Below are 111431 nucleotides of genomic sequence, written 5' to 3'. Positions count from 1 at the left end.
TGAAGGCACGGATCGAGGAGTTCAACGCTCTGGCCGGGCACGAGCATGTGCACAAGGGCATGACCTCCCGCGACCTGACGGAGAACGTCGAGCAGCTGCAGATCCGGCTCTCCCTGGAGCTGATGCGCGACCGTACGGTGGCCGTGCTGGCGCGTCTCGGCAAGCTCGCCGCCGAGTACGGCGAGCTGGTCATGGCGGGACGCTCGCACAACGTCGCCGCGCAGGTCACCACTCTCGGCAAGCGTTTCGCGACCGCCGCCGACGAGCTGCTGGTCGCCTTCGGCCGGGTCGAGGAACTGCTCGTCCGGTACCCGCTGCGCGGTGTCAAGGGACCCGTCGGCACGGCGCAGGACATGCTCGACCTGCTCGGCGGCGACGCCGCAAAGCTCGCCGAGCTGGAGCAGCGGATCGCCGACCACCTGGGCTTCTCGAAGGCCTTCACCTCGGTCGGCCAGGTCTACCCCCGCTCGCTCGACTACGAGGTCGTCACGGCGCTGGTGCAGCTGGCCGCGGCGCCGTCCTCGCTGGCGAAGACGATCCGGCTGATGGCCGGGCACGAGCTGGTGACCGAGGGCTTCAAGCCCGGCCAGGTCGGCTCCTCCGCGATGCCGCACAAGATGAACACCCGCTCCTGCGAGCGCGTCAACGGCCTGATGGTCGTCCTGCGCGGCTACGCCTCCATGACCGGTGAGCTGGCGGGCGACCAGTGGAACGAGGGTGACGTGTCCTGTTCGGTGGTACGCCGGGTGGCGCTGCCGGACGCGTTCTTCGCACTGGACGGTCTGCTCGAGACGTTCCTGACGGTGCTCGACGAGTTCGGCGCCTTCCCGGCGGTCATCGCGCGGGAGCTCGACCGCTACCTCCCCTTCCTCGCCACCACGAAGGTGCTCATGGCCTCGGTGCGCGCGGGCGTCGGCCGTGAGGTCGCGCACGAGGCCATCAAGGAGAACGCCGTGGCCTGCGCCCTCGCCATGCGTGAGCAGGGCGCGGAGCGCAATGAGCTGCTGGACAAACTGGCCGCGGACGAGCGCATCCCGCTGGACCGCGGGGGGTTGGACGCGCTGATGGCGGACAAGCTGTCCTTCACGGGTGCCGCGGCCGACCAGGTCGGCGCGGTCGTCGGCCGGGTCGAGGAGCTGCTGAAGCAGCACCCGGTGGCCGCCGGCTACACCCCGGGGGCGATCCTCTGACCCGGTTCACCCCGGCGGAGCTGGAGGCCGCCCGCGACCGTCTGGTACCGGACGTGGTCGCGGACGGCCTCAAGGTCCTTTTCTGCGGTATCAATCCCGGTCTCATGACAGCGGCCACCGGCCATCACTTCGCGCGCCCCGGCAACCGCTTCTGGCCCGTCCTGCACCTCTCGGGCTTCACCCCACGGCTGCTGCGACCTTCGGAGCAGGACGAGTTGCTCTCCTACGGACTCGGTATCACCAATGTGGTGGCGCGGGCGACCGCGCGGGCCGACGAGTTGACCGCCGAGGAGTACCGGGAGGGCGGGCGCGTTCTGAGCACCAAGGTCGCGCACCTTGGGCCCCGTTGGCTGGCGGTCGTAGGAGTCACCGCGTACCGGGCGGCCTTCGGCGACCGACGGGCCGTCGTCGGTCCGCAGGAGCGGACGATCGGGTCGAGCCGTGTGTGGGTGCTGCCCAACCCCAGCGGTTTGAACGCTCACTGGACGGCGGCGACGATGGCGGAGGAGTTCGCACGGCTGCGCACGGCCGCCGAGCACTAGCCGGTCAGAGCGGGTCCCGGTCCGTGACGGCGGCCAGGAGCCGTATCTCGTCCGTCCGGTCGCGCTCGGCCACCCCGAGGGCGACCCAGCGGCCCGTATCGCCCGCCTCCCAGAGGTAGACGTCATCCACGAGGTCGCTGAGCGTCGCCCAGGGCTCCGGTATCTCCTCGCCGCGTGCCCTGCGCACACCCACCGTCAGCAGTCCCCAGCGGTGCGCCTGTCCCCATCGGTCGTCCAGCCGCTGGGCTATGGCCTCTTTCCAGGCGTGGAAGTCGTCCGCCGTCCGCTCCCGATCCGCGCCGTCGCCCGTTGCGAGACCGACGCTCGCCGCCAAAGCGGCCACCTGGAAGCCGGGTCCTGCGAACCCCGCGTCCGACTCGCCGCGCAGCGCGGGGAACTCCCGCGCGCACAGCACGTCGATCGCATCCAGGAACTGCTCGATGGTCATATGTCCAGTAGACCAGTTCCCACTGACAATTGGCGTGGTGTCAGTTGCCCTGTGAGGTGCGCACATCGACAATTCGGGGCGCTGTGTACGCGCAACCGGGCCGCCCCGCCCGCGCCCCACGCGCCGTCCGGGGCCGTCGGCACCGGCGGCCGGCCGTCACCGCCGGGACGGTGGAGTCGTATGGCGGCGTCCTCGGCACGGCCGCGGACGACACGTCCCCGGTTCTGATCCGCTCAGATGGTGCCTGACCCTCGCGGGTGTGCGCGGCGCCGAGTACGATCCGCCCAACACGCGCACGAGCTGGGAGGACGGACGTTGGGGCGGCTGACCGGCGGGGACCCCTCTCTGCTGAGAAGGATCAACTCGGCGGTGGTGCTGCATGCGCTGCGCGCCGCGGACTGTGCGACGCTCACTGAGATCACCCGGGTGACCGGGCTGTCCCGGCCGACCGTCGAGGGCGTCGTGGAGGGACTGATCGAAGCCGGGCTGGTGGTGGAGCAGGCGGCCGAGGAGGGCGCCGCCCGCCGGCAGGGGCGGCCGGCGCGACGGTTCCGGTTCCGTGCGGAGGCGGGCCATCTGCTGGGCCTGGACGTCGGCGCACACCGGGTGACGGCGGTGCTCGCCGATCTCGACGGCCGGGAGCTGGGCACCCTGTCCAAGGAGGTCTCGGAGGCGGCTTCGGCGGACGAGCGTCTGGAACGGCTGCGGAGCACGGTCGCCGAGCTGTTGCGCAGGGCGGGCGTCGCCCGTGACTCGCTGCGCGCGGTCGGCGTGGGCAGCCCCGGGATCGTCGAGGCCGACGGCACCGTGCGTCTGGGCACGGCGCTGCCCGACTGGACCGGTCTGAAACTGGGCGATCGGCTCAGCCGCTCCTTCAAGTGCCCGGTGCTGGTGGAGAACGACGCCAACGCCGCGGCCGTCGCCGAGCACTGGAAGGGCGCGGCCGCCGAGTCCGACGACATCGTGTTCGTGCTGGCCGGGCTGAGCCCCGGTGCCGGTTCGCTGATCGGTGGGCGGCTGCACCGCGGCTACGGCGGCGCGGCCGGGGAGATCGGCGCACTGCACCTGCTGGGCCGCGGGGCCACTCCCGAGACGCTGCTGTCGACCACGGACGAGCCGCTGCAGCCGCTCGACGAGCAGCAGGTCGCCGATGTGTTCGCGCTCGCCCGCGAGGGCGACCAGCGGGCCCGCGCGGCCGTGGAGCGCTTCATCCAGCGGCTCGTGCACGACGTGGCGGCGCTCGTCCTCGCGCTCGACCCCGAACTGGTCGTCATCGGCGGCTGGGCGGCGGGCCTGGACGGCGTACTGGACCCGCTGCGCGACGAGCTGGACCGCTACTGTCTGCGCCCTCCGAAGGTGGCGCTGTCGCACCTGGGCGAGGCCGCGGTGGCGACGGGTGCCCTGCGGCTGGCACTGGACCATGTGGAGGAGGAGCTGTTCGCGGTGGAGGGCACGGTGACCGCGCGGCGCTGACCCGGCCCTGCGACGCGTCGCGCCCCGGACCACTTCGTCCGGGGCGCGACGGATACGGCTCTCGGCGGCGAGAGGCGGACCGCGGCTGGGCCGCGGTACCCGGCGCCACGGTCAGGAGGCGCGGCGCTCCGGGTCGTGGTGGATCTCGACGCCGCCAGTGGCGCCGAAGGTCAGACGGCATGTGTCGGCGCGGTAGGTGGCCACGGACACCGCCGCGGTCCGGCCCTCGGCGTAGTAGCGGGTGGTGACGACGAGGACGGGCGCGCCGGGCAGCCGGTCGAGCTCCCTTGCGTCCTCGGCGCTGACCGAGCCGAGCTCCACGGCCTGGTCCTGACCCTCCAGCTCCAGGTGCTGCAGCTCACGCAGCACGGCTCGTGCGCGCGCCGCGCCCGAGGGCGCGTCGATCGCGGACAGGTCGGGCACCGAGGAGTCCGGGATGTAGAGCAGCTCGGCGGCTACGGGCTGGCCGTGGGTGACGCGGGAGCGGCGCACCGTGTGCACCCGCTCGGAACGGCCGGTCTCCAGGAGATCGGCCACCGAGGCGGGCGGAACCGCGGCGCTGCAGTCCGCGGCCTGCCAGGCATCGCCGTCCGCACCCGGCCACATGTGCTGCTCGGAGTCGACGGCCACGCCCATGCGGGGCGGGGCGACGGTGGTGCCGACGCCGCGGCGCCGCTGCAGCCGGCCTTCCAGTTCCAGCTGCTCGAGGGCCTGGCGGAGCGTGGCACGGGCGACGCCGAAGCGGGCCGCGAGGTCCCGTTCGTTGGGCAGGATCTCGCCCACGGAGAACTCGGAGTCGAGTGCTTCGGTGAGTACGTTCTTGAGGTGCCAGTACTTAGGCTCCGGCACCGTTTCCAGCTGCGTGGTCCCCACCCTGTCCTCCGCAATCGCCGTGGCACGGCGGCGTTTTAGCGCCCTTGTTTATTAAAGGTTGTTGCACTTCTCTGCGACCATATGGCGGCCCCCACCCTTGGTCAAGACCAATCCTCGATCCCGTACGCACTGCACAGGCGCCGCGCCGCACAGCGTTCACGCGGCGTTCGTGGCGGGTGACACGGATGAGACGCAGGCGAAGCCTTCGTCCACGGATGTTCATCGATGTTTCTGGATGTTCATCAACGGCGGTTCGGACGGCCGCCCAGCCCGGTGGCCGGAGGGCCGGCAGAGTGCTCGGGCCGGCCCGGCGAGGAACCCCTCGGCCGGAGCACGGCGCGGCGACACGCTCGGCGGTTTCAATCCGGCAGTCTGCTGCGCGGGTTGAGGCCCCGGGGGCGCGGTTTCACCACTTCGGGGGCTACCGGCGGGTAGCTGTTGCTGACAAGCTGTCTACGACAGTGTCCGTCAGCCTGTCCCAGACGAGGAGCAGCACCATGACCGCCACGGTCTCCTTCACCGTCCCCTCTTCGCACGGCCCGCGGACCGTGACCGTCTCCTACGCGCGCGTGGGCACCGGTGAACCGCTTCTGCTGCTCCACGGCATCGGCCACCACCGTCAGGCCTGGGACCCGGTGGTGGACATCCTGGCGACCGAGCGCGACGTGATCGCGGTCGACCTCCCCGGCTTCGGCGCGTCCCCCGCCCTGCCCGACGGCCTCGCGTACGGCCTGTCCTCGGTGGTGCCGGCGCTCGGTTCGCTGTGCGAGGCGCTGGAGATCGACCGTCCGCACGTGGCGGGCAACTCCCTCGGCGGCCTGCTGGCCCTGGAGTTGGGTCGCGAGAAACGCGTACGGTCCGTCACCGCGCTCTCGCCCGCCGGTTTCTGGACCGAGGCCGAGCGGCGGTACGCGTTCACGGTGCTCGCGGCGATGCGGCAGGCCGCACGGAGCATGCCGCCGCCACTCGTGGAGCGGCTGTCGCGTTCGGCGGCCGGGCGCACGGTACTGACGAGCACCATCTACGCACGTCCCGCGCGCCGCTCGCCCGAGGCCGTCGTCGCCGAGACGCTCGCGCTGGCCCGTGCCGAGGGGTTCGCCGACACGCTCCGCGCCGGCATTTCCGTCCAGTTCACGGAGGACGTGCCCGGACTCCCGGTCACCGTGGCGTGGGGCACCAAGGACCGGCTTCTGGTGCGCCGACAGGGCATCCGGGCCAAGCAGATCATTCCCAAGGCCCGGCTGGTGCGGCTGCCGGGTTGCGGGCACGTACCGATGAACGACGACCCGGCGCTGGTCGCGCGGGTCATCCTGGACGGCAGCCGCTGAGGGTCCCGGGCGCGCGCCCGTCGAGCGCCTGACGGTCAACGCGTTCTGGCCCACTGCCGGCTCCGGCGCCCACCAGCGCGTTTCCAGCGGCCCGCGCCGCCCCGTACGCCCCGGTGCCGGCGAACGGGATCCACTGGCGCCGACGACGGGTCCGGGCCGGAGAAGAGAAGTGGTGCTCTCCGTTCCGCCGCGGCCCGGCGCACTCCCGTCGCCGGTACCCGGCTCGGCTCCGCGAACTGCGGTTCCACGGCGGCCAGTTGTTCACTTCTGGTTTCCGTGTGCGCTGCGGCGCACCAGTAGTTGTGGCAGTGCCTATTGGCCGGAACCGTCCATTGGAGGCACCTTCATGTCACACCGTCCCTTCCCCGGCCGCCGCAGCGTCCTGCGCGGCTCCCTGGCCGCATCGGCGGCCCTCGCCCTTCCCACCGCGCTGGGCTCGGCACCGGCCTTCGCCCTGTCCGGGCGTCCGAAGGCGGGCTGGGGTGTCCAGGCAGGTGACGTGACCGCCCACTCCGGTCTCGTCTGGGTGCGCTCCGACCGCCCGGCCCGGATGATCGTCGAGACCTCCGCGACCGAGTCCTTCCGCAACCCGCACAGATGGCACGGCCCGCTGCTCGGCTCGGACACGGACTTCACGGGCACCACGCGGCTGCACGGGCTGCCTGCGGGCGAGCAGATCCACTACCGCGTGGTCCTGGCCGACCCGGACGACCCGCGTCGTACCGGAGAGCCCGTGACCGGCACCTTCCGCACGACGCCGCTCGGACGCCGTCACGGGGTGCGCTTCCTGTGGTCGGGCGACCTGGCGGGCCAGGGCTGGGGCATCAACCCGGACTTCGGCGGCTACACGATCTACAACGCCATGGCGAAGCTCGACCCCGACTTCTTCCTCTGCAGCGGCGACAACATCTACGCCGACGGTCCGATCACCGCCACCCAGGCGCCGCCCGACGGCAGCACCTGGCGGAACATCACCACCGAGGAGAAGTCGAAGGTCGCCGAGACCCTGGCCGAGTACCGCGGCAACTTCCGCTACAACCTGCTGGACGAGAACCTCAGGCGGTTCAACGCCCAGGTGCCGTCGGTCATCCAGTGGGACGACCACGAGGTCCGCAACAACTGGTACCCGGGCGAGGTGATCACCTCCTCGGACCCCCGCTACACCGAGAAGAGCATCGACGTCCTCGCGACCCGGGCCCGGCGCGCGTTCAGCGAGTACTTCCCCGTCTCCACCCTGCAGCCGGGCGACCGGCAGGGCCGGGTGTACCGGGTCATGCGGCACGGTCCCCTGCTGGACGTCTTCGTCCTCGACATGCGCACCTACCGCAACGCCAACTCGCCCGACAACCAGACCGTCGACCCGCAGGGCATCCTCGGGGCGGAGCAGCTGGAGTGGCTCAAGCGGGAGCTGGCCCGCTCGCGCGCGGTGTGGAAGGTGATCGCCGCGGACATGCCCCTCGGCCTGGTCGTACCGGACCCGACGGAGAACCAGCCCAACATCGAGGCGGTCGCCCAGGGCGACCCGGGCGCGCCGCTCGGCCGGGAGCTGCAGATCGCCGAGCTGCTGCGGTTCATCAAGCACCGGAAGATCACGGGCACCCTGTGGCTGACGGCGGACGTGCACCACACGTCGGCGCAGCACTACCAGCCCTCCCGTGCCGCGTTCACCGACTTCGAGCCGTTCTGGGAGTTCGTCTCGGGTCCGCTCAACGCCGGCGCCTTCCCGGCGAGCGCGCTCGACAACACGTTCGGCCCCGAGCGCGTGTTCGTGAAGGCGCCGACCGCCTCGAACGTCTCCCCCGCCGGCGGCTACCAGTTCTTCGGTGAGGTCGACATCGACGGGCACAGCGGGGAACTGACCGTCCGGCTGCGCGAGCAGGACGGGACCGTGCTGTTCACGCAGGTGCTCCAGCCGGGGCGCGTGGGGCAGTAACTCCCCCTTGTCCACTGGTGGTTCGGAAGCGCTGGGCCGGCCCCGGCCGCGGCGGTTCCCGGTTCCGCGACCGGCCTCCGGCTCGCGTACCCTCGGTCACCACGCCGCGCACCGGAGTCATCCCCCGGTGCGCGGCGTGGGCCTGCCCCGGCACGGTGCGCGGGAGGCATCCCGGGCGGATTCGTTTGTCAAAAGAACAACAAAAAGGACAGAAGCATACTTTACTCATCAGACACAAAGCGTTCGTGATCACGCAACACCCTTCCTTCACAGTGGTTGCATGACTCCGGATATGTCTGATGTGACACGAGCGAAGCACGGCCGGCCGGTGCACCACTGGCGACGGGACGTCATCGAACTGGCGGCCCTGTTCACGGCGGTCGCCGTGGCGGACGTGACCGCCAACCTCGTCGGGCACGGACCCGACGGTCCCGCCCTGCTGGCGCTGTCGGCGGCGGGACTGGTCATCACGGCCGGGTTCCACACATGGTGGGCACGCCACCACGGTCATGCCCCGCCCACACGTGATACCGGCGCCCGGACGCTCGCCGAAGGGCAGCGAACCGGGCCGTCCGGGACGGGCACCGACGGCGGCACGACCACGCTGTGGCGGATGCGCACCACGGTGCGGGACGAGCCGGGCGCGCTGGCCTCGCTGTGCACGGCGCTGGCCGGACTGCGGATCGACATCCTCAGTCTGCAGACGCACCCGCTGGCGCAGGGCACGGTCGACGAGTTCTTGCTGCGGGCCCCCGCGGAGCGCGAGGCGACCGAGATCACCCGCGCCGTCTCCGCGGCCGGGGGCACCGAGAGCTGGATCGAGCGGGCCGACGCGCACGACCTGGTGGACGCCCCCACTCGGATCCTGGGCCTGGCCACGCGCACCGCGCTGGACGCGGCCGAGCTCCCGCTGGCACTGAGGCAGTTGCTCGGCCGCTGCACCATCCGCTCGCTGCCCGCCGTCTCCCCCGGCTCGGGGCGGGCGGAGCACGACGCTCCGGTCGAGGGCGCCCTCGAGGACACGGTGATGCGGCTACGGGCACCGGAAGGCGGAGTGATCACTGTGGAGCGGCCGTATCTGCCCTTCACCCCGACGGAGTTCGCCCGGGCACGGGCCCTGGTCGAGCTCGACGCACGGCTCGGCCCGCGCATCCCCCTCAGCCGGGACGTACTGACGCTGCCCGAGGGTGACGCCATCACCGTGCGGCGGGCCGACACCTCCGACCTGCAGGCGGCGAAGGAGATGCACGCCCGCTGCTCGGCGCGCACCCTCGGCATGCGCTACCACGGGCCGGTCGGCGACGCGGACCGCTACCTCAGGCACCTGCTCAGCCCGCGGTTCGGCCGCACCCTCGCGGTGCAGACGGCCTCGGGCCGCGTCGTCGGGCTCGGACACCTTCTGTGGGACGGGGACGAGACGGAGGTCGCGCTGCTCGTCGAGGACGAGTGGCAGCGGCGCGGTATCGGCACCGAACTCCTCGGGCGTCTGGTGGCGATGGCGGTCGAGGCGGGCTGCGAGAACGTCTACGCGGTCACCCAGGCGTCCAACACGGGCATGGTCGCCGCGATGCGCGGCCTCGGCCTGCCCCTCGACTACCAGATCGAGGAGGGCACCCTCGTCATCACCGCCCGGCTGGACGCGACTCCGGTGGTCTCGCGTCTGCCGTACGGCCTCACACATGAGCCCCACGGCATGCGGGACATACGGGACTGACAGCCCGCCCGTGGAACACACGACAAGGGACGGCCCGGCGCACTCGGCCGGGCCGTCCGGCGTGACGGACCCGGACGACCGGCACCGCACCTCCGTAGCCGAGCGACCGTCCCACCTCGGCCGGACCACCGCTGCCGAGGGAGCGTTCACCCAACGGAGGTCGGACCACCGGCCCGCACCACCCCAGTCAGTCGACCGCCCACCCCACCACGGCCGGACCACCGATCGCCCCACCGCAGCAGAGCAACCGGTGACCCCCAGCCGGCCGGCTCCCGGGCCTACCGGCTCCCCGGCCTACCGCCCCGCGACCTCCTCCTGCCGCCAAAGGTTCAGGGCGCGCTCCGCTCCCAGAGCCATGTCGAGATCGGTCCACAGGTCCTCGACGTCCTCCAGGCCCACCGACAGCCGCAGCAGCCGGTCGCTCACCCCGGCGTCCCAGCGGTCCGTCTCATCGACGATGCGGTGGCTGATGGACGCCGGGTGCTGGATCAGGGTGTCGACACTGCCGAGGCTGACGGCGGGAGTGATCAGACGGACCCCTGCGATCACCGCGTGGGGATCGCCGTTCACTTCGAAGGCGATCATCGCGCCGCCGATCCGCGGGTAGTGGACGCGGGCCACCCGCGGGTCCGCGGCGAGCCGGCGGGCCAGTTCGGCGGCGGTGGACGACGCGGCCTGCACCCGCACCGGCAGTGTGGACAGACCGCGCAGCAGCAGATAGCCGGCGAGCGGGTGGAGCACGGCGCCCGTCGCGAAGCGCACCTGGCGCAGCCGACGCGCCAGTTCCTCGTCGCAGGCCACCACCCCGCCCATCACATCGCCGTGCCCGCCCAGGTACTTCGTGGCACTGTGCAGGACCAAACGCGCTCCCTGCTCGGCGGGGCGCTGGAGCACGGGTGTCGCGAAGGTGTTGTCCACCAGGAGCGGTACGGACCCGCAGGCGTGGGCGACCGCGCGCAGGTCGACTTCCGCGAGCGTCGGGTTGGCCGGGGACTCGACCATGACCAGACCGGTGTCGGGGCGCAGGGCGTCCTCTATGCCGGCCGGATCCGTCCAGGTCACCTCCGAGCCGAGCAGCCCGGCGGTCAGCAGATGGTCGCTGCAGCCGTAGAGCGGGCGCACCGCGACGACATGGCGCAGACCCAGCGCGTTCCGGGCGAGCAGGACGGCGCTGAGCGCCGCCATGCCGCTCGCGAACGCGACCGCGCTCTCGGTGTTCTCGAGCCGGGCGAGCGCGGACTCGAACCGGGTCACGGTGGGGTTGCCGAGCCGCCCGTAGACGGGCGGGCCCGCGAGCTCCGCGCCGTCGGCGGCGAAGGCGTCGATACGGGCGGCCTCGCCGCGGCTGTCGCGGGAGGGATAGGTCGTGGAGAGGTCGAGGGGCGGCGCGTGCAACCCCAGCTCGGCGAGGTCCTCACGTCCGGCGTGCACGGCCTCGGTGGCGAGTGCCCGGCGAGCGGGCGAGTCGCCGGTGGGACATCCGTCCTGAGCGTCATGAGTCCGGGAATCCATGGACGGCAGACTGAACAACGCCCGTGGCCGCGGTCGAGAAGCCCGTGTTACGTTCGGCACATGGCCGCTTCCGTCGTACTGGACCCGGTGGATCTCCACCTTCTGAGGTTGTTGCAGAACGACGCCCGGACGACCTACCGCGACCTCGCGGCCCAGGTGGGGGTCGCGCCGTCGACCTGTCTGGACCGGGTGACGAGGCTGCGCCGCTCGGGCGTGATCCTCGGCCACCAACTGCGGCTCGACCCGGCGAAGCTGGGGCGCGGCCTGGAAGCTCTGCTGTCGGTGCAGGTCAGACCCCACCGGCGGGAGCTGGTGGGTCCCTTCGTGGAGCGGATCCGGGCGCTGCCCGAGTCCCGCACGGTCTTCCACCTCACCGGGCCCGACGACTACCTGGTGCATGTCGCGGTCGCGGACATGTCCGACCTGCAGCGGCTGGTTCTCGACGAGTTCACGGCGCGGCGGGAAGTGGCGCGGGTCGAGACCCGGCTGATCTTCCAGCAGTGGGACTGCGGCCCCCTGCTGCCTCCCGGCCATGCCGTGCCGAAACCTTCCGGCACGACGTAAGCCGAGCGCGGAAACCCCGTGACGCGGACCACGTCGCCGTATCAGGATTGTCCGCATGTCAGACACCACCAGCAGCCCCCTGCCCCGGGAGGTCGCCGACGCCTACGTCGACGCCCTCGTCGCCCTCGACCCCGTCACCGGCACCTATCTCGGGGTGAAGGAGAGTTCGAGCAGATTGCCCGACACCTCGCCCGCGGGCCAGGAGGCACTCGCCGAGCTGGCGCGGGAGACCCTCGCGCGACTCGACGAGGCCGAGCGCCGCCCCGGCGCCGACAGCGACATCGAGCGCCGCTGCGCGCGCCTACTGCGCGAGCGGCTCGTCGCCCAACTCGCCGTCCACGAGGCCGACGAGGCCCTCAGGACGGTGAGCAACCTGCACAGCCCGGTGCACTCCGTGCGTGACGTCTTCACGATCACTCCCACCGCGACGGACGAGGACTGGGCGGCGATCGCCGAGCGACTGCGCGCCGTCCCCGCCGCGCTGCGCGGCTACCGCGAGTGCCTCGCCCTCGGCCTGGAGCGCAAGCTGTACGGGGGGCCGGGCCCGGCCGCGACGTTCATCGAACAGCTCACCGAGTGGTCGGACACGGACGGCAAGGGCCGCGGCTGGTTCGAGGACTTCGCGTCCCAGGGCCCGGAGGCGCTGCGCGCGGAGCTGGACGAGGCGGCGCGTACGGCGACCGCGGCCGTCGTGGAACTGCGGGACTGGATGCGGGACGTGTACGCGCCGGCGATCGAGGGCGCGCCGGACACGGTCGGCCGCGAGCGCTACGCCCGCTGGGCTCGCTACTTCAACGGTACGGACCTGGACCTCGACGAGGCGTACGCCTACGGCTGGTCCGAGTACCACCGCCTGCTCGGCGAGATGAAGAAGGAGGCGGAAAAGGTTCTGCCCGGCGCCGAGACCCCGTGGGTCGCGCTGGCGCACCTCGACGAGAACGGCACCCGCATCGAGGGCGTCGACGAGGTCCGCGAGTGGCTCCAGGGTCTGATGGACGAGGCGATCGAGGCGCTGGACGGCACCCACTTCGAACTGGCCGAGCGGGTGCGCAGGGTGGAGGCCCGCATCGCCCCGCCCGGCGGCGCCGCGGCCCCGTACTACACGGCTCCCTCCCAGGACTTCTCGCGTCCCGGCAGGACCTGGCTGCCCACCATGGGCCAGACCAGCTTCCCGGTGTACGACCTGGTCTCGACCTGGTACCACGAAGGTGTCCCAGGCCACCATCTCCAGCTGGCCCAGTGGGTGCACGTGGCGGAGAACCTCTCCCGCTACCAGGCGACGGTGGGCCTCGTCAGTGCCAACGCGGAGGGGTGGGCCCTGTACGCGGAGCGCCTCATGGACGAGCTGGGCTTCCTCACCGACCCGGAGCGCCGGCTCGGCTACCTGGACGCCCAGATGATGCGCGCGGTCCGCGTCATCATCGACATCGGCATGCATCTCGAGCTGGAGATCCCGGCCGAGTCGCCGTTCCACCCGGGAGAGCGCTGGACGCCGGATCTGGCCCAGGAGTTCTTCGGCTCGCACAGCAGCCGTCCGGCGGAATTCGTGGAGAGCGAGCTGATCCGCTACCTCTCGATGCCGGGCCAGGCGATCGGCTACAAGCTGGGCGAACGCGCCTGGCTTCTGGGCCGCGAGAACGCACGGCGGCGCCACGGCGACGGGTTCGACGCGAAGGCCTGGCACATGGCCGCGCTCTCGCAGGGCTCGCTGGGTCTGGACGACCTGGTGGAGGAACTGTCCGGGCTGTGACAACGGAAGACGGCGGGGCCCGGATCGTCGCTCCGGGCCCCGCCGTCAGCGCCGGAAGCCGCCCTCCGAGTCGATGACCTGTCCGGTGATCCAGGCCGCCTCGTCCGTGGCGAGCCAGGCGATGAGGCGTGCGGGGTCGTCCGGCATGCCCCAGCGCCCGGCCGGGAAGCGCTCGGCGACGGCCTGGTACGCCGCACCGGTCAGGTAGTTCGTGTCCACGGGACCGGGGTTGACCGTGTTGACGGTGATGGCGTGCTCCGCCAGCGCGGTCGACAGCGAACGCGTGATCGAGGCGAGAGCGCCCTTCTGCAGGGCGTACGCGATCTCGCCCGGCATGCCGCCCGCGATGTCCTGCCCCGAGGTCATCATCACCACCCGCCCACCGGCACCGCCGCCGGGCAGTCCGGCGCGCAGCCGGGCGTACGCCTGGATCAGGAGCAGTACCGAGCGGGTGTCCACGGCCCAATGGGCGTCCAGCATGGCGGCGTCGAGGGTGTCGAGTGTGCCGTCGCTGCCGCTGAGGGCGTGGTTGGCGACGAGGATGTCGATCCGTCCGCCGAGCGCTTCGGCGGCCCTCGCGATCAGTTCGGCGGGGGCGGCCGGGTCGGACAGATCGGCCGGTCCGTGGGCCACGGGCGCCTCGGGGTCGCCGAGCGCGGCACGCACCTGGGCGACGACGTCCTCGGGACGGTCGGCGCCCCAGGGCATCTTCGCGTCATGCGGCACGTGGTGGTGCAGATAGACGCCGGCACCGTACGCGGCGAGCCGACGGGCGACCGCGAGGCCGATGCCCGCGCGGCGGCTGGCCCCGGTGACGAGGGCGGTCCGGCCACGCAGGGGCAGGGGGTCGCGGCGGAGGTCTTCGGGAATGGAGTACGCGGCAGGCGGCATGACCGCATGATGCGCAAGGGAAGAGGGGGTACGCACTCGATTTGCGGCGTCCCCGGCCTCCGTCAGTCGCCCGTCCTGCGCACCTGCACGAGCCCCATCCACACCTCCGGACCCGGTTCCACGTACGCCGCCCGCACCGCGTACCGCCCCGGGGCGAGTGTCACACGAAGGTGCTCGGTGTGCTCGGACTCGTCTCCGGGCCAGGCCGCGTCGAACAGCCGGACGTCACCCGGCACGTCCCACTGCACCTCGGGCTCCCACTCGGCCGTCCGCAGCGCCTCGGGCACCCGGTCGAGCAGCGTGGACTCGGAGTCCGCGGCGCACCACCGCACGAACGTGCCGTGCTCCGGCAGGAAGGCGGTGGAGGCGGGCTCGTCGCCGAGGACCAGGGCGCGGGTGTCACCGACCGGCAGCAGACCGATGTAGCCCTCGACCTCACATGCCCGGTCGTAGTCGGATGACGTCTCGTCGCCGTCGGCGCCCGCCCAGAACGGCAGCACCGCCTCCGGTACCAGGATGAGCGGTCCCCCGCCCGACTCCACCCACTCGACCGTTCCTTGATCCGCGTATCTGGCCATGCCCAGAAGCTACACGCACGAGGCGTACCGGAGGGACAGCTTCCGGCCGATCAGCAGCCGCAGTTCGCCGCTTCCGCGGGTGCCGTCAGCGGGTCGGCGGCGCGGCGTTCCGGGCCTTCCCCGGTCTCGAACCCGAAGCCCTCCCGCACCCAGTACTCGAAGCCGCCGAGCATCTCCTTGACCTGGAAACCGAGTTCGGCCAGGGCGAGTGCCGCACGGGTCGCTCCGTTGCAGCCGGGGCCCCAGCAGTACGTGACGACCGGCACGGACTTGTCGAGGAGCTGTTCGGCCTGCTCCGGGACGAGCGCGGTCGGCAGATGGACGGCGCCGGGGATGTGGCCCTGGTCCCAGGCCGCGGTGGAGCGTGAGTCGAGGAGGACGAGGCCAGGGCCGGCGCCGGCGGACAGTGCGGCGGCGACGTCGGACACATCGGCGTGGAAGGCGAGGCTCGCCCGGAAGTGGGCGGCGGCCGTGGCCGGGGCGGCCGGGGGCACACGCAGGACGGGGTTGACGGACGTCGTGTCCATGGTCATCGTCGGGCCTTTCCCTGGATGTTCTCGACGTCCCGAAATCTACGGTCACCGACCGCCTCCCTGCAGGTGCGATCGACGGCAGCCCTCTTGAGCCGCCGGGGATTCCCCTGCTATCACTCGGGAATGACCGCGTATTCCCCGGACGCCACCGACTGGCGCATCCTCGACGTCCTCCAGCGCGAAGGCCGCTCCAGCTATGCCGAGCTGGCGCGTGCCGTCTCCATGTCCCCGAGCGCGGTCACCGAACGGGTCAGGCGGCTGGAGGAGGCAGGTGTCATCCAGGGGTACGCGGCGGTCGTCGACCCGGAGCGCCTGGGTCTGCCCATCCTGGCGTTCGTCCGGCTGAGATACCCGAACGGCAACTACAAGCCGTTCCACGACCTGGTGGCCGCGACTCCCGAGATCCTGGAGGCGCACCACGTCACCGGCGACGACTGCTTCGTCATCAAGGTGACGGCGCGTTCGATGCGGCATCTGGAGGAGGTGTCGGGCAGGATCGGTGCGCTCGGCTCGGTGACGACGAGCGTGGTGTACTCCTCGCCCCTCCCCCGCCGCCCCCTCGGCCGCTGAGCCGCGTCAGCCGGCTCCCCGCTGCCGTAGCACCGATCCCGTCCTGCCCTTCACGACCTCCAGGCGGGCGTGGATGCGCCGTCTCAGGTCCGCGACATGGCTGACGATGCCCACGCTGCGGTCCCGTTCACGCAGCGAGTCCAGGACGTCGAGGACCTCGTCCAGGGTCTGGTCGTCGAGACTGCCGAACCCCTCGTCGATGAAGAGCGTGTCGAGGCGGATCCCGCCGGCCTCGTCGGTGACGACGTCCGCGAGGCCGAGGGCGAGCGCCAGAGAGGCGAAGAACGTCTCTCCGCCGGAGAGGGTCGCCGTGTCGCGCTCGCGCCCGGTCCACGCGTCGACGACATGCAGTCCGAGGCCGCTCCGGCCGCGACCGGAGCGGTCGTCGGAGTGGACCAGGGTGTAGCGGCCCGAGGACATGCGCCGCAGTCGTACGGTCGCTGCGGCGGCCACCTGTTCGAGGCGGGCGGCGAGCACATACGACTCCAGGCGCATCTTGCGCTCGTTGTCGGCTGAGGTACCGGCCGCCAGGGACGCCAGCCGGGCCACCCGGTCGTACTGCCGGCGCAGAGGCGCGAGACGCCGGACGGACGCGTTGGCCCGTACCGACAACCGGTCGAGTTCCGCGCAGCGGCGGGCCGCCGCGTCCTGGGCGGAGGCGGCGTCCTGGAGCCGGCGGGCCGCGGCCTCGGCGGCACGCTCGGCACCGTGCAGGTCGGCGGGCGGCTGCTGTGCGGCGGCCACCGTCTCGAGCTCGGCGAGTACCGCCCGCACGGCCGCCTCCTCCTGCTGCCAGACGTCGAGCCGCCGTTGCAGTTCGCGGTGGGCCGCGTCGTCGAGGAGGGCGTCGGCCGCGGCCTGCGGGGTCTCGAACCCGGCGCGGAAAGCGGCGTCGGCGAGCCGTCCCTCGGCGTCCTTGAGCCGGTGGGCGCTGTCCTCGGCGGCGCGCGCGGCGTCGGCGGCCTCGGTGAGCAGTGCGGCGGTGCGTTCCAGCTGCGCCGAACGCGCCACAACGCTTCCCGCGTCACCCCGGGCCCGGGTCAACTCCTCTTCCAGCGCTGCCCGTTCACGATCAAGTGCGTCGCGGCGGGAGAGCCGGGCCGCCCCGCGCACGGCCGCCTGCTGCCGGTCCGCGATGCGCCTTTCCCGCTCCTGCTCCGCCCGCCTCAATTCCTCCTGTGCGGCGTGCAGCTGCGCCGCGCCGGCCCGCGCGGTGCGCAGGAGCCGCTCCAGGTCGTCGGCCTCCTCGGCCAGCCGGGCTGTCGGGGCGTCGCCCGCCTCGGCGGTCGCGGCGGCCAGTGCCTCCCGTACGACGCCGAGCCGCCGTTCGTCCTCGGCGCGCTCCTCGTCGGCCTGCCGGTGGGCGGCAAGGGCCCGCTCCTCCGCCTCCCGGCCGACGTGCCCGGCGACCTTCCGCGCGGGCGCGGGGTGTTCCACGGCGCCGCAGACGGCGCAGGGCTCGCCGTCCACGAGGCCGGCGGCGAGCTCCGCCGCTATGCCCTTCAGGCGCCGTTCCTTGAGGTCGAGCCAGTGCTCGTGCGCCTTCAGCGCGCATTCGCGGGAAGACAGGGCGCGGGCCTGGGTCGCTTCGGTGTCCCGGGCCAGCTCGTCGCGCATCCGGGCGGCGTTGAGCCGCCTCTGCGCGGGCTCGCGCTGCACTGCGAGCTGCTCGGCCCGGGTGGCATCCTGCTGTGCGGCGTCGATCCGGCTCTGCAGGTCCGTCCGGATCTCCTCCCAGCCGCCCAGCCAGTCCTCGGCCTCCTGAAGCACGGCCTCGTCGGCGTGCTCCTCACGGTCCAGTTCCGTCCGCTCCGCGGCGAGCCCGGCCACCCGCTCTTCGGCACGGCGGGCCGACTCCAGACCGCCGAGCTCCTCGGCGGCCCGGCGCGCGGCGGCGGCGAGTCCGGCCACGCCGGCCTCCCCGAACGTCGCCGGGAGCTGGGCACGCAGGCGCGCCTCCGCTGCGGCAGCGCCCCGGTGCTCGCTCTCCGCGCGCTCGCACAGGTCCAGCGCGGGAGCCACTGCCTCCGCCTTGCGGCTGCGCTCCATGCGGGTCTGCGCCGCACGGTGGGCCTCGGCCCGCTCCTCGAGCAGCGCCGCACGCTCCCGGGCCTCGGCGAACCTGCGCTGGAGTCGCGCCCGTTCGCGGACGTCGCCGAGGAGGCGCTCAGCCGTGGCGCGCGCGGATTCAGCGGCCTTACGCGCGCAGTGTGCGACGGTGAGCCGTTCACGCGCCGTGCTCCGGGCGACGGCGGCCCAGCTCAGCAGGGCGTCGGCGAGCCCGGGGTCGCCGGGGGCGAGGTCCGGCAGGGGCAGTGCGTCACCGGCCGCCTGCTGCATCCGGTGCGCGTCGGCGAGCAGCGCGGTGTCCCCGTCCCGTACTTCGGCCTCCGCCGCCCGGCGCCGCTCGGCCAGGCGTTTTTCGACCTCGGCGAAGCGGTGGGTGTCGAACAGCCGGCCGAGCAATTTCGCCCTGGCCTCGGCGTCGGCGCGCAGGAACCGGGCGAAGTCGCCCTGGGGCAGCAGGACGACCTGACAGAACTGCTCGCGGCTCATCCCCAGCAACTGGGTGATCTCCTCGCCGATCTCCTGGTGGGAGCGGCTGAGGCTCTTCCAGGCGCCGGCCGCGGAGTCGTACTCGCGCAGCCAGGTCTGGGCCTTGTCGGTCGTCGTGCCGGTGCCGCGCTTCTTGGGGCGCTCCCACGGCGGCTGCCGGGTGATCTCCAAGCGGCGTCCGGCGACGGTGAGTTCGAGCCGGACCTCGGTGCGCGTCTGAGCGGCGGCGTGGTCGCTGCGCAGGTTCAGGCCCTGGCCGCTCTGCCGGGCGCCAGGTACGGCCCCGTACAGGGCGTAGCACACGGCGTCCAGGACGGAGGTCTTGCCGGCGCCCGTCGGTCCGTGCAGCAGGAACAGCCCGGCGGCGGACAGTTCGTCGAAGTCGACCTGTTGGGTGCCTCCGAAGGGGCCGAAGGCGGTGATGTCGAGCCGGTGCAGCCTCACAGGGCTCCCTCCGTGTCCCGTGAACGCATGGTCACCGGGCGGCCTCCAGGACCGCCTCGTCGGCGCGCACCGCGTCGAACGCGTCCCGCAGGACTGACCGTTCGTGCTCGTCGGGGCCCGCCCCGCGCACATGCAGCACGAAGTCCTCCGCGACCTCCTGGTCGGAGCGGTCGGCCAGCCGCCGGGCATACGAGACGCCGGACTCCTCGGGGGCGCGCTCGGGTTCGAAGACAAGGCTGAGCGTGTGCGGGAAGCGCTCGGTCAGCCGGGCCATGGGCTCGGTGGGCCGCACCGGATCGGTGAGGGTGGCCTCCACCCATGCCTCCTCGTGGCCCGCCAGCCCGGGGTCCGCGAGCAGGTCCTCCAGGCGTCCCCGGATCCGTGCCAGGCGGCGCGGTACCGGGCAGGCCACGCGCTCCGCCGTGACCGAGCCGTCCGCGCCCAGGTCGACGAGCCACATGCTCTTGTGGTGGCCGGACTCGGAGAAGGAATACGCCAGCGGGGAACCGGAATAGCGGATCCGCTCGGTGATGGTCTGACTGCCGTGGAGATGGCCGAGGGCCGCGTAGTCCACTCCGTGGAAGACGCCGGCGGGTACCGCGGCGACCCCGCCGACCGTGATGTCCCGCTCGCTGTCGCTGGGTTCGCCGCCGGTGACGAAGGCGTGGGCGAGGACGACGGAACGGGTGCCGCGTGCGCGCCCGGCGAGATCGGCGCGGACCCGGTCCATGGCGGCGGCGAGCACCGCCTCGTGTGCCGCCTTCTCGACCCCGAACTCGTCCTTCACCAGGGCCGGTTCGAGGTACGGCAGGCCGTAGAAGGCCACATCGCCGTGGGCGTCGGCGAGTACGACCGGTGTGCCGCAGGCTGCCGGGTCCGTCCGCAGATGGATGCCCGCGCGGCCGATGAGCCCCGCGCCGACGCCCAGACGACGGCCCGAGTCGTGGTTGCCGGAGATCATCACCGTGGGCACGCCGAGCTCGGCGAGGCGGTGCAGGGCGTCGTCGAACAGCTCGACGGCGGCCAGCGGCGGCACCGCGCGGTCGTACACGTCCCCCGACACGACCACCGCGTCCACGTCGCGCTCACGCACGGTCGCGACGAGATGCCCGATGAACTCGGCCTGGGCGTCGAGCAGGTTCACCCGGTGGAACGCCCGGCCCAGATGCCAGTCGGAAGTGTGCAGCAGCCTCATGATCCCCGAGACTAACGGCCGGGTCTGACATCACGGGCGGTTACTCCCGTATCGGCCCGCATCAGGGCCGACCGTGCGTCAGACGCCGGGCCCGTCACCCGTCCCCGTACGCCTCTCCGCCGAGTTCGAATCCGGCCGTACCCGCGGTGACGTCCGCGAGCCAGGCCCGGAAGGCCTCCACGTCCGAGTCCGGCAGCCCGATCTCGATCGTGACCGCCTCCCCGTAGCGCACGTCCCGCACATCACGGCCGGTCGCCCGCAGGTCGTTCTCCACCTTGCCCGCGCGCTGGTGGTCGACCGTCACCGTGGCCAGCCGGAACCGGCGGCGGGTGACCGTGCCGAGCGCGTCGAGGGCCTCGCCCACGGCTCCCCCGTACGCCCTGATGAGCCCGCCCGCGCCGAGTTTCACCCCGCCGTAGTAGCGGGTCACGACGGCCACCACGTACCGCATGTCGCGGCGCAGCAGCATCTGGAGCATGGGGACGCCCGCGGTGCCGCCCGGTTCGCCGTCGTCACTGGCCTTCTGCACAGCGGCGTCGGCTCCGACGACGTACGCGTAGCAGTTGTGCGTGGCGTCGGCATGCTCCTTGCGGACACCCGCGATGAAGTCCTGGGCCTCCTGCTCGGAGGCGGCCGGGGCGAGGGCGCACAGGAAGCGGGAGCGGTTGACCTCTGTCTCGTGCACGCCCGCGCGGGCGACTGTGCGGTACTCCTCCTGCATCGGGCCAGCGTATGCGGCCGCCCACCCGCGCGCCGCACGAGGGCCCGGACCCGGTCGAGGGACCGGGCCGGTACGCCGCCACCGCGCTCCGCCTTTGTGGGCCCCGGCTCCCCTTCGGGCGTTCGCCGCCGTTTCCGGGGCAGATGATCACATAGTGGATGCGCGCTCGTCGTTGTCCGCACACCCCGGGTCCTGGCGGGCCCGGGTCCATGCCGCGGCCCGTGGGGCCGCCCCGAACGATCCAGGGAGAGCGAAGCATGCCCGGCACCCAGGTGGAGAGCCCGGACGCCGCCGGACCCGCCCATCCACGGCCCTCCGCCACCAAGGCCCACTGGCGGGCGTGGCTCCTGGACGGTCTGAGCGAGCGTACGGCCCGGCACCCGGGTCCGCACGCCGCCCCGGACGACGGGCACAAGGGCCACCCCTGGTGGCGGGTCATGTGCCTGACCGGTGTGGACTACTTCTCCACCCTGGGCTATCAGCCCGGTATCGCCGCGCTGGCGGCCGGGCTCCTGTCACCGCCGGCGACGCTGGTCCTGATCGCGCTGACCCTCTTCGGCGCCCTCCCCGTCTACCGCCGGGTGGCGCATGAGAGTCCGCACGGCGAGGGGTCCATCGCCATGCTGGAGCGGCTGCTGCCGTGGTGGGCGGGGAAGCTCCTCGTCCTCGTCCTCCTCGGCTTCGCGGCCACCGACTTCATGATCACGATCACCCTGTCGGCCGCGGACGCCGCAGCGCACGTCGTCGAGAATCCCTTCGCACCGCACTGGACGGAGGGTGGGAACGCCTGGATCACCCTCCTTCTGCTCGCCGCGCTCGGCGGTGTCTTCCTGAAGGGGTTCAAGGAGGCCATCGGCATCGCCGTGGCACTGGTGGCCACCTATCTCGCCCTCAACGTCGTCGTGCTCGCGGTCTCCGCCTGGGAGGTGCTGAGCCATCCGGTGCGGATCGGTGACTGGACGCACGCGATGATCGCCGAGCACTCCTCGCCACTCGCGATGGCCGCAGTGGCGCTGCTCGTCTTCCCGAAACTTGCGCTCGGCATGTCAGGCTTCGAGACGGGCGTGGCAGTGATGCCACAGGTCAAGGGCGATCCCACGGACACCTACGCGGATCCCGCCGGCCGGGTCCGGGACACCCGGAAGCTGCTCACCACAGCCGCCGTGATCATGAGCGTCTTCCTTCTGCTGTCCAGCCTGGCGACGACGATCCTGATCCCGCAGGACGCCTTCAAGAGCGGCGGACCGGCCAACGGACGGGCGCTCGCGCATCTCGCGCACCAGCACCTCGGCGAGGGCTTCGGCACGGTCTACGACATCGCGACGATCGCGATCCTGTGGTTCGCGGGGGCCTCCGCGATGGCCGGGCTGCTGAACCTGGTGCCGCGCTATCTGCCGCGCTACGGCATGGCCCCGGAGTGGACGCGCGCCGTACGGCCTCTCGTCCTGGTCTTCATCGCGGCCGCGGTGCTCATCACCCTCTGGTTCGACGCGAACGTCGACGACCAGAGCGGCGCGTACGCGACCGGAGTGCTCGTACTGATGCTCTCGGCCGCGTTCGCCTCGACGGTCGCCGTGCACCGGCGCGGTCACCGGACGGCCGCACTCGGCTTCGGCACGATCACCGCCGTCTTCGCGTACACCTTGGTGACCAACATGATCGAGCGGCCCGACGGCATCAAGATCGCACTGATCTTCATCGTCACGATCCTGGTCACGTCCTTCGCCTCACGTGTACACCGCGCGTTCGAACTGCGCGCGGCAGCCGTGACGTTCGACGAGACGGCGGCCCGGTTCATCGACGAGGCCCGGGCGAGCGGGCCACTCAGGCTGATCGCCAACGAGCCGCAGGAGCACACCACCGGCGAGTACCGCGCCAAGGAGTACAGCCAGCGGGAACAGACCCATATCCCCGGCGGGCGCCCGGTGCTGTTCCTGGAGGTCTATGTCACCGACTCCTCGGACTTCACCACCGATCTGGCCGTCCACGGCGACGAGAAGCACGGGGTGCGCAGGCTGCGCGTGGCCGGCGCGACGGTGCCCAACACCATCGCGGCCGTCCTGATGGAGCTGCGCGAACGCACCGGCGAGGTGCCGCACGTCTACTTCAACTGGACCGAGGGCAATCCGTTCAGCCAACTGCTGCGCTTCCTTGTCTTCGGGGACGGCGAAGTCGCCCCGGTCACGCGCGAGGTGCTGCGCCGCGCCGAGCCCGGCCCGGAGCGCAGGCCCCGGATCCATGTCGGTTAGCCCCTGCTACCGGCCCTGCTTCCCGCCCCTCGGCACGGTCACGTCCGTCAGGAGTGCCGCGCCCGGGGCGAGGGCGTCCCAGCTGACGCCGTGCCAGGCGAGTACAGCGATGGCGGAGGTGGGGAACTTGGTGCGGACCCGGTCCAGGGTGTCGTCGAGGCCGTCCCCGGCGAGTGCCAGAACCAGCTCCGCCAGTCCCGGATTGTGACCGATCACCAGCAGAGTCTCTACGGATGCGGGTACGTCGCGTACGGCCTGAAGCAGGTCGGGCACATCGGCGGCGTACAGCCGCGGGTCCAGTCGCACCGGTGGTGGAGTGCCCCACTGGGCCGAGGCGAACTCCCAGGTCTGCCGGGCCCGGACGGCGGTCGAGCACAGCGCGAGGTCGGGCAGCCAGTCCCCTTCGGCGAGCGCCCGTCCGGCGGCCGGGGCGTCCCGGCGGCCGCGCGGCGCGAGTGGCCGCTCGTGGTCGTCGACCCCGGCGGGCCAATCGGACTTGGCGTGCCGCAGCACGACGAGTCTGCGCAGCGGGCGGTCATCGGAGTGGCCGTTCACGCCTGGCCCCCGATCTCACGGGCGAGGCCCAGACCCAGCAACCGGTCGGCGTAGGCGTACGTCTCGAAGCGCGCACCGTCCGGCACGTCGTCGGCGCTCTCCACCCGGCGCAGCACATCGAGGACGGCCGGCATGTCGAGATCGTCCTCCCAGGCTGCGCGCAACGCGTCCCGCACCTGCGGGGGGATGGGTTTCGAGGGGCGGGTCGACCAGCCCGCGACGGCCTTCCGCCAGTGCGCGAGCGTGTCGCGCGCCTCGCCGAGGACGGCCGCATCGAGCTGCACGGGCTCCCGGCGCGCACGGGCAAGCAGGGCGAGGCGAACCGCCGACGGCTCGCCGGCGTCGTAGGACCCGGTCGCCGGAGCCACCTCGACGTGTACTCCGTCGGGAGCCGTGCCCCGCGCGCCGAGGACGTGCAGGACCCGTCCGACGCTGGGCGCGTCGGGCTCCGCGGGCCGGATGGCGAAGTCCTCGACGCGTGCCCGGAGTCCGGCGGGCAGCGCGGCGACCGTGACCACGGGTGTTCCGCTCAGTTCCAGGGCCCGGGCCAGCGTGTCGGCCACCAGCAGCACCCGCAGGGCGGAGGTGTCGGCGCCGGCCGTGTGCGCCTGGACGCGGACCAGGCCCGGACGGATCTCGGTGGGCTCGCCGCTGCGGGCGTCGATGATTCGGAGCACGGAGCGAGCGTAGGCGGCCGACGGCCCCGGCGCAGCGAAGCGGGGGCCGTTCCGGACACACGTGCCCCGTCGGGGCACCGCATCGGTGCGCTGTCCTGCTCGGCGTTTCCGCCGACTGGCGCCGACGGCATGGCCCTGCAGGAGGAACCGGCGAAACCGCCGCCCGGCGGAGCGGGTGTGCCGCCGAGTGGCTGTTTACCATCGGCCTCGGAAGGCAAGACATGCTCGGAATCACCCCGGCAATCACTCGGCCCGGCCACTCGGGAGGATGACTCTTCAGGCTGGCACAAGGTGCCGAAAGGTAAAGGCCATGAACGGTGCGCAGGAGACGGGAGCGGCCGTCGAAAAGACGACGGCAAAAGTGGAGTTTCGCGGCCCGCGGCCGACTCCCCACTCCCGCCGTTGTCCTGCGTCCGGGTGGGGCGAGCCCAGGAATGTCAGCCGGTACATGGTCCGCTGGAATCCCCCGGTGAACGGGCCTCGCGCCATCCCGCGGATGAATGAGGCGAACGGGGATTCGACTGTCCGGCCGACGCCTGGCCGGGCCATATAGAAGGCCTGCGCCTGGACGGCACGTCAGCATCCGGATGTGTTCGCCGCCTGGCGGGAGCGCCCCGGCCGCTGGGTGCCGGCGCCGGCAGCCCGTTTTCGCCACGCCAAACGAATCGTCCGCCACCGTCCGAGCCGAAAAGAGGAATTATGGTGTTGTCTGCCCTCCTGGGAGCCGCCGACCCGCCACAACTCCTCCCCGCGCGCGAGCAGATGGCGTTCACCCTGGGCTTCCACATCATTCTGGTGCCCTTCGGCGTCGCCTTCACTTTCATGATGCTGTTCTGTCAGTACTGGGCGCTCCGCCGCGACGATCAGCAGGCGCTGCTCCTGGCGCAGCGGTGGTCCAAAGTGGCCGCCGTACTGTTCGCCGTGGGGGCCGTGACCGGCACGGTGCTGACTTTCGAGATGGGGCTGCTCTGGCCCGGACTCATGAACAGATACGGGTCGGCGTTCGGGTTTCCCTTTGCCATCGAAGGGCTCTTTTTCTTCCTCGAAGCCATCTTCATGGCCATCTACATCTACGGCTGGAAAAGGCTTCCACCGTGGCCGCACTTCTTCACCGGTGTGGTGGTCACCCTGGCGGGCATCGGCGGAACGGCCTCCGTCATCGCGGCCAACAGCTGGATGAACCAGCCTGCGGGGGTCGTGGTGAAGAACGGGCGTGTGGTGGACGTGATCCCGTCCAGGGTCTTCTTCAACGGCGCGTTCTGGTGGGAAATGGTGCACATGCTCCTCGCGGCGTACATCGTCGCGGGGTTCATGGTGGCGGGGGTGTACGCCTGGGGCCTGCTCAAGGGACGCCGGGACCGCTACCACCGGCTCGGGTTCCTCGTCCCCTTCACGGTCGCCGCGATCGCCATGCCGCTGCAGTTCATCGTCGGGGACACCATCGCCCGCCAGGTGTTCGACAGGGAACCGGCGAAGTTCGCCGCCATCGAGATGGTGCCGACCACCGGCGATCACGTTGCGGAGACCGTCGGCGGCGTCTACATCGACGGCAAGGTGCGCTACGGCATCCCGCTGCCCGACGTGGCCTCGATCCTCGCCGGTTTCCGCCCCTCCACCACGATCAAGGGGTTCGACGCGATCCCGGCCGCCGTACGCCCCACGGACGCCGTGGTCAGCGTCGTGCATATCGCCTTCGACGTCATGGTCGGCACCGCCTCACTCCTGCTCCTGCTGTCCCTTTGGTTCGGCTGGCTGTGGTGGCGGCGGCGCGAGGTGCCGATGAACCGCTGGTTCCTGCGCAGTTCGGCCATCGCCGGTCTGGTCGCGCTGGTGTCCCTGGAGAGCGGCTGGGTGGTGACCGAGGTCGGGCGCCAGCCCTGGACCGTCGTGGGGCTCTTGCTGACGAGGGACGCGGTCGCCACGCAAGGCAATCTGTGGCCGCTCTTCGCGACGGTCCTCGCGATCTATGCCTGCGTCGGCGCGGGCGCCTTGTACGTCCTGCGCACCATGGGCCGCCGGTGGTCCCGGGAAGGTACCGACGCCGTCGCGGTCCCGTACGGCCCCGAGCCGACGCCGGCGATGAACGGGCGCACCACCGGAGCTGATGACGCATGAGTTCCCTGAGTCAACCTCTATGCCGCGAGAGGCTCGCCGGTGGGCGTGTTGATCTTGTTGTTGGCCTGGTGAATCACGGGGTCGTAGCAGACGCCGTCGCGCCAGCAGGCCCACATCACGCGGAGCCATGCTCGGGCCAGGATGCGGATGGCGTGGGGGTGTCGCTTCTTGCGCGCTCGGGCATCGTTGTAGATCTTGGCGGCCCAGTCGCCGCCGTGTCGGCTGTTGTCGGCGAAGGTGGTCAGCGCGACGCGGGCTCTGCGGTTGGTCGCGAAGCGGAAGGAGACCGTGCGGGCCTTGCCCGAGGCGCGGGTGACGGGGACGACACCGGCTTCGGCGATGAGCTGTTCGCAGGTCTGGGCGCGTTCCAGGATGGGGCCGATCTCGCCGATGACCTGACCGAGGCTGACTTTCCCGATGCGCGGCATGGTGGCGAACAGCGGCGCGTAGGGGTGGGTTTCGGCGGCTTCGGCGATGGCCTTGTCCAGGGTGTGGATGGTCGTGCGGATGGACTGCACCAGCCGGACCTGGACACGAACGAGCTGTTCGACGACGGCTTCGCTGAGGCGGGAGACCGCCTCGGGGGCGGCGCGCAGGCGCTCGATCAGGACGCTGCCGGGCTTCTTGCCGGAGTAGCCGCGGCGCTTGCACCAGGCCTCGAGGCGTCCGGCGGTGAGCTTGGCGGCGGAGGCCGGGGTGGGGTACCGCTCCAGGAACGCGGTGGCGATATCGCTGTCGAGGTCGGCGAAGACCGCCTTGCCGCCGGGCCAGTGCTCGTCCAGCCGCGCGGCGAGCTGGTTGACAGCGGCGATGCGGGCCTCGATGTGATCGGCGCGCGTGCGGGTGAGGGCCTGCAGATCGAGGGTGGCCTGCTCGGTGGGCTCCAGCCTCGGCAGCAGGTGCCCGTCAGTGCGCAGGTAGTCGGCGAGTTTCATGCTGTCGCCGGCGTCGGTCTTGGCCTTGGAAGCGCCCCAACGTGCCCGCATGGCGTGGAAGGCGTTCGGATGCACCGGCACGATGGGGTGGCCGGCGGCGAGCAGCCGGTCGACGGCCAGGCCGCGGGTGGTCTCGATGGCCACGGGCAGATCGGCGGGGTCACCGTGCTTGCGCAGCCTCGCCAGGGTCTTGGCGAAACCTTCTTCGGTGTGGGCCAGTTCCCACCGGTCGATGCGCTTGCCGGAGGCGTCCATGACCGTCACGTCATGTGTCTCGGTCGCCCAGTCCCATCCGATGAACACGTGCGTTGTACTCCAAGGCCGATCCGGGAGCACCTGCCCGGTAGTGAGGTCGTCTGCCGGGAGCTCATTAATCGGCCCTCCGCGGGGCGTGTCCCTGAAGCCGATCAGACGGCCTCGGCCCGGCAGGGCTGGCGGAACTCATGCAGGCCGTCGAACGGCGCGCACCTATGGCCATGCACTCACCGGGACCGAGAGGTCACAACCCTACCCATGAGGGCTGCAGAAGGGATGGTCCTGAACGGAAAATCGATCCCCAGCTGGGCAGGCGGCAGCATCCGTTCCGCGGAGCGGAACGGATGTCCTGGACGAGTGGGAAGTTCAGCTTGCGGGGGCGAGGCTGACGGTGTGGCCGAGGGCCTGGAGCTGGCGGACGAGTTCGCGTGTCTTGCGGGCCGGATTGAGGTGACGCTGGTGCCAGTCGGCGCCGAGGTCCTGGTAGCGGGCGTCAGGGTCGTTGATCAGGTGCCAGGCGATGACCAGGATGGACCGGGCGACGGCGACGAGGGCCTTGGAGTGGCCGCGGCGTTTGACGATGCGCCGGTAGCGTGCGCCGAGGAAGGTGTCGGTGCGGGCGGCCGCGCTGGCGGCCTCGCCCAGCGCCCCTTTGAGCCAGGGGTTGCCCTTTCCGGTCGGGCCCGCGGTGTTCTTCGTCCCGGACTGGGTGGTGCGGGGGCACAGTTTCGCCCACGAGACCAGGTGTTCGGGGGTGGGGAAGCGGCTCATGTCCGCGCCGATCTCCGCGAGGATGATCTGTGCGGCGGTGGGACCGACCCCCGGGATCGCGTCCAGCCGCTCGACGAGGTCTTGTGCAGTCCTGCTGGCGGCCGGCGCGGTGTCCTCGGCGTCAGGCGGGCTGGTTCCCGTGTCGTCGGACGGGGCGGTGATCTCTTCCAGGGCCAGGGCAATCAGCCGGTCGAGCTCACGGATCTGCGCGGTGAGGTGGTCGATGCTGTCCAGCAGGACGTGCAGCAGGCGGCCGTGGTGCTCGTCGAACTGCCCGGTCAGGGCCTCGATCAGCGCCGGCTTCTTCGCGGCCAGGCTGGCCCGGGCGAGGTCCGCCAGCGTCCGGGGGCTGCGTTCACCGGCGACGAGTGCGTCGAGCATGGCCCGACTCGATACGCCGAAGAGATCCGAGACCACACTGGACAGTTTGATCTGCGCATCCTGAAGAATCTTGTCCACCCGGTGCTTGTGCCGGGTGCGTTCCTGGACGAACACGGTCCGGGTGCGGGTGAGATCCCGCAGCTGCCGGACGGACTTCGGAGGGACGAACGAGGCCCGGACCATGCCCCGTTCGGCGAGCTTGGCCAGCCAGACCGCGTCCAGCTTGTCAGTCTTGGGCCGACCGGGGACGTTCTTCACATCCCGCGCGTTGACCAGCCAGCACTCCAGCCCCCGCGCCTCCAAGAGGTAGAAGAAGGGCCGCCAGTAAGGGCCCGTCGACTCCATGACCACGCGTTGGATGCCCTGGCAGATCAGCTTGTCGCCGAGTTCCAGGATCACGTTGGTGGTCGCGGCAACGTTCCAGACCTCCTGGACCCGCCGACCCTCGATGGTGTCGTGCGGCACCCGCAGGCACACCATCCCCGACGCCTTGGCGATATCGATCGCCGCGACCCGGGCCACCGTTCCGTCGTCTTGCTCCTCCGCCAGTTCCCCCATCGTGTGCCTCCCCTTGTGCCTGGTGCGGACGGGGCTGCCCGGGGTGTCTCAAGGGGAAACGGAGAACCTGAACGGCGTGCTCGAGACGACAATGCGCGGCCCCTCGGACGGCTCCCTCACCAGACTCTAATGCGGGCTCAACAGCTCATGGACCTGCGGCGTCGGCGGACAGCCCCAGTACCGATTTTCACGCCGGCGAGGCGTCATCGACAGATGAACGGACAACTCTAATGAGCACCTTGATCGCCGCGATCCTGTTCGTCGGGGTCATCGCCTATGCCCTCTTCGGTGGGGCGGACTACGGGGCCGGCTTCTGGGACCTGACGGCCGGGGGGCCTGCCCGGGGACGGCACGCTCGCGAGCTGATCAACCTCTCCCTCAGCCCGGTGTGGGAGGCCAACCACACGTGGCTGATCTTCTGCCTCGTCACGATCTGGACGGGCTTTCCCCAGGCCTTCACCGCCATCACCACGACCCTGTACATCCCCCTCGGGCTGGCGGCACTGGGCATCGTCGCGAGAGGAGCGGGCTTCGCCTTCCGTCATGCGCTGACCCGGAGCCGGGGCGAGCGGATCAGCGGTGCCGTCTTCGCCTGTTCGTCGGTACTGACCCCGTACTTCTTCGGCACCATCGCGGGCGGGATCGCCTCCGGACGCGTCCCCTCGGCGGGGCACGGTGACGCGCTGACCAGCTGGGTCAACCCGACGTCCATTCTCGGCGGAGTACTCGCGGTCACGGTCTGCGCCTATCTCGCCGCCGTGTTCCTCACCGGGCAGGCCCAGCGCCGTGGAGACACCTCGTTGGAAAAGGCGTTCCGCTACCGGTCCTTCGGCGCGGGCATCGCCGCGGGTCTGGTGGCACTGGCAGGTGTGTTCCTCCTGCACACGGACTCCCCGCGCCTGTTCCACCAGCTGCGCACGGTGGGCGCTCCCCTCCTAGCCGTCTCCGGCGTGTGCGGCCTCGCCGCGCTGCTCCTGCTGCGCAGGGGCCGCCCTTCCGTCGTACGGACCCTGGCGGCCATCGCGATCGCCACCGTCGTCGCGGGCTGGGGCGTCGCCCAGTACCCCTACCTGCTGGGCACGCATCTGACCATCCAGCACGCAGCGGCTCCGGCGGCCAGCCTGTGGGTGCTGTTCGTGGTGACCTGCGTCGCCGCAGGGCTGATCGCGCCCTCGCTCCTGGTGCTGTACAGCCTGCAACTACGACGCAAACTCGGCTGACCCCGCACCACGACCTCCACGGCCGTTTCCGCCGGTGGGGGCCGGAACATCACCCATTGGACCCCTCGTAACGAGCACTGCGCACTAGCGGGCACTTAGTGTCGCAGAAGAGGCCGATCTCATGTCCGGCCACGGATTGCTCGGCGACGCCTTCCGATGCAAGCGCATCCTCGCAGTCGCACGCTCGGGTGGAGCAGAAGAGCAAAGGAGGACTGCCCGTTCATGCATGTCTTCGGATCACGAAGAAGCCTCATACGGATCGCACTGTGCGCATCGGCAGCCACTGTCGCAGGGACCGCCCTGACCATCAATTGCAGCACCGAGGCCAGGAACGGACAGGCAATCGCCCGGACGGCCACCGTCCAGCTCGCCGGAAGCCCGGCGTCGAAGAGCAGCAAGCCCACCGTGGTGCTGGTGCACGGCGCCTGGGCCGGAACATCGAGCTGGAACGGTGAGATCGACATTCTCCGGCGCAAGGGCTACACCGTCCGCGCCATCGCCAACCCGCTGCAGAACCTGACCACCGACTCACGCACGGTCGCCGACTTCGTGGAGAGCATCCCCGGACCCGTCGTCCTGGTCGGGCATTCGTACGGCGGCGCTGTGATCACCAATGCGGCTGCCCGGACCGGGAACGTCAAGGCACTCGTCTTCGTCGACGCAGCCGCCCCGGCTGTCGGGGAGACCACGGCGTCCCTGAGCGGTTCCACTTCCGCCCTCAACGCACCGGCCAGCACACTGTTCGACTCGGTGCCCTACGCCAACGCCCCGGCCGGAGCCGGCAATCTCTATCTCAAGAAGGGCGTCTTCCTGAAGTACTTCGCCAACAACCTGCCGGTGCAACAGGCCACCGATCTCTGGGCCTCGCAACGCGCCGCCTCGACCGCCGCCCTCAACACCCCTTCCAAGTACGCGGCGTGGAAGACCATTCCCTCCTGGTTCTTCATCAGCACCGGAGACCGGATCATCACTCCCGCGTCCGAGATGAAGATGGCGCGGCGGGCAGGCTCGAAGGTCACTACCTTCGAGGGCGGTTCGCACCTCACGCTCATCTCCAACCCGGAGCCGGTCGCCAAGGTCATCGAATCGGCCATCGATGCCGTGAGGTGAGAGCCTCACGAGCTGATAGAGCGGAACCAACGGATTTTCCGGCCCAGTTCGCCGAGCGTCCCGGGCAGAGATCCGTCCGGCCTCCGGTGCGGTGCCGCAGCGACTTCTCGTCGAAGCGCTGCGGACCGCACCGGTCAACGGCGACGGCCATCACCTCCGCGTCTCCGCCTCCCGTACCGCTGACCGAGAAGTACGTCACGGCCGCCGAGTGGAAGCAGTTGGGCGAGCACGGCCTGGCCAACAGCCCGAAGAAGACGCTGCCCCTGGCTCTGGGCATGGCGATGGACGAGGGCGACCCGGAGGTGGTCAAGGCGGTGCTCGCCGATGCCCCGCTGGCCGCCCGTCTGATCATGCCCGTCCTCGGCCCCCGCCGGTACGCCGCCCACGCCAAGCGCGTCCACGGGACCTCCACCCCGCCCCGTATCGGCGACTGACCTTCGCAAGACCCGGCTCCGGCGCAGGCCGTACGGAGTTCCCGGTGGGGCGGGATGCGTACCGGGCCTCGTGCCGACGCGCATCCCGCCGGCCCCTCCTCGGCCCCGCGACGAACCGGAGCACCTGGGCCGGGCCTGCACTACCCCAGCGTCCTCCCGCGGCGCCCCGTCCTTCCGCCGGGCGCCAGGGCCGCTACGCGCACGGCGAGCAGCTCGCGAACGTCTCGCCGCTCGTGGCGGCCGCCTCGCCGGCAGGCGGGGCGGGGACGCGGCGCGAGCTGCTCCGCTCGCCGTGAGCCGCCACTCCGCAGCGCCCTTGAACCCGCCGTGCCCGGACAACAGCTTTGGTCAGGAAACCGCACATGAGACATGAACAGGACCCGCCCGGCCTCGCCGCCTCCGCGCCACTGCAGGCGCCGCCGCCCAAAGAGCGCACGGATGCGACGCGCAACCGTGCGGCGATACTCGCGGCCGCCGCCCGGCTGTTCGCCGAGCGCGGTGCGGACGACGTCTCCCTGGACGAGGTGGCGGCCGCCGCAGGTGTCGGCAAGGCCACCTTGTTCCGTCGCTTCGGCGACAGGGCGGGACTGGCCGCCGCGCTGCTGACCGGTGACTGCCCTGCCGCACTCTGATCAGGGTCGCTGCCATCTCCCGCAGTGCGCATGCTGCCTGAACCCAGACCTCGCAGGGTCCGTCGACACGTCTGGAGGGATCGGACCTCGGTGAGAAGAGGAGTGGATCCCCTCCCCCTCTTGCTCACCTTCCTCCCGCTCTCCTCACTCTCCGGGAGCCGCCGGGAATGGCACACAGTCGAAGGTCGTTTCCGTCTGCGGCGAACATCAACCCAGCGGAGGCAGAGCATGCACAGTGAGACGGAGACAGTCCGCAAGATCCTGACCGAACTCGGTGACACCTGGGCGATCGTCGGTCTCTCCTCGAACGAGCAGCGCGCCGCCTACCGAGTCGCCCAGGTCCTTCAGCGCTTCGGCAAGCGGATCGTCCCGGTTCACCCGAAGGCCGAGACGGTGCACGGGGAACAGGGTTACCCGTCTCTGGACGCCATTCCGTTCGACGTCGATGTCGTCGATGTCTTCGTGAACAGCGATCTCGCCGGCGCGGTCGCCGATGAAGCCGTGACGAAGGGCGCCAAGGCCGTCTGGTTCCAGCTCGGCGTGCTCGACGAGGCAGCGTACGAGCGGACGCGCGACGCGGGTCTCGAGATGGTCATGGACCGCTGCCCGGCGATCGAGATTCCGTCCCTGCGCTAGTCCGTGTCCCGGCCGCCGCGCTGGCCCGCGGACCGGCGCCGGGCCACCCGTATGGCGGGGCTCTGAGGACCCAACGAGTGAACGGATGTGCGGATCAGGCGGGTCCAGGTTGTCCTCGCGACTATGGTCGATCTTGCGAAGCTACTGGTCAGACACCCCATGTCGTTTGGTGTCAAGCGGCATGGGGGTGGGCGTGGTGCGACCAGGCGGTCGCTTCGTCGTAGAGGGTTCGGGTCTTGAGGCATCCGTGGAGGATGCCGACGAGGCGGTTGCCGACCTGCCGCAGAGCCGGGTTGTAACCGGCCTCGCGGGCACGTTGCTTGTCGTAGTAGTGGCGGGCTCCGGGCGAGGCGCGCAGGGCGGAGAATGCCTGGGTCTGCAGCGCGTCGGCGAGCCGGTTGTTGCGGACGTAGCGGGCCTGGACGGTGTGACTCTTGCCAGAGGCCCGGGTGATCGGGCTGGTGCCGGCGTAGTTCTTGCGGGCCTTTGCGCTGGTGTAGCGGGTGGGATCGTCTCCGAACTCGGCGAGCACCCGGGCGCCGGTGATCTCTGCGATGCCGGGCATCGAGAGGTAGATCTCAGCGTCCGGGTGCGCGAGAAAATAGGCCTTCACCCGTCCCTCCAGCTCGACTATCTGCTCGTTCAGCGCGATGATCAGCCGGGCGTGGGCAGTGGCGGTCGCCGCGTAGGCGGCCGTGACCGGCTCGGGCAGGCCGAGCTGCCGCTCGCGCAGCGCGGTCTGGATCGTGGCTGCTTTCGCGTCCCGGTGATGGCGCCGGGCGCGCGCCAGCACGGCGGTGATCTGAGTGCGGGTCAGCTTCGCCCCGGCTGCCGGGGTAGGGGCCTTGATCAGCAGTTCCAGCGCGTCCGTGCTGGTCAGTGTGAGGTCTGCGTAGGCGTTCAAGGCGGCGGGGAAGTACTCGCGCAGCGTGCTGCGCAGCCGCTGGAAGGTGCGGGTGCGTTCCCAGATCAGGGTCTGGTGGGCACGGGCGACGACCTTGACGGCCTGCGCCTGCTCGCTGTCCCCGGCCACCGGCCGTAGCTGGTCCCGGTCGATACGGACCATGTCCGCGAGCGCGTGCGCGTCGCCCTTGTCGCTCTTGGCTCCGGAGGAGGCGTACCGCTCCTTGAACCGGGCGACCTGCCTGGGGTTGATCGCATAGACCTGGTAGCCAGAGGCGATCAGGGCCTGCACCCACGAACCGCGGTCGGTCTCGATCCCGACCACGACCTCGACGGCCTCCAGGTCCTTACCGCCGTGCTTCGCGACGAGCTCGTGCAGCTTCGCGATCCCCTCCACGCCCTCGGGCAGCTTCGCGGCGGCCAGTTTCCGGCCGGCCTCGTCCTGGACCTCGACGTCGTGGTGGTCTTCGGCCCAGTCATCGCCGATCAGCAGCAACTCATCCTCCTGGTCAGGAACTTCGCTTCCTCTGCAGCCTGCGGAAGGCGCGGCACGCGGCCTAATGGATCCAGTGCTCACGCCCTGTGGGGCGGGCACGCCACCCCATCAACGGTCTGGCCTCCCGGCCGACCAGCAGGGGCACGGTCTGACCACAGAAGTCGGATGCTTCCGGCGGTTGAAGTGCTCACCTGCTGGCGGCTACGGCACCGAGTCTCACCGACCCGGCACGTCCCATTAGGCGGTGTCGAGGGGTCTGCCCCGCACCGCCAGCGTCGACGAGACGGGGCCGCGCAGGGCGCCGACTCGCCGGACTCGATGACGCCGTCCCCGCCGAACTCACGGAGCAGGACGACGCGGTCGTGGCGCCGAGCCGCTCGAGGTACGAGCGCCACACCATGCCGACCGGGTACAGGAAGGCTTCCTCGGTGAGGACGTGCCTTCCCTCCCGCACCACGCCACCGGGGTTCGCAGTCGGCGGGTGCTGGGTGATGACAGGCGTCCGCCTGCCTCCGCTGAGGTCTTCGCGTCAGGGCGAACCCTCTCGGAGGCGGCGGACGGGACCGTCCGGGAGGCACCATGTGGACCGTGCTGGAGCAAGTGGCCGTCGCCGCTCCGCAGCTCTTCCTCTATGCGGTCGGCCTCTTCGTCGTCATGATCCTGCTGTCACTCCTCATCAGCCTGCGCCAGGCGGAGGCGGCGGAGCGTCCCGAGATCATCAGGGCCCTGGCCGATCTGATGGCGTTCTGGAAGAAGCGGTGACCGCGGGCTCAGCGGGCCAGCCGCCCCAGCAGCGACGAGGCCGAGGTGATGCCAAGGGCCGCGGCCAGCGCCAGGACGCCGAAGTCGGCCAGCAGGTGGGAGGGTGTGCCGAGGAGGAGTCCGCGCAGCGCGTCGACCTGGTAGCTGAGGGGGTTGACCTTGCTGATGGCCTGCAGCCAGCCGGGCATGACGGACACCGGGTAGAGGGCGTTGGAGCCGAAGAACAGCGGCATGGTGATCGCCTGGCCGATGCCCATCAGACGGTCGCGGGTGAGCACGATGCCCGCGATCGTCATGGACAGGCAGGAGAAGAAGGCCGAGCCCAGGACGACGGCCACCGCGACGCCCAGCAGTCGCAGCGGGTTCCAGGTCATCGCCACGCCGAGGACCGCCGCGATCAGGACGACCACGACCGCCTGGATCAGCGCCTTGACCCCGGCGGCGAACGCCTTGCCGGTGATGAGCGCCGCCCGCGGGGTCGGTGTGACCAGGAGCTTGGTGAGGATCCCGGCGTCCCGCTCCCAGATGATCATGATGCCGTAGAAGATGGCGATGAACATCGCGGACTGGGCGATGATGCCGGGGGCCAGGTAGTCCAGGTACGGGATGCCGCCGGTGGGGATCGCCCTGATCCGGGTGAAGGTCTCGCCGAAGATCAGCAGCCACAGCGCCGGCTGGATGGCGCGCGTGTACAGCTCGGTGCGGTCGTGGCGCAGTTTCTGCAGCTCGACCGCGCACATCGCGCCGACCCGGGCCGGCAGCACCTTCCAGCCGGTCCGGGCCCGCGGCGGGGCCAGCAGCAGGTCGAGCTCCACCTCGCGGGCGGGATCAGCCGACACGGGACGCGGTGCGGCGGGTGCTTCGGACATCGCGGAAGTCTCCTGACTGGTCGTCGAGTCCACTGCCGGCGACGTCCCGGAAGACATCCTCCAGCGTCGGCAGCGGGCCATCGGTGCCGAGCCGCTCCCGAAGGCCGCTCCTCAGCTCGTCGGGCGTGCCGAGGGCACGGACGCGACCGCGGTGCATGAGAGCGACCCGGTCGCAGTACTGGTCGGCCTCGTCCATGTAGTGGGTGGTGACGAGGACGGTCATGCCGGTGGCGGCCCGCACGGCGTTGATGTGGTCCCACACATTGGTCCGGGCGATCGGGTCCAGGCCGATCGTCGGCTCGTCGAGGATCAGCAGCCGGGGCGCGCTCACCAGAGCCTGGGCGAGTTCGAGCCGGCGGACCATGCCGCCGGAGTACGTCTTCGCCAGCCGGTCGGCGGCGGCGGTCAGGTCGACGGCCGCGAGCGCCTGCTCCACGCGCCGGGCCCGCTCACGCCGGGACACGTCAAACACGCGGGCGAACAGGGCGACGTTCTCCCGGCCGGTGAGCCCGGAGTCGGCGGAGAGCTGCTGCGGTACGTAGCCCAGCAGGCGCCTTACGTCCATGCGCTCACGCGTCGCGTCGTGACCGAAGACGCGGACCATGCCCGCCGGGACCGGGAGCAGGGTGGTGAGACAGCGGATCGCCGTGGTCTTGCCGGCTCCGTTCGGGCCGAGCAGTCCGAACACCTCGCCGTCGCCGACGGAGAGGTCGAGCCCGTCGACCGCGGTGGTCTCCCCGAAGGAGTAGCGGAGTCCGGCACAGGTGACCGCGTCGACCTTCGGGGTCTCGCCGTCCGTTGCGCTGCGCGTCATATCTCCTCGGCCTCCTCGTGCAGGTTCTCCGCCAGCTTGCGCAGGGCCGGAAGGGCCGCTTCCAGCGCCTTGCGATCCACCTCGTCGAGGCGGGCCACCTGGCGGCGCACGAGTGCCGTGCGCCGCTCCCGCCAATCCCTCAGCCGCGCCTCCGCGGCCTCCGTGGGCAGCAGTCTCGCAGCCCGCCGGTCGGCCGGGTCCGTCTCGCGGACCAGATAGCCGTCCCGCGCCAACTGGTTGACGAGCGTCGAGACAGAGTTTCCCGCCAGATACAGCTCCCTCGCGGCGTCCGACACCCCGATACCCGGCCGCGTCGCGACGAGGCGCAACAGCTCCACCTCGGCACCGCGCAGCCGCGGCGCACTGATCCCGCGGCGCAGCCGCCGCCGGATCAGCCGCTGCACGCCGACGAGCGCGTCCGACAAATCGTCGGTGAAGTCTTCCGATCCCACACCCGCAAGATTACCTCTGCATCAGAGGTAATCGGGAAAAGAGACAGTCAAAACGGGACGGGCACGGCAGTGCCCGTCAGTGGTGGTGCGGCTCCTCTCGGTGCACCGGGCCGTGCGGGGCCTCGCAGTGGGCATCCGCGTCGTCCGCCTTCTTCCGGTCGCCCGGCAGCGCCAGCTGGAGGACCTGCTCGGGGGCATGGTCGACCTGGAGGGTGGTGTGGGTGATGCCGTAGTCGTGCCGCAGGACGTCCTCGAGATCGCGGCGGACGGCGTGGCAGTCGCGGCCGGGCTCGACCAGGACATGTGCGGACAGCGCGGCCTGGCCGGAGGTGATCTCCCAGACGTGCAGGTCGTGCACCTCGACGACGTCGGCCCGGGCGACGAGCCGGTCGCCGAGCGCGTCCGGGTCCACGTCGGCGGGCGCCGCCTCCAGGAAGATGCGACCGGAGTCGCGCAGCAGCCCGTACGCGGCCTTCACCATCAGCACCACGACCACGAGCGTGGCGACCGCGTCGGCGCGCTGGAAGCCCGTCAGGACGACGACCAGACCGGCGACCGCGGTGCCGATGAAGGCGAACAGGTCGTTCAGGATGTGCTGGTACGCACCCTCGACGTTCAGTGAGGTGCGGTTGGCCTTCGAGATGCACCAGGCCGCGGCCACGTTCACGACGATGCCGACGAGGGCGGTGACCAGCATCGCTCCTCCGGCGACCGCCGGTGGGGCGATGAGGCGCCGTATGGCCTCGTACGCCAGCCAGACGCTCAGCAGGAGCAGCGTGAGGCCGTTCGCCTGGGCGGAGAGGATCTCCGCGCGCTTGAGCCCATAGGTGAAACCGCCGCGGGCAGGACGAGCGGCGAGCCGCATCGCGACGAGGGCGAGCACGATGGACGCGGCGTCGGTGAGCATATGGGCCGCGTCGGAGATCAGGGCCAGGGAGCCGGCGAGGACACCGACGACGACCTCGGCCGCCATGAACACGGTGATCAGGGCCAGCGCGAGGGCCAGCCAGCGGCGGTCGGCGTCCGCGGACACACCGTGGGAGTGCCCGGCGTGGCCTCCGGCGCCGTGCCCATGGCCGTGGTCGCTCATCTGGTCCGCCTTCTCCCTTGCTTCGGATGCCCCGATCGCAGTGAAACGCATCGCGGGGCCCTTCGGCAAAGGCTGCATCGGTGACCATTGTCATGTCCGATAATAAGCCGCTGACCTGCACAAACGTCCTAGCCCCGAGACACACCCCGGATAGGCGATCCGCACACGCCCGCATGGGCGCTCCTCACACGCCGACCGCCCCGTCGATGCACTCCCGCAGCAGATCCGCGTGCCCGTTGTGACGGGCGTACTCCTCGATCATGTGGATGAGTACCCAGCGGAGCGAGACCGTGCCACGCCAGGAGTCATGGCCCTCGACGTCGAGGTGCGGCGCGTCGGCGGCGAAGGCTTCAGCGAAGGCGACCTCGGCACGCCAGGCCTCCCAGGCGTGGAGGACCACCTCCGGGTCGGGGATCGCCCCGGTGAAGTCCCCGTCGGGATCGGCGGGCGAGGAGAACCGGGGCGGTGCGTCCTGACCGGCCAAGGCGCACCGGAACCACCGGCGTTCGACGTCGGCGAGGTGCCGGACCAGGCCGAGCAGCGAGAGGGTGGACGGCGCCACGGAGCGCTGCGACAACTGCGTTTGCAGACCCTGGCACTTGAGTTCCAACGTGGCGCGCTGGGCGGCGAGGAAATCACGCAGGAGGGTCCGTTCGCCGCCCGTGGCGGGGCCGAGGGGACGGGGATCCGGCCCGGCGGCGACGAACATCTCGGCTCTTCTGCTGGGAGGGGTCATGGCCACCATCTTCGGGCGCCCGAAGGGACGTCAGCCGCTACATCGGCCGGTGAACCGGTCGACCAGGTCGTACCAGCCGACCTCGAGGCGCTCCATGGACATCCCGCGGCCGGTGACCAGGTGGTCGACGAACACCGTCTCCAGGTAGGCGAGCAGGGTGTGCGCGACGAGGTCTATGTCGCCGTCGGCGCGGGCCTCGCGCAGCAGCATGCAGACGTGGGCCAGCCGGAACTGGTACGGCGGACTCGTACGAATGCGGCCCGGCTCCGCGTGGGCGGCCAGATACAGATCCCGGTGTGCCTGCTCGTGGCGCATGAGGGCCGAGCCGAAGGCGTGCAGCCGCTCCACCGCGGGCGCCCCCGGGCCGACCGGCGACGGTCCTGAGATCAGGGCCGCCTGGAACTGCTCCTCCTGATGGCTGAGCAACGCCACCAGCAGGCCGGTGCGGTCGCCGAACCGACGGAAGACCGTGCCCTTTCCGACCCCCGCGCCACAGGCGATGGCCTCCATGGTCACGTTCGCGATGCCGCGCTCGGCGGCCAGGCGGGCGGCCACTTCCAGCAGGCGGGTGCGGTTGCGCGCGGCGTCGGCGCGCAGTTGGGCGCGCTCACCGCTCGGCATGAGGCTGAGGTCCGCGGGGCCCCGGTCGTCCGGCGGCGCGGGGAAGTGCGGAAGCGGCTCGGTCATGAGATCAGCCTAGCACCCCGGGAAGACAATCGGACCGTGGTCCGTTTGACGTGATAGAAAGTGGACCGGGGTCCGGTTAAAGTGGTACAACATTCAACGGACTCAGCCGTTCCGCTCGTGCTGATCGTAGATTCTGGGAGTTAACGCCATGTCCGTACGCATCCTCGCCCTCGTCGGCAGCCTTCGCGCCGGTTCCCACAACCGCCAGCTCGCCGAGGCTGCCGTCAAGCACGCCCCCGAGGGCGTGGAGGTGGTGCTCCAGGAGGGTCTGGCCGAGGTGCCCTTCTACAACGAGGACATCGACGTCGAGGGCAACGTGCCCGCCGCCGCGGCCACGCTGCGTGCCGCCGCCAACCAGGCCGACGCCCTGCTGCTGTTCTCGCCCGAGTACAACGGCACCATCCCGGCCGTTCTGAAGAACGCGATCGACTGGCTGTCCCGCCCGTACGGCGCCGGCGCCATGGTCGGCAAGCCGGTCGCGGTGGTCGGCACGGCCTTCGGCCAGTACGGCGGTGTGTGGGCGCAGGACGAGGCCCGCAAGGCCGTGGGCATCGCCGGCGGCACCGTCGTCGAGGAGGCCAAGCTGTCCATCCCCGGCTCCGTGACCCGCTTCGCCGAGACCCACCCGGCCGACGACGCCGAGGTCGTCGAGGGCCTGACCAAGGTCATCGACCAGCTCTCGCAGGCCGCCCCCGCCGCCGCCTGACCTCTAGGGGATCCGGCTCGTCGGCGCCCCGTGTGTGACCGGCCGTGGGCCAGAACCCTAGGGGGTTCTGGCCCACGGCCGTCTCCGCACCCCACCGGGACCGCACCGTGCCACCGTGAGTCGGCCGCGTACCCCGCAGGGGCTTCCCTACACCCTTGACCGGCTGTGCATCCGGTGCTTGTTCGCCCATCAGACACACGGTTCCGCTTCGCTTGTGATTCTCCGTCAGTACGTCTCGGGTTGCTTAGATCGGGGAATGGACCACATCACGTTCCTCGTGGCCGCCGTCATCGTCACGGCACTGGCCTTCGACTTCACGAACGGATTCCATGACACCGCCAACGCGATGGCCACCTCCATCGCCACCGGCGCCCTCAAGCCGAGAACCGCGGTCCTGATCAGCGGCGTGCTGAACATCTTCGGCGCCTTTCTGTCCACCGAGGTGGCGAAGACCATCTCGGGCGGCATCGTGGACGACACCCTGGTGACACCCGGGATGATCTTCGCCGGGCTGGTGGGCGCGATCCTGTGGAATCTGCTCACCTGGCTCGTCGGACTGCCGTCGAGTTCCTCGCACGCGCTGTTCGGTGGTCTGATCGGCGCCGTATGGGTGGGCGCCGGCAGCAACGGCGTGCACTTTGACAAGGTTGTCGAGAAGGTGCTGGTCCCGGCGTTCGCCTCGCCCGTCGTCGCCGGTCTCGCGGCGCTGCTGGCCACCTACCTCGCCTACAAGATCACGGCCCGGGGCCGCAAGGAGTCGGTGACCAAGGGCTTCCGCCTCGGGCAGATCGCCTCCGCCTCACTCGTCTCCCTCGCGCACGGCACCAACGACGCGCAGAAGACGATGGGTGTGATCACGCTCACGCTGATCTCCGCGGGAGCACTGGGACATGACGCCGGTCCTCCCGTGTGGGTGATCGCGACGGCCGGCCTGGCCATCGGGCTCGGCACCTATCTGGGTGGCTGGCGGATCATCCGCACGATGGGCAAGGGGCTCACGGACATCCAGTCGCCGCAGGGCTTCGCCGCCGAGGCAGCGTCCACCACCGTCATCCTCACCTCGGCCCACCTCGGTTTCGCCCTGTCCACCACACAGGTCTGCTCCGGCGGCATCCTCGGCGCGGGACTCGGGCGACGGCTCGCCGAAGTGCGCTGGGGCACCGCGGGCCGCATGGTGATCGCATGGTTGATCACCCTCCCGTCGGCGGCGCTGGTCGGAGGAGTGTCCGCCGCCGTGGTGAAACACGGCGGGAACGCCGGAACCGTGGTGATCGCCCTCGTCGCCGCCGCCGTCGCCGCGTTCATCGTCGTCGCCTCGCGCCGCAACCCGGTACACGCCCACAACGTGAACGACAGCCACGGGGTCACCGTCCGCGCCACCGCCCCCACGAGCGTCGGCACCGCCGCCTGAGCCAGGAAGAATACGAGACATGCACCTTGACTGGACCGCCCTCGGCGAGGTCACCACGGTCAGCATCGGAGTTACCGTCGGTGTGGTCGTCGTCTTCGCGCTCGGCGTGCTCGGCCTCGCACAGGTCGAGACCGCCCGCGAGCGGGACGGCGGCACTCATGCCCTCGGCATCGCCCAGGCCGGGCTCTGCTTTCTGGCCTGCGCCGCCGCGGTCGCATACGGAATCTATCTGATCGTGCCGCAGTTCCACTGAGAGAGCAGGCAGGGAGGACGTGATGACACCTTTGGTGACGGAAGGCCTGCGGGTCGACTACACCGACCACGACGATCCGGTGTTGCTTCGCCCCGACGGCAGCCCGGTGGACACGTGGCGGGAGAACTACCCGTACGACCAGCGGATGGAGCGCAAGGAGTACGAGTGGCACAAGCGGCTCCAGCAGATCGAACTGCTGAAGCTGCAGAGCTGGATCAAGGAGTCCGGCCGCCGTCTCGTGATCGTCTTCGAGGGCCGCGACGCGGCCGGCAAGGGCGGGACGATCAAACGTTTCACCGAGCACCTCAACCCGCGCGGCGCCCGGGTGGTGGCTCTGGAGAAGCCGACCGAGCGCGAGCGCGGGCAGTGGTACTTCCAGCGTTACGTCGAACACCTGCCGACCGAGGGCGAGATAGTGATGTTCGACCGGTCCTGGTACAACCGGGCCGGAGTCGAACGCGTGATGGGCTTCTGCACGGACGACGAGTACCACCGCTTCATGCGTCAGGCGCCGCTGTTCGAGCGGATGCTGGTGGACGACGGCGTCGACCTCGTGAAGTTCTGGTTCTCCGTCTCGCAGAGCGAGCAGCGCACCCGTTTCACGATCCGTCAGGTCGACCCTGTACGGCAGTGGAAACTCAGCCCGATGGACCTTGCCTCCCTGGACCGCTGGGACGACTACACCGCCGCCAAGGTCACCATGTTCCGCGAGACGGACACCGGTTACGCGCCGTGGACCGTGGTGAAGAGCAACGACAAGAAGCGGGCGCGGGTTGAGGCGATGCGCAGCGTCCTGGCCCGCTTCGACTACAGCGACAAGGACAAGGAGGTCGTCGGCAGCCCCGATCCCAGCATCGTGGGTGCGGCGGTCAACCTGCTGGAGGCGGGCGAGGACGACAACACCCACTGAACGGGCTCCGGGCCGGGGGCACCTGCCCGAACGGGAGGCTGTGCGGGCGCGCCCGGCCTCGGCGCGACTTCGCGTCTGGGCCTCACTCGGCAGGAGCACGCACTGCCGGCCGCCAACGGCCGGTGTCGCGTAAGGGCGCCCGACGCGGGCGCCCTTACGTCACTCACCCGGCTCGTACCCAGCCCGGGTGACGCGTCCTTCGGCATTCGGCAGCCGGGGGTTCGGGTACGGCGTCACGCGCGTCCTGCGGCCACGGCGCCGTGCGCACCCGTCAGTCGTGCGCCGGACGGTCGGTGAGCCGGTGGTCGGCGAGGCTGAGAGCCTCGTCCACGACCCTGCGCAGATGGCCGTCGCGCAGCCAGTAGATCACCCTGCGGCCCTCCTTGCGCGTCTGGACCAGTCCTGCGAGCCGCAGCCGCGCCAGATGCTGACTGACCGCCGGCCGGGCCGCGCCGCACGCTTCCGTGAGCGTGGAGACATCCGCCTCCCCACCGGTCAGGGCGTGCAGGAGGGCGAGACGGGTGCGGTCGCCGAGCAGGGCGAGCAACTCGGCGGCGAGCGCGAACTGCTCCTCGCCAGGGGTGCGGGGATGATCGCCGGCCGCGCCATCCGTGCGCGGCTGCGCATCGTCCGCAGGTGATAGGTGCATGCGTGCGCTCATACGCACATAATGGCCCTGTGGGGGCGGACGCGTCCACTGCCGCGCGGCGGAAGGGGCCTTCGGATGGGACACGAACACGCGGGGCACGAGCATGCGGGACACGAGCCTGCGGGGCACGAGCACGACATAGCGGCCGGTCACGATCACGATCACGCCCGTCCGCATCACCACCCGCACGACCACGGCCACGACCACCCGCACCGTCACGGGCCCTTGCCCCGCCTCCGGCACCTCTTTGTCCCCCACTCCCACGAGACCGCCGACAAGCTCGACTCCGCGCTGGAGTCCTCCGCCCGGGGCATGCGGGCGCTGTGGGTCTCGCTGGCCGTACTCGGGGGGACGGCACTGGCCCAGGCGGCCGTCGTCGTGTTGTCCGGATCGGTCGCGCTGCTCGGCGACACGGTGCACAACGCCGCCGATGCCCTGACCGCCGTACCGCTCGGCGTCGCCTTCGTCCTGGGCCGGCGTGCGGCCACGCGCCGTTTCACCTACGGGTACGGCCGTGCCGAGGACCTCGCCGGAATCGTGATCGTGCTGACCATCGCCGCCTCCGCCGCGTTCGCCGCCTGGGCCGCGGTCGACCGGCTGCTGGACCCACGCCCGGTACAGCACATCCCGGCCGTGGCCGCGGCGGCGGTCATCGGATTCGTGGGCAACGAGTGGGTCGCCCGGCACCGGATCCGGGTGGGCCGTGAGATCGGCTCGGCCGCTCTCGTGGCCGACGGGCTGCATGCGCGCACGGACGGGTTCACCTCGCTCGCGGTGCTCCTCGGCGCGGGCGGGGCGGCGCTCGGGTGGCAGCTCGCCGACCCGGTCGTGGGCCTGGCGATCACCGCGGCGAGCGCGGTGGTGCTGCGGGACGCGGCCCGCGAGGTGTTCCGGCGGGTGCTGGACGCCGTCGACCCGGCGCTGGTGGACCGGGCCGAGCTGGCGCTGCGGGCGGTGCCGGGCGTACGTGAGGTGGGCGAGTTGCGGCTGCGCTGGATCGGGCACCGTCTGCGCGCCGAGGTGGCGGTCGTGGTCGACGGCGAGGTCAGCGTGCGCCGCGCGCACGCCATCGCGGTCGAGGCCGAACACGCCCTGCTGCACGCGGTCCCGAAGCTCACCGCGGCCCTGGTCCACGCCGACCCGGCCCCGGCACCGGGCGAAACGGATCCGCATCTGGCTCTGGCGCATCACGACCGCGCTGTGGGCTGATGCGCGGGGGCCCTGCCTCGGGCGGGGTGGGGCTTGTCCCGGAGTTGCGTGGGCTGCCCTGCCCAATCATCGGGGCGGGCCCAGTCCCCGGGCTGCGCGGGCCCCGTCACGGGCCGGCGCTCACATCGGGGGTACTGGCTTCGGACGGAGCGCTCACGCCAGGGGCGCCAGCCAGGCCAGGCACTCACACCATGGGCCCCTTCCCGGGGCGGGCGGGCCTGTCCGGGCTACGTTGACTGCCCTGCCCCGAACGGGGCGGGCCTGTCCCGGGGCCGCGCGGGCCCACTCCCGGGCCGGGCGCTCACACCAGGGGCCCTTCCCGGGCTGCCCTGCCCCAAGGGGGCGGCCCCGTCCCGGGATTGCACGGGCCGGGCGCTCACACCAGGGGCCCTTCCCGGGCTGCCCTGCCCCAAGGGGGCGGCCCCGTCCCGGGATTGCACGGGCCGGGCGCTCACACCAGGGGCCCCTTCCCGGGGCCGACGGGCCTGTCCAGGCGGGGCGCTCACACCTGAGACCCGGCCCGGGGCTGCTCGGTCCCTGCCCCAAAGGAGCCGGCCCCGTCCCGGGGTTGCACGCGTCCTGTCCCGGGCCGGGCGCTCACACCAGCGGCCCTTCCCGGGCCAGCCGGGCCTGTGCAGGCGGGGCGCTCACACCTGAGACCCGGCCCGGGGTGCCGCGGCCCCTCCCCCAGGCCGGGCGGGCCCTGTCCTCCCGGGCTCAGCGCTCACACCCAGGGGCGCCGGTCCGGAGGGCCGTCAGACGCCGAGCCCCTCCAGCACCACCGCGTTCGCCAGCTCGGCCAGCGCCTTGCCCGGCACCAGCAGCTTGCCGCGGCGCCTACCGCTGCCGACCAGCACGTACGGCAGGTCGGCGACGGCCGAGTCCACGAGTACCGGCCAGCTGCCGGGCAGTCCGATCGGCGTGATGCCGCCGTACTCCATCCCGCTCTCCCCCGTCGCCGTCTCCATCGGCGCGAAGGACGCCTTGCGCGCGCCCAGTTGACGGCGGACGACGCCGTTCACGTCGGCGCGGGTGGTGGAGAGGACCATGCAGGCAGCCAGGGTCGTCTCGCTGCCGCGCTTGCCCGCGACCACCACGCAGTTGGCGGACGTGTCGAGCAGGTCCTTGCCGTAGTGCTCCAGGAAGACCGCGGTGTCGGCCCACTCGGGCTCGGTGTCGACGTAGACGATCCGCTCGGCGGGCACACTGCCGGCCCAAGTGCGCAGGGCGTCCGCCACCGGGCGGGCGAGCTCGTCGAGGCAGTCGGGGGCGGGCCTGGCGTTGTCGAAGTCTCCGATGGGTGCGCGCATGGGCGCACGCTAACAGCCGTACGCCCATGGCCGTACCGGCGTCTCAGCGCACGGGCGGCACCGAGATCGCCATCACCATCTCCGTCAGGCCGTCACCGTCGTTGCCGTAGATGTGCGGGGTGTTGGCCTCGAAGGAGGCGCTGGCACCCGTGGGGACGACGTAGAGGACGCCGTCGACCGTGAGGGACAGTTCGCCGGCGGTGACATGGACGAGTTCCACCGTTCCGGAGGGATGCGGGTCCGAGGCGCTGTGGTCGCCGGGCATCAGGTGCCAGTCCCACATCTCCAGCGGTCCGGGCGCCTCGGTGCCCGCGAGAAGGCGGTTGTAGCTGCCCGCGTCGGTGTGCCAGAGGCGCACGGCCTGCTCGGCCGGGACGATGCGGACCTTGGGGCCCTGCTCGTAGTCGAGGAGCGTGGTGATGCTGACGCCGAGTGCGTCGGCGATCTTCACGACGGTGCCGATGCTCGGGTTGGTACGCGCCTGCTCGATCTGGATGAGCATGCCGCGGCTGACTCCGGCGCGGGCGGCGAGCGCCTCCAGCGTGAAGCCCCGCTCGGTGCGCCAGCGCTTGACGTTGCGCGCCAGGGACTGAGTCAGCAGGTCGAGGTCCGACACTTTCCGTCCAATATTGTGTATGACAGAGTTTAATTCAATGAACTATGGTGTGGTGCACCTGATCGTTCACTGAACTGTACTGCGAGGCGGTCCATGACAGCACTCTTCGCCCTGGCCACGAGCCTCCTGTGGGGCCTGGCCGACTTCGGCGGCGGGCTGCTGACCCGGCGGATTCCGGCGCTGACCGTGGTCGTCGTCTCCCAGGCCGTCGCCGCGACCGTCCTCGGTGCGCTCGTGGTGGCGACCGGCGGTTTTGGCGAGGCGGGACCCCGGCTCTGGTTCGCGCTCGCCGCGGGCCTGGTCGGGCCGATCGCCCTGCTCTCCTTCTACCAGGCGCTCGCGCTGGGCCCGATGGGAGTCGTCTCACCGCTCGCCACCCTGAGCGTGGCCGTTCCCGTCGGCGTCGGGCTCGTCCTCGGCGAGCGTCCGGGACTGCTGCAGGCCGCCGGCATCGCGGTCGCCATGGCCGGGGTCGTGCTCGCGGGCGGGCCCCAGCTCAGGGGCGCGCCGGTGCAGCGGCGTGCGGTCCTGCTCACGCTGGTCGCGGCACTCGGCTTCGGCACGGTGTTCGCCCTGATCGCGGAGGCGTCGACCACGGTCACCGGGCTGCTCCTGGCGCTCTTCGTCCAGCGCGTCACCAATGTCGCCGTGGGCGGCGCCGCCCTGTACGCCTCCGTGCGGCGTGGTGCCGCCGCGCTCCCGGGCGAGGGCTTCCCATGGGGCTCCCTGCCCGCGCTCGCGTTCGTCGGTCTCGCCGACGTCGCCGCCAACGGCACCTACGCGCTCGCCGCCCAGCACGGCCCGGTGACCGTGGCCGCGGTCCTCGCCTCGCTCTACCCGGTGGTCACGGCGCTCGCCGCGCGGGGCTTCCTCAGCGAGCGGCTGCGCGCTGTGCAGGCGGCCGGCGCGGGCCTCGCGCTGGTCGGCACGGTGCTACTGGCCACCGGCTGAGTCAGGACTCGGCCTCCAGCTCCGCGAGCCGGGCGATGTCCCCTTCGTTCAGTTGCGACAACGCCTGCAACTGCTCGGGGGTGACCCCGTCGGGTATCGGCACCGGAGCGGGAGTCCGCAGCGGCGGCTGCCAGCCGGCATCGGGGGTCCAGCGCCGCACGACCCGTGCCGGGGCCCCGGCCACCACCGCATGGTCGGGTACGGCTCCGCGTACGACCGCCCCGGCCGCCACCACCACGTTCCGTCCGATCCGGGCGCCCGGCAGGATCACGGCGCCCGTCCCGATCCAGCACCCCGGGCCGATGCCCACCGGCTCCATCCGCGGCCACTGCTTGCCGATGGGCTGGTGCGGATCGTCGTACGAGTGGTTGGTGGAGGTCACATAGACGTACGGACCGAAGTAGCAGTCGCTGCCGATGGTGACCTCGGTGTCGGCGATGACATGGCTGCCGCGGCCCAGGACGACACCGTCGCCGATGCGCAGGATCGGGTCGGGGCCGAGATCGAGATCGGGCATCAGCCCTGCGGTCAGGGTGACCTGCTCGCCGATGATGCAGTGCGCCCCGAGATGGATCCAAGGTTCTCCGAACACGGTCCCGAGGGGAAAGGCGAGCCTGGTGCCCACGCCCATCGCGCCGAAGCGGAACCGCCCGGGCTGCTCCGCGGTCACGGCCCCCCGGCGCTGCGCCCAGGCCCAGCCCGCGTGGACGGCGCGCTGCGCGAGGCCGCGGCGCCATGACGAGAACGTGTTCTTGCTTCTGGGCACCCGCACACCGTAGTCGGCGCCGGGGGTACTCATGAGTAGGGACGGCTGTGATCTTCACCCCACCGATGGCGTACCGTGCCGGTGAACCGACCACGAGGAGATGGCGATGACGCACAAGGCCCTGATCACGGGCATCGGCGGCAAGGACCCCAAGGTGGATCAGGAGGCGTTCGTCTCACCCACGTCCGTGGTGATAGGAGACGTCACGCTGCACGCGGGCGCCAGCGTCTGGTACGGCGCGGTGCTGCGTGGCGACGTCGAGCGGATCACCATCGGCGCGAGCAGCAATGTGCAGGACAACTGCACGCTGCACGCCGACCCGGGCTTCCCGGTGACCGTCGGTGAGCGAGTCTCCATCGGGCACAACGCCGTGGTGCACGGCGCGACCGTCGAGGACGACTGCCTGGTCGGGATGGGCGCCACGGTGCTCAACGGCGCGGTGATCGGCGCGGGTTCGCTGGTCGCGGCGCAGGCGCTCGTGCCGCAGGGCATGCGCGTACCCCCGGGCTCACTCGTGGCGGGCGTACCCGCGAAGGTCAAGCGTGAACTGATGCCCGAGGAGCGCGAAGTCGTCACGCTGAACGGCACGATGTACGCGGACCTGGCAAGGGCGCACCGAGACGTGCACGAGAAGCCCTGACCTCACTCGGCGGCCGGGACGACTTCCCGTTCGGCCGCCTCACTCTCCTGCGTCGCCTTCTTCGCCTTGCGCCTCACGATCAGCATCGAGGCGAGCCCGATGAGCAGCGCCGCCACGAGACCCACCCACGAGAACTTCTTGAGCCAGGACTCGGCGACCACTCCGACGTAGTAGATGACCGCGGTGGTACCGCCGGCCCAGACCACGCCGCCGAGGAGGTTGGCGATCAGGAACTTCCAGTAGGGCATGCGCAGGACACCGGCGAGCGGACCGGCGAAGATCCGCAGCAGGGCGATGAACCGGCCGAAGAAGACCGCCCACATGCCCCACTTCTCGAAGGAGCGCTCGGCGGTCGCGACATGGCCCTCGCTGAAGTGCCGGGGGAACTTGTTCCCGAGCCAGGCGAGCAGCGGCCGTCCGCCCTTGCGCCCGATGGCGTAGCCGATGGAGTCGCCGACCACGGCGCCGAGGCTCGCGCAGGCGCCCAGGATCACGGGATTGATGCCGCTGTGCTGGGAGGACAGCAGCGCGGCCGACACCAGGACGATCTCGCCCGGCAGCGGAATACCCAGACTCTCCACGCCGATGACCAGCGCCACCACGGCGTAGACAGCGACCGCGGGCACCGTGTCGAGCCATTCCTGGACGTGCACAGTCGGTTCCTCTCCGATTCGCGTCCGCGTTCTCCGTGGGCACGCCCGCTCGGGCCGACCCCCAGGAAGCCTACCGGTTCGGCCGCCCCCGACGACGCCTCGCGGAAGGACCTTCCGGCTGCGTCAGCGCCTGCGCAGCGAGCTCGCCGTCGCCGCCATCCTTGTCTGGCTTGTCTTGGCCCGGCGGCGGCCTGCCGGTCAGCGATCGGACACCCATCGGGCGTACGGGGGCCAGGACCCCTTGCCGACGATGTGTTCCACGATCCTGAACGCTTCGCCGATCGGCACGGTGTCCTCGTCCGGGTACTCGTCATGCTGCTCGTTGGCGAGGACAAACCCCTCACTCGACCCAGGGGCCCCTGGATGCACAGCGTGCTCGCCTGGATCGCCTTCGCCGTCGAGGAGCATCACCATCGCGCGCTCGGTGTTCGTCACGAAGGCCAGCGATCGGCCGTACGAACTGGTCAGCCACGTCTCAAGCTGCCCGTTGCCGATCCTCGACCGCAGAGCCGTCAGTACCGCCTCGGACGCCACCGTGGCGGTACTCCCGTCATGGATCACCCAGGCCTCGGTCACGGGCACGACGCTCTCACGGAAGGTGGTGGAGACGAATGTGCGGCCGCCGTCCAGGGTCAGGGTGAAGTGGAATCGCTCGGGCTGGTCACGCGGCCAGCTCCTGCGCGATCCGTGCCACCTCCGAGAGCGGCACGTCGACGTACTCCGGGGTGAGCTTCGGGCCTGAGTCGCTCTCCAGCCACCAGTACTCGCTGACGTCGACTCCGTCGATCGTCTCCACGCGAATCGGGTTGTGGCTCGTCTCGATCTCCACGACCGTGACGTTCTGCTCCAGCTTCGGCAGAAGGAAGCGGCGGACGACCTCGACGAGCGGGAAGTCCAGCTTGGCCCAGTCGAGACCGTTGTTGTCGCAGTAGTCGATCCACTCATCGGGGTCGCTGCCGTCGTGGAAACCCCACTTCGAGAGCAGGTCGGCGCTGAACAGGGTGATGCGCGGCTCGTCCACGATCTCCTCCTTCGTCGCGCTCAGCATGGCAGACCCGATACCGCCCTGGGACTCGGCCCCATGCCCGAACTGCCCCCTCATCCCGAGCTTCTCCACGCGATCCTGCGTCGGCTGGACGAGCAGGTCGTCGAGAACGAGACCGTCGGCATCCACCTGCAGTTGCAGCTCGACGCCGTGCGGGAAGCGCGTATGCCGCAGCCGCGGCGATCGGACGGCAACAGGGCTCGGCCGAACACGAAGCATGCGGCTTCGCCGGACGACGGCTTCCACGCCGTGCGCCACACGTTCGCCTCGGTGCAGTTGGGCGCCCGGGAGTCGGTGGTGGCGGTGTCGAAGTGGCTGGGGCACTCGGACCCGTCGATCACGGATCACGCTCAAGATCTATGCGCACATGATGCCGGGGTCGGACGGCGATGGATGCCTGGTTCGCGGGCGCTTCGTCAATGATCTCCCTGAGCGCTCCCTGGCCTCAGAGCAGCTAAGCCAGGGAGCACGGTTCCTCCAGCTGAAACCCTCAGCCGTTCGGCCGCAGCGTCCAGACAACCGTCATCTCGCCCGTGACAGCCCCGTCCTCGCGCTGGATGGAGATGCTCACCGGGAATTCCGGCCGCGTGCCCGCGTCGAGTTCCGCGATGACCTCGGCCGCCGGGCGCCCCAGGGTCGCCGTGGCCGTCACCGGGCCCATGGCCAGCTTCTTGTAGCCGATCTCAGCCCGCACCGCGAGCGGCACCGCTCGGGAGAGCTGGTCGCCGAAGGCTGAGAGAACGATGGCGCCACTGGCGGATTCGGCCAAGGTGAACATGGCGCCCGCATGGGGACCGCCGAGGTGATTGTGGTAGTCCGGCTGGTCCGGAAGCCGGAGCACGGCACGCTCCGGGGTCACCTCGACGAACTCCAGGTTCAGGGTGCGCACCATGGGGACCGTGGCGGCAAGCATCTCGCCCATCGAGGCGCTGTTGATTGTCATGGGGACGAGGTTACCGACGAGTAGCGATCCTGGCCACCCCGCTGTTTCCCCCGTTCCAGGCCCGGGTGAAGCGCCTCGGGCCAGGCGCTTTCTCCACTGTCGGAATTCCGGATCGGTACGGAAGACCGACGTGTGGGTACCGGCCACCACACCCCGGTGTGCCGCCCCGCCGACGCGGTTGCCCAAGTCGCCCTGATCCGTTCCGGGGCCGGGGCCGGATTTCTCAACTCCCGCTTCCGGTACGGGTCTGACGATGGGCGGTGACCCAAACGTGTCACAGGCCGCACTAGGGTTACCGTCCATGTGGCCAGGACAGCAGCCGCCCGGGGGCGAGCAGAACCCGCAGCACCAGAACCCCTATCAGCAGCCGGGGTACCAGCAGCCGAACCCGTACCAGCAGCCGGGATACCAGCAGCCGAACCCGTATCAGCAGCCCGGTGCGCAGCAGTGGGGGACGCCCTCGCCCATGGGGGCGCCGAAGCCGCCGAGCGGCGGAGGCGGCGGGAACCGGACCAAGTACGTCGCGATCGGTGCGGCCACGGCCGTGGTCGTGGCTGCGGGGGTGACCGGATTCCTGGTCCTCGGCAACGACGGCAAGGACGACAACGCCGGGGGCAACACCAAGCCGTCGCCCAGCGCCTCGCAGAGCACAACGCCTTCGGCGCCCGCGTCGGAGAACCCCCGCGGCACCGAGACCGAGAAGCCGACCGTCGCCGGCTGGAAGGTCGTCGTCAACCCCAAGTGGGGCACGGCCTTTGACGTACCGCCGGACTGGGACGTCAAGTCGCCGGGGCTGCTGATCGGTTTCGAGGACGACAGCGCCAAGGCCGACGGCAAGCCTCTGATCACCATGTCCGCACCCGCGTTCCTCAAGGAGAAGTGGTGCACCTCGGACGACGACAAGGACGGGCGGCCGGACGACAAGGCGCTGGCCGCGGCGGGCACCAAGGGCGCGAACGGCGCGAAGACCACGGATGAGGTCGCCGTGAACCAGGTGGCCTGGTGGGTGTACGGCGGCTACACGCAGCCGGACAAGAAGAGCATCACGTACGACAAGAAGGCCAAGGCGTACACGACGGCGTCCGGTATCAAGGGCAGCATCGCCTGGGCCCGGTCCAAGAACACGCCCCAGAAGGGGAAGTGCGCATCCGACGGCAAGGCCGTCACGTTCGGTTTCAAGAACTCCGCGGGAGACTTCGTCGCGTGGAGCCTCTACGGCGCCACGGGCGTGAAGGACGAGATCCCGGACGCGACGATCGCGAAGATCCTCAGCACGGTACGCCTGCACGGCGACCCGACGGCGTCCTGAGCCCGCGCGCACCGGGTGCCACGGCGACCGTGGCACCCTGCGGGCCGACGGCGGGCGGTCAGCCGATGGTGAAGGCCCCGTCGGGCGGCTCCGGCGAGGGGACCGCGTTCTCGTCGTGCACCGGCTCGGCTCCGCCCATGAAGTCCCGCAGCCCCGCGCCGTGTTCGACCCGGGCGGGGAACGCGTCCGCGGCGGTTCGGCGTGCCAGCGGTGCCACGTCGAACGGCCGGTGGGCCGCGATCAGCACGGCGTTGCCGAAGCGGCGGCCGCGCAGCACGCCGGGCTCGGCGATGACCGCGAGCTCCTCGAAGGCCGCCGCGAAGGTGGCGAGTTGGGACCGGAGGAAGGCGAAGGGCGCGGCGTCGGCCAGGTTGGCCAGATAGATCCCGCCCGGGCGCAGCACCCGGTCCGCGGCGCGTGCGTACGCCACCGTGGTGAGGTGCGCGGGGATGCGGGAGCCGCCGAAGACGTCCGCGATCACGACATCGGCGGAGTCCGGTGCGGCGGTCTCCAGCCAGCCGCGGGCGTCCGCCGCGTGCAGCGTGATGCCGGCGTCGCCGGGCAGGGGCAGGTGCTCCACGACCAGGTCCAGCAGTCCCCGGTCGGCCTCGACGACGTCCTGCCGTGAGCCCGGCCGCGTCGCGGCGACATAGCGGGGCAGCGTGAGCGCGCCTCCGCCGAGGTGCAGCACGTCCAGCGGCCGGCCCGGCTCCGCCAGCGTGTCGAGTGCATGACCGAGCCGGCGCGTGTACTCGAACTCCAGATGCGTCGGTTCGTCCAGATCGACGTACGACTGCGGCGCTTCGTCCACCGTCAGCAGCCAGGCCCGCTCCCGGTCCACGTCGGGCATCAGCTTGGCGGTGCCGTGGTCGACGGTGCGGGTCACGGGTATGGAGTCGCTCACGGTGCCATTGTGCCGGGCCTGCGGAGGCCGGCGCCGCTCCCCCCTGTGCAGCGGGCGGGGGAACCGCGGACCCATCCGGTCCGCGGTTCCCCCTGGAGCTCACACGCCCCTCACTCCACGGCTGTCACCGTCCCGGCGCCGACCGTCCGGCCGCCCTCGCGGATCGCGAAGCCGAGGCCGGGCTCCAGCGGGACAGCGCGGCCCAGTTCCACGGTCATGGTGACCGTGTCGCCGGGCCGGGCGACGGCCGTCTCACCGAGGTCGACGTCCCCGACCACATCCGCGGTGCGGATGTAGAACTGCGGCCGGTAACCGGTCGACACCGGGGTCGTACGACCGCCCTCCCGGGTGGACAGGACGTACACCCGCGCCGAGAAGCGGCGGCTCGGCGCGACGCTGCCGGGCGCCGCGACGATGTGCCCGCGGCGCACCGCGTCGCGCGGCACCCCGCGCAGCAGCAGCGCCACATTGTCGCCGGCCTGCGCCTCGTCCATGGGCCTGCCGAAGGTCTCCAGACCGGTGACCACGGTCTCCACGCCCGCGCCGAGCACCTCGACCCGGTCGCCCACACGGACCGTGCCGCGCTCCACGGCGCCCGTGACGACCGTGCCGCGGCCGGTGATGGTGAGCACGTTCTCCACCGGCAGCAGGAACGGCGCGTCCAGGTACCGCTCCGGCATGGGGACATAGGTGTCCACCGCGTCGAGCAGCGCGTCGATCGCCGCGGTCCAACGGGGGTCGCCCTGAAGGGCCTTGAGCCCGGAGACACGTACCACCGGTACGGAGTCGCCGGGATAGCCCTGCGCGGTGAGCAGTTCGCGGACCTCCAACTCGACGAGGTCGGTCAGCACGGTGTCCTCGCCGTCGTCGACGGCGTCGGCCTTGTTCAGGGCGACGACGATGTGGTCGACGCCCACCTGCCGGGCGAGCAGAACGTGTTCGGCCGTCTGCGGCATGATCCCGTCCAGTGCGGAGACGACAAGGATCGCCCCGTCGAGCTGCGCGGCGCCGGTGACCATGTTCTTGACGTAGTCGGCATGACCCGGCATGTCCACGTGCGCGTAGTGCCGGGTGTCCGTCTCGTACTCGACGTGCGCGATGTTGATGGTGATGCCACGCGCCGCCTCCTCCGGGGCCCGGTCGATCCGGTCGAAGGGTACGTAACGGGTGCTGCCGCCGGCGCCGCGGTCGGCGAGGACCTTGGTGATGGCGGCGGTCAGGGTGGTCTTGCCGTGGTCGACGTGCCCCATCGTGCCGATGTTCAGATGCGGTTTGGTGCGCACGTATGCCGTCTTGGGCATGGCTGTACCTCGAAGCCTCTTCGGGTGGTGCCGAGTGATGGCCCCGGTGTCGCGTGGACGGCCGGGACGGGGACCCCAAGGACGTGCCGACCCTCCCCCTGCGGGGTCCGCCGGACGATCCGGGGAGGGTCAGCTTCGGGCGCCGTCGACTGCGGCCACGAGGATCGGGACGGCAGCCTTCGGCGCATCCGCGACTGCGGATGCTGCGAGGACGAAGGCGTACCGGAACATGTTGTAGATCGTCGTCGAAGGACCGGCCCGCGTCGAATGGTTTTCCCGGAGGGCGAGTTCGGCGGGACGCCCGGGGCAGGACGGGATCAGAGGTTCTTGAGTGCTTCCCGCACCGACAGGGGGGAGAGCCGCGAGCGCTCCCGGTCCACGAACTCCCGCACGGCCTCCGGGTCAGTCTTCGCGTACTCCCGCAGGGCCCACCCGATCGCCTTCCTGATGAAGAAGTCGGGGTGGCCGGACTGCCGTACGCAGTACGCGAAGAGGCGGCGGGTGTCCGTCGCCTCCTTGTGGCGCAGCTGGTGCAGGAGGGCTGTGCGGGCGATCCACAGGTGGTCGTCCTCGATCCACGCATCCATGTCGCTGCGCAGCTCGGGAGCGGCGGTCACAAGACCTCCCACCACATGCGAGGCGAGTGCGTCGACCGTGTCCCACCAGGGGACCGTGGAGATCAGATGGCGTGCCACGGGCAGGAATCCGGGGGACAGCCGGCGCACGTTGCCGCGCAGGAAGTCGACGGCGAAGTAGTGGTACTCGCGTTCCGGAAGCGCCCAGCAGCGCAGCGCGAGCGCGGTGCAGTCGGCCTCGTCGGGACGGGGGATGCCCTCCAGGACGCTGCGGGAGAGGGTCCGGCGGACGGGCGTGGGCAGGCCGAGAAAGGGCGCGACGTCCTTCATGTAGGCACTCATCGCGGCAGCCCGCTCCGGATCCGCGGCGGCAGCATACACATCGGTGAGCCGCTCCAACACCGCGTCGGCGAGAACGCTGTTCGGCGACGCCAACTGTCCACGGTGAATTCCGGAATCTGTGACGCCTATGAGACGAACCATACGGCCTTCGCACACATCGGTCGGTTAGTGTCGCGGAATGCCCGATGCCACCACCCGCTCTGGGGGCACCGCCACGGCCGCAGCCCAGGCCGCCGCCAGGGAACTCGCCGCCGCGGAACTCGACACAACGGTCCCGCCCCTGGTCGCCGCGGACGCGGCCGCGGGGCAGGCCGCTGCCGTCGTCGTACCCCTCGGCTTCGCCGCCCGCTGCACAAGAGCGCTGCTCTCGCCCTGGTCACGGCTGTGCCTGCTGCTGGGCCTGCTCGCCGCTGCCGGGTCCTGTGTGCTGCTGTTCCAGCCGCAGAAGCTGCTGACGCACGGCTGGCCGCACCAGTTCGGCGGCGCCGCCGCTGCCGTCCTCTTCGCTGTGGCGTACGGGCTGTGCGCGACGGCGTTCGTACCGCGCCCGCTGCTGAGCCTCGCGGCGGGCGCGCTGTTCGGCTCCGCGCTGGGCACGGGGGCCGCTGTCGCGGGCACCGTGCTCGCGGCCGGGATCTCCTTCGGGCTCGGCCGGGTGCTCGGGCAGGACGCCCTGCGGCCGCTGCTGCGCGGCCGCGTGCTGAAGGCCGCGGACGGGCTGCTCAGCCGGCACGGATTCCGCTCGATGCTGGCGGCCCGGCTGTTCCCGGGGCTGCCCTTCTGGGCGGTCAACTACTGCGCGGCCGTCTCACGGATGCGGTGGGGGCACTTTCTGCTGGCGACGGCGCTCGGCTCGATACCGAACACCGCCGCCTACGTCGTCGCCGGCGCCCGGGCCGCCAGGCCCACCTCGCCGATCTTTCTGATCGCGGTGGCTTCCATCGCGGTGCCGACGCTGATCGGCGCGTTCGTGGCCTGGCGCAAGCGCCACCACCTGCGCGGCCACTGAGGATCAGAGAGTTTCCAGGATCATCGCGTTGGCGAGGCCGCCCGCCTCGCACATCGTCTGCAGGCCGTAGCGCGCGCCCCGCGCGCGCAGCGCGTGCACGAGGGTGGTCGTCAGACGCGTGCCGCTGGCGCCCAGCGGGTGGCCGATGGCGATGGCCCCGCCGTTGACGTTGACCTTCGCGAGGTCGGCGCCCGTCTCCTGCTGCCAGGCCAGCACGACGCTGGAGAAGGCCTCGTTCACCTCGAAGAGGTCGATGTCGTCCACGGCCAGACCGGCCTTGCGCAGCACCTTCTCGGTGGCGGGGATGACTCCGGTGAGCATCAGCACGGGGTCGGAGCCGGTCACGGCGAAGCTGTGCAGCCGGGCGATCGGGCGCAGTCCGAGGCGGGCCGCGGTCTCGCTGGAAGTGATCAGCACGGCCGAAGCACCGTCGTTGATGGGGCTCGCGTTGCCGGCGGTGACGTTCCACTCGATCTGCGGGAACCGCTCGGCGAATCCGGGGTCGTAGTACGCGGGCTTGAGCCCGGCGAGGATCTCGGGGGTGCTGGACGGCCGGACGCACTCGTCGCGCGTGAGGTCCTCGAGCGGGGCCGTCTCGGCGTCGAACAGGCCCGCGTCCCAGGCCGCCGCCGCCTTCCGGTGCGAGGAGACGGCGAAGGCGTCCATCTGCTCGCGGGTGATCGACCACTTGGCGGCGATCAGCTCCGCGCTGATGCCCTGCGGGACCAGGCCGTCCGGGTAGCGCGCGGCGACGCCCGGGCCGAAGGGGTCCTTGCCGGGGGGCACGTTCGACCACATCGGCACCCGGCTCATGGACTCCACACCGCAGGCCACGACGATGTCGTACGCGCCCGAGAGCACGCCCTGGGCGGCGAAGTGCACGGCCTGCTGCGAGGACCCGCACTGGCGGTCGACGGTGGTCGCGGGCACCGTCTCCGGAAAGCCCGCCGACAGGACCGCGTACCGGGTGGTGTTCATGGCCTGCTCGCCGACCTGGTCGACGGTGCCGCCGATGACGTCGTCGATGAGCGCGGGGTCGATGCCGGAGCGTTCGACCAAGGTGCGCAGGGTGTGCGCCAGGAGTTCCACGGGATGGACATGGGCGAGGGCGCCGTTCGGCTTGCCCTTGCCCACCGGGGTACGTACGGCTTCGACGATCACGGCGTCGCGCATGGCGCGGTCCTCCTTGCCCGGCCTGTGCCGGTGCGGTGATTACCGGTGAGTAGCAAATCTGGCTCCACCATAACGCTGAGAGTTGGAAAAACAAACCCTCACCTAGACTGGGCTTATGGCCGCCCCCAAAGACCCGCGCCCCTGCTCGATCGCCGACGCTCTTGCGCTCGTCGGCGAGAAGTACTCCCTGCTCGTCCTGCGTGAGGCGTGCCTCGGCAACGGGCGCTTCGACCAGCTCGTGCGCAACATCGGCGCCCCCCGCGACATCCTGGCCGCACGTCTGAAGCGGCTGGTCGACGCCGGGATCCTCACGAAGCGGATGTACAGCGAGCGCCCGCAGCGCTTCGAGTACCGGCCCACGCCGGCCGGCCTGGAGCTGGAGCCGGTCCTGATGACGCTCATGGCGTGGGGCGACCGTCATCTCCGGAAGGAGGACGATCGCCCCATGGTGATCGAGCACGCCTGCGGCAACGAGCTCGTCCCGGTCGTCACCTGCTCCGCCTGCGGCGAGGAGGTCCGTCACGGGAGCCAGACGCCGCACCCGCAGGCACCCGGCTGGACGGTGTCGGGGCCGGCCGCCGCCTAGCCGCCCGCGACTAGAACGTCTCTTTGTACGTGTTCAGCCGTCCGCACATCCCGAACTTGCCGAGGGCGGACGGCTGCTGCGCCTGGACGACCGCGCAGGCGAGGTGGGAGACGTCACCGCGCTCCAGGCGGTCCAGCTGCTCGCCCGTGGCCGCGGCGGCCGCCCCGGCACCGTGCAGCCACCGCTCGCGCCACTCGGCCAGGCGCGGCCGTACGAGCGCCGCGGCGGCCCGGTGGAACGCGGCCAGCGCCTCCGGGCCCGGTGCGTCGCGCAGCGCCCGGTAGCCCTCCAGGGCGAGATCGCGGCGCGCCCGGGCGATCCGCTCCTGCTCCTCCTCCGGCGCACCGGCCGGGATCGCGGTCGCGGCGGCGTACGTCTGCGGGTCGGTGAGGTACTCGGGCGGCAGGGTGAGCACGGCGTCGCCCGCCTCCGGGAGCCCGCTGTTCTGCATCAGCACGGTGATGCGCAGGTCGTCCTCGTTGACCAGCCGGTGGACGGTCCCGGGTGTGAACCAGGCGACCGTTCCGGGCGCCAGGGGTGTGACCTGGTACCCGGTCGTCGTCAGCGTCTGCACCGCGCCGCGCCCGCCGGTGACGACGTACGCCTCCGAACAGGTCAGATGCAGATGCGGCGTGCCACCGCACACGCCGTCTGCGGCGGGCCAGTCGTAGACGGTGAGGTGCGAGACGGCCACCGCGCCCGGCAGGCCCGTGAACTCCCCGGCGCTCACCACGGGTGCTCCTCGAGGTACTTGGCGACCTCCTCACGCTCCCACACGCCGTCCGCCACCACAACGCGGTAGCGGCGCCGCAGGGTGTCGCCCGGGGCCAGCTCCAGCTCCTCGTAGAACGCCCAGGACGGGGCCACGGCCGCGAAGGGGTCGTTGCGGACGAACCAGTGGGCGGGGTGGGTGCCCCGTTCTCCGAGGTGGTCGTTCTCGGGGGCGTGCGCGAAGACGAGCGTGGCGTGCCCGTCGGTGCCGTCGTGCTCCCCCGTGTACGCGAGCCAGGACGCCGGCCGGCCCATCATTCCGGGCCCCTCGGAGTCCGGCCCGAGGACCCGTCCGTCCCGGAAGGCCCGCGGTCCGCGCCAGAACAGCCCGGTGTAGCCGGCCAGCTCCCGCCCCGCCGTGGTCGGGCTGCCGAACAGGAGCGGCTCGGGGCGGCGGTTGGTGATCGCGGAGGTCCAGGTCAGTGCCCAGGCCCGGGTCGCCGTGTCGACATCGTGCACCTCGATACGGCGCTCCTCGTCGGCCCACAGCTCGCCGCTGTACGGGTGCCAGGTGAGCCGCTCGGCGATGACCGCACGGCCGCCGTCCGCGCCGACCTCGTCGAAGCCGACGTGCGCCATCGAGCCGACGCACTGCGGCAGCGCGAGATATCCCTCGCCGTGCACGTAGGTGTTGCCGCCCCACAGGTTCTGCCCGGACAGATGGGAGGCGGTCAGCTGCAGGCCCTTGTGCCAGCGGTGGTCGTTCGGCCGGTAGTCCGTGACGACGTCGCCTGCCAGGGTCCGGATCGGGTGGAGATACGGCTTGGGGGCCTCCCAGGCCGCCTCGGGCCGGTAGACGTAGCTGAACAGCTCGACGCCTGTGGCCGGTTCGGTGACCCTGATGCGGTCGCCGTGCGCGTGCGTGATGCGCAGGGTCGCGGTCATGCGGGCACTTCCTTGCTCGGCGCCGTCGCCGACGCCTCGGTCACGACGGGCGCCCAGCCGGGCGCGCCTCCGTGCAGGGCCGTGTAGTACGGGTCGCCCGGGCCGATGTCCCCGGCGCGGACGGTGGTGTCGGTGAAGGCGGACCTGTACAGCGCGGTGATCAGTTCCAGGCTGGTGCGACCGTCGGCACCGCTGCTGCGCGGCCGCTCGCCGGCGCGCATGCTCGCGACCAGCTCGCGCAGTTGCGCCAGGTGCGAGCTCGGCACGTCCGCACCGAAGTCCCGCCAGGCGGCCACCTCTTCCTCGGGGACGCCGGGGGCGGGGGTGATGCGCCAGTCGTCGTTGCAGTGGCTGTACAGATGCGTCAGTTCCACGGTGGCCCGCTCACAGTCGATGCGGATGCGGCTGACCTCGTCCGGGCTGAGCACGCTGTTCACGACCGTGGCGAGCGCGCCGTTCTCGAACCGTACGAGCGCCGTGGAGACGTCCTCGGTCTCCACGTCGTGCACCAGACGCCCGGCCATCGCCCGCACCTCGCTCCAGGGTCCGAGCAGGTCGAGCAGGAGGTCCATCTGGTGGATGCCGTGGCCCATCGCGGGTCCGCCGCCCTCGGTCTGCCAGCGCCCCCGCCACGCGACGGCGTAGTAGGCGGCGTTGCGGTACCAGGTGGTCTGGCAGTGCGCCACCAGAGGACGGCCCATGACCCCCTCCGCGAGCAGCCGCCTGACGTGCCGGGCGCCGGACCCGAAGCGGTGCTGGAACACGATCGCCGCGTACGGGCCGTCCTCGGTGCCCTCCGCCGCCTCGACGGCGTCGAAGTCCGCCAGCGTCGCCACCGGCGGCTTCTCGCACCACACCCAGGCACCGGCCCGCAGTGCGGCGACGGCCTGCTCCCGGTGCAGGGTGGGCGGAGTGCAGATGCCGACCAGATCGGGCCGCTGCTCCTCGAGCATGAGCTCCAGGTCGGTGTACGGGTGCGGAATGCCGCCGTCCGCGCACAGCCGCTCGACCGCGACGGCGTCAATGTCGACGGCGGCGACCACCTCGACCTCACCCTCCTCGGCCAGTCGGGCGAGCGCGGGCAGGTGCGAGCCGCGGGCGATCACACCGGCTCCCACCAGAGCGGCCCGGATACGGCGGCCGGCGAACGGGCCCGGCGCCGGGCGGTCCGGGCTCGGCTCCGGGTTCCGTTCCGGACCGGTGGCCCGGCGCGCAGCGTCGCCGGGATGCGGAACCGGGGTGGTCCCCGGGCTGGTGGGCTGGTCGGCTGCGGACGCGTTGCGGGCTGTGGGCATGACCGTGATCAGCGCTCCATCGGACGTGATGTCAGACGTTGGCCAACGCGTGATGTCTTCCGAGGACTCGCGGCAAGCGCTTTCCCCAAGCTGCAACGAAAGCACCGTTCAACAGGGCGGTCAACACCGCCAACCGGCCCACTGCGGCAGGCGGGCACGATCCAGGCCCGTGCGGCGAAACCTCGACTGCCCCAAGCATTGGCAAAGCCCCAGTGAAGGGCGAGTCATCCCGGGGCGCTACGCTGCCGGGAACACTTGATCGTCGGCTGCGCCACGGCAGCCGCGCCCCGGGTGTACCCGTCGCCGTCACCACGATCAGCGCTTGGACCCCTTCACTTCATGTCTTGGTTTGAATCCCTCGTCCTCGGGCTCGTCCAGGGGCTGACCGAATTCCTTCCCGTCTCCTCCAGCGCACATCTGCGGCTGACCGCGGCGTTCGCGGGCTGGGAGGACCCAGGGGCGGCCTTCACCGCGATCACCCAGATCGGCACGGAGGCGGCGGTGCTGATCTACTTCCGCAAGGACATCGCGAACATCGTCTCTGCCTGGTTCCGCTCCTTGTTCGACAGCGCGATGCGGCGCAGCCAGGACGCGAAGATGGGCTGGCTGGTGATCGTCGGGTCGATACCCATCGGCGTGCTCGGCGTGACTCTCAAGGAACAGATCGAGGGACCGTTCCGCGATCTGCGGGTCACGGCGACGATGCTGATCGTCATGGGCCTGATCCTCGGCACCGCGGACCGCCTCGCGGCACGCGACGAGACCGGCGGGCGGCATCGGGCGCCCAAGCTGCGCAAGTCTCTCCAGGACCTGAACATCAAGGACGGCCTGATCTACGGCGCCTGCCAGGCGATGGCCCTGATCCCCGGCGTCTCCCGCTCCGGAGCGACGATCAGCGGCGGCCTCTTCCTCGGCTACCGGCGCGAGGCCGCGGCGCGCTACTCCTTCCTGCTCGCCATCCCGGCCGTACTCGCGTCCGGCGCCTTCGAACTCAAGGACGCCGCGGAGGCGGGACATGTGAGCTGGGGGCCCACGTTGTTCGCGACGGTCATCGCGTTCGTCTCGGGCTACGCGGTCATCGCCTGGTTCATGAAGTTCATCTCGAGCAAGAGCTTCATGCCGTTCGTCTGGTACCGGATCGCGCTGGGAGTGCTCATCATCGCCCTGGTCAGCGCGGGAATTCTGAGCCCGCACGCGGCCGAGTCCGCGGGCTGACCGGATCCAGTGCGTCATCGTCGGCGACGTGACGGCCTGCCCCGCGTTGAGCGACTGCGGCGTGCCGTGCGTTGACGCGCGGTCTCTGCGCTTTCGCGTGATGGCCACGCATCGGCACCTCTACAAAGGTGCCGATCTTGTGGCCGTCCGTCGTCACCCGTGACACTCCCGTCGCACCGCCCGCTGGAGAGAGTGACCCCGGGCGGGGTCGAGGCGCCCGCACTCCGGGGGGAGGCCCGCGGGCGCCGACGTGCAGGGACAGGCCCACTCCTCGTCGTGAGTCTGCCCCCGCTCGCGCGGGACGGCCTGGGCGCGACTCGGCGGTGGCGCCCAGGCCTCCTCTCCCTCGTCTCCTCCTCCGACCACCTCAACTGGTGGATTCCCGGGCCAGTGCAACGACTTCTGCGGATCAGCCCGCCGCGTCCGCACACGCAGGCGCCCACCTTCGGCCGGACTGCCGCCCGTGGGCTCATCTGAGGCGGCGACAGAAACACCCAACTCCCCTCCGGGGAAACGACCGTGACCAACCACATACCGGTCGCGTAGCCGGTCGGTAGCGCGCTGTCAGTCCTTGCCCCTAGGGTTGTCGGTATGCCCCCCGACTCACTGAGCCCTGGTTCCGCACGGTCTGCCGAGGATTTGAACGCGCGGATTCGCGCGCTGTGGCTGCGTGCGGGCGGTTCCCTGTCGGCCCAGGAGCGCGCGGAGTACGAGCTGTTGGTCGTGGAGTGGGCGGCGGCGATGCACGGCAAGGTGATCGAAGCGGCCTGACCGCGCGAGGGTCGGCCGGCTCGCGCCCGTCGGCCACGAGACGCACGCACGTCGCGGAACTGGTACCCGCCAAGCGATGCGTCCCCCTGCCGAGCGAGCGCGCACGATCGCGGACGGCAGAGACATCCCGTCCGCGAGAGGCGACCACTCGGCCGGCAACGGTGCCGCGGCACGGTCGAATCCGGTTCCGGCACGCGTTCTGACAGCACGACAGACATGGAGAAGCGCGCAACGACACACCGTGAGCGCCCCCTTTGTACCCGCCCGGCCCTCCTGCTTCACTCGTCAGACATGTCCGACATGAAACTAAAAGAGGCTATCAGTACTTTCATCACAGATCGGCTGCCCGGCCGGCGTCTCTGCGACAGAAAGAACTGATATGCGCACGCGTACTCTCGCCGTGACCGCCGCCGCCGTGAGCGCGGCGGTCCTGGTCACGACCGGCATCACTTACGCCTCGACCAACGAATCCGTCGAGGTCGCGCCGTCCGCCAAGCGCGCGGCCCCGGCTGCCCACAAGGCGGTCAAGAAACCGTCCGTCCAGATGGCCGCTCCTCTCGAGGCCGTCGCTGCCCCCGCGACCGCTCCCAACGGCGGCGACAGTTCGGGCGGGAACAGTGGAAACAGCGGGAACAGCGGGTACAACGGGAACAGCGGGTACAACGGGAACAACGGGAACAACGGGAACAACGGGAACAACGGAAACAACGGAAACGAGGACCGCGGTAACGGTGGCGGCCGCAACAACGGTGGCGACCGCGACAATGGTGGCAACCGCGACAACGGTGGCGACCGCGGTGACCGTGGCGGCGACCACAAGAGGGTCGGACGGATCTTCTTCAACGAGCGGGAGTTCCCCGCCTTCCCGGCCGGCTGCATCGTCGCGGCCAGCGGACTGGGCTCCACCAGTTTCAGCGTCGACAACGACAGCGACAAGACCATCGAGGTCTTCCGCGGCTTCACGTGCGACAACGGCGGCCCGGTCGCCACGGTCGGCCCCTACGGCAGGACGTTCGGCGTGGTGACCAACAACAACCAGGACGGCGCGTACGGGGAAGGGCTCTCCGACGGCGGCTTCCCCTTCGCCGGCGGCGCGTTCCTCGAGAATGCCACGGTCGGCAGCTTCCGGGTGATCAACCAGGGCGATTGGTGAGGGGCCCCCACCAGCGCCGGGAGCGCCGGCCCGCCGGAATCGGGCCGGCGCTCCCGGCATCGTTCACCGGGCGACGTGGTCACCGTCGTCCCTAAACCCTCCGCACACCCCTTGGCTGCACGCTCCCCGTCCCCAACACTGAGCCGATGACCCAGCGTGTGGAGCTCGCCACCCTGATCGACCGGCTGGCGCTCGACGGACTCGTCACCGAGTACGCGGTGGCCGTGGACGACGGTGACTGGCACTCCTACCGAGAACTGTTCACCGCGGACGGCCGCGCCGACTACCGCTCCGCCGGCGGCATCGAGGGAGACGCCGGGCAGGTCGCGGACTGGCTGGCGGGGACCATGCGACTGTTTCCTATGCGCCAGCACCTGATCGTCAACCGGCGGCTGCGGTTCGGCGTGCGGGAACAGGACGTCGGCGACACCGCCGGGGTCCAGGCCGACTACGTCAACCCCATGCGGTTCGCGGGACGGGACGGCGGCCCCGCCGAGCCGGACTTCGTCTGCGGCGGCCGGTACACGTTCGCCTTCCTGCGCACGGGCGAGGGCTGGCGGCTGCGCGAAGTGGTCGTCCAGGAGAAATGGCGCCGCACACCGCTCCCCCACCCCGGCCCTCACCAGGAGGACACCGGCGCCTGAGCGAGCCCCTCCCCGCACACCTCCACGCCCCCTGTCGGAGATCGTCCGCGGCGCGCACACTGGAGACATGCTCTGGGGAGGGACGCGCCGAATGACCATGCCCAGCGACTGGCTCGCCTCCCGCTGGAGACGGGGTGTCGCCGCTGCCCTCGCCGGTGCTCTGCCGGTGCTCGCCTTCCCGGCACCGTCCTGGTGGTGGTTCGCGTACGTCTGTCTGGTCCCGTGGATTCTGCTGCTGCGCACCGCCCCGACCGGAAAACAGGCCCTCTACGACGGCTGGCTCGGCGGCTTCGGCTTCATGTTCGCCGTGCACCACTGGCTGCTGCCGAATCTGAACGTCTTCACCTTCGTCATCGCCGCCCTCCTGGGCGCTCTGTGGGCTCCTTGGGGCTGGCTGGTACGGCGCTTTCTTGCCGGGGTGCCCACAGCGAGGCGGGTCGCCGCGGCCCTTGTCGTGCTGCCCTCCGGCTGGCTGACGGTCGAGCTCATACGCTCCTGGCAGGCCCTCGGCGGCCCCTGGGGGCTGCTCGGATCGAGCCAGTGGCAGGTGGCACCCGCACTGCGGCTCGCCTCGGTCGGCGGGGTGTGGCTCCTGAGCTTTCTGGTGGTGGGCGTCAACGCCGCCGTCGCCGTGCTCGTCTCGGTGCGCGCGGCCCGTGTCGCGGCCGTGACCGGGCTCGTGGCCGCGGCCGTCGCGACATCGGCCGCGTGGGTCTGGTCGCCACGCCCGGACCTCGACGGACAGATGCGCATCGCGGTCGTGCAGCCCGGGATCGTCGGCGGGGCGGACAGCGGTATGAGGCGCTTCGCCCGCGAGGAGCAGCTGACCCGCGAGCTGGCCGGCAGCCACGTGAACCTGGTCGTCTGGGGCGAGAGCAGTGTCGGGTTCGACCTCGCGCGGCAGCCCGATCTGGCCACCCGGATCGCGGACCTGTCCCGACTGGTGAAGGCCGACATCCTGGTCAACGTCGACGCGCGCCGCTCCGACCACCCCGGCATATACAAGAGCTCCGTGCTGGTCGGCCCGAACGGCCCGACCGGTGACCGCTACGACAAGATGCGGCTCGTCCCGTTCGGCGAGTACATACCCGCGCGCTCCGTGCTCGGCTGGGCCACCTCCGTCGGCAGGGCAGCCGCCGAGGACCGCAGGCGCGGTTCCGAACAAGTGGTGATGAACGTCGGGCACGGCCTGCGCGTCGGCCCCATGGTCTGCTTCGAGTCGGCGTTCCCCGACATGAGCCGCCATCTCGCGCAGGACGGCGCCGAGGTGCTGCTCGCCCAGTCCTCGACCTCCACGTTCCAGCACAGCTGGGCGCCGGAGCAGCACGCCTCGCTGGCCGCGCTGCGCGCCGCGGAGACCGGCCGCCCGATGGTGCACGCCACGCTGACCGGCGTCTCCGCGGTCTACGGTCCGAGCGGCGAACGCGTCGGCTCCTGGCTCGGCACCGACCGGAGTGCCACAGAGGTCTTCGCCGTCCCGCTCAGCCATGGCGTCACCCCGTACGTCCGCTTCGGCGACTGGCCGCTGCACGGGGCCCTGCTGGTCCTGGCCGGGCTGTGCGCGACGGAGGGGGTCCGGGCGCTCAGAGTGCGACGAGGCGCTCCTGCACCGCGGCAACGACCCGCTCGCACAGTTCGTGAGTGGCCAGTGCGTCACGGGCGCTGAGCACCTCGCCCGTGCGGACCGCGTCCAGGAAGGCCAGCGCGGCCTGCTCGATGCCCCGCTGCCGGGCCACCGGCACCCAGTCCCCGCGCCTGCGCACGGTGGGCTGGCCCTTGTGGTCGACGATCTCGGCCAGGTTCAGCACCTGCCGCTTGGTGTCCTGCCCGGAGACCTCCAGGATCTCCTCCGCCGAACCGCTCAGCCGGTTCATCACACCGAGCGCGGTGAATCCGTCACCGGAGAGCTGGAGCACCACATGGTGCAGCAGCCCGTCCTCGACCCGGCCGCGCACCGTCACATCGTCCACCGGGCCCGGCACCAGGAACCGCAGGGTGTCCACGACGTGGATGAAGTCGTCGAGGATCATCATGCGGGGTTCCTCGGGCAGTCCGACGCGGTTCTTCTGCATCAGGATCAGCTCGCGGGGGTGGTCGGCGCACTGCGCGTACGCGGGTGCGTGGCGCCGGTTGAAGCCGACCGCCAGGGTCACGTTCCGCTGCTCCGCGAGGTGCACCAGCCTTTCGGAGTCGGCGAGTTCGTAGGCGAGCGGCTTGTCGACGTACGTCGGCACGCCCGCCTCCAGCAGCCGCGCGACGATCTCGGCATGGGCGGCGGTGGGCGCGTGCACGAAGGCGGCGTCGAGGTCCTGCGCGAGCAGCGCGTCCAAGTCCACGTGCCGCTGCTCCCGCGAAAGATGCAGACTGTCGGCAACCCGGTGGAGCGTCGCGGGGGTCCGGGTCTGGAGGTGCAGTTCGAGCCCCGGTTGCAGCCCCAGCACCGGCAGATAGGCCTTCAGCGCGATGTCGCCGAGTCCGATGCAGCCGACCTTCACGGGCCTCTCCTGGGATCGCCGACCTGGTCCTGTCCGGAAGCTTACGGCCTTCCCGCCTCCCGGTTCCGTTCGGGCCCGGTGTCCGCCGGCGGCCGCCAGCCAGCGATGCCGTCGAAGTCGCGCAACAACAGGGCGGGAGCGGCCTTCGAGAGCACGGCGATGGAGGCGTTGCGGAGGGCGATCCCGGCGCCGTTGGTCATCAGGTTGAGCCGGGCCACCCGCACGGACTGCCGGGTGATGGCGGTGGTTCTGGGCAGCCGTGCGGCGCTGTAGGCGGCCAGGTCGTCGGTGCAGTGGGCGAGCACGATCGCGTCCTCGACGGCCTGGTTGCCGCCCTGGCCGAGCATCGGTGGCATGGCGTGCGCCGCGTCGCCGAGCAGGGCGACCCGGCCGCGGTGGTAGGCGGGCAGCGGTTCGGCGATGTGGTGGACGTCGTGGCGCAGCACGTCCTCGGGCCGGGCCGCGGCGAGGACGGCGGGAATCGGATCGTGCCAGTCGCCGAAACGCCGCAGGAGTTCGGCCTTCTCGTCGTCCGGCGCGCGCCGCCCGGCGGGCACGACGGCTGCGGCGTACGCGTAGACCTGGCCGTCCTTGAGCGGATGCGTGCCCCACAGGGCGCCCCGGCTCCACGTCTCGTGCGAGGCGAACTCGACGCCGGGCACCGGGCTCACCACACGCCAGGTGGTGAATCCGGAGTAGACCGGCCCCGGGTGGTGCGGGAAGAGTGCCCGGCGTACACCGGAGTGGATGCCGTCGGCGGCCACGACCAGGTCCGCCTCCAGTTCGCCGTCCGGGGTGGTGACACGGGCCGGCCGGCCGCGGTCGCCCGGGTCGGCGACCGACGCGGCGGCGGTCGTGCGGATGGCGCCGGCCGGGATGCGGGCGGCCAGGCTGTTGATGAGCGTGGCCCGGTGCAGCAGGACGAGCGGGCCGCCGAAGCGTTCGGCCGCGGCCGAGGCGTTCGTGCGCGAGAGCCAGCGTCCGCGCGGGGTGCGCAGTCCGCCGTCGCCCTGCCAGGCGGCCAGGTCCCGGATCTCGTCGCCGAGGCCAATGACGTCCAGGGCGCGCAGGGCGTTGGGGGCGAGGGAGATGCCGGCGCCGACCGGCTCCAGGGAACGGGCCCGTTCCAGCACCGTGACCCGCAACCCGCGCAGATGCAGCGCCACCGCCGCGGTGAGACCCCCGATGCCGCCGCCGATGACGACGGCGTGCGACGACTGTGCCATGGCTCCTCCTGAGCAGTGCTGTGGCGACTCTCCCGACGTCACTACATATGTAGTGTACGAATGCGTCGACTGTACTACGGGTGTAGTCAGACAGGTAGGTTGACCTCCATGTCCGCACATGCCATGGGCGCCGCTCGCGCCGAACTCGTCGCCGACACCGCGCTCGCCCTGCTCGCCGAGCGCGGGATGCGCGGGCTGACGCACCGGGCGGTCGACGAGTCGGCGGGACTCCCCCAGGGCTCGACCTCGAACCTCGCGCGGACCCGTCTGGCGCTCCTGGAACTCGCAGTGCGACGCCTCGCCGACCGTGAGGCCCGGGTTCTCGCGGCGCACGAGATGCTGCCCGGTCCCGGGAGCGGACTCGGCCCCCTCGTGGACGGCTTGGCTCTCGCCACCCACCGGTCCCTGACCCGCAATCGCGCACTGACTCTCGCCCGCTACGAACTGGCCCTGGAGGCCACGCGACGGCCCGAGCTGCGCCGGTACTTCGACGCGGCGGGCGCCCGCTTCCGGGATCAGCTCACCGCCCTAGTCACGGCCGCGGGTTCGGCCGACCCGGCGCGCCACGCGCTGTCGCTGGTCGCCTGGCTGGACGGGCTGATGTTCTCGTGCGTGGCCGGGTCGTTCACCGCGGCGGTGCCCACCCTGGACGAGGTGCGCACCGGCCTGCGGGAACTGCTCGACGGGATGCTCGACGGCTGACGGGCCGCCGCGTCAAATGTCTGGCGGCGGTGACCGGGGCTGGGTGAGGATGCCGGGCATGACCCTTGAGCGCCGTGAACCCGCCCAGAACGCCGACGAACGCACCATGCTGGAGGGCTGGCTCGACTACCACCGCCAGACGCTCGCATGGAAGTGCGAGGGGCTCACCGATGCCCAGCTCAGGACCGCCTCGGTGCAACCGTCCGAACTCTCCCTGATGGGACTCGTGCGGCACATGGCGGAGGTCGAGCGCGGCTGGTTCCGCAAGGTGCTCGCCGGTGAGGAGCCCGGACCGATCTACTACAGCGACGAGGACCGGGACGGGGAGTTCCATCTCACCGAGGCCGACACCTGGGAGGACGCGCTCACCACGTGGCAGGCCGAGATCGAGATCGCCCGGCGGCACTCCGCCGGCTTCGGCCTGGACGACCTCTCCAAGGGCCGGAGCACGTTCACCGACGAACCCTTCAATCTGCGCTGGATCTACACCCACATGATCGAGGAGTACGCGCGCCACAACGGCCACGCCGACCTGATCCGTGAGCGGATCGACGGGTCCACCGGGGACTGACGTCACCCTGGACGGTTCCGGGCCCTCCGTACGGGGCTGGAGATCACCCATGAGGGGCATCCTCCGCCTGTCCGCTCCCCAAAGCGGCCCGGACCCAGCAGAGTGGCGCGGGTGCATCGAACGACGACGACCGCAACGCTCCTGGTCACCGTGGCCGTCTCGGCCCTCACCGGCTGTGTGACCGTCCAGCGCCAGCCCGTGCCGGGCTCGCCGCACGCGCCCTCGAACCCCTCGGCACCGCGCCCCGACGGGAGCACGGAGCCTCAGGTCGTCCAGGCGCCGGCACGGGAGGCGCTGGAGATGGTCGAGCCCCCCGGCCGCTCCTCGCCGACCGCTCCCGCCCCGCACCGCGGACGGCGCCCGGACGCCGGCGCGGTGCCTCCGACCGCGCCGCACCACCCGTACCCGGGCCCGCGCCCCAGGTGGAGCCGCCACGCCGGGCGTATCGAGGTGCCGCCCGCCGCCTCCCAGGTGTTCCCCAGGAACGGAGACGTGTGCGACCTGGGCCACAGGTACGGAGGGTGGCAAGCGGACAGCCCCGAGGCGAAGATCTGCGCCGGCACCTACGGGCGGTGAACCCGCGGCTCACACCGGCGACGAGGCTCCCTGGCGACTGGAGCCGCACCAGGGTGCGGAACTGGCCCGGCACACCCTGTAGCCGGCATCCGTGCCGGCGGTGGACGCGCACTGGCGCTGCTACGTCTCCCCCGGCTTCGTGGCCCGGCCGCACACCCTGCAACCACCGTCCCGGCATGGCCCACCATCCCCAAGACACGACCCCGGCCTGCCCCGGCACCCCGAAAGCGCAACCCCGGCGGCCCCGTCACCCCGCCACGGCAAGAACCTTCGACAGCGCGGGCTTCAAGGCCGCCGTCGCTGCGGCCCCAGCGTCTCCCCGCCGGGGCCGTCCAAGGGGCCGGGCTCCGGTGTGCCCCCGGTCGGCCACTCCTCCGCGAGCCGTCGCTCCAGTCGTGCGATCGCCGCCCTGACGCCGTCGCCGTACCGGCCGTCCCCGAGGGCGCCGACCGCACCTCGGGCCCGGCCCAGATGGACGCGGGCGGCCTCGGAGCGCCCGAGCTTCACATAGTCGGCGGCCAGGTTCAGATGGAGCGAGGGGTAGAAGGCGTGTACCGCGAGCGCCCCGTCGTGGTCGGCGAGGCGCTCGTCGGTGAGTTCCTCGGCGGCCGACAGCGCCCGAAGGTCCCAGGCGAGTTCGTCCGAGGGGTCGTCCTGCGTGTCCGCCAGGTAGTGCGCCAGCGTGCAGCGGTGCAGCGGGTCGCCGTCCTCGCCGAGCTCGGCCCACAGGCACAGGAAACGGTCCCGCGCCTCCTCGCGGTCGCCGCCGTGGTGCAGCATGACGACCTGTCCGATCCGGGTCATGACGGGATCCGGCTCCATCTCCGCCTGTCGCTTCGCCACCGCGTCCTCCACGCTCGTCGCCTCCCCCGCTCGGGGCTCGGCCCGAGCGGGGGGATCCCCATGAGCCAGGGGGACTCCCATCCACGACGCTAACCGCCCGCACCGGCAATCGCGGTCAGGCGGCTCCGTACGGCCGCTGGGCCAAGGCGGTGACGCGGGCGCTACGAGCGGTGGCGACGGACAGTGGCGATGGGCGGGTCCGGGCCGGGCCCGAACCCGCCCCGGGCTCATCCCAGGTCGGGAACGGTCCAGTCGATCGGCTCGTGCCCCTGCCGGGCCACCGCCTCGTTGATCTGCGTGAACGGACGCGAGCCGAAGAACTTCTTCGCGGACAGCGGCGAGGGGTGCGCGCCCTTGACGACGACATGCCGGCTCTCGTCGATCAACGGCAGCTTCTTCTGCGCGTAGTTGCCCCACAGCACGAACACCGCCGGGTCCGGCCGGCCGGCGACCGCACGGATCACCGCGTCCGTGAACTTCTCCCAGCCCTTGCCCTTGTGGGAGTTCGCCTCGCCGGAGCGCACCGTCAGCACCGCGTTCAGCAGCAGCACCCCCTGCTCGGCCCACGGCATCAGGTAGCCGTTGTCCGGGACCGGCGTGCCGAGCTCCTCGTGCATCTCCTTGTAGATGTTCCGCAGGGAGGGCGGGATCTTCACGCCGGGCCGCACGGAGAAGCACAGGCCGTGTCCCTGGCCCTCCCCGTGGTAGGGGTCCTGGCCGAGGACGAGGACCTTCACTTTGTCGTACGGAGTCGCGTCGAGGGCGGCGAAGACCTCCTCGCGCGGAGGGTAGACGGGACCCTTGGCGCGCTCGCCCTCGACGAACTCCACGAGTTCCTTGAAGTAGGGCTGCTGCAGTTCGTCGCCCAGAACGCCCCGCCAGGACTCCGGCAGCATGGCGATGTCGGTCACGTCAACTTCCTCCGATGTGCGGTCACTTCCAGGCCTCAGAACCTACAGGTGACCACTGACAACGGGATCCGGACCCCGGCCCGGGGCGGGCCTACCAGCTGGTCTTGCGGGACAGCTCCCACATCATCATGATCGTGGACGGGTCCAGCGCGCGCTCCCCGCCGGAGATCTCCTCGCTCGCCGCCACGAACTGCTTGCCCTGCCAGAGGGGCACCAGCCGGACGTCGTTCACCAGGATCCGCTGGGCCCGCTCGAAATCCTCGACCACCTTGCCGCGGTCGCTCTCGCGCCGGGACCGCGGCAGCAGCACGTCGGTGATCTCCGGCGACGGGTAGGGGGTGCCGAGCGCGTTCTGCCGGCCCACGAAGGGCGTGATGTAGTTGTCGGGGTCCGGGAAGTCGGGGAACCACCCGCGCCCGAACACCGGGTACTCGCCCTTCTGGTAGCCCCCCACGTACGTCTTCCAGGGGCGGTTCTTGAGGGTGACCCGGAACAGACCGGAGTCCTCCAGCTGACGTTTGAGCTCCTGGAACTCCGGACCGGTTTCTGAGCCGTAGCGGTCGGTGGCGTACCAGAGGGTCAACGGGACGCGCTGCTTGATGCCCGCGCCGGTGAGGAGCTTGCGGGCCTTCGGCGTGCTGGGATCGCCGAAGTCGTCGAAGAACCCCGTGGTGTGCCCGGTCAGTCCCGCCGGGATCATCGAGTAGAGGGGTTCGACGGTGTCCTTGTAGACGTTGTGGGCGATCGCGCCCCGGTCCACGACCTGGGCCACGGCCTTGCGGACGGCGGCCTTGCCGGCCCACGGGTCCTTGGGGTTGAAGACCAGGTAGCTGATCTCGATACCCGGGTTCTCCAGGAGCTGGATGCCGTTGTCGGAGCCGTGACCCTGGAGCGAGACGATGTCGGAGGCGCCGAGTCCGCGGTAGGTGAGGTCGATCTTCCGGCTCCTGAGGGCGCCCACCATGCTGGCGGAGTCCTGGAAGTACCGAATGGTCACCGCGTCGTTCTTCCGGTCGGCGTAGCCCGTGTAGTGGGGGTTCCGCGCGAGCCGGGCCTCCTTGCCCTCCTGGTAGGACCTCAGTGTGTACGGCCCGGACCCGGTGACCTTGCCGTCCTCGCGTATCCGCGTGGCCGGGTACTCGGCCGGGTCGACGATCGACATGGCCGGGGTGGTCAGGACGAACGGGAAGGTGGCGTCGGGCTCGTTGAGGTGGAAGACGACCTCGCGGTCGCCCTTCGTCTCGACCCGCCCGAGGCTGCCCAGCAGCCCGGCCGGGCCGCCCGACACGTTGATGCGCTTGATCCGGTCGATCGAGTACTTCACAGCCCGGGCGTCGAGCTTGTCCCCGTTGGAGAACGTCAGGCCTTCGCGCAGAACGCAGCGGTACGCCAGGTTTCCGGCCGTGAACGTGCAATTCTCCGCGGCGTCGGGTCCCGGCTCGGTCGCACCGTCGGGGTAGTTCAGCAGGGTCTGGTACACGTTGCGGAACAACTCCCAGGAGTTGTCCCAGGAGGCGGCCGGATCCAGGGTGCTCGGTGAGCTGGTGGTACCGACGACGATGGGCCCCCTGTCGTCGGCGGACCCCGAGGAGAACGCACTGCAGCCGGCCACCAGGGATATGGACGTGATCGCCGCCAGCCGACGCAGACAACGGTTCCGGTTGAACACGCGCACACTCCTCGGTCTGCCTACCAGTGGTCGGCGGCAGACCATACCGCAGCACCAGGCCGGCCGGACCTGGTTCGCGCACTGCATGTGATCAGCGTGTATATGACGACGTTGTCATCCGTCTTTGTGTCGTACGCGGCTCGACACGGGCGCCGTTTCTGTCCATACGGCGCCCGTGTCGGGGCTCACCTCATCAGACCCCGGAGTTCAGGAAGATGCCGCCGTCGACGACGAGGGTCTGGCCGGTGATCCAGTCGGACTGGTCCGACGTCAGGAACGCGGCCGCGCCGCCGATGTCGGAGGGCACGCCGAGCCGGCCGAGCGGGTAGGCCGCGGCGGCCTCCGCCTCCCGGCCCTCGTACAGCGCCTGGGCGAACTTCGTCTTGACTACGGCCGGCGCGATCGCGTTGACCCGGACCAGCGGTGCGAACTCGTGCGCGAGCTGAAGGGTCAGGTTGATCATGGCGGCCTTGCTGATGCCGTACGCGCCGATGAACGGGGAGGCGGAGAGACCGGCCACCGAGGCGATGTTGACGGTCGCGCCCCCGTTCTCCTTCTGCCAGGCGTGCCAGGTCCGCTGGGCGAAACCGAGCGCGGAGACGACGTTCGTCTCGAACACCTTGCGCGCCACGTTCAGGTCGAGGTCGGCGATCGGTCCGAACACCGGATTCGTCCCGGCGTTGTTGACCAGGAAGTCGACCCGGCCGAAGACCTCCATGGTGCGTTCCACGGCGAGGGCCTGGTGGTTCTCGTCGTGCGCCTTGCCGGCGACACCGATGACGCGGTCGGCGCCGAGCTTCTCGACGGCCTCCTTCAGAGCGTCCTCGTTGCGTCCGGTGATGCAGACGCGGTCGCCGCGGGCGACGAACGCCTCGGCGACGCCGTAGCCGATACCGCGGCTGGCGCCCGTGACGAGGGCGACCTTCCCGCTGAGTTCGGGCAGTGCAGTCATGTCTCGGTACTCCCGGCGCTAGTCGAGCGGTCCACCGGCGACGTACAGCACCTGGCCGGAGACGAATCCGGCCGCGTCACCGGTGAAGAAGGCGATGGCATTGGCGATGTCGTCCGGCTCCCCGACGCGCGCGACGGGGATCTGGGTGGCGGCCGCGGCCTTGAAGTCCTCGAAGCCCATGCCGACGCGCTCGGCGGTGGCCTTGGTCATCTCGGTGGCGATGAAGCCGGGCGCGACGGCGTTGGCGGTGACGCCGAACTTGCCGAGCTCCTTGGCCAGGGTCTTGGTGAAGCCCTGCAGACCGGCCTTGGCGGCGGAGTAGTTCACCTGTCCGCGGTTGCCGAGCGCGGAGGACGAAGAGAGGTTGACGATACGGCCGAAGCCCGCGTCCACCATGTGCTTCTGCACGGCACGCGACATCAGGAACGCACCGCGCAGGTGCACGTTCATGACGGTGTCCCAGTCCGACACGCTCATCTTGAACAGCAGGTTGTCGCGGAGCACGCCCGCGTTGTTCACGAGGATCGTCGGCGCGCCCAGTTCCTCGGCGATACGCGCGACGGCCGCCTCGACCTGCGCCTCGTCCGAGACGTCGCAGCCGACGGCGATGGCCTTGCCACCGGCGGCGCCGATCTTCTCCACGGTGTCCTTGCACGCGGCCTCATCGAGGTCGATCACCGCGACGGCACGGCCCTCGGCGGCCAGTCGTACGGCGGTGGCGGCGCCGATGCCGCGCGCACCGCCGGTGACGACGGCGACCCGCTGCTCACTGGTGGACATTGCTGGTTCTCCTCGTCCTAGGAAAGCCTGGAACACCTTCGGAAAGTCTGTGACTCCCACGGTACGCCCCGCTGGTGAGCGACCGCTTAGTACCTTCAGCAGACGTGACGCTAGAAGTCCTGGCACTCGGTGTCAACGGCCGACCCGGTGCATGTGATCCATTACCGCACCAGGAGGTCGAGCAATCGCTCCGCCTCGGCCGCCGGATCTGCGGTCAGCCCGGTGTGCACGGGCCCGGGCTGGACGACTGTCGAGCGGGGCGCGATCAGCCAGCGGAAACGCCGTCCCGCGTCGTCAAGGGCAGCTTGCCCGGCCGCCGCGCCCCCCGCGCACACACCCTCGACGGCGCCGAGCGCCGCACGTACTCCGGCCACGTCCGCGTCCGGGTCGAGCGCCAGCAGCTTTCCCTCGTCCAGATGCGTCCGGGCGCCGACGAACGACTTCGCACGGCAGTACACGAGCACGCCGGCGTTGATGCACTCGCCCCGCTCGATCCGCGGCACGACCCGCAGCAGCGCGTACTCGAAGACGTCCCGCTCGCTCACTTGTCCCCCTTGGTGGTCCCGATGCCCTGGATGCGTTCGTGGATGTCGGCGGCGCGGGCCAGCAGCGGCCGCGCATACGCCCGGCGCAGCGCGTCGGCGGTGTCGAAGCCGGGCTCCCCGGTCAGCCATTCCTCCGGGATCTCCGCGGTCACTTCGGCGAGCAGCTCCTCGGTGACGAGCGGCGCGAGCTCGGCGGCGGCGCCCGCGACGTCCGGTGCGAAGGGGGCGAGGGCGTGGTCGGAGGCGTCGTAGGACCGCGCGGCCGATGCCTCGGCACCCGACCAGTTGTGGTGCCAGATCATGGTGGCGCCATGGTCGATGAGCCACAGGTCGCCCTGCCACATCAGCAGATTGGGGTTGCGCCAGGAGCGGTCGACGTTGTTCACGAGCGCGTCGAACCAGACGATGCGCCCGGCCTCCTCGGGGCCGACCGCGAAGGCCAGCGGGTCGAAGCCGATCGCGCGGCTGAGGAAGTCCATGCCGAGGTTGCGCCCGCCGCTCGCCTTGAGCAGTTCCTGCACCTCCTGGTCGGGCTCCCCGAGCCCCAGCACCGGGTCGAGGCCGATGGTCACGAGGCCGGGGACCCGCAGCCCGAGCCGGCGGGCGAGTTCGCCGCTGACGACCTCGGCGACGAGCGTCTTGCGGCCCTGCCCGGCGCCGGTGAACTTCATGACGTACGTCCCGAGATCGTCGCCCTCGACGAGCCCCGGCAGCGAACCGCCCTCGCGCATCGGAGTGATGTAGCGGGTCGCGATGACTTCCTTGAGCATCGCCCCAGGCTACTGGCGCGTCGGGGCGCCGCGGAGACCCCCTTTCGGGTTCTGAGTCCCCCCTGACAGCGGAACGACAGCCGTGTCTAACGCCCAGCTCATCTCGAAGCGGTCAAGATCTCAAGAGCATCTGAACAGCTGTTGCCCCCAGGCCGTACCACCGTCCGTAAGTATCACCCATGGAAGGGAAACGTCAGCATGACCAGCGAATCGCTCCAGTCCGTACCGGCACCGGCCCGCCGCACGGTCGTGGCAGCCGTCGGCGCGACGGGGCTCGCCGTCGCGCTGACCGCGTGCGGGAGCTCGGACAATGCGTCGACGAGTTCCCAGGACAGCAGCACCGCGAGCAGCGGCAGCACGGGCGGCGGCGAGAACGCCGCGACTGGTTCCGGCGGCACGGTCCTCGCGAAGACGTCGGACATCCCCGAGGGCGGCGGCAAGGTCTTCGACGACAAGGGCGTGGTGGTGACCCAGCCGACGGCGGGCAAGTTCCAGGCGTTCTCGTCCAAGTGCACCCACCAGGGCTGTGCGGTGAAGGACATCTCGAACGGCGTGATCACCTGCCCCTGCCACAACAGCGAGTTCTCCGTGGCCGACGGCAGCGTGAAGAGGGGTCCGGCGACGCAGCCGCTGCCCGCCGCCAACATCACCGTGTCCGGAGACGAGATCAAGCTCGCCTGATCCCGGCGCCCGCTCAGGCCCCCGCCGCCCGGCGCGGCGGCCCCAGGCACGCCAGCACCTCGTCGGTGGTCACGATCGTGGCGACCAGCGCGAGAGTGTTGCGGATCATCGCGGGGGTGTAGTTCGAGGGCACCCCCGCGATGGCGTCGGCGGCCACGACGGCGCTGTAGCCGCGGTTGACCGCGTCGAACACCGCGTTGGGGATCGCGACGTTGGCGGAGACGCCGATGACGACCAGGGTGCGGCAGCCCAGATTGCGCAGCAGCGCGTCGACCTCCGTGCCCGCCAGCGGCGACAGGCCGTGCAGCCGGCGTACGACGAGGTCCTCTTCCGTCACCTCGATGGGTGCCGCCACACGCACCGCCGTGGTGCCGGACAGCTGCTGCACCGGGAGCCGCTCGGCCGCGCGGAAGAGGCGGGCGTTGCGGTTCGCGCCCCGGCCGTCCGGGCGACGCTCGGCGATCGCGTGGATCACCTGCACCCCGGCTTCGTGCGCGGCGGCGACCAGCCGGGCCACATGGGCGAGAGCGCCCGAGGAACGCGCCTCCGCGGCGAGTTCGGGCAGCGCGCTGTCAGGGCCCACGACGCCCTGCTGGCACTCGACGGTGAGCAGCACAGTGGTCCGGGGATCGAGGAGTTCGCTGAGCACTTCGTACGACGGCATGGCTCCCCTTGTCGTCGACGGCCGGGAGCGGCGAGGGTAGCGGCCCTTGCGGGTGGAAGGAAGACACCTCATTCTTTTCTGACGTGATGTCAGAGGATCTCTCTGGCACGACGTGGGAGAAGAAGAGGGGGACCCATGACCGACACTCAGCGCCGGGGCCGGAAGATCATGATGACACCCGGTGAGCTGGACGAATTCCTCGCCACCCAGCGCACCTGCCGGGTGGCGACCGTGTCGGCCGACGGCGCCCCGCACGTGAGCGCGCTGTGGTTCGCCTGGGACGGCACCTCGCTGTGGCTGTACTCCGTCGTGCGCAGCAAGCGCTGGGCCGATCTGCGCCGGGATCCGCAGATCGCCGTCGTGATCGACACGGGTGAGGAGTACGAGCAGCTCAGGGGTGCCGAGCTGGCGGGCGTGGCGGAGTTCGTGGGCGAGATCCCCCGCACCGGGGAGCTGTGCGCCGAGCTCGACGCACCGGAGACCCTGTTCGCGCGGAAGAATTTCGGCCTCGAGGAGATGCCGTACGACGGGCGACACGCATGGATCCGGTTGACGCCGCAGAAGATCGTCACCTGGGACTTCCGCAAACTCGGCTTGCGTTGAGCCCGCCGGCGGGCTTGGCCCAGCTCACCCGGCCGCCACGGCCCGTCCTGCCACCCGCAGCGCCTCCACCGCCGCCCGGATCGACGGGCGGCGGTCGGCGTCCGCCCGCCACACCACGTAGACGTGCCGTCGCACCCGCTGCCGCAGCGGCACGGTCACGACCCCGGCAGGCATCGGATTCCGCCCGAGCAGGGGCGCGATGCACACGCCCAGACCGGCGGCCACCAGTCCCAGCTGGGTGTGCGTCTCGGCGGCACGGTGACCGATGCGCGGCTCGACGCCCTTGGAGCGCAGGGTGAACATCAGCCACTCATGGCAGAACTCGCCCTCGCCCCAGGTGATCCACTCGTCGTCCGCGAACTCCCCGAGATCCACCTCCGTCCGATCCGCGAGCCGGTGCCCCACGGGCATCGCCACATCCGCCGGATCATCGAGGATGGCCGCCTTCACCAGGCCTTCCGGAAGCGCCATCGGCTTGTTGTACCAGTCAAGGACCACCGCGAGATCGAGGTCGCCGCGCACCACTCCGGCGACTCCGGCCTCGGGTTCGAGCTCACAGGAGCGCAGCCGCAACGCGGGGTGCCCGGCGCGCAGCTCGGCCAAGGCGGTCGGGAAGAGACCGCGCGCGGCGGTCGGGAAAGCCGCCAGCCGCAGTTCGCCGGCCACCTGCCCGCGCTGCGCCTCCAGATCGGCCTGGGCCAGTTCGACCTGCGACAGGATGCGTGCCGCGTGATCGGCGAGCAGCCGGCCGGCGTCCGTGAGCCGCACCCCCCGGCCGTTCTTGGCAAGGAGCTGTTGCCCCGCCTCCCGCTCCAGCTTGGACATCTGCTGGGAGACGGCCGACGTCGTCACATGCAGTCCCTCCGCCGCGCCGCTGACCGAGCCGTGCCGGGCGAGGGCGTCGAGGGTGCGCAGGCGCTCCAGGTTCAACACATAAGCAATACTACGAGGTATCGGCAGCGAATTCTCGATATGTTCTAAGAGGTTGTCTGCGCCATTGTTACGGTCATGAGCACCGTCGCCGCCCGACCGTCCGAAACCGCGCCCACCGTCACCCCGCACCGCCGGGCTGCCCTGGACTGGCGGATCCGCTTCGGTGTGCTCTCGCTGATCTGGGGCTTCAGCTTCCTGTTCATCAAGGTGGGCACCGAGGCCTACGCCCCCTTCCAGGTCACGCTGGGGCGTCTGGTGTTCGGCACGGCGGTGCTCGCGGCGGCGATGGCCGTGAAGCGTGAGCGCCTCCCGCGCGGCGCCCGCACCTGGGGCCATCTCACCGTCGCCGCGTTCCTGCTCAACGCGCTGCCGTTCTCGCTGTTCGCCTACTCGGAGCTGACGATCCCGTCCACGCTCGCGGGGATCTGCAACGCGACCTCGCCTCTGTGGGGCATGGTGCTGTCCCTGGTCGCGCTCTCCGAGGACCGGCCCACGCGCCGCCGGGTCGCAGGACTCGGCATCGGCTTCCTGGGCGTGCTGACGGTGCTCGGCGCTTGGCAGGGCTTCCACGGCCTTGACATGACGGGCACGGCGATGGCCTGCTGGCCTCGCTCAGCTACCCCGTCGGCTGGATCTACGTACGCCGCACCCTCGCGGGCGCCGGCCCGTCCCATCTGTCGTTGACCGGCGCGCAGTTGCTCCTGGCCACCATCCAACTGGCCCTGGTCACCCCGCTGTTCACCAGCATGCCGAGCCGCTTCCCGCTCGTCCCGCTCCTCGCGGTCGCGGCGCTCGGCGCTCTCGGTACCGGACTCGCCGTCCTCCTCCAGTACGGTCTCGTCGCCGAGGTGGGGCCGACGACGGCGCAGATGGTCACGTACTTCATCCCGGTCATCGCCACCGCGGCGGGCGTCGCGATCCTCGGCGAGTCGCTGACCTGGTCGACACCGGTCGGGGCGCTGATCGTCCTGGCGGGAGCGGCCCTGACCCAGGCCAGGCCCAAGACCCAGCGCACGGGAACGGCACCGATTCAGGCCAGGCCCAAGACCGAGGCCAAGGACGCGGCACCGACACAGGCCAGGCCCAAAACCGAGCGCACGGAAGCGGCCCGGCCGGGACCGGACGTGGCACCGGGCAGGGTCGCGCAGGAACCGGACGTCAGCCGGATGGAGAGCGGCCCCGGAGCGACGGACCGCTAGACGTAGCTCCGGGCGGGGGCGGGGCCGAGGGCGGCGGCCACCGCTTCCGCCAGGGACCCGGTCTCGTCCGGTGTCAGCGTCGAGACGGTGATCCGCATGCCGGGCGGCGCGCTCATCCGGTAGCGGGCGCCGGGGGCGACGGCCCATCCCGCATGCAGCAGCCGCGCGACCGCGCCCGTCTCGTCCGGCACGGGCACCCACACGTTCAACCCGCTGCGCCCCCGGGAAGCGACACCGCGTTCCGCGAGCGCGCCGATCAGCGCGTCGCGACGTCGGCCGTACTCCGCCGCCACCGCGCGGGCGTCGAGGGAACCGTCGACCCACAGCCGCACCACGGCCCGCTGCAGGATCAGGCTCACCCACCCCGGCCCGAGCCGCTGCCGCCCGCGCACCCGGTCGAGGGTGACGTCGTCCCCGGTGAGCACGGCGAGCCGCAGATCCGGTCCGTACGCCTTGGCGACCGAGCGCACGAACGCCCAGTGCCGGGTGGCACCGGCGATGGGGTGAAGGGGGACGTCGACGATCCCGTGACCGTGGTCGTCCTCGATCAGCAGCGTCTGCGGGAACTCGCGCAGCACGGAACGCAGAGCACGCGCGCGGGTGGCGCTCACCGCGGCGCCGGTCGGGTTCTGCGCCCGGTCCGTGACGATCAGGGCACGCGCCCCGGCCTCCAGCGCGTCGCGTACGCCGCCGGGAAGCGGCCCTTCGTCGTCGACGCCGACCGGAACCGTGCGCAGGCCGAGCGCCGGGATGAGGTCGAGGGTCCTGCCCCACCCGGGATCCTCCACGGCGACGCTGTCGCCCGGCTTGAGGTGGGCCGCGAGCACCCGCTCCACGGCGTCGAGGGAACCGGAGACCACGGCGAGCGGCCCGTCCGGCACTCCGTCGGCGTCGAAGGCCGACCGGGCGACACGTGCGAGCTCCGGTTCCACGGCGACATCACCGTAGAGCACCGGCTCCGTGTCGCCCTGCGCCGCAGCCGCCGCGAACGCCGGGGCCAGCGGTGGCAGCAGCGCCGGATCCGGATTGCCGCTGGACACATCGCGCACACCCGCGGGCACGTCCACCCGGATGTGGTCCCGGCCCGTCGTGGCGGGCGCGGGCCGCACCCGGCTCCCCCGCCGCCCGGCGGTCTCGATGACCCCCCGTTCACGCAGGATGCGGTACGCGGCCGCGACCGTATTGGGATTCACGCCCAGCTCGACCGCCAACTCCCGCATCGGTGGCAGGAGTTGACCCGGCTCCAGCTTTCCCGTACCCACCGCACGCTCGACGCTGGCCGCGATCTCGGCTGCGCCCCGCCCTTCGATCGGATATCCTCCTAGCACAAAGCATATTTTGCACTAGTGCAAGAGGGAGCGCAAATGCACGGGACCCACGAGCCGGCGTCGTCGCGCGCCACCGCCTATGCACCCACCGATCGCACCGTCCCCACGCGCTCCGCGCACCGGGCGTCGTACGACAAGGAGCTGGTGCACGCGATACTCGACGGGGGCTATGTGTGCCACCTCGGCTTCGTGCGTGACGGTGCACCGGTCGTCCTGCCCACGCTGTACGGCCGCATCGGTGAACGTCTCTACGTCCACGGCTCGACGGGCTCGCGTCCCCTGCGGATGACGGGCGAGGCCGACCCGGGGCTCGCCGTGTGCCTGACGGTGACGCACGTCGACGGCCTGGTCCTGGCCCGCTCGGCCTTCCACCACTCGATCAACTACCGGTCCGTGGTGGTGCACGGCGTCGCCCACCAGGTCGACGACCCGGAGGAGAAGCGGATCGCCCTGGACGCGGTGGTCGACCAGGTCACACCCGGCCGCTCGCGCGACTCACGGCCCGCCAACAAGAAGGAGCTGGCGGCCACCGCCGTGATCCGCCTCGACCTGGACGCTGTCTCCGCCAAGGTGCGCACCGGCGGTGTCAGCGACGAACCCGAGGACCTCTCGCTCCCCCACTGGGCCGGCGTGGTCCCGGTCCGCACCGAGTACGGCGCCCCGGTTCCCGACCCCGACCTCGCGCCCGGCACCGGCCTTCCCGACTACCTGGCGGTGCTGTGATGCTGATCCACCCCTGGGACGCACCGCAGGACGACGCCGAGTGGCAGCGTTGGCTGGTCGGCCGCGACTTCGGACAGCTCGCGGTGAACGGTCCGCCGGGCGAACCGCCGTACGTCCAGCCGCTGCATTTCGCCTACGACGTGGGTCGCGGCGAGGCGGTGGCCCATCTGGCCCGTCCGAACCCGCTGTGGCCCGCCCTGGAGGCGAACCCGCAGGTGCTGCTGAGCGTGGTCGACGACTATGTGTTCGTGCCCGGCCCCTGGCAGGCGCCACCGGACGGCCCGTCCGAGAACGGTGTGCCCACCAGCTTCTATGCCGCGGTCCAACTGCGCTGCATCGCCCGTACCGTGGACGATCCCGCCGAGAAGGCGGAGCTGCTGAACCGTCAGACGCACCACTTCCAGCCGGAAGGCGGGTCCGCCCGGGCGGCCGTGGGTGAGGCGCCCTACGGCCGCCTGCTGTCCGGCATCCGCGGCCTGCGGCTCGAAGTGACGGGTGTCCGGGCGAAGTTCAAGTACGCCGGACGGAAACCCGAAGAGATCCAGGACCGCATCGCGGCCGGACTGTCGATGCGGAACGGGCCGCGCGACGAGGTCGCGCGCGAGCATCTGCTGCGCAGGCGCGGGGAGTGAGCCGGGGTGCGGGGCCCGGTGCCGGACCCCGCACCCACCGATTCACACGAGAACGGGCTCGTCCTCGGGCATGTGCTCTCCGCGTGCCTCCGCCATTGCGAGCCCCGTGACCGAACCGAGCATCAGCGCGGTTCCGACCGCCGTCGCCGCCGTGAGCCGCTCCCCCAGCAGGACGACGGCGAGCACCGCCGCACTGACCGGCTCGAGCAGCATGATCACGGACACGGTGGCGGACCGTACGACGGCCGCCCCCGCGAAGTAGAGGGCGTAGGCCAGGGCCGTGGGCACCGCCGCGATGTACGCCAGCAGCCACAGGACGGCGCCCGGTTGCGCGGTGTGCGGCAGCAGCCCCTCCCGCAGGGCGAACGGCAGCAGGCAGAGGCTGGTGACCGCGAACGTCGACACGGTCCCCGCGGACACGTCGGCCCCGCCGTCACGGCCCCACCATCGGGTGAGCAGCGTCATGGCGGAGTAGCCGAGCGCCGACACGACCGCGAGCAGCACGCCCCAGGGGCGTACCGTCGCACCGCCGCCGCCGAACACGAGCACACCCAGCCCGGCGAGCGCCCCCGCGACGGCGATCAACCCGCCGCGGCCGAGCCGCTCCCCCATGGTCAGACGGGCGCCGAGTGCGATGAGCACCGGCCCCGCGCCGAGGGTGACGACGGTCGCGACGGCAAGTCCGGTGGCGGCAACGGCCCCGAAGTAGGCGGTCTGGAACACGGCGAGTCCCACACCGGTGGCACCGGCCCGCAGCGTCCTGCGGCCGAACGGCTCGGACGGGGCGGTCCGGGCGCCAGGGCGCAGGAGCCGGACGGCGACCAACAGGACGAGCCCGGCCGCGCAGCGCCAGAAGGACAGGGCCACCGGGCCCATGTCACTGACCTGGTAGACCAGGGAGGCGGCGGCGCCCGCGGTGCCCCACGCGGCACCGGCGACGATCAGATAGAGGAGGCCTCGCCCGACGGGCAGGCCGGAGGCAGCATTCGACACGAATTCTCTCCGCAGATGAGCAGAAGTTCGGGAGGGAACCCCGGAACACCGGGGTCGGTGGACTTCTTCTGCGGGCAGCACCGTTCCGCCCGGCGACTCGCCGGGCGCATGTCCGGAGGGCCCGCCTCAGGCGGCCGGAGGTGGAAGAACGAGTGCGTCGGAATGCATGGTCGGCACCTTATGCGGCCGTTCCGCGGATCGACAACTCCCTTTCGGCACCACCGCCGGCCACCGGCTCGACGGAGACCTTCGCGGGCGCCGACGACTGGGCTATGAAGGCGCCGACCAGGACGACCGCACCACCGGCGATCTGCGGCGCCGACAGGTGCTCGCCGAGAAGCACCCAGGCCAGGACGGTCGCGATGACGGCTTCGAGGCAGGCCACGACACCTGCCACCTGCGGCGAGAGCCGGCGCACGGACACGACGCCCGTGACGTAGGCGAGCACCGTGGCGATCAGGACGATCCAGGCGATCAGCGCGACGGCGGGTACGGATGTGCCGTTCATGTGCGCGGTGCCGGCCAGGACGGACCAGTGCATGCCCCAAGGGCGGGCGACGACCGTCAGGACGGCGGCCCCGACGAGCAGTCCGTACGCGATGACGCCGAGCGGGTCCGGGGCCTCGTCGCCCGCCTCGCTCCCCTGGTCGGACAGGACGAAGTAGCCGACTTGGCAGCAGGCTGCGCCGAGCGCGAGGGTCAGGCCCAGGGCGTCGAAGCTCAAGCCCGACCACACCTCCACGACACAGGCGAGACCGCCGACCGCGAGCACCACGCCGATCACTGCGGCACGCGTCACGGGCCGCCGCTGCACGACACGCACCCAGCCGAGCACGAGTGCGGGTGCGAGGTACTCGATGAGCAGGGCGACGCCGACCGGGATACGGGAGAGTGCGGCGAAGTAGCAGGCCTGGACACCGGCCACGGCGAGCAGGCCGAACCCGGCGAGCAGTGCGGGACGGCGGCGCAGCAGCGCGCGGTGGCGCACGGCGAGCGGCAGCATGACCAGCGCGGCGCCCGTGACCCTCAGCCACACCACGTCGAGCGGGTCCAGCCCCGCCTGGATCAGCGGCTTGGCCGCGACTCCCGATCCGCCGAAGGCGACCGCCGACGCGAGGGCGAGCCCCAGCCCGACACCCTTGCCGCGGTTTCCCTGATTCCCCTGAGACGTATGCACCGGCACATGATGGCAGGCGACGACATGAGCGTCACCCCTGAATGCACCTGTCTCAGAAACTGGACCCCGCCCGCCGTGGGCGTGCTCATCCCCCCGCGTCCCACCGCACCTGCGCCTGGCGGCCGGCCTCCACTTCCCCCGCGTACTCGCGCACCGCGCCGGCCGCCTCTATCCGCGCCGGAAGCGTATGCACGTCCACGCCCGCGCGGCCGAGGACCTCCACGGCCCGTGACTCGGGGTCCGCGACGATCGCCGCGAGGAGGTCGAGCCCCCGCGCGCGTCCGTCGCCACGTCGCGCCGCGCGCCCGTATGCCGCGTCCAGGGCGCTCGCCGCCGCCGGTGACCAGCCCCCGGGCTCACGCAGCACCGGTATCGCGCCGGAGTCCTCGACCGTGCCCTGCCAGCGCAGCCCGTAGCCGATCGCGCGCTGGACGAGATAGCCCAGGAGCCGTGCGATCTCGGGGCCGTCGAGAACGGCGTGGACCTCGGGGTCGGACTCCAGCAGGGTGTGCAGCAGATGAGCCGTGTCGACCTGCCGGTCCCCGTCCCGCAGCGCCCTTCTGCGCGCACCCGACACCGCCGCCGCGAGCTCGTCGGTGAGCCGGACACCGAGGTGCGAGCCGCGTTCCGCGGGCGTCTGATGGGAAGGACGGGGTGACACGTGTACCACCTCATCAGCCCCATCGGCGCCTGACATCCCCGGCGGGCAGCATTTGCGCGTCCGACGCAGGTTGTGCACCACCGGACGCTTTCTCCTCCTTGCGGATGACGTCGCCGCGGACACCCCGGACAGCCACGCCCTTCCGCACCCGGAAGTGCAGCACTTCAACTCCACCTCTTCTGACGGTTCATCAGTATTGAATGTTCCAGGGTCTGCGGCTACGTTCCGCGACACCGGAGCTGCGCCCGGCGCAGCACCCGACACGAAGGGGTGGCCGCATGGCCGAAGTCAGCGCGGAAGCGCGCATCGAGGCGCCCACCGAGAAGGTGTGGGCCCAGCTCACGGACTGGCCGGCATACGGCGAGTGGAACGCGACCCACACGAGCTTCCCGAAGGGCGGCCCCGAGAAACTGGAGGTGGGAGGGACCTTCGAGGAGAACATGAAGCTCATGGGCTTCCCGGCCGAAGTCACCTGGACCATCGACGAACTGGAGCCGGGGCGGGTCCTGGCCATCCGAGGCAAGGGCCCGATGGCGGTGAACGTCGCCACGCGCTACACGCTGACACCGGACGGCGAGGGGACCTCGGTCCGCATCGACGGGGAGTTCACGGGCGCGGCGGTCTCCCTGATGGCAGGCAAGCTGAAGGACTCCGCGACGGCCGCGCTCAACGAGTCGCTCCGCAAACTGGGCGCGCTGGTGTCCTGATCGGGCTACCCGAACCCGAAGGCGCCCCGCGGAGCTGATTCCGCGGGGCGCCCTACGCTCTCCCGACCTGCCGTCAGCTTTCCTCGGCGAGGATCAGGTACAGCTTCTTGCGGGCCTCGTTGATGACCGCCAGGGCCTTGTCGCGCTGGTCCTTGTCGCCGGTCTTCCAGACCTGGCTGAACGCCTCCATCAGGCCGACACCGGCCTGCCGGATCTCGTGCAGCGCCTCCCAGTCCACGCCGCGCGAGGCCTCTTCCCAAGGGGCCTCGGGACCCTCGCCGGCCGCGGCACGGCCCTCCTCGGTGAGCGAGAAGAGCTTCTTGCCGCCCTCGCTCTCACTCGCGATCAGCCCCTCGTCCTCCAGCAACTGGAGAGTGGGGTAGACCGAGCCCGGGCTGGGCTTCCACGCCCCGCCACTGCGCTCGGCGATCTCCTGGATCATCTCGTAGCCGTGCATGGGCCGGTCCTTGAGGAGAGCCAGGATCGACGCGCGTACGTCGCCGCGCCGCGCCCTCCCCCTCGGCCCTCCCCTGCCGCGTCCACCCCAGGGGCCGCCCGGGCCGAAGAAACCGGGCCCGCCGAAACCGGGGCCACCGTGCCCGCCGGGACCAAAGGGCCCGAAGGCTCCACGCATGCCCTCGAAGCCGCCCTGAGCGTGATGACCGGGTCCGCCGCGGTGTCCACGCCGTTCGAATCCGAAGTCCTGTCCATGACTACGCATCGCGATCACACTCCATTCCATCGTTGATCTGTCGCGATACCTCAACGATATATCGGAACGATGGACGCGGCAAGCCCCTTCCGTAGAGGGGGCGGAAGCTGTGCTCCGCGCACGGCGCGCAGCTCGGAGTCCACGGCTGGGGGGGCGGGCAGCACCCTTGTTGTCGTTCTGTCGGCCGAAGGCTCCGCGGACGTGGTCCAGACAGCCCGAATTGGCCCTTGGCCCGGCCCGCCCGTCGCCCTCTACCGTCGGCGCATGCGGATTCGAATCGTCGACGCCTTCACCGACCGGCCCTTCGCCGGCAACCCCGCCGGTGTTCTCCTCCTCGACGCCTTCCCGGACGACGCCTGGCTCCAGGACGTGGCCCGCGAGGTCAACCACGCCGAGACCGCGTTCGCCCACCGCCTGCCCGAGGGCGACGAGGCCGACTGGGCGCTGCGCTGGTTCACGCCCGCCACCGAGGTGGCCATGTGCGGTCACGCCACTCTGGCCACCGCGCACGTGCTGCACACCACGGGCGCCCACGAGGGTCCCGTACGGTTCGCCACCCGCAGCGGCGTGCTCACCGCGGAGCCCCATGCGGACGGTTCCGTCGGGCTGGACTTCCCCACCGCGCCGCTCACCCGGATGGAGATCCCCGAGGGCGTGGCCGAAGCCCTCGGGGCCGAGCCCCGCACCGCTTTCGACACCGGCCCGAACGTGGGCGACCTGCTCGTCGAACTCACCGACGAGAAGACGGTCCTGGGCCTTGCCCCCGACCACAGGTCGCTCGGCCGCCACTCGCCGCGCGGCATCATCGCCACCGCACGCGCCGAGGATCCCTCCCGGGGATACGACTTCGTCTCGCGCTGCTTCTTCCCGAACGTCGGCATCGACGAGGACCCGGTCACCGGCAGCGCGCACACGGCCCTTGCCCCCTACTGGTCCGAGCGTCTGGGCCGCCCCGACCTCACCGGGCTGCAGGCCTCGCCCCGCTCCGGCCGGGTCCGCACGGAACTGCGGGGCGACCGGACCCTGCTCGTCGGCCGGGCGGTCACCGTCATCGAAGGCGAGTTGCTCGTCTGACCCCGGGCCGGGGGTGCACGATTCCCACGTGTGCCCCCGGCCCGAACGCTTCCGCACGGCCGCTACGCGGCAGCGGTCACGCCGTGGGCAGCCAGCCCACCTTGCCCGCCAGCAGCGCGTACCCGACGAACGCCCCGATGTCGAGCAGCGAGTGGGCCACCACCAGCGGGCCGACCCTGCCCCAGCGCCGGTACAGGTAGACGAAGACGACCCCCATCACCATGTTGCCGAAGAACCCGCCGATGCCCTGGTAGAGGTGATAGGAGCCGCGCAGCACCGAGCTGGCCACCAGGGCCGTGCCCGGCGTCCAGCCCAGCTGGCCTAGTCGCCGCAGCAGATAGCCGACGACGATGACTTCCTCGAGCACCGCGTTCTGCACCGCGGACAGGACGAGCACCGGGTACTTCCACCACACGTCGGGCAGCGCCTCGGGCACCACGGTGAGGTTGGCACCGAAACCACGGGCGGCCAGATAGAAGGCGATGCCCGTGGAGCCGATCACCGCGGCGATCGCCGCTCCGCGCCCGAGGTCCGGCCACCGCCGCGTCCGGTCGAAGCCCAGCGTGCGCAGCGAGGCCCCCTCCCGCAGCAGGAAATGCGCGACGAGCGCGACGGGCACCAGCGCCGTCGCGATCCCGAACAGCTGCCAGGCAAGATCCAGCCAGGGACGGCCGGGTGCCGCCGAGGCGTTGAGTGTGGCGGCCTGATCCTTGAGACCTCCTGGTTTGGTGACCGATCCGACAAAGCTGATCAGCGCGGATACGCCGCTCGCGCCGAGCGAGAGCGCCAGAACCAGCAGCGTCTCGTCCCGCAGAATCCGTCGCGTCGGCCGCTCCGTCGTCGAAGTATCGGCCACCGATCCTGCCTCCACCTGCACTCCCGCCTCCCGCTGAGCAGTCCCGTCCGACCCCCATCTTCACCCCCTCCGGGTCTCGAAAGAAGTGACGAAGATCGTGCGTGACGGACATGGGGGCCGTACGGAGACATACGGGACGCAGATCGACACTCAGATCGACGTACGGACGCCGGGTGGATCGCAGGGGCGGCCAGGGCTCAGCGCCGGGTCACCGGCCGCACCGCGGACCCACCCGGGACCTCGTCGGGATCGTGCGGGCGGCGGCCGGTGACCGGTGTGCGGCGGGTCAGCCCAGCAGCACCGGTTCCGCTAACCCGACCGGCCAGGTGTGCACCGGCTCGCCGCTGTTCATCAGCTCGCAGTACCGGCGGGTCGTCTCGGCGAGCGCGGCGTCCCGGTCAAGACCCTGTTCCAGAGCCCGGTGGAAGCTGGCTGCCTGCCAGCTCGCGCCGTTGACCCTCAGCCGGCACCGCTCCTCGATCACTCCGAGGTAGAGGTCCCGGTCGGCCGGCTCGACACCCCACGCGTCGAGCCCCGCCGCGGCGAGCGGGAGCAGTTCGTCGCGTACGAGGTCCACGGCGTCCACCTCGGTGATCCCCCCGTAGCGCCCGCGTCGCGGCCACTGAAGACGCGCATCGATGCCGTACCGGCAGGCCGCGTCGAAGTTGGCCGCCGCGGCCTCGAACGGCAGCCGGGTCCACACCGGCCGCTGGTCCTCCGCGAGGGCACGGACGACGCCGTAGTAGAAGGCCGCGTTCGCGATCACGTCGACGGTGGTGGGGCCGGCGGGCAGCACCCGGTTCTCCACGCGCAGATGCGGGACGCCGTCCGCGATGCCGTACACGGGCCGGTTCCAGCGGTACACCGTGCCGTTGAGCAGGACCAGTTCGGCGAGCTTGGGCGTGCCGCCCTCGTCGATGACGCGCAACGGGTCCTCGTCGTCGCAGATCGGCAGCAGCGCCGGGAAGTAGCGCAGGTTCTCCTCGAACAGTTCGTACGCGGATGTGATCCAGCGCTCCCCGAACCAAGTGCGCGGTCGCACGCCCTGCGCCTGCAGTTCGGGCGGCCGGGTGTCGGTGGACTGCAGGAACAGCGGCGGCCTGGACTCGCGCCACAGTTCACGCCCGAACAGGAACGGGGAGTTGGCGCCGACGGCGACCTGCGCCGCCGCGACGGCCTGTGCGGCGTTCCACACGTCCGCGAAGCGCCCCGGGGTGACCTGGAGATGCAGCTGGACGGATGTGCAGGCGGCCTCCGGCGCGATCGAGCGCGAGGTGCACTCCAGCCGCTCCACCCCGTCGATGTCCAGCCTGAAGTCCTCGCCGCGCGCTGCGACGATCTGGTCGTTGAGCAGCCTGTACCGGTCGACAGCCGAGAGATTGGAGGAGACCAGGTCGTCACGGTCGAGGGTGGGCAGAATGCCGATCATCACGATTCCGGCATCGACCTCGCCGGCTTTGCGGTCGGCATAGGCGAGCGAGGTGCGCAGCTCTTCGGCGAGCCGGTCGAATACACGTCCGCCCAGCGCGTGTGGAGCTATGTTGACTTCCAGATTGAACATGGCGAGTTCTGTTTGGAAATCCCGGCTGGCAATCCTTTCCAGCACTTGCGCATTCAGCATTTTCGGCATGCCGTCGGATCCGACGAGATTCAGTTCGATCTCCAGACCCATCAGGTTCTTCGGCCTGTCGAACCGCTTCTCCTCCAGCAGTCGCGCCAGTCCCTCCAGACACTGCCTGAGCTTGCCGCGGTAGCGCTGGCGATCGGACAGGTCGAACGGCCCCGCCACGACCTTCTCTCCCATCGAAGCGTCCCTCCTGTGATGGGTAGGCCGACGTTCCGGCCGCTGCTGTCCCGGGTCTCGGTGGATGATGCCCCGGCAACGCGATCGATAACGTCCCGCACTCGGGCGGTCGCACGGTAGGCTGATGGCCGATGCCGTCCGGCACATTCACGGGGCATGGCGCATTGAGCAGTTTCCCGGCGCAACCACGTCGTGAAAAACGCCGACGAGAATCGGCCTACCGCTACGGGCGAGTATTCCGAGGTCACGGCTGTCGGGCCCGAGCAGCACCGGGACGAATCCCGCTTATCGCCGACCGAATATCTCCTTGTTCGTCATACGCGGGACGACTAGATGAAACACTGCATGAACGCGCGTCATATAAACTTTCGGCACGGGGTAGAGAGTTGGCACTCGCGGTCCTGAGCCTGTCGTCAAAAGCGTCGCCATTCGTCCGGGCACCATCCCCCGCCCCTCGGACCCCGAGAGCTGACAGCGCCGTCCGCCCGCCCCACCACGCCCTCGCGCCACCATGCCTGTCGAATGAGAGGCGACCCACCATGCAGTTGCACGTCCCCCCGGCTCCCGCGCCCGCCCTCCGCTCCGTCCTCACGGCCCTCGGTTCCCCCACCGCGGTCCGCGAGGCTGTCACCCCGTCCCTGCGCACCGCCCAGGGACCCGTCACACCCGAACTGCCCCTGCCGGTGCATGTGCTGGACCGGATCACTCCGGCCGGCGCGTCCGCCACCCGGCTCGCCGGGTGGCGATTCCTCATCCGCTCCGGCGACCGCGCCGTGGCCGCCGCCGAGACGATGCTCACCCCCGACGGCTGGGCGTTCTCCCACTTCTTCGAGGGTCCCTATGTCGCCTCCACCGAACGGGCCCTGCGCCAGGCGGAGACGATGACCCAGCCCTACCAGGCACGGCTGCTGTCCGTGCCCGAGCTCTACATGCTCACCCTGTGGCTGCACGGCGACTGCACCGCCGACGGCGCGACGGGCCACCCGGCCGCGACCGACCTGCTGGTGCCGCTCGCGCCGGCCCCGCCCGGCATCGCGGCCCATCGCGCGCACCGGGTCGCCGATCTCCTCCCGGTGCTGAACCTCCGGATCACCCGGGGCCCGCTGCTCGGCTCACCGACGCCCGCCTAGCCCCGCCCGTTCGTGCCCCGCTGCCGCAGAAGGCCGCGGGGCACGTCGTGTGTCAGGGTCGCCGACACGCCCGGACGTCCGTTGCTCATTGGTGCTCCACAACGCTCGTACGAGGGACAGCGCGCTGGTCGGGCGCCCTTGACTAGCCCCTTCCGACCATCACGAACCACCTGAAGTGACCCTCGAGTTGGACTGAACCGTCCGCGCGGGTGACGCGTCATCAACCTGTGAGGAGCGGTGCTGCGAAATCCCTGCGGATTGACGTCCGTAGGGCAACACTGGGTCCAGACCGATGCTTCACAACGGGGGAGCGGCCATGAACGACTCGACGAGCCGCAGGACAGACACGACAGCCAACCCACAGATCACGACAGAGCGAAAGATCCCATCCACCATGTGCCAGCACCAGCCACCGTGCCCGACCGCCGAATCCGCCGACCGGGAGTCCGCCCGTCTCGTGGCGCACCACCCGGAGCAGGGATGGAGCCTGCTGTGCAACGGCGTTCTGCTGTTCGAGGACACCGGTGAGCTTCTGCCCGACGGTCAGATCATCGCCCCGCACCGCCCGATGGGCACCGACCAGGTGATGACCGCCGCCTGAGGCAGGCGCACAAGGGGCAGCCGCTGCCCCGCATACAAAGGGGCCGGCCCGGAGACGAACGCTCCGAACCGGCCCCGACGCATGCCGGAGGGTGATTACTCCTCGTAAGCGTCCAGCGGCGGGCAGGAACAGACCAGGTTGCGGTCACCGAAGGCCTGGTCGATGCGGCGTACCGGCGGCCAGTACTTGTCCGCAGCCGAGACACCGGCCGGGAAGACGGCCTCCTCGCGCGCGTAGGCGTGCTCCCACTGCCCGCCGAGCGCAGCGGCGGTGTGCGGGGCGTTCCGCAGCGGGTTGTCCTCGGCCGGCCACTCGCCCGAGCCGACCTTCTCGATCTCGGCGCGGATGGCGATCATCGCGTCGCAGAACCGGTCGATCTCGGCGAGGTCCTCCGACTCGGTCGGCTCGATCATCAGCGTGCCGGCCACCGGGAACGACATCGTCGGCGCGTGGAAGCCGTAGTCGATCAGCCGCTTGGCGACGTCGTCGACGCTCACTCCGGTCGCCTTGGTCAGCGGGCGCAGGTCGATGATGCACTCGTGGGCGACCAGGCCGCCCGGACCGGTGTACAGCACCGGGTAGTGGGGCTCGAGGCGCTTGGCGATGTAGTTGGCGGACAGCACGGCCACCTGCGTGGCCTGCTTGAGGCCCTCGCCGCCCATGAGCCGGACGTACGCCCAGGAGATGGGCAGGATGCCGGCGGAGCCCCAGGGGGCGGCGGAGATCGGGCCGACACCCGTCTCGGGGCCCGCCGCGGGCTGCAGCGGGTGGTTCGGCAGGTACGGCGCCAGGTGCGCGCGGACGCCGACGGGGCCCACGCCGGGACCGCCGCCGCCGTGCGGGATGCAGAACGTCTTGTGCAGGTTGAGGTGCGAGACGTCACCGCCGAAGTGACCCGGCTTGGCGAGGCCGACCAGCGCGTTGAGGTTGGCGCCGTCGACGTACACCTGGCCGCCGGCCTCGTGAACCGCCGCGCAGATGTCCGCGACGTGCTCCTCGAACACACCGTGCGTGGACGGGTACGTGATCATCAGCACCGAGAGCTCGTCGTGGTACTGCTCGATCTTGGCCCGCAGGTCCGCGATGTCGATCTCGCCGTCCTCGGCGGTCTTGACGACGACCACCTTCATCCCGGCCATGACCGCGCTGGCGGCGTTGGTGCCGTGCGCCGAGGAGGGGATGAGGCAGACAGTGCGCTGCTCGTCACCGTTGGCGCGGTGGTAGCCGCGGACCGCGAGCAGACCCGCCAGCTCGCCCTGGGAGCCGGCGTTGGGCTGGAGGGAGACCTTGTCGTAGCCGGTGACCTCGGCGAGCCGCTCCTCCAGCTCGCGGATCAGCGTCAGGTAGCCCTGCGCCTGCTCGGCGGGTGCGAAGGGGTGCAGCTGACCGAACTCGGGCCAGGTGACCGGCTCCATCTCGGTGGTCGCGTTGAGCTTCATGGTGCAGGAGCCCAGCGGGATCATGCCGCGGTCGAGCGCGTAGTCCCGGTCCGCCAGCCGGCGCAGGTAGCGCAGCATCGCGGTCTCGGAGCGGTGCTGGTGGAAGACCGGGTGCGTGAGGTAGTCGTCGCTGCGGACCAGGCTCTGCGGGAGTGCGTCCCCGGCGCGGGCGTCCAGCGCCTCGATGTCGCCCTCGACACCGAAGGCGGTCCACACCGCACCGAGCTGGGCCCGGCCGGTCGTCTCGTCACAGGAGACGGACACATGGTCGGCGTCCACGAGGCGCAGGTTGACCCCGCGCTCGCGCGCGTCCGCGACCACCGCGTCGGCACGGCCCGGGACGCGCACGGTCAGCGTGTCGAAGTAGGCGCCGTGGACGACCTCGACACCGCCCGCCGTGAGACCCGCGGCGAGTATCTCGGCGTAGCGGTGGGTACGGCGCGCGATGGTCCGCAGACCCTCGGGGCCGTGGTAGACGGCGTACATCCCGGCCATCACGGCGAGCAGCACCTGGGCGGTGCAGATGTTGCTCGTCGCCTTCTCGCGGCGGATGTGCTGCTCGCGCGTCTGCAGGGCGAGCCGGTAGGCCTTGTGCCCGTCCGCGTCCACGGAGACGCCCACGAGCCGGCCCGGCAGGCTGCGGGCGAACTTCTCGTGCACGGCCATGTAGCCGGCGTGCGGGCCGCCGAAGCCCATCGGCACGCCGAAGCGCTGTGTGGTCCCGACGGCGATGTCGGCGCCCAGCTCACCGGGCGAGGTCAGCAGCGTGAGCGCGAGCAGGTCGGCGGCGACGGTGACGACCGCGCCCAGCTCGTGCGCCTGCTCGATGACCGGCTTGATGTCGCGGACGGCGCCGGAGGCGCCCGGGTACTGGATCAGTACGCCGTTGATCTCGCGCTCGGCCACCTCGGCCGGGATGCCGTCGCTGAGGTCGGCGACGACGACCTCGACGCCCGTGGGCTCCGCACGGGTCTGGATCACCGCGATGGTCTGCGGCAGCGCGTCCGCGTCGACCAGGAACAGGCCCTTCTTGTTCTTGCCCATACGCCGGGACAGCGCCATCGCCTCGGCGGCGGCGGTCCCCTCGTCGAGCAGCGAGGCACCGGAGGTCGGCAGGCCGGTGAGGTCGGCGACCATGGTCTGGAAGTTGAGCAGGGCCTCGAGCCTGCCCTGGGAGATCTCGGGCTGGTACGGCGTGTACGCGGTGTACCACGCCGGGTTCTCCATCACGTTCCGCAGGATCACCGGCGGAGTGAAGGTCCCGTAGTAGCCCAGACCGATCATGGAGTCGAGGACCTGGTTGCGGTCGGCGAGGGAGCGCAGCTCAGCCAGCACCTCCGCCTCGGTGCGGGCGCCCGGAAGGTCCAGTGCGTCGGCGTTCTTGATCACATCCGGGACCGCGGTGGCGGTGAGCTCGTCGAGGGAGCCGTAGCCGACCTGGGCGAGCATCTTGGCCCGCGCCTCCTGGTCGGGCCCGATGTGGCGCTGCTCGAAGGGCGTCCCCCGTTCGAGCTCGGACAGCGGAATGCGGTGGGCGGTCATGCAGAGGCCTCCTGGTCTGACGCGACCTTCGAGGGGTACCCCGGCGCGGGTACCCCGACGGCCTCCCCCTCTGTCATCTCAAACCTGAGAGCTTCACCGGTCCGCCCGAGGGCGCTCCGGTTTTCACCGTCGGTGAGAGCGGAAGCCGTCGACACCCGCCCTGCTTTCCAGAGTGACCTCGTCCGTGCGGTACGTGTGCCTGAGAGATTCCGGGGAGGGTTTGCTCCTTCGGCGCCTCCGGTTCACTCCGGAGGACTCTCCCGCACGGGGTCAGCAGCCGCTTGCCAGACTACCAGCGGCAGCAACAAGACAACCTTCGAGTGGCCGCCTGGCTCATTGTGCTCTTTTGTAGTGCTTACGGATGCGTTGCGACCAGTTGGAGGGACCGTGAAGACCGATATCGATCCGCGGAATCTGATCGGCCGCAAGGCGTTCGACCGCAATGGGAACAAGATCGGCACGATCGACGAGATCTATCTCGACGACGCGACCGGAGTACCGGAGTGGGCCGCCATACGGACGGGCCTGTTCGGCAGGGACGCGTTCGTCCCCCTGGAGCCCAGCGAGCTGGTCGAAGGGGCCCTCTACGTGCCTTTCGAGCGCTCCCTGATCAAGGACGCCCCCGACTTCGGCGTCGGGCGCCATCTCTCCCCCGAGCAGGAGCTGCAGCTCTACCACCACTACGGTCTGGACGTGGCCTCACCGCCGCCCGCGCACGACCGCGACTTCGGGCATCTCGCGGGGACCGAGGAGACCTGAGACCGCCCGTCCGAACCAACCCGCGTCGGCCATCCTGGAGCGCGGTGCCCTTGGCGGACCTCACTCGCCCCGGCGGGCGGCCATGACGGCCCGGGCCTGAAGTGGCCCCGTCATGCTTCCGCCCCGGACGGCGCCGTCCCAGGATCAGGATCCGCGACTTCCGGGCTTCGCGACACCAGCGGCAGAGGATCCGCCGGCTCGAGGCCCGGGTCGTCGCTCCGGAACGTACGGACCCGCCCCGGCTCCGAGTCCGGCGTCTCGAACCGTACGGTCACCCGGCCGAGACCGCTGCCCTGCACCCACCCGTGCCCGTACTCGGGGTGGCGCACGTCCTGACCTGCTCGCCAGACGTGCTCCGAGGGCGCCGCTGGCTCCTGCTCAGCGGGTTCCGGTACCGCTTCCTCGGCCTGCGCGCGATCGTCCCCGCCCGCCTCGGACGCTGCCAGGTGAGCCTGGGCGAACAGGTCCTCCTGCGTGTAGTCGGCCAGTCCGGTGACGCCGACGCCGAGCAGCCGTACGCCGCCGGTCGTGTCCACGGCCTCCAGCAGCCTCGCGGCGGCCTCCCGCACCACCGATGGATCGTCGGTGGGCCCGCGCAGGGTCTCGGAACGGGTCAGGGTGGAGAAGTCGTACCGCCGCACCTTCAGCACGATCGTGCGGCCCGACAGGCCGGCGCCCCGCAGCCGGTGCACACACCGGTCGGCGAGCCGCTGCACCTCCAGGGCGACCCGGATCCGGTCGTGGATGTCCACGTCATAGGTGTCCTCGACCGACACCGACTTGGCCTCCCGCTCGGCCACCACCGGCCGCTCGTCCTGCGCGAGCGCCATGGCGTACAGCGCCTGTCCATGGGCCTTGCCCAGCAGTCGCACGAGCTCGTCCTCCCCCGCCTCGGCGATCTCGTCGACCGTGGTGATCCCGGCCCGCCGCAGATGGTCCCCAGTGGCGGGCCCGACGCCCGGCAGCGTGCGCACCGACATCGGTCCGAGCAGCGCGCGCTCGGTACCCGGCCGTATGAGCACGAGGCCGTCTGGCTTGGCCTGCTCGGAAGCGATCTTGGCGAGCATCTTGGAGGCGGCCAGCCCGACGGAACCCGTGAGCCCGGTGACGGCCCGGATGTCGGTGCGCAGCTTCATTCCGGCGAGCCGCGCGGATTCCTCGTCCCAGGCCGTTCCCCCGGCCTCCAGGTCCACGAACGCCTCGTCCAGGCTCAACGGCTCCACCAGCGGCGACAAGGCTCTCAGCAGCCCCATCACCTGCTCGCTGATCTCCCGGTAGAACGTGAAGCGCGGGATCAGATACGCGGCGTTCGGCGCGAGCCGGCGTGCCTGGGCCATGGGCATCGCCGAGTGCACCCCGAAGACCCGGGCCTCGTACGAGGCAGTGGCCACCACTCCGCGCGGCCCGAGTCCGCCCACGACGACGGCCTTGCCGCGCAGGCTCGGCTTGGATGCCTGCTCCGCCGAGGCGTAGAAGGCATCCATGTCGAGATGCAGGATCGTGGGCACGGCTCTCACATGTCCGATGCTGCCCTACACCACTGACATCACGGCAGCGATGAGCTGGCGCGGCTCAGACGGCCCGGTTGCGCCGCCTTGCCAGCTCGTCGGCGGGGTTGTGCCCGACGAGGGTCTCCCCCGTGTCGACCCGCTCCCCGTGCAGTTGCGACAGCGCACTCTCCACGTCCCGCCACACCACGCCGACGGCGATGCCGAAGATGCCCTGACCGCCCTGGAGCAGGGCGTGGACCTCGTCCGGTGAGGTGCATTCGTAGACGGTGGCGCCGTCGCTCATCAGCGTCATCCGCTCCAGGTCGCGGAAACCGCGCTCCCGCAGGTGCTGGACGGCGGTACGGATGTTCTGCAGGCCGACGCCGGTGTCGAGGAACCGCTTGACGATCTTCAGGACGACGACGTCCCGGAAGCTGTAGAGCCGCTGTGTGCCCGATCCGTATGCGGGGCGCACGCTCGGTTCGACCAGGCCCGTCCTGGCCCAGTAGTCCAGCTGGCGGTAGGTGATGCCCGCGGCAGCACACGCCGTGGGACCGCGATAGCCGATCTGCTCGGAAGCCACCCCTCCGTCGTCCGGAACGGCCGTGGGCCGGGGAGAGGGAGGGTCGGTCGTGCTGCTGGGATGGGGATACCCCCTGCTCGGACGGAGCCGAGAGCTTGAGGAAGGGTACGGGCCGCTGTCCCCCAGACTGTGTCCGGGGGCACCCCCCGCCGTACCGCCGCCGCTGATTCTCACGCCGACCTCCGTCCTTGACCTGCCTTCTCGACGGTAGGCAGTCACCAGGGGTGCGTCAACGATCGCCACACTCGGCACGCCGAGTGATAATCACCCTAGGAGTGGTTTTCCGTGCCCTTCCGCGGGGAAAGGCTAGCCGAATGCTCTAGCAGGTGGGCCTCACAAGTGGCACTGGCCGCAGGCATGTGCCACTTCCCGGACGCGCCGCCTCGGCTCGCTCCCCACTCGACGCTTTGAAGGCCCGACGCACTCACGTCTCCCTGATACCAAGGCTCAGCGCGCTTCGCGCAGCGCAGTCACAAGGCTCGGCATGACAAGGACGGCGTCTCGTCTCGCTGTGCGTGCCAGAACCGGATGCCGGTCCGTCCTGGAAGCCCCGCAGTTCGTCCGAGCACTCGTGCGATCCGCTCTAACGCTCCGGCGCATCCACGCCGCGGGTCCGCGCGCACTGCGCCGGTTCACTGCTCCCGTCCGCCCCGGGGCACACATCGCAGCCCGGCCGTCGGTCGGCACGCACGGCCGGCCGACCCTCCGCCGGACACCGTCACTGGCTGCTGGTCCCGAAGTCCTCGGGCGAGATCTGGTCGAGGAACTCCCGGAACTTCTCGACCTCGTCCTCCTGCTCGTCCGGGATCGCGATGCCCGCGTCGTCGAGCACACCGTCGCTGCCGTAGATCGGCGTCCCGGTGCGCAGTGCCAGCGCTATGGCATCGGATGGGCGAGCACTCACCTCGACACCGCTGGCGAAGACCAGCTCCGCGTAGAAGACGCCCTCACGCAGATCCGTGATGCGCACTTCCGTGAGCTCCTGGCCGACGGCCTCCAGCACGTCCTTGAACAGGTCGTGGGTCAGCGGTCGTGCGGGAGCCATGCCCTGCTGGGCGAACGCGATGGCCGTCGCCTCCCCGGGGCCGATCCAGATGGGCAGGTAACGGTCGCCTCCCACTTCGCGCAGGAGCACGATCGGCTGGTTGGAGGGCATCTCGACCCGGACACCTACGACATCGAGCTCGTTCACACAGCAACCCTAGGCCGTGCCCGGGACGTTTGGGTAGTCGGGCACAGAACGGCCCACGATCCGCCGACGGCGAACACCCCCGCTCAGGGCAGCCGCAGACCCAGCGCGGACTGCACCAGCGCCGCGTGCAACCGCACCGCCAGCCCCGCCAGCTCCTTGGTGCGTGCCTCGGCATGTGCCCTGGTCTGGGGGTTGCGATGGCGCCGCAGCGGGGCCACCACCTGGTCCACCAAGCCTGCGTCGCGGTCCGCGGCGGCCTTCATGACCCGCAGATGCCGGGGCTCGATGCCATGCCTGCCCAGTTCGGCCACCAGAGTGGCCACCGTGACCGTCTCGGCGTCGTACATCCCGTCGGGGAACGGCGCCACGAGGCCGTACGACTCCCATTCCTCGAGCTGCTCCGCGCTGATCCCCGTGACCTTCAGCAGCTCGCCCCGGCCGATGCGCATCGCCGCGGAGGCCTCGGGCTCGCCCAGGACGTCCCCGAGCAGCTCGCCCTCACCCGTGTCACGCGAACGGCCCAGGGAGGGCAGCCGCACCTCCTCGCCCCGTTCCAGGGCGTCCAGATGCTCACGGATGATCTTCAGCGGCAGGTAGTGGTCCCGTTGCATCCTCAGCACCTGACCGAGGCGCTCGACGTCGTGCGCGCTGAACTTGCGGTATCCCGACGGGGTGCGCTGTGGCTCGATCAGCCCCTCGGTCTCCAGGAAACGGATCTTCGAAATCGTGACTTCGGGGAATTCCTCGCGCAACACGTTCAGCACGGTGCCGATACTCATCAGCCCGCTGTCCGTGGCGGCGGTACCGCTGTCGGCACCGCCGCTCGGTGTGTAAAGCATGGACCCTTCCCTGGCGGGGGACCCTGCCCTGGCAGGTCAGATGCCCCGCTGACTCGCGTAGAAGACCAGCCTGTACTTGCCGATCTGCACCTCGTCGCCGTTGTGGAGCGGCACCTGGTCGATGCGTTCACGGTTGACGTACGTGCCGTTGAGGCTGCCGACGTCAGCGACCGTGAACGCGCCCTCAGGGCTCCGGCGGAACTCCACATGCCGGCGTGAGACCGTCACATCATCCAGGAAAATGTCGCTCTGCGGATGACGCCCCGCCGTGGTCAGGTCACTGTCCAGAAGGAAGCGGCTGCCCGAGTTGGGGCCGCGGCGCACCACGAGCAGCGCCGAACCGAACGGCAGCGCGTCGACGGCCGCCTGGGCTTCCGGAGACAGCGTCGGGGTCGGCGTCTGGCCGGTGGCCTCCGCGTCGTACGCCTCGAGACCGGAAATGGAGATCGTGGAGGTCGTCTCGGAGGCACGCTCCGGAACGGCCCCCGGGCGAAGCGGGGCGCCGCAGTTGGAGCAGAAGCGGCTGTTCTCCGCGTTGCGGTGACCGCACCTCGTACACACCAGAGTCGACATGTCCCCGAAACCTATGGGGCCGGACGCGCCATGGTCAACAGCCGCCGCGCCCTGACCTCCCGAAATGTCACCACCTGGACCAGCCACCTGGTCCCGGAACAGCGGACGCTGCCCCTGTGCTTCTCCCGGCTGTGCGCGATGGCGGGCCGTCGCGTTGTCACTGCCCTCTCGCGCGCTCTTGCCGAACAACTTCGCAAACAACTTCACGGGCGATTCCCCTTGACCGAAACAGACCCGCCCGTGGGGCAGGACGAACCCTGACTGCGTACACCGGTCGACCCGGACATCCTCACAACGTCCGTATCCACCAGACAGTTTCCACCACGCACCGCCCATTCGGTGCGCCGACCCCCCGCAACCTCTTGCTCCTGCCGGACCGGCTCCATGCACCCCCGGTTCACTGCGATGACGACCGAGCGTAGTCAGGCTGCTTCACCGCTCGCAAGGCATCTACGACGATCTTCGTGGAACGCTCCACGGTGACCACTGCCTGCTCCTTCTCGAGAGTCTGCACCACGCCTCCCGGGATGTTCAGCGCCGGCTCGAGGTCCTGCGGTTTTCCGATGACCTTGAAACGATAGGGCTGGGTGATCTTGTTCCCGTCGACGCTCACGCTCTTCCCCGAGTCCGACAGGAACGTGCTGGCGACGACCCGGACGCCGTTCACCTCGATCGCCTCCGCACCGGCCGCGCGCAGCTCCTGGACCGCGTCGAGCAGCATGTCCGCCTGGACCGTTCCCTTCGTGTCCTCGATGGTCATCGTGATGCCGGGCCCCTGCGCCGCCACCGTGCCCGCAAGGATGCCGAGTTGCTTCTCCTTCTCGGCGGTCTGCTTGCGGGCCTCCTCGGCACGGTCCGAGCTGTTCTCGAGCTCGGACCGCTGATCTTCGAGACCCTGCTTCTCGTCTTGAAGACGCTGCGTGCGGTCATCCAGTTCATCCAGGATGCGCACAAGATCTTCCTGGCGCGCGCCGCGCAGGGCACTGCTGCCGTCGCTGTTGGAGGCGACCTGGACGGCAAGACCGAAACCGAGGCCGAACAGCAGTACCGCAACGATGAGTTGGGCACGCGAGACCCGCAGCGGCCACAAGCCCTTCACCAGACGCTGACGGCCCGTCAGCGAGCTCTCCGGGTCCTGGTCGTCTTCGGGGTCTCCCGAGCCGACGGCCGCCGCGGGGATCTCCTGCGGCAGCTCCCTGCGCAGCCGGTGCTCGGCGGTCCGGGACTCCTCCGCCTGCGGCGCACCGGGGGCCTCGGACGGCTCCGGAGCCTGCGACGGCCTGTTCGTCGCTTCCTCGTCGCTCATCCGCCTCACGCCCGGAACACATGCCGGCGGATCGCCGCGGCGTTGGAGAAGATGCGGATGCCGAGGACGACGACCACACCGGTGGAGAGCTGCGCGCCGACGCCCAACTTGTCACCGAGGAAGACGATCAGCGCCGCCACCACCACGTTCGACAGGAACGACACCACGAAGACCTTGTCGTCGAAGATGCCGTCGAGCATGGCCCGCAAGCCGCCGAACACGGCGTCCAGCGCCGCCACGACGGCGATCGGCAGGTAAGGCTCGACGACCGCCGGAACCTCCGGCCGGACCAACAGACCGACCACGACTCCGACGACCAGGCCCAGTACGGCGATCACGATGTGCCCTTCTCTGTGCTCGGTTGTGCTGTACGTACGATCACACTCGGTGCGGCGGGCAGCCGGACGTCACCCTCGACGGAAATAGCGGTCCGGATCCCGTAGTTCTCCTGCAGCGCATGCAGGTACAACCCGTCGGCGCTGTTCTGGAACCTGGTGCTGAGCCGCTGGCCGTCCCCCACCGCGAGCACCGTGTACGGCGGCACCAGCGGCCTGTTGTCGACCAGTATCGCGTCTCCCGCCGCCCTGATCGCCGACAGGGACGTCAGCCGCTGCCCGTTGATCGAGATCGCCTCGGCGCCCGACTCCCACAGCCCGTTCACGACCCGCTGCATATCGCGGTCCCGGACCCGTCCGGTGTCGGAGAAGTCCGCGGTCTCGCGAGGATTCCCGTTGCCGCCGGTGGTGGCTTCCTTGGCGTCGTTCACGACGAGCTTCACCCCGGGGCCGTGTACGGCGACGGCTCCCGACAGGATTCCGACGAGGTCGGCACCGTCGCCGCTGCCGTCCTGCTTCAGGGCCGCGCGCTGCCGTGCGCTCACATCGTCCCGCAGTGCGTCGACGGTGCCCTCCAGCTTGTCCGCGGCCGCGGTCTCGCGCTGGATGCGGTCGATGAGCTCTTGGCGCTCCTTGGCGACCGTGGGGGCGGCCACACGCGCCTGGGCGGCGCCCACGGTCACCACGAGAGCGGCGAGCACGAGTCCTGCCGCGAGACCGAGCTTGGCCCGGACCGTCTTCGGCATACCGCCGGAGCCCTCGGCCTTCTTCCGGGCGGCGGCCTGCGCATATCCGTCGTCGAGGCTGTGATCCATGACGTTGGTGAGCAACGACATGGAAGCATCCGGGCGCGACGGGCGGCCGTATGTGCTCCGAACGGGGGGCGGCTGCGGCATGCAGCACATCGTCGCATGTCGTGACCGCATACTCCGAATGGCCCCACCGGCATGCCGGACAGGCACCCTTGGGGGCACTTGTCCGGCACGCACGCGTGCCCTCTGTTCTTACCGGCCGGCGCTGTCCACGACGGCCGACCACTCATCGAGCAGGGCCTGCGCGGAGGCGTCGTCGGGACCCTCGGCCCACAGATGGGTGACCGCCTCGGCAGGGTCGGGGAGCACCAGCACCCAGCGCCCGTCCGTCTCCACGACCCGTACCCCGTCTGTCGTGTCCACGGACCGTTCTCCGGCCGCCTCCACGACCCGGCGCATGACCAGACCCTTGACGGCCCACGGGGTCGCGAGATCGCGCTTGAGGACGTGTGCCCGTGGAATCCGCGCGTCGATCTGGCTCAGCGTGAGCTGGGTCCGTGCCACCAGCCCGATCAGCCGCACGAAGGCGGCCGTCCCGTCGAAGACGCTGCTGAACTCCGGCACGATGAAACCGCCGCGCCCGTCACCGCCGAAGATCGTCGACTCCTCCCGGCCCACGCGCGTGAGGTCGTCCGGGGAGGTCGTGGTCCATTCGACCTGCGTTCCGTGGTACGCCGCCACCTGCTCGGCGATCCGCGTCGTCGTCACGGGGAGGGCCACCTTCCCACTGCGACGCTCCGCGGCCACCAGGTCGAGCATCACGAGCAGCGCCCTGTCGTCCTCGACGATCCGCCCCTTTTCGTCGACGAGGGAGATCCGCTCGCCGACCGGGTCGAACCGCACGCCGAACGCGGCCCGGGACGAGGCGACGATCTCACCCAGCCGCACAAGCCCGGACCGACGAGCGTCGGCGGTCTCCGTGGGCCGGGACTCGTCCAGACCGGGGTTGATCGTCAGCGAGTCCACACCGAGCTTGCCGAGCAGGCTCGGCAGCACCAGCCCGGCACTGCCGTTCGAGGCGTCCACGACCACCTTGAGGCCCGACTCGGCTATCCTCGAGGTGTCGACACTGCGCAGCAGCGATCCGGTGTACGAATCGAAGACGCTGGACGGGAAGTAGAGATCCCCGATCTCGCCGGGGAACGCACGCCGGTACTCCTGCCGCGCGAACACCCGGTCCAGCTTGCGCTGACCGGCCTGCGACAGATCGGCGCCCTGGCTGTCGAAGAACATGATGTCGACGGAGTCCGGCACACCCGGCGAGGTACGGATCATGATTCCGCCGGCACTGCCGCGAGCGGTCTGCTGCCGGGCGACGGGCAGCGGCACGTTCTCCAGATCCCGTACGTCGATCGCGCTGGCCTGGAGCGCCGAGATGACGGCGCGCTTCAGCGCTCGCGCACCACGGGAGTGGTCGCGGGCCGTGGTGACTGTCGACCCCTTCTTCAACGTGGTGGCATACGCACCGGCCAGTCGTACGGCCAGCTCCGGAGTGATCTCCACATTGAGAATGCCGGACACCCCGCGGGCGCCGAAGAGGTGCGCCTGGCTCCTGGACTCCCAGATGACCGAGGTGTTGACGAAGGCGCCGGCCTCGATCGTCTTGAACGGGTAGACGCGCACATTGCCCTGGACAATCGATTCCTCACCGATGAGGCACTCGTCGCCGATGACCGCGCCGTCCTCGATCCGGGCCGCACGCATGATGTCGGTGTTCTTCCCGACGACACAGCCACGCAGATTGCTGTGCTGGCCGATGTAGACGTTGTCGTGGACGACGGCGCGGTGCATGAACGCCCCGCTCTTCACGACGACGTTCGAGCCGACGACCGTGTGCTCACGCAGTTCGGCACCGGCCTCGACCTTGGCGTAGTCGCCGATGTAGAGCGGGCCGCGCAGCACGGCGTCGGGGTGCACCTCGGCACCCTCCGCCACCCAGACTCCCGGCGAGATCTCAAAGCCGTCGATCTCTACGTCGACCTTGCCCTCCAGGACATCGGCCTGCGCCTTCACATAGCTCTCGTGGGTGCCGACGTCCTCCCAGTAGCCCTCGGCGATATAGCCGTAGATCGGCTTGCCTTCCTTCATGAGCTGCGGGAAGACGTCGCCGGACCAGTCGACGGGCACATCGGGCTCGACGTAGTCGAAGACCTCGGGCTCCATGACATAGATGCCGGTGTTGACCGTGTCCGAGAAGACCTGGCCCCAGGTCGGCTTCTCCAGGAAGCGCTCGACCTTTCCCTCTTCGTCGACGATGGTGATGCCGAATTCCAGAGGATTGGGCACACGCGTCAGACAGACGGTGACCAGAGCACCTTTTTCCTTGTGGAAATTGACCAGATCGGTGAGGTCGAAATCGGTCAGGGCATCACCGGAGATGACGAGGAATGCGTCGTCCTTCAGTGCTTCCTCTGCGTTCTTGACGCTCCCTGCGGTACCGAGTGGCTTCTCCTCGTTGGCATACGTGAGCTCCATACCGAGCTCCTCGCCGTCCCCGAAGTAGTTCTTGACCAGCGAAGCCAGAAACTGCACGGTCACGACGGTCTCGTTGAGCCCATGCCTTTTGAGCAGCCGCAGCACATGCTCCATAATCGGCCGATTGACCACCGGCAGGAGCGGCTTGGGCATGCTCGAGGTCATCGGGCGAAGGCGCGTGCCTTCGCCTCCGGCCATCACGACGGCCTTCATCTCGGAAGCGTCCTCCTCTAAGAGACGACGGTCCAGCCGACTTCACCCGTCTGATTGTCCCGCAGTTTCCCCGAGCGGGCCATCGAGCCGCTACGGCCGCCAATCGGCGGGCTCATCAGCCTTGGCGTCCGCCCTGACAAGGCGGCGGACCTGGACCACGTAGAGGACTCCTGCCCACCAGTAGAGGGTTGTACCCCACCCCGCGAACGCCCATCCGAAAATAGCAGCCAGTGACGCGATCCATCCGCTTCCGTCACTGAGAAGCAGAAGCGGGAACGCATACATCAGGTTGAACGTGGCTGCCTTCCCGAGGAAGTTCACCTGAGGCGGCGGATAGCCGTGGCGCCTGAGGATGCCCACCATCACGAGCAGAACCAGCTCGCGCGCCACGAGTACCGCGGTCAGCCACAGGGGCAGGATCTCGCGCCAGGTGAGCCCGACGAGCGTCGAGGCGATGTAGAGCCGGTCAGCAGCGGGATCGAGCAGCCGGCCGAGGCTGCTGATCTGGTTCCAGCGCCTGGCGAGCTTTCCGTCCAGGTAGTCGCTGACGCCGCTCAGCACGAGCACGAGCAGCGCCCAGCCGTCGCTCTTCGGGCCGCCGAACTCCGGCCTCAGGATGAGCCACAGGAAGACGGGCACGCCGACGAGCCGCGCCATGCTGAGGATGTTCGGGATGGTGAGGACCCGGTCCGTCTGGACACGGGTCTCCTGGACCTCCACCCGGGGGCCTCCTGCGGGAAACGAGCCAACTATGCCCCCTGACCCTACCTGCACGGTTCACGCGGCAGTAAGGAGGGGGTGGGAACATGCCCCTGAACGCAGAAAACCCCGCACCACAGGTGCGGGGTTTTCCCAAGATTTGTTCGGCAGCGTCCTACTCTCCCACAGGGTCCCCCCTGCAGTACCATCGGCGCTGTAAGGCTTAGCTTCCGGGTTCGAAATGTAACCGGGCGTTTCCCTCACGCTATGACCACCGAAACACTATGAAACAGACAACCCGCCCAGCACATCAGTGCGGGGATTGTTCGTGGTTTCAGAACCAACACAGTGGACGCGAGCAACTGAGGACAAGCCCTCGGCCTATTAGTACCGGTCACCTCCACACGTTACCGTGCTTCCAGATCCGGCCTATCAACCCAGTCGTCTACTGGGAGCCTTACCCCATCAAGTGGGTGGGAGTCCTCATCTCGAAGCAGGCTTCCCGCTTAGATGCTTTCAGCGGTTATCCCTCCCGAACGTAGCCAACCAGCCATGCCCTTGGCAGAACAACTGGCACACCAGAGGTTCGTCCGTCCCGGTCCTCTCGTACTAGGGACAGCCCTTCTCAAGACTCCTACGCGCACAGCGGATAGGGACCGAACTGTCTCACGACGTTCTAAACCCAGCTCGCGTACCGCTTTAATGGGCGAACAGCCCAACCCTTGGGACCGACTCCAGCCCCAGGATGCGACGAGCCGACATCGAGGTGCCAAACCATCCCGTCGATATGGACTCTTGGGGAAGATCAGCCTGTTATCCCCGGGGTACCTTTTATCCGTTGAGCGACGGCGCTTCCACAAGCCACCGCCGGATCACTAGTCCCGACTTTCGTCCCTGCTCGACCCGTCGGTCTCACAGTCAAGCTCCCTTGTGCACTTACACTCAACACCTGATTGCCAACCAGGCTGAGGGAACCTTTGGGCGCCTCCGTTACTCTTTAGGAGGCAACCGCCCCAGTTAAACTACCCATCAGACACTGTCCCCGATCCGGATCACGGACCCGGGTTAGACATCCAGCACGACCAGACTGGTATTTCAACGACGACTCCACAACCACTGGCGTGGCTGCTTCAAAGTCTCCCAGCTATCCTACACAAGCCGAACCGAACACCAATATCAAACTGTAGTAAAGGTCCCGGGGTCTTTCCGTCCTGCTGCGCGAAACGAGCATCTTTACTCGTAGTGCAATTTCACCGGGCCTATGGTTGAGACAGTCGAGAAGTCGTTACGCCATTCGTGCAGGTCGGAACTTACCCGACAAGGAATTTCGCTACCTTAGGATGGTTATAGTTACCACCGCCGTTTACTGGCGCTTAAGTTCTCAGCTTCGCCCCACCGAAATGGAGCTAACCGGTCCCCTTAACGTTCCAGCACCGGGCAGGCGTCAGTCCGTATACATCGCCTTACGGCTTCGCACGGACCTGTGTTTTTAGTAAACAGTCGCTTCTCGCTGGTCTCTGCGGCCACCCCCAGCTCAAGCAGCAAGTGCTCTCACCAGGCATGGCCCCCTTCTCCCGAAGTTACGGGGGCATTTTGCCGAATTCCTTAACCATAGTTCACCCGAACGCCTCGGTATTCTCTACCTGACCACCTGAGTCGGTTTAGGGTACGGGCCGCCATGAAACTCGCTAGAGGCTTTTCTCGACAGCATAGGATCATCCACTTCACCACAATCGGCTCGGCATCAGGTCTCAGCCCCATGTACGACGGATTTACCTATCGCACGGCCTACACCCTTACCCCGGGACAACCACCGCCCGGGATGGACTACCTTCCTGCGTCACCCCATCACTCACCTACTAACCGCTTGGTTCGGCGGCTCCACCACTTTCCTTTCCCCGAAGGGTCCGGAACGGCTTCACGGCCTTAGCATCACGATGCTCGATGTTTGACGCTTCACAGCGGGTACCGGAATATCAACCGGTTATCCATCGACTACGCCTGTCGGCCTCGCCTTAGGTCCCGACTTACCCTGGGCAGATCAGCTTGACCCAGGAACCCTTAGTCAATCGGCGCACACGTTTCTCACGTGTGAATCGCTACTCATGCCTGCATTCTCACTCGTCAACCGTCCACGACTACCTTCCAGTGCCGCTTCACCCGGCAGACGACGCTCCCCTACCCATCCATACACCCGTTGGGGCTTATATATGAATGACACGACTTCGGCGGTACGCTTGAGCCCCGCTACATTGTCGGCGCGGAATCACTAGACCAGTGAGCTATTACGCACTCTTTCAAGGGTGGCTGCTTCTAAGCCAACCTCCTGGTTGTCTGTGCGACTCCACATCCTTTCCCACTTAGCGTACGCTTAGGGGCCTTAGTCGATGCTCTGGGCTGTTTCCCTCTCGACCATGGAGCTTATCCCCCACAGTCTCACTGCCGCGCTCTCACTTACCGGCATTCGGAGTTTGGCTAAGGTCAGTAACCCGGTAGGGCCCATCGCCTA

108 protein-coding genes, 2 rRNA genes, 2 pseudogenes and 1 riboswitch (2 of these 113 only partly in view) are annotated in these 111431 nt (G+C 70.5%); of the genes and pseudogenes, 46 read left to right on the top strand and 66 right to left on the bottom strand.

Features of this window, described 5'->3' with window-relative positions:
• Positions 1–1190, top strand: the 3' portion of a protein-coding gene (gene purB, locus ACQEXA_RS44765) for an adenylosuccinate lyase (protein WP_432925281.1). 253 nt of this gene lie to the left of the window's left edge; 1190 of the gene's 1443 nt are visible here — the last part of the coding sequence; its start codon lies off the left edge, out of view; the stop codon is at positions 1188–1190.
• Complete coding sequence (gene mug / locus ACQEXA_RS44760) at positions 1187–1732, top strand: G/U mismatch-specific DNA glycosylase (protein WP_432938987.1); 546 nt, start codon at positions 1187–1189, stop codon at positions 1730–1732. The genes purB and mug overlap by 4 nt, the downstream gene beginning before the upstream one ends.
• A gap of 4 nt (positions 1733–1736) precedes the next feature.
• Here mug and ACQEXA_RS44755 read toward each other — a convergent pair whose 3' ends face one another.
• The gene (locus ACQEXA_RS44755; RefSeq protein WP_432925283.1) at positions 1737–2180 is read right to left on the bottom strand and encodes a hypothetical protein; all 444 of its coding nucleotides are present in this window, start codon (positions 2178–2180) and stop codon (positions 1737–1739) included.
• A 315-nt stretch (positions 2181–2495) separates the two neighbouring features.
• On the opposite strand from ACQEXA_RS44755, the gene ACQEXA_RS44750 reads away from it, so the two are divergent.
• Positions 2496–3653 carry an ROK family transcriptional regulator gene (locus ACQEXA_RS44750; protein WP_433132808.1) on the top strand — a complete coding sequence of 386 codons (1158 nt, stop codon included), beginning with the start codon at positions 2496–2498 and terminating at the stop codon, positions 3651–3653.
• Positions 3654–3764: 111 nt separating this feature from the next.
• On the opposite strand, the gene ACQEXA_RS44745 is transcribed toward ACQEXA_RS44750, so the two are convergent.
• Entirely contained in the window at positions 3765–4526 is a 762-nt protein-coding gene (locus ACQEXA_RS44745; protein ID WP_432925287.1) for a GntR family transcriptional regulator, read from the bottom strand.
• A gap of 497 nt (positions 4527–5023) precedes the next feature.
• On the opposite strand from ACQEXA_RS44745, the gene ACQEXA_RS44740 reads away from it, so the two are divergent.
• The 3 genes from ACQEXA_RS44740 (at position 5024) to ACQEXA_RS44730 (ending at position 9501) form a co-directional block, all read left to right on the top strand.
• Positions 5024–5854: an alpha/beta fold hydrolase gene (locus ACQEXA_RS44740; RefSeq protein ID WP_432925289.1), complete on the top strand. Its 831-nt coding sequence runs from the start codon at positions 5024–5026 to the stop codon at positions 5852–5854.
• Positions 5855–6200: 346 nt separating this feature from the next.
• Entirely contained in the window at positions 6201–7787 is a 1587-nt protein-coding gene (locus tag ACQEXA_RS44735) for an alkaline phosphatase D family protein (RefSeq protein ID WP_432925291.1), read from the top strand.
• 280 nt (positions 7788–8067) lie between these two features.
• Positions 8068–9501, top strand: a complete 1434-nt coding sequence (locus ACQEXA_RS44730; protein ID WP_432925293.1) for a GNAT family N-acetyltransferase — start codon at positions 8068–8070, stop codon at positions 9499–9501.
• A gap of 294 nt (positions 9502–9795) precedes the next feature.
• Here the strand turns inward: ACQEXA_RS44730 and ACQEXA_RS44725 are convergent, their stop codons facing one another.
• Entirely contained in the window at positions 9796–11013 is a 1218-nt protein-coding gene (locus ACQEXA_RS44725; RefSeq protein WP_432925295.1) for a trans-sulfuration enzyme family protein, read from the bottom strand.
• A 60-nt stretch (positions 11014–11073) separates the two neighbouring features.
• On the opposite strand from ACQEXA_RS44725, the gene ACQEXA_RS44720 reads away from it, so the two are divergent.
• Positions 11074–11577 carry an Lrp/AsnC family transcriptional regulator gene (locus ACQEXA_RS44720; RefSeq protein WP_432925297.1) on the top strand — a complete coding sequence of 168 codons (504 nt, stop codon included), beginning with the start codon at positions 11074–11076 and terminating at the stop codon, positions 11575–11577.
• Positions 11578–11632: 55 nt separating this feature from the next.
• Entirely contained in the window at positions 11633–13327 is a 1695-nt protein-coding gene (locus ACQEXA_RS44715; RefSeq protein WP_433132806.1) for a DUF885 domain-containing protein, read from the top strand.
• Between the two features lie 45 nt (positions 13328–13372).
• On the opposite strand, the gene ACQEXA_RS44710 is transcribed toward ACQEXA_RS44715, so the two are convergent.
• The 3 genes from ACQEXA_RS44710 to ACQEXA_RS44700 form a co-directional block, all read right to left on the bottom strand.
• Entirely contained in the window at positions 13373–14218 is an 846-nt protein-coding gene (locus ACQEXA_RS44710) for an SDR family oxidoreductase (RefSeq protein ID WP_432925301.1), read from the bottom strand.
• A gap of 62 nt (positions 14219–14280) precedes the next feature.
• A complete protein-coding gene (locus ACQEXA_RS44705) occupies positions 14281–14796 on the bottom strand; it encodes an immunity 21 family protein (protein ID WP_432925303.1) in 516 nt (171 codons plus the stop codon).
• Between the two features lie 50 nt (positions 14797–14846).
• A complete protein-coding gene (locus ACQEXA_RS44700) occupies positions 14847–15329 on the bottom strand; it encodes a rhodanese-like domain-containing protein (RefSeq protein WP_432925305.1) in 483 nt (160 codons plus the stop codon).
• A gap of 123 nt (positions 15330–15452) precedes the next feature.
• On the opposite strand from ACQEXA_RS44700, the gene ACQEXA_RS44695 reads away from it, so the two are divergent.
• Positions 15453–15899 carry an Lrp/AsnC family transcriptional regulator gene (locus ACQEXA_RS44695; RefSeq protein WP_432925307.1) on the top strand — a complete coding sequence of 149 codons (447 nt, stop codon included), beginning with the start codon at positions 15453–15455 and terminating at the stop codon, positions 15897–15899.
• A 6-nt stretch (positions 15900–15905) separates the two neighbouring features.
• Here ACQEXA_RS44695 and ACQEXA_RS44690 read toward each other — a convergent pair whose 3' ends face one another.
• From ACQEXA_RS44690 to ACQEXA_RS44680, 3 genes are all read right to left on the bottom strand, one after another.
• A complete protein-coding gene (locus tag ACQEXA_RS44690) occupies positions 15906–18899 on the bottom strand; it encodes an AAA family ATPase (RefSeq protein ID WP_432925309.1) in 2994 nt (997 codons plus the stop codon).
• Positions 18900–18930: 31 nt separating this feature from the next.
• The gene (locus ACQEXA_RS44685; protein ID WP_432925311.1) at positions 18931–20094 is read right to left on the bottom strand and encodes an exonuclease SbcCD subunit D C-terminal domain-containing protein; all 1164 of its coding nucleotides are present in this window, start codon (positions 20092–20094) and stop codon (positions 18931–18933) included.
• Between the two features lie 94 nt (positions 20095–20188).
• Positions 20189–20815, bottom strand: a complete 627-nt coding sequence (locus tag ACQEXA_RS44680) for a YigZ family protein (RefSeq protein ID WP_433132804.1) — start codon at positions 20813–20815, stop codon at positions 20189–20191.
• A 257-nt stretch (positions 20816–21072) separates the two neighbouring features.
• Between ACQEXA_RS44680 and ACQEXA_RS44675 the strand changes: the two genes are divergently transcribed.
• On the top strand, positions 21073–23064 hold the full coding sequence (locus tag ACQEXA_RS44675; protein WP_432925315.1) for an amino acid transporter: 1992 nt from the start codon (positions 21073–21075) through the stop codon (positions 23062–23064).
• A gap of 6 nt (positions 23065–23070) precedes the next feature.
• On the opposite strand, the gene ACQEXA_RS44670 is transcribed toward ACQEXA_RS44675, so the two are convergent.
• Both ACQEXA_RS44670 and ACQEXA_RS44665 read right to left on the bottom strand, forming a co-directional pair.
• Positions 23071–23619, bottom strand: coding sequence for a SixA phosphatase family protein (locus ACQEXA_RS44670; RefSeq protein WP_432925317.1), 549 nt, complete (start codon positions 23617–23619; stop codon positions 23071–23073).
• Positions 23616–24296 (bottom strand): hypothetical protein, encoded by a 681-nt coding sequence (locus tag ACQEXA_RS44665; RefSeq protein ID WP_432925319.1) that lies wholly within the window; start codon positions 24294–24296, stop codon positions 23616–23618. Before ACQEXA_RS44665 ends, ACQEXA_RS44670 begins: the two co-directional genes overlap by 4 nt.
• A gap of 699 nt (positions 24297–24995) precedes the next feature.
• On the opposite strand from ACQEXA_RS44665, the gene ACQEXA_RS44660 reads away from it, so the two are divergent.
• Positions 24996–26411: a cytochrome ubiquinol oxidase subunit I gene (locus ACQEXA_RS44660; protein ID WP_433132802.1), complete on the top strand. Its 1416-nt coding sequence runs from the start codon at positions 24996–24998 to the stop codon at positions 26409–26411.
• Between the two features lie 17 nt (positions 26412–26428).
• On the opposite strand, the gene ACQEXA_RS44655 is transcribed toward ACQEXA_RS44660, so the two are convergent.
• Positions 26429–27649 carry an IS110 family transposase gene (locus tag ACQEXA_RS44655; protein WP_433132800.1) on the bottom strand — a complete coding sequence of 407 codons (1221 nt, stop codon included), beginning with the start codon at positions 27647–27649 and terminating at the stop codon, positions 26429–26431.
• Positions 27650–27967: 318 nt separating this feature from the next.
• Positions 27968–29311, bottom strand: coding sequence for an IS110 family transposase (locus ACQEXA_RS44650; protein ID WP_432921322.1), 1344 nt, complete (start codon positions 29309–29311; stop codon positions 27968–27970).
• 230 nt (positions 29312–29541) lie between these two features.
• On the opposite strand from ACQEXA_RS44650, the gene ACQEXA_RS44645 reads away from it, so the two are divergent.
• From ACQEXA_RS44645 to ACQEXA_RS44625, 5 genes and pseudogenes are all read left to right on the top strand, one after another.
• Positions 29542–30531: a cytochrome d ubiquinol oxidase subunit II gene (locus ACQEXA_RS44645; RefSeq protein WP_432925325.1), complete on the top strand. Its 990-nt coding sequence runs from the start codon at positions 29542–29544 to the stop codon at positions 30529–30531.
• Between the two features lie 222 nt (positions 30532–30753).
• The gene (locus tag ACQEXA_RS44640; protein WP_432925327.1) at positions 30754–31641 is read left to right on the top strand and encodes an alpha/beta hydrolase; all 888 of its coding nucleotides are present in this window, start codon (positions 30754–30756) and stop codon (positions 31639–31641) included.
• 86 nt (positions 31642–31727) lie between these two features.
• Positions 31728–32075: a hypothetical protein gene (locus tag ACQEXA_RS44635; RefSeq protein ID WP_432925329.1), complete on the top strand. Its 348-nt coding sequence runs from the start codon at positions 31728–31730 to the stop codon at positions 32073–32075.
• Between the two features lie 362 nt (positions 32076–32437).
• Positions 32438–32680 (top strand): annotated as a pseudogene (locus ACQEXA_RS44630) (TetR family transcriptional regulator); the annotation flags it as partial.
• A 255-nt stretch (positions 32681–32935) separates the two neighbouring features.
• Positions 32936–33343 (top strand): CoA-binding protein, encoded by a 408-nt coding sequence (locus ACQEXA_RS44625; RefSeq protein ID WP_432925333.1) that lies wholly within the window; start codon positions 32936–32938, stop codon positions 33341–33343.
• Positions 33344–33515: 172 nt separating this feature from the next.
• On the opposite strand, the gene ACQEXA_RS44620 is transcribed toward ACQEXA_RS44625, so the two are convergent.
• Positions 33516–34742, bottom strand: coding sequence for an IS110 family transposase (locus ACQEXA_RS44620; RefSeq protein WP_432925335.1), 1227 nt, complete (start codon positions 34740–34742; stop codon positions 33516–33518).
• 579 nt (positions 34743–35321) lie between these two features.
• Between ACQEXA_RS44620 and ACQEXA_RS44615 the strand changes: the two genes are divergently transcribed.
• Positions 35322–35504 carry a hypothetical protein gene (locus ACQEXA_RS44615; protein WP_359398397.1) on the top strand — a complete coding sequence of 61 codons (183 nt, stop codon included), beginning with the start codon at positions 35322–35324 and terminating at the stop codon, positions 35502–35504.
• Between the two features lie 8 nt (positions 35505–35512).
• Here ACQEXA_RS44615 and ACQEXA_RS44610 read toward each other — a convergent pair whose 3' ends face one another.
• The 6 genes from ACQEXA_RS44610 to ACQEXA_RS44585 all read right to left on the bottom strand — a co-directional run bounded on the left by ACQEXA_RS44610 (position 35513) and on the right by ACQEXA_RS44585 (position 40152).
• A complete protein-coding gene (locus tag ACQEXA_RS44610) occupies positions 35513–36373 on the bottom strand; it encodes an ABC transporter permease (protein WP_432925337.1) in 861 nt (286 codons plus the stop codon).
• Complete coding sequence (locus tag ACQEXA_RS44605; RefSeq protein ID WP_432925339.1) at positions 36333–37187, bottom strand: ABC transporter ATP-binding protein; 855 nt, start codon at positions 37185–37187, stop codon at positions 36333–36335. Before ACQEXA_RS44605 ends, ACQEXA_RS44610 begins: the two co-directional genes overlap by 41 nt.
• Entirely contained in the window at positions 37184–37639 is a 456-nt protein-coding gene (locus ACQEXA_RS44600; RefSeq protein ID WP_432925341.1) for a MarR family winged helix-turn-helix transcriptional regulator, read from the bottom strand. The genes ACQEXA_RS44605 and ACQEXA_RS44600 overlap by 4 nt, the downstream gene beginning before the upstream one ends.
• 76 nt (positions 37640–37715) lie before the next feature.
• Positions 37716–38729 (bottom strand): cation diffusion facilitator family transporter, encoded by a 1014-nt coding sequence (locus tag ACQEXA_RS44595; protein WP_433132798.1) that lies wholly within the window; start codon positions 38727–38729, stop codon positions 37716–37718.
• 184 nt (positions 38730–38913) lie between these two features.
• A complete protein-coding gene (locus ACQEXA_RS44590; protein WP_432925345.1) occupies positions 38914–39465 on the bottom strand; it encodes a DinB family protein in 552 nt (183 codons plus the stop codon).
• Between the two features lie 30 nt (positions 39466–39495).
• Positions 39496–40152 (bottom strand): TetR/AcrR family transcriptional regulator, encoded by a 657-nt coding sequence (locus ACQEXA_RS44585; protein WP_432925347.1) that lies wholly within the window; start codon positions 40150–40152, stop codon positions 39496–39498.
• Between the two features lie 148 nt (positions 40153–40300).
• On the opposite strand from ACQEXA_RS44585, the gene ACQEXA_RS44580 reads away from it, so the two are divergent.
• The 4 genes from ACQEXA_RS44580 to ppk2 all read left to right on the top strand — a co-directional run bounded on the left by ACQEXA_RS44580 (position 40301) and on the right by ppk2 (position 43432).
• Entirely contained in the window at positions 40301–40858 is a 558-nt protein-coding gene (locus ACQEXA_RS44580; protein WP_432925349.1) for an NAD(P)H-dependent oxidoreductase, read from the top strand.
• Positions 40859–41114: 256 nt separating this feature from the next.
• Positions 41115–42269, top strand: a complete 1155-nt coding sequence (locus tag ACQEXA_RS44575) for an anion permease (protein ID WP_432925351.1) — start codon at positions 41115–41117, stop codon at positions 42267–42269.
• Between the two features lie 19 nt (positions 42270–42288).
• Positions 42289–42522 (top strand): hypothetical protein, encoded by a 234-nt coding sequence (locus ACQEXA_RS44570; protein ID WP_432925353.1) that lies wholly within the window; start codon positions 42289–42291, stop codon positions 42520–42522.
• 22 nt (positions 42523–42544) lie between these two features.
• A complete protein-coding gene (gene ppk2 / locus ACQEXA_RS44565; RefSeq protein ID WP_432925355.1) occupies positions 42545–43432 on the top strand; it encodes a polyphosphate kinase 2 in 888 nt (295 codons plus the stop codon).
• 271 nt (positions 43433–43703) lie between these two features.
• Here ppk2 and ACQEXA_RS44560 read toward each other — a convergent pair whose 3' ends face one another.
• Entirely contained in the window at positions 43704–44093 is a 390-nt protein-coding gene (locus ACQEXA_RS44560; RefSeq protein ID WP_432925357.1) for an ArsR/SmtB family transcription factor, read from the bottom strand.
• 63 nt (positions 44094–44156) lie between these two features.
• Between ACQEXA_RS44560 and ACQEXA_RS44555 the strand changes: the two genes are divergently transcribed.
• Positions 44157–45290, top strand: a complete 1134-nt coding sequence (locus ACQEXA_RS44555; protein WP_432925359.1) for a cation diffusion facilitator family transporter — start codon at positions 44157–44159, stop codon at positions 45288–45290.
• Positions 45291–46045: 755 nt separating this feature from the next.
• On the opposite strand, the gene ACQEXA_RS44550 is transcribed toward ACQEXA_RS44555, so the two are convergent.
• Entirely contained in the window at positions 46046–46600 is a 555-nt protein-coding gene (locus ACQEXA_RS44550) for a YbaK/EbsC family protein (RefSeq protein WP_432925361.1), read from the bottom strand.
• A gap of 43 nt (positions 46601–46643) precedes the next feature.
• Positions 46644–47216 (bottom strand): helix-turn-helix domain-containing protein, encoded by a 573-nt coding sequence (locus ACQEXA_RS44545; protein ID WP_432925363.1) that lies wholly within the window; start codon positions 47214–47216, stop codon positions 46644–46646.
• Between the two features lie 93 nt (positions 47217–47309).
• Between ACQEXA_RS44545 and ACQEXA_RS44540 the strand changes: the two genes are divergently transcribed.
• Positions 47310–48167, top strand: coding sequence for a DMT family transporter (locus ACQEXA_RS44540; RefSeq protein ID WP_432925365.1), 858 nt, complete (start codon positions 47310–47312; stop codon positions 48165–48167).
• A 1-nt stretch (position 48168) separates the two neighbouring features.
• On the opposite strand, the gene ACQEXA_RS44535 is transcribed toward ACQEXA_RS44540, so the two are convergent.
• Positions 48169–48933 carry an acyltransferase gene (locus ACQEXA_RS44535; protein WP_433132796.1) on the bottom strand — a complete coding sequence of 255 codons (765 nt, stop codon included), beginning with the start codon at positions 48931–48933 and terminating at the stop codon, positions 48169–48171.
• A 106-nt stretch (positions 48934–49039) separates the two neighbouring features.
• On the opposite strand from ACQEXA_RS44535, the gene ACQEXA_RS44530 reads away from it, so the two are divergent.
• Complete coding sequence (locus tag ACQEXA_RS44530) at positions 49040–49573, top strand: gamma carbonic anhydrase family protein (RefSeq protein ID WP_432925369.1); 534 nt, start codon at positions 49040–49042, stop codon at positions 49571–49573.
• A 2-nt stretch (positions 49574–49575) separates the two neighbouring features.
• On the opposite strand, the gene ACQEXA_RS44525 is transcribed toward ACQEXA_RS44530, so the two are convergent.
• The 3 genes from ACQEXA_RS44525 to ACQEXA_RS44515 form a co-directional block, all read right to left on the bottom strand.
• Complete coding sequence (locus ACQEXA_RS44525; RefSeq protein WP_432925371.1) at positions 49576–50226, bottom strand: DedA family protein; 651 nt, start codon at positions 50224–50226, stop codon at positions 49576–49578.
• Between the two features lie 198 nt (positions 50227–50424).
• Positions 50425–50802, bottom strand: a complete 378-nt coding sequence (locus ACQEXA_RS44520; protein WP_432925373.1) for a hypothetical protein — start codon at positions 50800–50802, stop codon at positions 50425–50427.
• An 85-nt stretch (positions 50803–50887) separates the two neighbouring features.
• Complete coding sequence (locus tag ACQEXA_RS44515; protein ID WP_432925375.1) at positions 50888–51274, bottom strand: hypothetical protein; 387 nt, start codon at positions 51272–51274, stop codon at positions 50888–50890.
• A 33-nt stretch (positions 51275–51307) separates the two neighbouring features.
• Between ACQEXA_RS44515 and ACQEXA_RS44510 the strand changes: the two genes are divergently transcribed.
• Positions 51308–51694: a hypothetical protein gene (locus tag ACQEXA_RS44510; RefSeq protein ID WP_432925377.1), complete on the top strand. Its 387-nt coding sequence runs from the start codon at positions 51308–51310 to the stop codon at positions 51692–51694.
• 67 nt (positions 51695–51761) lie between these two features.
• On the opposite strand, the gene ACQEXA_RS44505 is transcribed toward ACQEXA_RS44510, so the two are convergent.
• Positions 51762–52214: a DUF4442 domain-containing protein gene (locus tag ACQEXA_RS44505; RefSeq protein ID WP_432925379.1), complete on the bottom strand. Its 453-nt coding sequence runs from the start codon at positions 52212–52214 to the stop codon at positions 51762–51764.
• A gap of 301 nt (positions 52215–52515) precedes the next feature.
• On the opposite strand from ACQEXA_RS44505, the gene ACQEXA_RS44500 reads away from it, so the two are divergent.
• Positions 52516–53523, top strand: a complete 1008-nt coding sequence (locus ACQEXA_RS44500; protein WP_432925381.1) for a hypothetical protein — start codon at positions 52516–52518, stop codon at positions 53521–53523.
• A 58-nt stretch (positions 53524–53581) separates the two neighbouring features.
• On the opposite strand, the gene ACQEXA_RS44495 is transcribed toward ACQEXA_RS44500, so the two are convergent.
• The 3 genes from ACQEXA_RS44495 to ACQEXA_RS44485 all read right to left on the bottom strand — a co-directional run bounded on the left by ACQEXA_RS44495 (position 53582) and on the right by ACQEXA_RS44485 (position 56786).
• A complete protein-coding gene (locus ACQEXA_RS44495; protein WP_432925383.1) occupies positions 53582–54427 on the bottom strand; it encodes a spermidine synthase in 846 nt (281 codons plus the stop codon).
• 110 nt (positions 54428–54537) lie between these two features.
• Positions 54538–55728 (bottom strand): elongation factor Tu, encoded by a 1191-nt coding sequence (gene tuf / locus ACQEXA_RS44490; RefSeq protein WP_432925385.1) that lies wholly within the window; start codon positions 55726–55728, stop codon positions 54538–54540.
• A gap of 317 nt (positions 55729–56045) precedes the next feature.
• The gene (locus tag ACQEXA_RS44485) at positions 56046–56786 is read right to left on the bottom strand and encodes a DNA alkylation repair protein (RefSeq protein WP_432925387.1); all 741 of its coding nucleotides are present in this window, start codon (positions 56784–56786) and stop codon (positions 56046–56048) included.
• A gap of 37 nt (positions 56787–56823) precedes the next feature.
• Here ACQEXA_RS44485 and ACQEXA_RS44480 point away from each other — a divergent pair, with 37 nt between their 5' ends.
• Positions 56824–57654, top strand: a complete 831-nt coding sequence (locus tag ACQEXA_RS44480; RefSeq protein WP_432925389.1) for a TVP38/TMEM64 family protein — start codon at positions 56824–56826, stop codon at positions 57652–57654.
• 3 nt (positions 57655–57657) lie between these two features.
• On the opposite strand, the gene ACQEXA_RS44475 is transcribed toward ACQEXA_RS44480, so the two are convergent.
• The gene (locus ACQEXA_RS44475; protein WP_432925391.1) at positions 57658–58827 is read right to left on the bottom strand and encodes a thiolase family protein; all 1170 of its coding nucleotides are present in this window, start codon (positions 58825–58827) and stop codon (positions 57658–57660) included.
• A 115-nt stretch (positions 58828–58942) separates the two neighbouring features.
• Between ACQEXA_RS44475 and ACQEXA_RS44470 the strand changes: the two genes are divergently transcribed.
• A complete protein-coding gene (locus tag ACQEXA_RS44470; protein ID WP_359398340.1) occupies positions 58943–59413 on the top strand; it encodes a winged helix-turn-helix transcriptional regulator in 471 nt (156 codons plus the stop codon).
• A 10-nt stretch (positions 59414–59423) separates the two neighbouring features.
• On the opposite strand, the gene ACQEXA_RS44465 is transcribed toward ACQEXA_RS44470, so the two are convergent.
• Genes ACQEXA_RS44465 through ACQEXA_RS44455 form a run of 3 tightly spaced genes read right to left on the bottom strand, consistent with a single transcriptional unit; the run spans position 59424 to position 62364 of the window.
• A complete protein-coding gene (locus tag ACQEXA_RS44465; RefSeq protein WP_433132794.1) occupies positions 59424–60146 on the bottom strand; it encodes a cupin domain-containing protein in 723 nt (240 codons plus the stop codon).
• Positions 60140–61069: a PmoA family protein gene (locus tag ACQEXA_RS44460; protein ID WP_432925396.1), complete on the bottom strand. Its 930-nt coding sequence runs from the start codon at positions 61067–61069 to the stop codon at positions 60140–60142. The genes ACQEXA_RS44465 and ACQEXA_RS44460 overlap by 7 nt, the downstream gene beginning before the upstream one ends.
• The gene (locus ACQEXA_RS44455; protein ID WP_432925399.1) at positions 61066–62364 is read right to left on the bottom strand and encodes a Gfo/Idh/MocA family protein; all 1299 of its coding nucleotides are present in this window, start codon (positions 62362–62364) and stop codon (positions 61066–61068) included. Before ACQEXA_RS44455 ends, ACQEXA_RS44460 begins: the two co-directional genes overlap by 4 nt.
• Positions 62365–62703: 339 nt before the next feature.
• Between ACQEXA_RS44455 and ACQEXA_RS44450 the strand changes: the two genes are divergently transcribed.
• The 5 genes from ACQEXA_RS44450 to lnt all read left to right on the top strand — a co-directional run bounded on the left by ACQEXA_RS44450 (position 62704) and on the right by lnt (position 67813).
• Positions 62704–63579, top strand: coding sequence for an undecaprenyl-diphosphate phosphatase (locus ACQEXA_RS44450; protein WP_432925401.1), 876 nt, complete (start codon positions 62704–62706; stop codon positions 63577–63579).
• 591 nt (positions 63580–64170) lie between these two features.
• Positions 64171–64350 (top strand): hypothetical protein, encoded by a 180-nt coding sequence (locus ACQEXA_RS44445; protein ID WP_359398332.1) that lies wholly within the window; start codon positions 64171–64173, stop codon positions 64348–64350.
• Between the two features lie 379 nt (positions 64351–64729).
• The gene (locus ACQEXA_RS44440) at positions 64730–65503 is read left to right on the top strand and encodes a hypothetical protein (RefSeq protein WP_433132792.1); all 774 of its coding nucleotides are present in this window, start codon (positions 64730–64732) and stop codon (positions 65501–65503) included.
• 146 nt (positions 65504–65649) lie between these two features.
• Positions 65650–66147 carry a nuclear transport factor 2 family protein gene (locus ACQEXA_RS44435; protein WP_432925405.1) on the top strand — a complete coding sequence of 166 codons (498 nt, stop codon included), beginning with the start codon at positions 65650–65652 and terminating at the stop codon, positions 66145–66147.
• A gap of 91 nt (positions 66148–66238) precedes the next feature.
• A complete protein-coding gene (gene lnt / locus ACQEXA_RS44430; protein WP_432925407.1) occupies positions 66239–67813 on the top strand; it encodes an apolipoprotein N-acyltransferase in 1575 nt (524 codons plus the stop codon).
• On the opposite strand, the gene ACQEXA_RS44425 is transcribed toward lnt, so the two are convergent.
• Positions 67731–68642: a Gfo/Idh/MocA family protein gene (locus tag ACQEXA_RS44425; RefSeq protein ID WP_432925409.1), complete on the bottom strand. Its 912-nt coding sequence runs from the start codon at positions 68640–68642 to the stop codon at positions 67731–67733. The genes lnt and ACQEXA_RS44425 overlap by 83 nt on opposite strands.
• A gap of 41 nt (positions 68643–68683) precedes the next feature.
• On the bottom strand, positions 68684–69868 hold the full coding sequence (locus ACQEXA_RS44420) for an FAD-dependent monooxygenase (protein WP_432925411.1): 1185 nt from the start codon (positions 69866–69868) through the stop codon (positions 68684–68686).
• A gap of 108 nt (positions 69869–69976) precedes the next feature.
• Between ACQEXA_RS44420 and ACQEXA_RS44415 the strand changes: the two genes are divergently transcribed.
• The 3 genes from ACQEXA_RS44415 to ACQEXA_RS44405 all read left to right on the top strand — a co-directional run bounded on the left by ACQEXA_RS44415 (position 69977) and on the right by ACQEXA_RS44405 (position 71717).
• Positions 69977–70570, top strand: coding sequence for a TetR/AcrR family transcriptional regulator (locus ACQEXA_RS44415; protein WP_433132790.1), 594 nt, complete (start codon positions 69977–69979; stop codon positions 70568–70570).
• A gap of 58 nt (positions 70571–70628) precedes the next feature.
• Entirely contained in the window at positions 70629–71141 is a 513-nt protein-coding gene (locus tag ACQEXA_RS44410; protein WP_359398319.1) for a DinB family protein, read from the top strand.
• A 111-nt stretch (positions 71142–71252) separates the two neighbouring features.
• Positions 71253–71717 carry a hypothetical protein gene (locus ACQEXA_RS44405; RefSeq protein ID WP_432925416.1) on the top strand — a complete coding sequence of 155 codons (465 nt, stop codon included), beginning with the start codon at positions 71253–71255 and terminating at the stop codon, positions 71715–71717.
• 285 nt (positions 71718–72002) lie between these two features.
• Here the strand turns inward: ACQEXA_RS44405 and ACQEXA_RS44400 are convergent, their stop codons facing one another.
• The 7 genes from ACQEXA_RS44400 to ACQEXA_RS44370 form a co-directional block, all read right to left on the bottom strand.
• On the bottom strand, positions 72003–72560 hold the full coding sequence (locus ACQEXA_RS44400) for a hypothetical protein (protein WP_433132788.1): 558 nt from the start codon (positions 72558–72560) through the stop codon (positions 72003–72005).
• A gap of 227 nt (positions 72561–72787) precedes the next feature.
• A complete protein-coding gene (gene ung, locus ACQEXA_RS44395) occupies positions 72788–73471 on the bottom strand; it encodes a uracil-DNA glycosylase (protein ID WP_432925420.1) in 684 nt (227 codons plus the stop codon).
• A 91-nt stretch (positions 73472–73562) separates the two neighbouring features.
• The gene (locus tag ACQEXA_RS44390; protein ID WP_432925422.1) at positions 73563–75140 is read right to left on the bottom strand and encodes an ABC transporter substrate-binding protein; all 1578 of its coding nucleotides are present in this window, start codon (positions 75138–75140) and stop codon (positions 73563–73565) included.
• A gap of 193 nt (positions 75141–75333) precedes the next feature.
• On the bottom strand, positions 75334–76092 hold the full coding sequence (locus tag ACQEXA_RS44385; protein WP_359398310.1) for an SDR family oxidoreductase: 759 nt from the start codon (positions 76090–76092) through the stop codon (positions 75334–75336).
• 18 nt (positions 76093–76110) lie between these two features.
• On the bottom strand, positions 76111–76872 hold the full coding sequence (fabG, locus tag ACQEXA_RS44380; RefSeq protein WP_361000392.1) for a 3-oxoacyl-ACP reductase FabG: 762 nt from the start codon (positions 76870–76872) through the stop codon (positions 76111–76113).
• A gap of 161 nt (positions 76873–77033) precedes the next feature.
• Positions 77034–77417 (bottom strand): DUF3037 domain-containing protein, encoded by a 384-nt coding sequence (locus ACQEXA_RS44375; protein WP_359398306.1) that lies wholly within the window; start codon positions 77415–77417, stop codon positions 77034–77036.
• Positions 77414–78187, bottom strand: coding sequence for a HipA family kinase (locus ACQEXA_RS44370; RefSeq protein WP_432925425.1), 774 nt, complete (start codon positions 78185–78187; stop codon positions 77414–77416). Before ACQEXA_RS44370 ends, ACQEXA_RS44375 begins: the two co-directional genes overlap by 4 nt.
• A gap of 198 nt (positions 78188–78385) precedes the next feature.
• Between ACQEXA_RS44370 and ACQEXA_RS44365 the strand changes: the two genes are divergently transcribed.
• The gene (locus ACQEXA_RS44365) at positions 78386–78868 is read left to right on the top strand and encodes a Rieske (2Fe-2S) protein (RefSeq protein ID WP_432925427.1); all 483 of its coding nucleotides are present in this window, start codon (positions 78386–78388) and stop codon (positions 78866–78868) included.
• A gap of 13 nt (positions 78869–78881) precedes the next feature.
• On the opposite strand, the gene ACQEXA_RS44360 is transcribed toward ACQEXA_RS44365, so the two are convergent.
• On the bottom strand, positions 78882–79532 hold the full coding sequence (locus ACQEXA_RS44360; protein ID WP_432925429.1) for a cysteine hydrolase: 651 nt from the start codon (positions 79530–79532) through the stop codon (positions 78882–78884).
• Between the two features lie 135 nt (positions 79533–79667).
• On the opposite strand from ACQEXA_RS44360, the gene ACQEXA_RS44355 reads away from it, so the two are divergent.
• Positions 79668–80135 (top strand): pyridoxamine 5'-phosphate oxidase family protein, encoded by a 468-nt coding sequence (locus ACQEXA_RS44355; RefSeq protein WP_432925430.1) that lies wholly within the window; start codon positions 79668–79670, stop codon positions 80133–80135.
• A gap of 24 nt (positions 80136–80159) precedes the next feature.
• Here ACQEXA_RS44355 and ACQEXA_RS44350 read toward each other — a convergent pair whose 3' ends face one another.
• A complete protein-coding gene (locus ACQEXA_RS44350; RefSeq protein ID WP_432925432.1) occupies positions 80160–81068 on the bottom strand; it encodes a LysR family transcriptional regulator in 909 nt (302 codons plus the stop codon).
• A gap of 75 nt (positions 81069–81143) precedes the next feature.
• On the opposite strand from ACQEXA_RS44350, the pseudogene ACQEXA_RS44345 reads away from it, so the two are divergent.
• Positions 81144–82267 (top strand): annotated as a pseudogene (locus ACQEXA_RS44345) (DMT family transporter).
• Here ACQEXA_RS44345 and ACQEXA_RS44340 read toward each other — a convergent pair.
• Positions 82264–83595 (bottom strand): aminotransferase class I/II-fold pyridoxal phosphate-dependent enzyme, encoded by a 1332-nt coding sequence (locus ACQEXA_RS44340; protein ID WP_432925436.1) that lies wholly within the window; start codon positions 83593–83595, stop codon positions 82264–82266. The pseudogene ACQEXA_RS44345 and the gene ACQEXA_RS44340 overlap by 4 nt on opposite strands.
• 36 nt (positions 83596–83631) lie before the next feature.
• Between ACQEXA_RS44340 and ACQEXA_RS44335 the strand changes: the two genes are divergently transcribed.
• Complete coding sequence (locus ACQEXA_RS44335; protein ID WP_432925438.1) at positions 83632–84318, top strand: pyridoxamine 5'-phosphate oxidase family protein; 687 nt, start codon at positions 83632–83634, stop codon at positions 84316–84318.
• Positions 84318–84950 (top strand): FMN-binding negative transcriptional regulator, encoded by a 633-nt coding sequence (locus ACQEXA_RS44330; RefSeq protein WP_432925440.1) that lies wholly within the window; start codon positions 84318–84320, stop codon positions 84948–84950. The genes ACQEXA_RS44335 and ACQEXA_RS44330 overlap by 1 nt, the downstream gene beginning before the upstream one ends.
• 42 nt (positions 84951–84992) lie before the next feature.
• Here ACQEXA_RS44330 and ACQEXA_RS44325 read toward each other — a convergent pair whose 3' ends face one another.
• The 3 genes from ACQEXA_RS44325 to ACQEXA_RS44315 all read right to left on the bottom strand — a co-directional run bounded on the left by ACQEXA_RS44325 (position 84993) and on the right by ACQEXA_RS44315 (position 87817).
• Positions 84993–85943: a DMT family transporter gene (locus ACQEXA_RS44325; RefSeq protein ID WP_432925442.1), complete on the bottom strand. Its 951-nt coding sequence runs from the start codon at positions 85941–85943 to the stop codon at positions 84993–84995.
• Positions 85944–86121: 178 nt separating this feature from the next.
• Entirely contained in the window at positions 86122–87126 is a 1005-nt protein-coding gene (locus tag ACQEXA_RS44320) for an EamA family transporter (protein WP_432925444.1), read from the bottom strand.
• 79 nt (positions 87127–87205) lie between these two features.
• Positions 87206–87817 carry a Clp protease N-terminal domain-containing protein gene (locus ACQEXA_RS44315; protein WP_432925446.1) on the bottom strand — a complete coding sequence of 204 codons (612 nt, stop codon included), beginning with the start codon at positions 87815–87817 and terminating at the stop codon, positions 87206–87208.
• Positions 87818–88059: 242 nt separating this feature from the next.
• On the opposite strand from ACQEXA_RS44315, the gene ACQEXA_RS44310 reads away from it, so the two are divergent.
• On the top strand, positions 88060–88488 hold the full coding sequence (locus ACQEXA_RS44310; RefSeq protein WP_432925448.1) for a type II toxin-antitoxin system Rv0910 family toxin: 429 nt from the start codon (positions 88060–88062) through the stop codon (positions 88486–88488).
• Positions 88489–88561: 73 nt separating this feature from the next.
• Here ACQEXA_RS44310 and ACQEXA_RS44305 read toward each other — a convergent pair whose 3' ends face one another.
• Positions 88562–89209 carry a PadR family transcriptional regulator gene (locus ACQEXA_RS44305; RefSeq protein WP_432925450.1) on the bottom strand — a complete coding sequence of 216 codons (648 nt, stop codon included), beginning with the start codon at positions 89207–89209 and terminating at the stop codon, positions 88562–88564.
• A gap of 255 nt (positions 89210–89464) precedes the next feature.
• Here ACQEXA_RS44305 and ACQEXA_RS44300 point away from each other — a divergent pair, with 255 nt between their 5' ends.
• Entirely contained in the window at positions 89465–90274 is an 810-nt protein-coding gene (locus ACQEXA_RS44300; protein ID WP_432925452.1) for a PhzF family phenazine biosynthesis protein, read from the top strand.
• A gap of 76 nt (positions 90275–90350) precedes the next feature.
• Here ACQEXA_RS44300 and ACQEXA_RS44295 read toward each other — a convergent pair whose 3' ends face one another.
• Positions 90351–91151 carry a CPBP family intramembrane glutamic endopeptidase gene (locus ACQEXA_RS44295; protein WP_432925454.1) on the bottom strand — a complete coding sequence of 267 codons (801 nt, stop codon included), beginning with the start codon at positions 91149–91151 and terminating at the stop codon, positions 90351–90353.
• Positions 91152–91416: 265 nt separating this feature from the next.
• Entirely contained in the window at positions 91417–92934 is a 1518-nt protein-coding gene (locus ACQEXA_RS44290; RefSeq protein WP_359398272.1) for a glutamate--cysteine ligase, read from the bottom strand.
• Positions 92935–93473: 539 nt separating this feature from the next.
• Between ACQEXA_RS44290 and ACQEXA_RS44285 the strand changes: the two genes are divergently transcribed.
• Positions 93474–94064, top strand: a complete 591-nt coding sequence (locus ACQEXA_RS44285; RefSeq protein WP_359398270.1) for a hypothetical protein — start codon at positions 93474–93476, stop codon at positions 94062–94064.
• Positions 94065–94458: 394 nt separating this feature from the next.
• The gene (locus ACQEXA_RS44280; RefSeq protein WP_351231908.1) at positions 94459–94665 is read left to right on the top strand and encodes a DUF5999 family protein; all 207 of its coding nucleotides are present in this window, start codon (positions 94459–94461) and stop codon (positions 94663–94665) included.
• A gap of 95 nt (positions 94666–94760) precedes the next feature.
• On the opposite strand, the gene gcvP is transcribed toward ACQEXA_RS44280, so the two are convergent.
• Positions 94761–97646, bottom strand: coding sequence for an aminomethyl-transferring glycine dehydrogenase (gene gcvP, locus ACQEXA_RS44275; protein ID WP_432925457.1), 2886 nt, complete (start codon positions 97644–97646; stop codon positions 94761–94763).
• 177 nt (positions 97647–97823) lie between these two features.
• A riboswitch (glycine riboswitch) is annotated at positions 97824–97919 on the bottom strand.
• Positions 97920–98033: 114 nt separating this feature from the next.
• On the opposite strand from gcvP, the gene ACQEXA_RS44270 reads away from it, so the two are divergent.
• Positions 98034–98405, top strand: coding sequence for a PRC-barrel domain-containing protein (locus tag ACQEXA_RS44270; RefSeq protein ID WP_359398265.1), 372 nt, complete (start codon positions 98034–98036; stop codon positions 98403–98405).
• 110 nt (positions 98406–98515) lie between these two features.
• On the opposite strand, the gene ACQEXA_RS44265 is transcribed toward ACQEXA_RS44270, so the two are convergent.
• From ACQEXA_RS44265 to ACQEXA_RS44210, 12 genes are all read right to left on the bottom strand, one after another.
• Entirely contained in the window at positions 98516–99922 is a 1407-nt protein-coding gene (locus ACQEXA_RS44265; RefSeq protein ID WP_432925459.1) for a DNA polymerase IV, read from the bottom strand.
• A 55-nt stretch (positions 99923–99977) separates the two neighbouring features.
• Positions 99978–100652 carry a MerR family transcriptional regulator gene (locus tag ACQEXA_RS44260; RefSeq protein ID WP_359398261.1) on the bottom strand — a complete coding sequence of 225 codons (675 nt, stop codon included), beginning with the start codon at positions 100650–100652 and terminating at the stop codon, positions 99978–99980.
• Positions 100653–101196: 544 nt separating this feature from the next.
• A complete protein-coding gene (locus ACQEXA_RS44255) occupies positions 101197–101670 on the bottom strand; it encodes a bifunctional nuclease family protein (protein ID WP_004002801.1) in 474 nt (157 codons plus the stop codon).
• 83 nt (positions 101671–101753) lie between these two features.
• A complete protein-coding gene (gene ftsR / locus ACQEXA_RS44250; protein WP_432925461.1) occupies positions 101754–102509 on the bottom strand; it encodes a transcriptional regulator FtsR in 756 nt (251 codons plus the stop codon).
• A gap of 36 nt (positions 102510–102545) precedes the next feature.
• Complete coding sequence (locus ACQEXA_RS44245; protein WP_432925463.1) at positions 102546–103418, bottom strand: FHA domain-containing protein; 873 nt, start codon at positions 103416–103418, stop codon at positions 102546–102548.
• A 61-nt stretch (positions 103419–103479) separates the two neighbouring features.
• Entirely contained in the window at positions 103480–104388 is a 909-nt protein-coding gene (locus tag ACQEXA_RS44240) for a DUF881 domain-containing protein (protein ID WP_432925465.1), read from the bottom strand.
• A gap of 5 nt (positions 104389–104393) precedes the next feature.
• Complete coding sequence (locus ACQEXA_RS44235; protein ID WP_019708255.1) at positions 104394–104726, bottom strand: small basic family protein; 333 nt, start codon at positions 104724–104726, stop codon at positions 104394–104396.
• Positions 104723–105628, bottom strand: coding sequence for a DUF881 domain-containing protein (locus ACQEXA_RS44230; RefSeq protein WP_359398403.1), 906 nt, complete (start codon positions 105626–105628; stop codon positions 104723–104725). Before ACQEXA_RS44230 ends, ACQEXA_RS44235 begins: the two co-directional genes overlap by 4 nt.
• Before the next feature lie 99 nt (positions 105629–105727).
• Positions 105728–108223 carry a sugar phosphate nucleotidyltransferase gene (locus tag ACQEXA_RS44225; RefSeq protein WP_432925467.1) on the bottom strand — a complete coding sequence of 832 codons (2496 nt, stop codon included), beginning with the start codon at positions 108221–108223 and terminating at the stop codon, positions 105728–105730.
• A gap of 90 nt (positions 108224–108313) precedes the next feature.
• The gene (locus tag ACQEXA_RS44220) at positions 108314–108943 is read right to left on the bottom strand and encodes a CDP-alcohol phosphatidyltransferase family protein (protein ID WP_361000338.1); all 630 of its coding nucleotides are present in this window, start codon (positions 108941–108943) and stop codon (positions 108314–108316) included.
• Between the two features lie 141 nt (positions 108944–109084).
• Positions 109085–109201: ribosomal RNA gene (gene rrf, locus ACQEXA_RS44215) — 5S ribosomal RNA — on the bottom strand.
• A gap of 85 nt (positions 109202–109286) precedes the next feature.
• Positions 109287–111431: ribosomal RNA gene (locus tag ACQEXA_RS44210) — 23S ribosomal RNA — on the bottom strand; it runs 956 nt beyond the window's last position.

It is taken from the genome of Streptomyces sp. CA-106110 (assembly GCF_050936285.1).
Lineage (GTDB): Bacteria > Actinomycetota > Actinomycetes > Streptomycetales > Streptomycetaceae > Streptomyces.
Note: the sequence above shows the minus strand (reverse complement) of the source record. Positions and strands in the feature narration are given on the sequence as shown.

Excerpts from the sequence above, each read along its gene's own strand:
- ACQEXA_RS44315 (WP_432925446.1), bottom strand. The coding sequence starts at position 87,817 with ATGTCAGGCGCCGATGGGGCTGATGAGGTGGTACACGTGTCACCCCGT.
- ACQEXA_RS44415 (WP_433132790.1), top strand. The coding sequence starts at position 69,977 with ATGTCCGCACATGCCATGGGCGCCGCTCGCGCCGAACTCGTCGCCGAC.
- ACQEXA_RS44245 (WP_432925463.1), bottom strand. The coding sequence starts at position 103,418 with ATGGGCGGTGCGTGGTGGAAACTGTCTGGTGGATACGGACGTTGTGAG.
- ACQEXA_RS44510 (WP_432925377.1), top strand. The coding sequence starts at position 51,308 with ATGCCCGAACTGCCCCCTCATCCCGAGCTTCTCCACGCGATCCTGCGT.
- ACQEXA_RS44645 (WP_432925325.1), top strand. The coding sequence starts at position 29,542 with ATGAGCACCTTGATCGCCGCGATCCTGTTCGTCGGGGTCATCGCCTAT.
- ACQEXA_RS44720 (WP_432925297.1), top strand. The coding sequence starts at position 11,074 with ATGGCCGCTTCCGTCGTACTGGACCCGGTGGATCTCCACCTTCTGAGG.
- ACQEXA_RS44700 (WP_432925305.1), bottom strand. The coding sequence starts at position 15,329 with ATGACCATGGACACGACGTCCGTCAACCCCGTCCTGCGTGTGCCCCCG.
- ACQEXA_RS44570 (WP_432925353.1), top strand. The coding sequence starts at position 42,289 with ATGCACCTTGACTGGACCGCCCTCGGCGAGGTCACCACGGTCAGCATC.
- ACQEXA_RS44540 (WP_432925365.1), top strand. The coding sequence starts at position 47,310 with ATGACAGCACTCTTCGCCCTGGCCACGAGCCTCCTGTGGGGCCTGGCC.
- ACQEXA_RS44290 (WP_359398272.1), bottom strand. The coding sequence starts at position 92,934 with ATGGGAGAGAAGGTCGTGGCGGGGCCGTTCGACCTGTCCGATCGCCAG.
- fabG (WP_361000392.1), bottom strand. The coding sequence starts at position 76,872 with ATGTCCACCAGTGAGCAGCGGGTCGCCGTCGTCACCGGCGGTGCGCGC.
- ACQEXA_RS44550 (WP_432925361.1), bottom strand. The coding sequence starts at position 46,600 with ATGCGCGCACCCATCGGAGACTTCGACAACGCCAGGCCCGCCCCCGAC.
- ACQEXA_RS44710 (WP_432925301.1), bottom strand. The coding sequence starts at position 14,218 with ATGCCGCCTGCCGCGTACTCCATTCCCGAAGACCTCCGCCGCGACCCC.
- ACQEXA_RS44285 (WP_359398270.1), top strand. The coding sequence starts at position 93,474 with ATGCAGTTGCACGTCCCCCCGGCTCCCGCGCCCGCCCTCCGCTCCGTC.
- ACQEXA_RS44595 (WP_433132798.1), bottom strand. The coding sequence starts at position 38,729 with ATGAGCGACCACGGCCATGGGCACGGCGCCGGAGGCCACGCCGGGCAC.
- gcvP (WP_432925457.1), bottom strand. The coding sequence starts at position 97,646 with ATGACCGCCCACCGCATTCCGCTGTCCGAGCTCGAACGGGGGACGCCC.
- ACQEXA_RS44360 (WP_432925429.1), bottom strand. The coding sequence starts at position 79,532 with ATGCCGTCGTACGAAGTGCTCAGCGAACTCCTCGATCCCCGGACCACT.
- ACQEXA_RS44300 (WP_432925452.1), top strand. The coding sequence starts at position 89,465 with ATGCGGATTCGAATCGTCGACGCCTTCACCGACCGGCCCTTCGCCGGC.
- ACQEXA_RS44240 (WP_432925465.1), bottom strand. The coding sequence starts at position 104,388 with ATGAGCGACGAGGAAGCGACGAACAGGCCGTCGCAGGCTCCGGAGCCG.
- ACQEXA_RS44725 (WP_432925295.1), bottom strand. The coding sequence starts at position 11,013 with ATGGATTCCCGGACTCATGACGCTCAGGACGGATGTCCCACCGGCGAC.
- ACQEXA_RS44615 (WP_359398397.1), top strand. The coding sequence starts at position 35,322 with ATGTGGACCGTGCTGGAGCAAGTGGCCGTCGCCGCTCCGCAGCTCTTC.
- ACQEXA_RS44755 (WP_432925283.1), bottom strand. The coding sequence starts at position 2,180 with ATGACCATCGAGCAGTTCCTGGATGCGATCGACGTGCTGTGCGCGCGG.
- ftsR (WP_432925461.1), bottom strand. The coding sequence starts at position 102,509 with ATGCTTTACACACCGAGCGGCGGTGCCGACAGCGGTACCGCCGCCACG.
- ACQEXA_RS44460 (WP_432925396.1), bottom strand. The coding sequence starts at position 61,069 with ATGACCGCGACCCTGCGCATCACGCACGCGCACGGCGACCGCATCAGG.
- ACQEXA_RS44480 (WP_432925389.1), top strand. The coding sequence starts at position 56,824 with ATGCCCGATGCCACCACCCGCTCTGGGGGCACCGCCACGGCCGCAGCC.
- ACQEXA_RS44605 (WP_432925339.1), bottom strand. The coding sequence starts at position 37,187 with ATGACGCGCAGCGCAACGGACGGCGAGACCCCGAAGGTCGACGCGGTC.
- ACQEXA_RS44730 (WP_432925293.1), top strand. The coding sequence starts at position 8,068 with ATGACTCCGGATATGTCTGATGTGACACGAGCGAAGCACGGCCGGCCG.
- ACQEXA_RS44385 (WP_359398310.1), bottom strand. The coding sequence starts at position 76,092 with ATGACTGCACTGCCCGAACTCAGCGGGAAGGTCGCCCTCGTCACGGGC.
- ACQEXA_RS44555 (WP_432925359.1), top strand. The coding sequence starts at position 44,157 with ATGGGACACGAACACGCGGGGCACGAGCATGCGGGACACGAGCCTGCG.
- ACQEXA_RS44500 (WP_432925381.1), top strand. The coding sequence starts at position 52,516 with ATGTGGCCAGGACAGCAGCCGCCCGGGGGCGAGCAGAACCCGCAGCAC.
- ACQEXA_RS44305 (WP_432925450.1), bottom strand. The coding sequence starts at position 89,209 with ATGCGTAGTCATGGACAGGACTTCGGATTCGAACGGCGTGGACACCGC.
- ACQEXA_RS44640 (WP_432925327.1), top strand. The coding sequence starts at position 30,754 with ATGCATGTCTTCGGATCACGAAGAAGCCTCATACGGATCGCACTGTGC.
- ACQEXA_RS44330 (WP_432925440.1), top strand. The coding sequence starts at position 84,318 with ATGCTGATCCACCCCTGGGACGCACCGCAGGACGACGCCGAGTGGCAG.
- ACQEXA_RS44515 (WP_432925375.1), bottom strand. The coding sequence starts at position 51,274 with ATGCTGAGCGCGACGAAGGAGGAGATCGTGGACGAGCCGCGCATCACC.
- ACQEXA_RS44445 (WP_359398332.1), top strand. The coding sequence starts at position 64,171 with ATGCCCCCCGACTCACTGAGCCCTGGTTCCGCACGGTCTGCCGAGGAT.
- ACQEXA_RS44310 (WP_432925448.1), top strand. The coding sequence starts at position 88,060 with ATGGCCGAAGTCAGCGCGGAAGCGCGCATCGAGGCGCCCACCGAGAAG.
- ACQEXA_RS44735 (WP_432925291.1), top strand. The coding sequence starts at position 6,201 with ATGTCACACCGTCCCTTCCCCGGCCGCCGCAGCGTCCTGCGCGGCTCC.
- ACQEXA_RS44680 (WP_433132804.1), bottom strand. The coding sequence starts at position 20,815 with ATGCAGGAGGAGTACCGCACAGTCGCCCGCGCGGGCGTGCACGAGACA.
- ACQEXA_RS44225 (WP_432925467.1), bottom strand. The coding sequence starts at position 108,223 with ATGAAGGCCGTCGTGATGGCCGGAGGCGAAGGCACGCGCCTTCGCCCG.
- ACQEXA_RS44505 (WP_432925379.1), bottom strand. The coding sequence starts at position 52,214 with ATGACAATCAACAGCGCCTCGATGGGCGAGATGCTTGCCGCCACGGTC.
- ACQEXA_RS44335 (WP_432925438.1), top strand. The coding sequence starts at position 83,632 with ATGCACGGGACCCACGAGCCGGCGTCGTCGCGCGCCACCGCCTATGCA.
- ACQEXA_RS44675 (WP_432925315.1), top strand. The coding sequence starts at position 21,073 with ATGCCCGGCACCCAGGTGGAGAGCCCGGACGCCGCCGGACCCGCCCAT.
- tuf (WP_432925385.1), bottom strand. The coding sequence starts at position 55,728 with ATGCCCAAGACGGCATACGTGCGCACCAAACCGCATCTGAACATCGGC.
- ACQEXA_RS44450 (WP_432925401.1), top strand. The coding sequence starts at position 62,704 with ATGTCTTGGTTTGAATCCCTCGTCCTCGGGCTCGTCCAGGGGCTGACC.
- ACQEXA_RS44410 (WP_359398319.1), top strand. The coding sequence starts at position 70,629 with ATGACCCTTGAGCGCCGTGAACCCGCCCAGAACGCCGACGAACGCACC.
- lnt (WP_432925407.1), top strand. The coding sequence starts at position 66,239 with ATGACCATGCCCAGCGACTGGCTCGCCTCCCGCTGGAGACGGGGTGTC.
- ACQEXA_RS44590 (WP_432925345.1), bottom strand. The coding sequence starts at position 39,465 with ATGACCCCTCCCAGCAGAAGAGCCGAGATGTTCGTCGCCGCCGGGCCG.
- ACQEXA_RS44355 (WP_432925430.1), top strand. The coding sequence starts at position 79,668 with ATGACCGACACTCAGCGCCGGGGCCGGAAGATCATGATGACACCCGGT.
- ACQEXA_RS44610 (WP_432925337.1), bottom strand. The coding sequence starts at position 36,373 with ATGTCCGAAGCACCCGCCGCACCGCGTCCCGTGTCGGCTGATCCCGCC.
- ACQEXA_RS44660 (WP_433132802.1), top strand. The coding sequence starts at position 24,996 with ATGGTGTTGTCTGCCCTCCTGGGAGCCGCCGACCCGCCACAACTCCTC.
- ACQEXA_RS44475 (WP_432925391.1), bottom strand. The coding sequence starts at position 58,827 with ATGCGCGACGCCGTGATCGTCGAAGCCGTACGTACCCCGGTGGGCAAG.
- ACQEXA_RS44280 (WP_351231908.1), top strand. The coding sequence starts at position 94,459 with ATGTGCCAGCACCAGCCACCGTGCCCGACCGCCGAATCCGCCGACCGG.
- ACQEXA_RS44485 (WP_432925387.1), bottom strand. The coding sequence starts at position 56,786 with ATGGTTCGTCTCATAGGCGTCACAGATTCCGGAATTCACCGTGGACAG.
- ACQEXA_RS44575 (WP_432925351.1), top strand. The coding sequence starts at position 41,115 with ATGGACCACATCACGTTCCTCGTGGCCGCCGTCATCGTCACGGCACTG.
- ACQEXA_RS44435 (WP_432925405.1), top strand. The coding sequence starts at position 65,650 with ATGACCCAGCGTGTGGAGCTCGCCACCCTGATCGACCGGCTGGCGCTC.
- ppk2 (WP_432925355.1), top strand. The coding sequence starts at position 42,545 with ATGACACCTTTGGTGACGGAAGGCCTGCGGGTCGACTACACCGACCAC.
- ACQEXA_RS44470 (WP_359398340.1), top strand. The coding sequence starts at position 58,943 with ATGGCCGCCCCCAAAGACCCGCGCCCCTGCTCGATCGCCGACGCTCTT.
- ACQEXA_RS44685 (WP_432925311.1), bottom strand. The coding sequence starts at position 20,094 with ATGAGGCTGCTGCACACTTCCGACTGGCATCTGGGCCGGGCGTTCCAC.
- ACQEXA_RS44370 (WP_432925425.1), bottom strand. The coding sequence starts at position 78,187 with ATGCTCAAGGAAGTCATCGCGACCCGCTACATCACTCCGATGCGCGAG.
- ACQEXA_RS44625 (WP_432925333.1), top strand. The coding sequence starts at position 32,936 with ATGCACAGTGAGACGGAGACAGTCCGCAAGATCCTGACCGAACTCGGT.
- ACQEXA_RS44695 (WP_432925307.1), top strand. The coding sequence starts at position 15,453 with ATGACCGCGTATTCCCCGGACGCCACCGACTGGCGCATCCTCGACGTC.
- ACQEXA_RS44420 (WP_432925411.1), bottom strand. The coding sequence starts at position 69,868 with ATGGCACAGTCGTCGCACGCCGTCGTCATCGGCGGCGGCATCGGGGGT.
- ACQEXA_RS44455 (WP_432925399.1), bottom strand. The coding sequence starts at position 62,364 with ATGCCCACAGCCCGCAACGCGTCCGCAGCCGACCAGCCCACCAGCCCG.
- ACQEXA_RS44705 (WP_432925303.1), bottom strand. The coding sequence starts at position 14,796 with ATGGCCAGATACGCGGATCAAGGAACGGTCGAGTGGGTGGAGTCGGGC.
- ACQEXA_RS44740 (WP_432925289.1), top strand. The coding sequence starts at position 5,024 with ATGACCGCCACGGTCTCCTTCACCGTCCCCTCTTCGCACGGCCCGCGG.
- ACQEXA_RS44440 (WP_433132792.1), top strand. The coding sequence starts at position 64,730 with ATGCGCACGCGTACTCTCGCCGTGACCGCCGCCGCCGTGAGCGCGGCG.
- ACQEXA_RS44715 (WP_433132806.1), top strand. The coding sequence starts at position 11,633 with ATGTCAGACACCACCAGCAGCCCCCTGCCCCGGGAGGTCGCCGACGCC.
- ACQEXA_RS44365 (WP_432925427.1), top strand. The coding sequence starts at position 78,386 with ATGACCAGCGAATCGCTCCAGTCCGTACCGGCACCGGCCCGCCGCACG.
- ACQEXA_RS44580 (WP_432925349.1), top strand. The coding sequence starts at position 40,301 with ATGTCCGTACGCATCCTCGCCCTCGTCGGCAGCCTTCGCGCCGGTTCC.
- ACQEXA_RS44230 (WP_359398403.1), bottom strand. The coding sequence starts at position 105,628 with ATGTGCTGCATGCCGCAGCCGCCCCCCGTTCGGAGCACATACGGCCGC.
- ACQEXA_RS44560 (WP_432925357.1), bottom strand. The coding sequence starts at position 44,093 with ATGAGCGCACGCATGCACCTATCACCTGCGGACGATGCGCAGCCGCGC.
- ACQEXA_RS44650 (WP_432921322.1), bottom strand. The coding sequence starts at position 29,311 with ATGGGGGAACTGGCGGAGGAGCAAGACGACGGAACGGTGGCCCGGGTC.
- ACQEXA_RS44585 (WP_432925347.1), bottom strand. The coding sequence starts at position 40,152 with ATGACCGAGCCGCTTCCGCACTTCCCCGCGCCGCCGGACGACCGGGGC.
- ACQEXA_RS44530 (WP_432925369.1), top strand. The coding sequence starts at position 49,040 with ATGACGCACAAGGCCCTGATCACGGGCATCGGCGGCAAGGACCCCAAG.